Genomic DNA, 112,020 nt, shown 5'->3' on the forward strand with positions numbered 1-112,020 from the left:
CCGACCAAATCCGAAGAACCGACCTTGGCCGAGACGCGATAAGGGCCCAGTTTGGGACGGTATTGCTTGCCAGTCGAGCCAATGTTGCGTGGCGCTGCTGACTGATGCGATTCCGAACCTAAGATGCCCAACGGCATACAGAAATCTTTCAACAGATCGACACCCAGAACGAAGTTGCGCCGCCGGGGAATTTTCCGACGGCAAAGTGTCCATATTTGGCGCAGTGTCCATTTGTGGTGATGCGCATTCAGTGAAGAACGAATATCATCGGCCTCAGTGATGCCGTGCTGTCGATCGCGAATGCCGCTATCTTACAGGTGATGCCATTGCAGGTCAGGGTTACTCAATATTGCGTGAGACCCACACTGTTTTGCCCGGCAACCGATGTTTGATTTGTCGGAATACCCATACAGTGCCAAACACAATTGCCGCTAATAAGAGTAACGCAACAATCCAATTTATTTGACCGGCAGCCCAATATCCCAAGATAAAGAGCGCAGCGAATCCCGCGGCAGCAAGGATCGCCAGCATGACTGGTATAACAACAGTCCACGCAATGAATGCATTCGGTATGAATTCTTCCGTGGCGCGGCATGAACCACACTTGGTATAGCCTTCATTAATTTGATTACCACAATGCGGACAGGGAAATTGGCCTGACATTTAAAACTCCAAACTGTAGATTGTTGACCGATTCAGACCGAGCGCTGTTTACTCTCGGCGGCATTCAAAAGTGTCCCCACTCGCAGGCGAATGCCAGACCAACCTGTCCGCCGTGACATTAAGAAGCGTGAACCTGTATCCATCGTCCAACGTCACGCCAAAAGCGTCTTCCGCAAAAGCTTCAATACTTTGAACAGTTGCTGCAGGAGCCGACGAATTTTTGTAAATCTGATCATCGAGGGTGAAACCCATGATCTCGCAATCCCAAGAACCGTGCGGCGAAACAGACGAAGCTTGTTCTGCGGCAGTCGCACAGATGCGCACGGTATCGCTGACCCAGCAAGCCCCGTCACGCTGCAGTGATCCCAGCGGCGTATGCGCACGGTTCACACCAGCGATTTCGTTCCAATGTGCGGTCGCTGCACCTTCGCCCTCAACATACACATAGGCAAAATAATCGCCCGAATTGCCCATGATCTTGAAGCTTCCGTCACCACTTGACAGCAGTTCGAATGAACATTGTCCGTCGACGTAGGATTGCCCTTCAACTTCAAGCACACAGGATGCAGGTTCGGCAGATGCGGGAACGGCCGACGTCGCCAACCCGAGACCCGAAAATGCGCAGAATATAGCGTAATAGAATTTCATCTCAGGGTCCTCACACTTCTAAAATCGAATGACGTAAATATTTCATCGCCTTGCATGACTTTAAATACCTCCAAACAGAGGTATCGTGTTTGCGTCATCCCCGCTGTCGTGCAAAACTGCAACCAGAGCACGGCCAATTCCGCGCTTCGGGGCGTCGAAACCCTAACATACGTCGGCCGGTCAGAATTCTTCTGGCCGGGTGGCTGTCACGTATGTCCAGAGCTTGCTTAAAGGTGGCGGCGCTCTGCGCCGACGTGTAGGGTTTCGAACACCCGGCTGCAAAGCCGGACTGCCTCTCTTCACGACGGAGGCGCAATCATGTTTTACGATTTTAAGATTACCGGTCAGATAGCGTCAAACTCTCACGAGCAAAGTGCGGATTCGCATGTTGATTCGACTATCAGCAACTCACAGGCAACGGGTGCTGCCGGTTGCATGCTGCACCACACGTCCGGAGCAGAAGATGGCATAATATCCCATCAGCAAACCCCCATCGCTCGGAAGGCAGATGATACATCAAGTCAAGCCGCGCTTTATCTCGCTCCGCGGGAACTTGACGTTCTCAAGTGGGCTGCCCAAGGCAAAACGACTTGGGAAACGGCACAACTTTTGGATTTGTCGGAGGCGACAGTCGCTTTCTACGCGCGGCGGGCTTGCGCACGGCTGGGCGTGAAGTCAAAAATTCATGCGGTTGCGGTTTGCATTAGCGTGGGGCTTTTCAAGATTTAATATTTTGTAGTCGGAAGATTGATCACTCTTGCTCTGCCTTCCAATTCTCCAGAAAGCTCGCAAGGATCCGCCGCATGGCTTCAGGTCGCGTCGGGATATCTTCGAGTGTCCGGCGATATGCATCAATATCGTCGATCATCTCAGTTTCCATGCGGATCATCACGGGCTTGGAGGCCGTTTTTGGGCGTCCGATCTTCTTTTTTTGCTCAGTCATGTCAAATAATCCTCTAATCCGCTTGACTATCTGATTACAATATTACATTATAAGCAGGCCAAGGCAAGAGCTGTAACTCGAACCTTGGCCCTGACCATCATCATTCCTACGGAGAAATCAGATGACTATACAAACTCATATCACAGCTGCGGGCGGCCATGAAGCCCCTCCTGAAACAGAGCTGATGCTCGCATTCTGCGAGTCAATTTCCTGTATGCAAAAATTCCTTCTCGCAGAACTGGACCTCGACGACGTTGGCTATAGCCAGGATCTGGCCTATTCAAACTGGGTCCGCGACTCCGAGGTCGCTTTCTCAAATCTCGCCGACGCACTCGGCGAAACGCGCAACCTGCCGGTTGAAATCCCCGAGGATACGCCGCTGAAGCGCATGGCCTTACTCATGGATGAAATTCTCGGAAACGAAGACCCTGCTGCAGCCCGTGCGATGCACCTCAAAATGCAGCTGATGTTCTTTACACAGCTTCAGGCTACGGGTCTTTCACCGACAGCGATACACCGTAACGGGCTGCTGGTCCATGCCCGCCATCTGGTGGACGCGATGATGTCGTTCCCGTCGTGGGATCGTGATCTGACCGATGATCTCCTTGATGATCATGGGCCAACCGACGAGATGATTTTCGGTTTCTGAAGCCACATCCCACGCGACTGCTTTCCTTTCCGAGAACGTCGGAAAGGAAAGCAATCTCACCATAATTTCAATTCTTCGGCTGCCCATCCGCGCCGCACGCCTTCGGCCTGCGCATTGGAAGGCAGTCACATCGGAGGACTCCTTATGACAAATACTCTCACAATCGCAGGCACGCCTGTCCCTGTATTTCCGGGTAAAATCCTGCCGCATTGGATCGAAGCGGCACATGCGAAGGGCTACGACATTGCTGGCCGGATCATTGACCGGCTTCATCTCGCCCTACGCTGTCATCTCTGCGGCGAGATTATTCAGGCGCGGCTTTTCACGCTTATGTCCGCACAACCGCTCTGCTCGGCCTGCATCAAATCCGGGTGGATCACGACGGCAAAGTCGGTTGGTCTGGTGTTCATCGACCAGTGCCCCGAAAACCGTCATTACGCTTGGTATGAAGCGCCTTGCGGACATACACTGCGTCGCCAGTTTGAGCTCATCAAACGCGTCGCTGCGGGCGAAACAGGCATCCGTTGCGAAATTTGTCACCATGCAACAGAGGAAGCAGAGGCTGATGCGAGAGGATGGGAGCTGGTTGGAGCAGATCCAAATGGCGATCCAAATTACCGCCAATACAAGCACATCGCATGTGATCACAAGCAAAGGATTGCAAGGACCAACCTGCAGACTGATCGCTTCTCTTGTGGTGGTTGTGGCGAGCTTTGGCCGGCCGCGCCAAGTAACCTCTATGTTATGAGTTTCACGCTGCCGAACAGCCGCGAACTGGTCAAATTGGGTTACTCCAACAACCCGTTGGGCCGCCTTCGCAACCAACTGGTGCGGAATAAAGACTTGCCCTGCGAAATCTTGAGAACCGTTCCTGTGGACACCGGACAGCAAGCTATCAGCCTCGAAAAAGCCCTGCATGCGAAGCTGCGAGAAGCCCATCCAGCGACCGTAGTCGACTCTCAAGTTTACAGTGGTCTTATCAACGTGAAAACGGAGATCTATGAGGCCAGCCTGACTGCTATCATCCTCGACGAGCTTGACGCCATCGCCACCAACCTTGCGTCAACAGCTTCATAATCAATCCAAACCAGTTTCATCCGCCCTTCGGTCCATTTGGCCGAAGGTGTCCCCAGTCATATTTTATATGGAGGGCTCTTTCATGCCCGTAAATACACCACAAAACCCCGAATGGTCGACCTACGCAGACACGCTGATCGACCGCCTTCGCAACCGCCACGGTGTTCATTTTAAAAATGAAAACGAGGACCCAACAGAATTGGATATTCTTTTTCAAAAACTCGAGGGTCCGGAACCGGCGGAGCATTTTAAAGGAACAGCGGTTTTTCCGTCCCGATATGTGCCTGCCCGCAAAATGTTGGCGGCCATCCGGATCGCTGCCACCATCGGAACGACGGAAGTAGAGCACGGAGCTTTCCTATGTGGCGCCATCACTGTCATCGGCGGGATACCGACGACCGAACTGGAAACCTTCAAGGACACGATCACGGATATGTTTCCGTCGCGTTGGAAGATCATCGAACCTGATATGACAGACGGTTATCTCGCGAAGAATGCGCAATCTCGCTTTACACGTTTGGTGACCGACAGCCTCGACAAGATCGAGCCGCTGCTCGTCCTGCAAACTGACGGTATTGCGTTGCCAAAGGCGCTCAAGATAGTTGTTCCGGCTCCGCTCTACCTGTTCCCCGTAACGCATGATGTGATCCTGAAGTTCCTCGCGTCAGGGCATCTTGCCGATCAGGCTCCCGGTGCAGGAAACATTCGCGCGGCATTACCTTCAGAAGCAGAATTACAAAACCTCAGCACGGTCGAGATCTGCGCCGCGCTACGCGCACCGATCCTGCATGATGCAATCACGCGCTTGCGGCAAATTTCAAAGCGAGACGGCTGCGCCGATGGTCCGCGCCTTGAGGATATGCACGGTGACAGCCCGGCGCTCTCCGCTGCGCGTCGTATCGTTGCCGATCTACAGGCATGGAAAACTGGACGAGTGAAGTGGCACGAAATCAGTCATTCTTTGTTGCTCCATGGCGCACCGGGCACAGGCAAAACATGGCTCGCCCGCGCGATGTCAAACGGCGCCGGCGTATCTTTGGTCACGGGGACATTTGGCTCGTGGCAGTCTGCAGGGCATCTCGGCGATATGCTGCGAGAGATGCGTGAAACTTTCAGTGAGGCCCGGCGCAATGCGCCCTGCATCCTCGTGATTGATGAAATCGATGCAGTCGGATCGCGCATAGATCCGGACCGTCACGCGAGCAATTATCGCACGCAGGTCATCACGACTTTTCTTACCGAACTTGATCAAATTGGAACCGAGGAGGGAGTGATCGTCGTAGGAACCAGCAATTTTATCGACCGGATTGACCCCGCTGTCATTCGCTCAGGCCGGATGGACATCAAAATCGAAATGCCAATGCCGGATGCCGATGCCATTTTAGAAATCCTGCGATTCCATCTGTCTCAAGACATCGCGGATCACGATCTACGCAGCCTCTCGCGCCGCGCTGTGGGCCAGTCGGCTGCTGATATCGACGCTGCCATCCGCGCGGCGCGATCAGACGCACGACATGCCCGCAAAATGCTGTCGGTCGAGATGCTTCAGGCGCAGATGAACGTAGCTCCAGATGACGAGAACCAAGCGCGCACGTGGCGGATCGCCGTCCATGAGGCCGGACATGCTGTCGTTGCTCATGCCCTCCAGATCGGTCACCTCGACAGCATCACGATCACTGGAGACGGCGGAAATATCGCCTGCCGCATCTATAATAATGAAAGCCGCCTGTCAGATATCGAAAACCAGATCACATACTCGATGGCAGGCCGCGCCGCAGAACGCCTGATAATCGGCGAAGTCTCGGCCGGCGCAGGTGGCCCTGCACACTCCGATCTTGCGCTTGCAACCCGCAGCGCAATCGCAATCGAGACCACCTATGGTCTCGGCCTACAGGGGCCCGTCTGGCATCAAGATTCTGACGCTACCCACCTCGGAACGCCGGCCATTCGCGATCGGGTTCTCCAGCACATCAAGCGTGCCGAAACCCGTGCGGCAAAAATCCTTCAAATAAATTATCACTTCGTCGAAAAACTGGCCGGTCAGTTGATCAAAGACCGATCTATGAAAGCACCCACAATCGCACGCCTCCTTAACGGCGTGACTTCTACTCAAGCGGACGCCCCACCCAATAATCACCTTAACTGATTCAATGACAGCTACCTCCTCCTACACACCACCCTTTCAGACGCAGACCCATCCCACCAACCACCACTGCATAAAACCCTTAACAGAAGAATCCGCGGGGGCGCAGGCCCCCGCCACAATCCAGCGCGACAGCGCTGCCAAAACCGAACCGTAGGTTAGGTCCATCAGGCCGCTCGGGCAGAGCAGCCTGCAGAAAGAAAATCGTAAAAAAAGGGATACACGAGATACTCAACCAGAATGACACATGGAAAATCCGTAATTCTCGGACCAAACCGACGCCAGACAGCCTTCTTCAGCGTGAGAACCCTTCGCATTTTGCGGCCAACATACGTGGAATCGCAAAATTTAACCCTCTTTCCACAGGTTTCGCACTTGAAACCACGAGATTCAGGACCAGTGGGCGTGATCCTGAAGCAATCCTCTCTTATTTTGAGAAGCAACTACCGCGATGGGCAAACTACCCCGTCACCACCAGAAGCGAGCAGCACAAACACTAAAAACTTAAAGGACCGCCACCATGTCAGATACGAACACCTCATTGCCGAAATGGCTTTCAAACCGCCATTACTGCCGGATCAGCGACCTCATGAAGCTTTTCGAGGTGACGCGCCCGACAATTGATCGTTGGCATCGGGAGAACCCAGCATTTCCGCGCAAACGAAAGATCGGCAACCATTTTAACGAAAATTGCAGCACGCGTTTCATCGTGTCGGAAGTGAACGCCTATGTCGCAATGATCGAGAAAGACCGCGCGGAGTGGACGAAGCAGTTTGATATGGTAGACGCAATGAAAGGTGGACCAGCACAATGCAATTAGGCCATGAAGGATACTTTGTGAATGGTTTAACCAGAACGCCCTGTCCCACCAGCGTCCCACTGAGCGCAAGAGCGTCAAATCCTAGAAGCAGGTCAGTCAAGCCTAAAACAAACTAACCCACTGAATACAAAGGACGTTTTAATGGTGCCCGGGGGCGGAATCGAACCACCGACACGAGGATTTTCAATCCACTGCTCTACCCCTGAGCTACCCGGGCACCGGGACCAGTAAACTGGTCGGGTGAGCGCGTTCTAGGGGGTCTGGTGGCGGGTGTCCAGACTCTTTTTGCAATAGCGCGCAACTTGGTTGCCTATCGGGTCAGTGTGGCTTCTTTATCTCTTCGTTTTCCAGCGCTTCTACTACTTTTTCAATATCATCAGGGTCCCGGGATGGTGTGGCGTAGGCGCCTGAAAACCATTTCGACAGATCGATATCAGCGCAGCGGCGCGAGCAGAAGGGACGATACTTTTTCACAGTCTCGCCGGAACAGATCGGGCAGTTCATGCGAGAATCTCGCCAAGGGGCGCGCGGGCGCGTTTGCGCTGCAGCTCATAGTGGCCCAACGGTGTCCACCCGACCAGCGTGGTTTCTACCTCGTCAGCCCTAAAAGCTGCGCGCAAGGCTGTCTCGAACGGGCGACGGTCTTTTTTCGGCATCGGGGCCAGATCAAGCACAATTTGTCCTCCAAGACCGCGCAAACGCAGCGCCCGAGGCAATGCGCGGGCGCAGGCCATATTGGCCTTCACACCCGCCGCAAGAGACACGTCAGCGCCGGTATTCACGTCCACGGCTATCAACGCACGGGTAGTTTCCACATACATTGAAGCGCCGCCGGACAGGTCCACACGATCTTCGATCAACGTATCGAGGGCGTCCAACACGCCGTGATCTTCGAAACCACCGGCCTCGGTCACAATTTCGGCAGGTGCGACCCAGTCGCGCCATGCAAGCACGTGTGGACCATCACCTTCGGACAGTGTTTCCATTTCAGTGCTATCGTCGTTCAGCACAGCACGCGCCAGTTCCAGCATCGCATCGATATCATCTGCAATTGCCTCACCGTCGGCACCCGCGCAGCACGAGCGCAGGATCAGACCGTATTGCGCACCGTCCATCGCGTCATGGGAGATTTCCAACAAACGGTCGCGCTCCGCCTCGTCGCGGATGGAGCGGGAAATATTCAAACCTGGTGCATCGGGGGTGATAATAGCATAGCGGCTTTTGAACAGCAGCTTCGACGTCACTGGCAGAGCTTTCCCGTCTTCGGCAAAGCCTGACACCTGCACAAGAATCCGCTGGCCGGGCGCAAGCCCTTTAATTTGGCGCAAAAATGCCGAGCCGTCGGGCGTCTTGAGGAACATGCCCCCCTGCCCTTTGACGGGCCGGTCCGCGATTGCGCGGTAGATTGTGCCGCTGCGCGGGGCATCCGGTGTGTCCACCAGCAAATCCTCAAGCCGGCCATCCACCATCAATGCGGCAGCTTCGACATCACCTAAGTGATCGAGGATAATTGTACGGCCCTTCATGAGCATTCTCCATAAAGCGGGTAGCCGCTGGCGCGCAGCAAATTTGCGGTTTCAGATAGTGGTAGACCCACGATACCGGTAAAGGAGCCTGATATCCACGGGATCAGAACACCCGCAGGCCCCTGAATGCCGTAGCCGCCTGCCTTGCCGTTCCAATCATCAGTATCAAGATATGCGCGCAGCTCGTCTTCGGCGAGGTTCTTCATGCGCACGGTGCTCATCACATCGCGCTCCCAAACGCGCGCACCGCGCTTTACGGCAACTGCCGTGATCACCTTGTGACGGCGACCGGATAGCGCGCGCAGAAATTTTTCAGCCTCGGCGCGGTCGGCGGGTTTGCCCAGAATACGGCGGCCCAGTGCCACAGTTGTATCGGCACATAGCACGATATCATCCGCAGCGGCAGGCACTGCAGCAACCTTTTCACGGGCCATGCGCGCGCAATAGGGGCGCGGTAGTTCGCCTTTTTGCGGGGTTTCGTCTATATCGGGGGCGCGGATATCATCCGCAACAACGCCGATTTGCGCCAGCAATTCCTTGCGGCGCGGTGATCCTGATCCGAGGATGAATTTCATCGATTTACTCCTCGCCCCACCTTGGGGCGGGCGGGGATAGCGTTATTTGAAACGATAGTTGATCCGGCCTTTTGTCAGGTCATAAGGGGTCATTTCAACCTGTACCTTATCGCCTGCCAGAACGCGGATGCGGTTCTTGCGCATTTTGCCTGCCGTATGTGCAATGATCTCATGGCCGTTTTCAAGCTCGACCCGGAACGTAGCATTCGGCAGGAGTTCCTTGACGACACCGGGAAATTCGAGCGTATCTTCCTTAGCCATGGTTTCTCCTGTAAAAACATCCCCCCTTTGGGGACAGACGCTTAAATGAGCGCATCTGCGAGGTTTTTCAAGAGGAGATACGCTTTAGGGCCACATTTAACGCAGGGGCGTCGCGGCCCTGCTGTTCTTCCCAGTGTGACCGGTTCAAAACCACACCGTCAGCGCGCACATGAGCGATTGCCTCAATGTCTACATCGGCATAGGTCCAGCCCGGCACGCAGATTTCTGCAGCGGCGAGCACGCCTGTTGACGGAAAGCCCGTATCAGGCGGGCAGAAAACACCCCCGGCCCCCACACACGAGCCCAGTGCGTCCGACCAATCGGCCTGCCCCACTACCGATGACATTGCTGTAACGCACTGATTCTCCAGCGCGCGGGCCATCGCGCCTGTGCGCACACGCCAGTAGCCGGCAAGCGCCTCGGTGACGCTGGGCACAGCGATGATGTCACAGGACTGCAACGCACGTCCAAGCAACGGAAATTCGCTGTCATAACAGATCAGAATACCGATACGGCCCAGAGCCGTATCAAACACCTGTAACGGGCCGCCACCGATCACACCCCAGACATCACGCTCGAAACGGGTCATGATCTGCTTGTCCTGCACCCCGATTTGACCGTCGGGCGTGATTAACCTCGCGCGGTTAACGGGGCGTGTTTGTGTCGCCGCAGGGGCGGACGCCGCAACTATATGCACGCCGTGTTCAGCCGCGAGGCGCACGTGCAGCGCGTCAGCCTCGCCAATTTTATCAGATACGGAAAAGAGCGATTTTTCCAGATCACCTGCCACATCCAGCCCGTCCAGTGTGGCCAGTTCCATCGCGCCGTATTCGGGGAATACGAGCAAATCAGCGCCCTGTGCGCAAGCGCCTGCAACCCAGTGGGCCAGCTTGTCTTCGTAGTGCGCCCACGAGGTCAGCACATCCAGCGGGTAGGCAGCAGTTGCGATTCTCATCTGAAATCCGGCTCCGGTTTATCAAGTTTTCTGAAACCAGCTTGCATCGTCTGGCCAGCAGCGGCAAGCATGAAGGCCATCTATCTGTTCTTCAACGACACTGTTTATAAACGGAGCACTCTCATGCGCAACATCGTCATTCTCACCGGTGCCGGTATCTCGGCTGAAAGCGGTATCGAAACCTTTCGCGCTGAAACAGGGCTTTGGGCACAGCACAATGTTGACGATGTCGCTACGCCGGAAGGGTTTGTGCGGGATCCGAAACTGGTTGTCGATTTTTACAACGGACGGCGTACCCAAGCAGCCAGCGCATTGCCCAACGCAGCACATAAAGCGCTAGCGAAGCTGGAGGCAGAGAACAACGGCAGTGTTCTGGTGGTTACCCAAAACGTGGATGACCTGCACGAGCGTGGCGGTTCCAATAACGTGATTCACATGCACGGCGCGCTCAACTCCGCCCTGTGCGCAGCGTGCGAGCATCGCTGGCCTGCCCCCATGCAGATGCAGGTCGCAGACACCTGCCCGTCCTGCAATGCCCCTGCCGCGCGGCCCGACATCGTCTGGTTTGGTGAAATACCCTATCAGATGGACAGGATCATTGATGCGCTCGGCGAGGCCGATATCTTTGTTTCAATCGGCACGTCCGGCAATGTCTATCCCGCCGCCGGGTTTGTGGCAGAAGCGGCCCGCGCCGGGGCCGAAACGCTGGAGCTTAATCTCGAATCTTCTGCGATCGGATCACAATTTGATAAATCTGTATTTGGTCCGGCTACGCAGACCGTTCCTGCTTGGGTGGACGATATTCTAGCAAAGAAATGAAAAACGTGTTCAAAAGCGGTCAGCGGTCGAGGTCCACTGGAACGGAAATTTCCACCTCACCCGCTTTTTCGAAAACCAGCGTCACCTGCACCATTTGCCCTTGGCTCAGCGGAGCGTCGAGGCCGATGAACATCAGATGATCGCCACCGCGCTTGAACGCGTGGGTGGTGCCATCAGGCAAAGCAACGCCACCTTCAATCGGTCCCATCCGCACGACGCCATTTGCGTCTTGGGTATGGGTGTGCAGTTCCACCCGCCCGGACAGCCCCGAGCGTACCGCCACCAGACGGTCATCGCGCCCCGTATCATTGCGCAGCATCATAAACGCTGCCGCCGATGTGGAAGTGGGCAAACTGCTGCGCAAATACGGTTCCTGAACAACAAATGCAGCATTGCTTTTGTCGAGCGGCGACATCTTTACCGAAACGACGGCCATTACCACAGCGATTAAGGCAAAAAGAACGACGATGCCGACGGCACCTTTGGGTTTCTGCATCCTGTTATCCTTTTGCACGAAGAGGCCATCGCCTGAAAGGCAGGCACAAACACAAACGACCCCGCCCTGCGTTCAGGTCGGGGTCGATGTAATCGTTATCAGAAGTCGGTTTAGGACAGTACGTCTGCCTCTGCGCCGGACTTGGCGATCGCTTTTTTGATTTTCAGCGCGTTATCAGACAGATCAACGTCTTTGGCTTTCGCCAGAAACTTGTCCAGACCACCGCGGTGATCAACACTGCGCAGGGCAGCGGATGTGATACGCAGCTTGAAACCACGGCCCAGCGCTTCGGACTGAAGCGTTGTGTCGTTCAGGTTTGGCAAAAACCGACGACGTGTGCGGTTTTTGGCGTGTGATACGTTGTTGCCCGACATCGGGCCTTTTCCGGTCAATTCGCAACGGCGCGACATGGGTTCATCCTCTTGGTTCGGCGCGGCACCCATGAATTGGCACCACAGCTATCAGGGCGCACAACAGGCGTCCCGTAAATTGGTTTTCAGGCTTTAGGAGGAATCACGCGGCAGGTCAACCCGAGATGCTTGCGTTTTTGCGCCATCTTCGCGCAAATCGCGCACAAAGGCTGCGGCAGCCGCCGCCGGTTCCTGCTGCCCTGCTGCGACAGCGTCGCTCAGCTTTGCCAATGCGCTGCGCGCATGCGGTGCGTCCAGTTGCGCCAGCAGCGCTGATTTAACCGCATCTTCAAACCAATAGCGGGCCTGCATGGCGCGGGTTTGGTCCCAAAAACCGTTTTCGCGACGCCAGTCAGACAGGATTGTCAGTGCCTCCCACACCTCTGGCAAACCACGCTGTTCCAGCGCGGAAACGGTCATGGCGCGCGGATAGCCGTCAGGGTCTTGAGGCCGTTTGCGCAATAACCTTAACGCGCCGGAATAATCCGCCTTCGTGCGCATGGCCGTCGCCTTCAGGTCGCCATCGGCTTTGTTGATCACTATCAGATCGGCCATTTCCATGATGCCGCGCTTGACGCCTTGCAATTCATCGCCCCCCGCAGGGGCCAGCAGCAGCAAAAACAGATCCGACATATGCGCAACCACTGTTTCCGATTGCCCCACGCCCACCGTTTCAATCAGCACCACATCGAATCCCGCCGCCTCGCACAGGGCCACTGCTTCGCGTGTGCGACGCGCCACACCGCCCAGATGGGTCTGGCTGGGGGACGGGCGGATAAATGCGTTGGGGTCACGGCTCAGCTCGTCCATCCGCGTTTTATCGCCCAGAATCGATCCGCCCGAGCGTGAGGAGCTGGGATCAACCGCCAGCACAGCCACCCGCAGCCCCTGCCCAGTCAGCATCAAACCGAAACTCTCGATGAAGGTAGATTTGCCAACACCCGGTGTGCCGGAAAGGCCAATGCGCAATGCCTCCTTGCCTTGACCCAGTTCGGCCAGCAGGGCGGTGGCCTGTTCACGGTGATCGGCACGGCCGCTTTCCACCAGCGTGATTGCGCGTGCCAGTGCGCGCCGCTCGCCTGCGCGGATGCGATTTGCCGTTTCAGTGATGTCCATCAGATACCTCCGCGCTAGTTCATTCCGGTTTTCACGCCCCGCGCCGCGAATGTCCAGCCTTGCCCCGCCTGCATCCAGCCCCGATAAGACATCCATGCAAACAGTTCTGCCCATAGATGACGTGATGCCCGATGTGCTGGATGCCCTGCGCAGCAACAGACGCGTGGTCCTGCAGGCGCCCCCCGGAGCGGGTAAAACAACCCGTGTTCCGTTGGCGATGCTGGCGGGTGACCTGACAAAAGGCCACATCCTGATGCTGGAACCCCGCCGTCTTGCCGCACGCGCCGCCGCCGAGCGGATGGCGCAGACACTGGGCGAAGACGTGGGGCAAACAGTTGGCTACCGTGTGCGCGGTGCGTCGGCAATTTCGAAATCCACGCGGATCGAAGTTGTGACAGAAGGTATCCTGACGCGCATGATACAGGACAATCCTGAATTGCCCGGTGTGGGTGCGGTGATCTTTGACGAGTTTCACGAACGCTCGCTGAATGCCGATCTGGGGCTGGCCCTGTGTCTGGAAATTGCAGACGCGCTGCGCGATGATCTGCTGCTGGTAGTTATGTCCGCCACGCTGGATGCCGCCCCTGTGGCCGCGCTGATGAATTCACCCGTGATTACATCCCAAGGACGCAGTTTTGCAGTGACGCCCCACTGGCTGGATAAACCTTTGCCAAAAACGCAACGTTACGAACAGGCAGTTGCCGATCTGGTTCTGCGCGCGATGACACAGTCCAGCGGATCGGCGCTTGTGTTTCTCCCCGGAGAAGGGGAGATCAGGCGCGTCGAAGGGGTGCTGGCGCGACAGGTGCCGCCTGATTGCACCATTGCGCCGCTGTTTGGCGCGATGGATTTCAAAGCCCAGCGCGCCGCGATCAACCCTGCCACTACCGGACGCAAGATCGTGCTGGCGACATCCATTGCCGAAACATCCCTGACCATCGAGGGCATTCGCATTGTCGTTGATGGCGGACGGTCGCGGCGGGCAGAGTTTGATCCGTCTTCAGGCATGTCCCGCCTTGTCACCACCCGCGTCACACAGGCCGAAGCGACCCAACGCGCAGGCCGCGCAGGGCGCGTCAGCGAAGGGGTAGCCTACAAGCTCTGGACGCGCGGCGAAGATGGCGCGCTGGCTGCCTATCCCCCTGCCGAGATCGAAAGCGGTGATTTAAGCGCTTTCGCGTTGGAGCTTGCGTTGTGGGGTGCACAGGCTGACGACCTTGCTTTTGTTACGCCGCCCCATGCGGGACGGTTGCGAGAGGCGAAGGCGCTGTTACAGATGCTCGGCGCGCTGGATGCACAGGGGCGCATCACCACACACGGGCGCACGCTGGCGAAGCTGCCGTTGCATCCGCGCCTTGCGCACATGGTGGCGCGCGGAGGGCGCACAGCCGCAACGTTGGCTGCCATACTGGCCGAACGCGACCCGCTGCGCGGTGCGCCGCTGGACCTGTCCCACCGCATGCGCGCTGCCGCAGGAGAGCGTGTGGCAGGAGAAGTGTATCACGCGACGCTCGCGCGCATCCGCCAAGAGGCAAAGCGTTTGTCCTCTGCAACCGCGCCGGACGGCCCGCAAGACATCGGCACGCTCGCCGCCCTCGCCTATCCCGACAGGATCGGGTTGCGGCGCAAAGGAGATGCGGCAAGGTTTGTGCTGTCTGGCGGAAAAGGGGCCATCGCGCCCGAAGGGGACCCGCTGGCCGGTGAGCGCCTGATTGTGGCGACAGATCTGGACGGTGATCCGCGTGAGGCCCGCATCCGCCAAGGCACCGCCCTGTCCGAAAGCGCGCTGCGCGCTGCCTTTCCCGACCAGATCGCATGGCATGATTATTGCGCGTGGTCACGCCGTGAGGGGCGCGTAGAGACACGGCGGCAGGAACGGTTCGGCGCATTGGTGCTGGATGACCGCACATGGGCGGATGCCCCTCAGGAGCTGGTCGCCCGAGCCATGCTGGACGGTGTGGCGCAGTTGGGTCTGCGCCCTGACAAGGCCGCGGCACGTTTCCTGCGCCGCGCGGCATTGGTAGCCGGGCAGAACGGGTTCCCCGACTTTTCCGAACCACATTTGATGGAGACGCTGGAGGAATGGCTACTGCCGCATCTGGGCAATACCCGCAGCACCGCCGACTGGAAACGGTTTGATCTACTGCAGGCGCTGCGCGCGCGGCTTGATTGGGACCAACAACAGCAACTGGACCGCGCCGCCCCCGCGCATTTCGAAACGCCACTGGGGCGCCGTATTGCTATTGATTATGATGGGGAGACACCGCAAATTTCTGTGCGCTTGCAGGAGATGTTCGGTGTAACCCGTCACCCGTCAGTGTCGGGGCAACCTTTGCAAGTGACCCTGCTGTCCCCTGCCCAGCGCCCCGTACAGGTTACCACTGATCTACCCGGATTCTGGGACGGATCTTATGCGGATGTGCGCAAGGACATGCGCGCCAGCTATCCGCGCCACCCGTGGCCGGAAGACCCGCGCGCAGCAGACCCGACGTTGCGCGCCAAGCCGCGCGGCACCTAATTCAGGCTTGCTCGCTTGCCAGCGTGGGCCAGTCGGCATGGAATTTACCATCCTGATCGGTACGCGCGAAACCGTGCGCGCCAAAGAAATCACGTTGTGCCTGAATAAGGTTTGCAGTGCCGCGCGCGTGGCGCATGCTGTCATACCACGCCAGCGCGGATGATAGCGCAGGCAGGGGCGTGCCCAGCCCCGCGCCTGCCATGACAACCCGCCGCAGCGCAGGGATTGCATCCGCCAGCATTGCTGCAATTGCAGGTGACAGGATCAGGTGGCCCATTGGCAATTCATCCCTGAACGCCTGCGCGAAATCATCCAGCAGCGCAGAGCGGATAATGCACCCCGCGCGCCATATCTCTGAAATACGGGCCAAATCCAGCGCCCAGTCAAACTCTTCCGAGGCTGCTGCCAATATGCGAAAACCCTGCGCATGGGCCAGAATTCGCGCAGCAAGCAATGCCTTTTCAAGTTCAGCGGCATCAGGCACATCAGATTGCACGGTTCCCGCCGTGAGGATTGTTTGCGCCACCTCGCGGACGGGCTTTTCTGACGACCATCCGCGCGCCCCCACCGCAGCTTCTATCGTGTTGGCAGACTGACCCATTTTCAGCGCTTCGATCAGTGTCCAGCGGCCAGTACCTTTCTGCCCCGCGCGGTCAAGGATCATGTCGACAACAGGCAGCCCTGTGTCGGCATCCATGGTCTGAAGGGCTGCGGCGCTGACTTCTATCAAATAGGATTCCAGCGGCCCGTTTTGCCACTCCTCGAACAGTGCGCCGATGCGTGGCGCTTCCCAGCCTGCCCCGTCACGCAAAATGCCATACACTTCGGCGATCATCTGCATATCGGCGTACTCGATCCCGTTGTGGACCGTTTTCACAAAATGCCCCGCCCCGTCTGGGCCGAGATGCGCAACGCAAGGTGCGCCATTGTATTTTGCCGCAATCGCTTCAGCCATCGGTTTCAATTGCTGCCAGCTGTGCGCGGTGCCTCCCACCATCATTGATGGGCCATGTCGCGCACCCTGCTCGCCGCCCGAAACGCCCATTCCAACAAAATGCGCTCCCGTATCGGCGAGCCGCTTAAACCGGCGGCGGGTGTCGTGGAAGTCGGCGTTGCCACCGTCAATGATGGTATCCCCCTTCTCCAGCAGCGGCAGAACAGCATCAATCATCGCATCCATCGGCGCGCCAGAGGGGATCATAAACAGGATCGTACGCGGGGTTTTCAGCGCCGCGACAAATTCTTCGAGGGTATTCGCAGGGGTTAGCTGTTCGGCGAGCGGCCCCGCTTTTTGCATAAATGTCGCGATCCAGTCTGTTTCACGGTTGGTCACCGCAACCTGAAATCCGCTTTCGGCGAGATTGAGGGCCAAAGCGCTGCCCATCGTACCAAGCCCGTAAACGCCAATATCCGCTTTCATTTTCGTCATGGCAGCCCCCCTGCGATCCTGTTCTGTGGGATCAGGGTGAGGGTTTTGGCACAGCGGTGCAAGCCAAAGCTACACAGGTGCAAGCGTTTTCAAAAAGAGTTCCGGATGATCTGCGGGAATTGGTATGTTCGCTGCTGGAAGCAGATTATCCTTTGTCTGCTACCACCAGCGAAAAAATTAGCCCCCCACTAAATGCAGAAGGTGGCAAAACACTTACTTCTCCAAACACCACCGCATGATAGCTTTCTGGGCATGAAGACGGTTTTCCGCTTCGTCAAAGATAACCGAATGTGGGCCATCCATCACGGCGCTTGTTGCTTCGTCATCACGGTGGGCGGGCAGGCAGTGCATGAACAAGGCGTCGGGTTTGGCTTTTGACATCAATGCTTCGTTAACCTGATATCCGCGCAACTGGTTATGGCGCCGCTCGCGTGCGGATTGCGGATCATGCATGGACACCCATGTGTCGGTAACAACCAGATCCGCCCCTTTTACCGCATCATGCGGATCGCGCACGGTTGTGTACAGCCCGTCCAGCGCGGGCTCGGGGTCCAGCGGCTGGGGGCCGGTAAAGACCAGTTCGAAGTCGAACTGTTTTGCCGCATGGGCAAAGCTGGCGAATACGTTGTTGCCATCACCGGACCAGACCACACGTTTGCCTCTGATGGGGCCGTTGTGTTCTTCGAATGTCATTATGTCCGCCATGATCTGACAGGGGTGCGTGCGGTTGGTCAGGCCGTTTATTACGGGCACAGTGGCGTGTTCCGCCATTTCGTGCAGGGTCTGTTCTTCGAAGGTGCGGATCATGATCAGATCGACATAACGCGACAGGACACGGGCGGTATCGGCGATGGTTTCGCCGTGGCCCAGTTGCATGTCGGCACCGGACAGCACCAGTGTCTGTCCCCCCATCTGGCGCACACCGACATCAAATGACACCCGTGTTCGCGTAGAGGGTTTTTCGAAAATCAATGCGACCATGTGGTCTTTCAGGGGGAGATCGTCATCCAGTGCGCCGCGCGGGCGACCGTTACGGGCCTGTTTGATCGAAATTGCATTATCGATGATGCTGCGCAGATCGGATTGCGCTGTTTGGTGGATGTCCAGAAAATGTTTCATGTATCACTTTTCGTTTTGGGGCGTATCGGGGGCCAGCCCCCGTACCCCCGGGATATTTATGGCCAAAAGAATTATTATGGGTGCAGCGACGCCGCGGCACGGTCGAGACGGCTGACGGCCTCGGCTATTTCTTCGTCCGTGATGTTCAGCGGCGGCAGCAGGCGCACAACGTTATCCGCTGCAGGCACGCTGATTACTTCCGCGCTGTACCCTGCATTCACCAAATCGGGCGGCGCCACCTTGCACTTAAGGCCCAGCATGAGGCCAGAGCCGCGTACTTCTTCAAAGATTTCGGGATGCGCAGCGACCAGCCCTTCGAGCTTTTGGCGCAGCAGGCCTGCCTTGCGATTTACTTCGGCCAGAAAGGCGGGGTCTGCGACAATATCCATCACCGCGCAGCCCACAGCACAGCCCAGCGGGTTGCCGCCATAGGTCGAGCCGTGTGTGCCTGCGGTCATGCCGCTGGCGGCGTTTTCAGTGGCCATCACGGCGCCAAGTGGAAAGCCGCCGCCGATGCCCTTGGCGACCATCATAATGTCGGGTGTGATACCTGCCCATTCGTGGGCAAACAATTTGCCGGTGCGCCCCACACCGCACTGGACCTCGTCAAGGATCATAAGGATGCCATGTTCATCACACAGATCGCGCAGACCTTTGAGGCAGGCATCCGGCAGTGGGCGTATACCGCCTTCACCTTGTACCGGCTCGACCAGCACGGCGCAGGTTTTTTCGGTGATCGCTGCGGTCAGCGCGTCATGGTCGCCGAATTCAAGGTGAACGAACCCCGGCAACAGCGGGCCGAAACCCTTTGTCATCTTTTCTGACCCTGCGGCGGCGATGCCAGCGGAAGAACGGCCATGGAAGGAGCCCGAGAAGGTTATGATCTCAACACGTTCCGGCTGATCCTTGTCGTAGAAATATTTGCGCGCCATCTTTACGGCCAGTTCACAGCTTTCCGTACCGGAATTGGTGAAAAATACTGTGTCGGCAAAGCTATGGGCGACCAACCGGTCGGCCAACGCCTGCTGCTGCGGAATCTGGTAAAGGTTGGAGGTATGCCAGAGTTTACCGGCCTGTTCGGTCAATGCCGCAGTCAGCGCGGGGTTCGCATGCCCCAGTGCGTTCACCGCGATTCCGGCACCCAGATCCAGAAAGCGTCGCCCGTCTGCCTCGGTCAGCCATACGCCTTCACCTTTGACAAAGCTGAGGGGGGCACGGGAGTAGGTCGGCAAGACAGAAGCGATCATCTGGGTCATCCTTTCAAGGGAGAAAGCCGCGAAAACCCCAAAAGGGCATGAGCGGTGCGGCGGGTCAAGTGGTATGGTGGAGGAGCCTGCAACAGGCATTATGGATCAAACCCGCCAGACAGGCAGGTCACGGGCGGCATTTCAGCTGCGGCGTCGTCGGGACAGGATATTTGTAAGCGTGATCATGGCACCGGTTTAACGTAGGCGCGGGCGTTTGCAAGAGGTGTTTGCGGCTTCTTGCCGGGGCGGTCGATCCGCGTCATATCAATGACATGTACACACCCAGACCCCAGAACAATGCGTTGGCTGCCGGTTTGATACTGCTTGCTGCCGCCTTTATAGCGGCAACAACGCTGATGGCCAAAAGCCTTGGCACGGACACGCTGGGAACCCCGCTGCATGCCTTGCAAATCAGTCACGGACGGTTTCTGTTTGCCTTTATCGCGCTGGTGTCGATTGCCGCAGTTGTGCGCCCTGCCCTGTCGCGTCCTACCTGGCGGCTGCACTTTGCGCGCACCGGCGCGGGTTGGGCCGGTGTGACGCTGATGTTTGCTTCCGTCGCCTACATTCCGCTGGCCGATGCAACGGCGATCTCGTTTCTTAATCCGGTGTTTGCCATGATGCTTGCAATTCCGCTGCTGGGAGAGATGGTTGGCCGCGTGCGCTGGTCGGCGGCTGTGCTGGCGCTGGCCGGTGCGCTTGTGCTGTTGCGGCCGACACCAGACAGCTTTCAGCCCGCAGCCTTGCTGGCCTTGGGTGCGGCGCTGATCATGGGGCTGGAGCTGATATTTATCAAAAAGCTGTCCGGGCGGGAGAATCCGTTCCAGATTTTACTGGTGAACAATATGATCGGTTTGGGCATTTCTACTTGTGCAGTGCTGCCCTTATGGCAAATGCCCACAACCGCCCAGTGGATGGTACTGGCGGGGATCGGCGTATGTATGGCTTTTGCGCAGACCTGCTTTGTAAATGCGATGGCGCGGGCCGATGCCAGCTTTGTCGCGCCGTTCAGTTATGGCACCCTGATATTCGCCGCGTTGTATGACGCAGTTTTCTACGGTGTGCGTCCTGACGGGATCACATATCTGGGCGCTGCGATCATTTTAACCGGTGCCCTTTGGCTCGCTTTGCGCGAGGCGCGGCTCAAAAAGCCCCTTCCGGTGCGTCCTCCGGTCCCTTGATGCCTTGCACCTGCCGCCATAGCCATTACAATAGGTGACTGAATTTGCCAAAGCGGTCCGACGAGGGCCGCTTTTTACACTAGGGAAGCTTCCATGTCCTGGACCGATGACCGCGTTGAAATATTGAAGAAAATGTGGGGCGAAGGCCAGTCCGCAAGCCAGATCGCCAAGGAATTGGGGGGCGTGACCCGCAATGCCGTGATTGGCAAGGTCCACCGCCTGGGCCTGTCCAACCGCACGACAGCTGGTGCCGCAGCCAAGGCTGAACCGAAAGCGAAAGCTGCACCAAAGGCAAAACCGGCACCAAAACCCGCACCCGAGCCTGCACCGGCCCCTGCGCCCGCCAAGCCGGAGCTTAAGACCGAACCGGCGATCTCGCCGAACGCCGTACGGCCTGCGCGCAACCAGATCATTCCGGCAGGACAACCGCTGCCGCCGCAGCCGTCTGCGAACGAGATCAGTCCGGAAGCGTTGGCCAAGGTAAACGAAGTCGAGAAGAAGGCCAAGAAAATCAGCCTGATGGAACTGACCGAGCGGACCTGTAAATGGCCGGTTGGGGACCCCGCGACCGAGGATTTTTGGTTCTGCGGTTTACCTGTAAAAACCGGCAAACCGTATTGCGAAGCGCATGTCGGCGTTGCGTTTCAGCCGATGAGTGCGCGGCGCGACCGCCGCCGCTGAAGGTCAGCTGCGCTTCACACGTTTCGCAAGTGAGGCTATCCAAAATATCTGTAACGCGTGCTTTTGCTGCGGCGCCCTTGTTGCGTGGTCTCATCCGGCAAGATGTACTGGAAAAGGCAGCGATGTTCGATCTTGATAGACATTTCGTGGCGGACGCGATTGCGTGTTGCTCGGGACAGATGCGAACCCTGTGGGCGCGTCTTCGCCCCGCCCAAATCACAGCCTAACTCATTTACACGCGCACTTGGCTGATTTGTGCGGCAAACCGCTCTTTTTATATCGAAAACGGCGGGATCACGCCCAAAAACAGGCCCGGAAACCTGCGTTGTCGAATGACCTTCACAAAAAAACTGGACGGGTTCACCTTGGCGTGTGACAGGCTCTCAGTCCTGTTTGTTACACCATTATCGGGGTTAAAAAGATGTTGGCATTGACCGCCGGCCGGTGCGCTGAGTTTCATCAACGAAATGCCGATCTTGTGATCCGGACCGCCACTTGCGATGGGCCCGTCATCCAGCCGACAGCCGCCGCGTTGAAGGGCCGGAGTTTGTGGGCGTCAATATCAGGTAGCGTTAAGGAAAACTGGCAGATTTCACACAGAACCGCGTGGAATGCGCGGATCAGATGCTTGGCGATCGGCATAATCCTATGGCGCGAGCAGTAATGAAGCGGTGCGCAGTGTGATTACGGCCTATTTAGCCTTTAACGACAGCCCATCGGTGGCGCGCGTGAATGCCACTGGTCTTGCTCCGGCAGCCAGTCTAAGTGGCTTCTCTGGGGGGCGCTGTGATTCTGCATTCGGAAACCTTGCTGCTGCGCATCCCTTGATACCAACAATCGGCGGCAAACACGCCCAGGGCGATGTATTCGAACGCATGACAATAGATGCCGGACTGCGCGCAGGACGTTTTGATGCCGCAGCAGCCACACCAAGTGACTGCCGGAGACAACGTGGCAGTTACCTCGACCGCTTTAGAGCGACCCGTTTTGAACCCCTTAAAAACCGCGCGTGAAATAGCCGCGTAAGTACACGGAATGTCCACTGAAATGACCTTTGTTGCAGCATCTGCTCCCTCTATGCCCGCCAGCAATCAACCGGCGGGCACTACGTCACGCGTGCGTGACCTCAGGCTGGATTTCTTTCGCGGAATAGCAATGTTCATCATCTTGATTTCGCACACCCCCGGAAACCTGCTAAGTGCGTGGATACCAGCACGCTGGGGCTTTTCCGACGCGACGGAGATGTTTGTGTTCTGCTCGGGTATGGCATCGGCAATCGCATTCGGCGCGGTGTTTGACCGTTCAGGTTGGGCCTTGGGGACAGCGCGCGTTGGGTTCCGTATTTGGCAGGTGTACTGGGCGCACATCGGTCTGTTTGTTGCCATTGCGGCAATGCTGGCGGGCATCGATTTTTACGGCGGGTATGGCAAAAACTATATCGGATCGCTGAATTTGTGGAAATTTTTTGCCGATCCTGCCGTGCCGCTTGTCGGGTTGATGACGCTTACCTATGTGCCGAATTATTTCGACATTCTGCCGATGTATATGGTGGTACTGGCGATGATGCCTTTGGTAATTGCCCTGCAGCGCGTGCACACCAGACTGGTGTTTGCCTTTATGGCCGCCGTCTGGATCGGCGCGCAAACATCCCTTTGGGGGGATGCGCATCTGGCCTTTCCGGCAGAGCCGTGGTCGGAGCGCAAATGGTTCTTCAACCCCTTCGGGTGGCAGCTTGTTTTCTTTACCGGATTTGCGCTGATGCGCGGGTGGATACCAAAGCCGCCCGTTAATATCACACTGATCGCCCTTAGCGCCTTTATCGTGCTGGCAATTATTCCGCTCAGCAATATCGGCGTGCGCGCGATCGAGCGTGACTGGTTTTTTGTGACCGAAACAGGAAACCCCATTATTGATATGCGTCTGGCCTTGAAACCCCTGACCGACAAGACCGATTTCGGCATTCTGCGCTATGTGCATTTTCTGGCGTTGGCCTATCTGGCCTGGGTGATTGCGGGCGACAAAGGCGACAACCTGCTGGCACGCGGCAACTCTGCGCTGTCGCAGGCTTGGGCGTATATCGTCGCGATCATTCTGAAGGTCGGACAGCAATCGCTAGCGGTTTTCATTGTGTCGATGTTTCTTGCCCGTGTCATGGGCTTTGTCATGGACCTGACAGGGCGCGGCACGGCAAACACCTGGCTGGTCAATCTTGGTGGTGCGGCTGTTTTGGTGGCCGCCGCTTATGGAGCCGGCTGGTTCAAATCCCAACCCTGGAAACGGAGTGCAACCTGATGCTGCGCCGCGATGTTCTGAAAGCACTTGCCGCACTAGCGGCGATCCCCTCGGCAGCGCTGGCTGCTGATGCGCCATTGCGCACCGGCGCGCCGACGCCGTTCAACGCCCAGACTGTGCGCAATCGCGCGCGCGAAATGGCCGCTAGCGACTATACCCCGCGCCCGCGCATTCCTAAGGAATGGCAGGACATAAGCTATGACCAGTATCGCAAAATCTGGTTTGATACCCGCAATGCGCTTTGGGAAAATACCAAGCGTCCGCAGCGGCTCGATGTGTTTCCTCCAGGGCTGTATTTCCCGCAGGCGGTAGAGATCAACATCGTCGAGAACAGTGGTGCAGCGCCGTTGCTGTTTGATCTGGACGTGTTTGACCGCACTGATACTTTCCCCGATCTGCCGCTGAACGATCACATGGGCTATTCCGGTTTGCGCCTGCGGGCTGATCTGCTCGGCTCTGGCACCTATACGGAATATGCGGTGTTTCAGGGTGCCAGTTACTTCCGCGGCATCGGGACGGGCGAAATCTACGGCTTGTCCGCACGGGGCTTGGCACTCAAGACTGGTGAGCCCGAGGGCGAGGAGTTTCCCGACTTCATCGCCTTCTGGATCGAAACGCCCATGTCGTCGAGCAAATCTGTCACGCTACATGCGCTGATGGATAGCCCCAGCTGCACTGGTGCATTCCGTTTTGACATCACTCACGGCAATGTTCTGGATATGGAAATCGAAGCAACGATTTTCGCACGCACCGAGATGACACATGTGGGCATCGCGCCGCTGACATCAATGTTCCTGTTCGACAGCACAGATCGCGCACGGTTTTCCGATTTCCGTCCCAATGTGCACGACAGTGATGGCCTGCTGATCCACAATGGCAAGGGCGAGGCCATCTGGCGACCTTTGGCCAACCCGACCACACTGCAAATTAGCGCTTTCAGCGATGAGAACCCGAAAGGGTTTGGCCTGATGCAGCGCAAGCGCGCTTTTGACGACTTTAACGATCTTGAAGCGTTGTATCACAAGCGCCCTTCAGTGTGGATAACGCCGCGCGGCACTTGGGGCGAAGGGGCTGTTACGCTGGTGGAAATACCCGCCGATCTAGAGATCTACGACAACATCGTCGCTTATTGGCGCCCGTCGGCGCCGATTGCGGCGGGGGCGGAGTATCCGATGCGCTATCGTTTGCAATGGGGGGCCGATCCCGCACCGTCCATACCGGCACTGGTGTCCGTTCGCGGTACGGCCATGGGCGGACGGCCCGAAGGCGGTATCGTGATGGTGATTGATTTTGACGACGGCGGTTCTCTGCCGCAAGACCTGTCAGAAGTTGATGTGATCTTGCGCAGCAGCCATGGCACCACCACTTCAGGCACTTTGCAACGCAACCCTGAAACCAATGGCCCACGTTTGGCGTTCACCTTTCAACCCGATGGCGCGGATTTCTCGGAATTTCGTGTCCAGTTGCACACTAATGATCAGCCGCTGAGTGAAATATGGCTTTACCGATGGACAAAAACCGCATGACCCCACTGCCCGCCAGATCCTGTATGCCAAAGGCTGCACCGTTGGAGGCGCGTGAGCAGACGTTGGGCCAAGGACCCATGCGCGCAACGCCCGCACGGATGCAGCGGATGAACGGCTGGCGTACGGCCACTTTTGCACCCGCACTCGTCGGGACGCTCGCACTGATGTACGGGCTGTACAGCTGGCTTGCCAACGGCGGGATGAGCGGGATGGAGTGGGTGCTGCTGTGCATGATCGGTGCAACGTTTGTATGGGTTACACTATCGGTCAGTACAGTTGGCGTGGCGATTGGCGGCCTGCTGGCGCGTGCGCGTGCAGATGCACAGCCCGCAAGTGATGTACAGGGTATTGATGTCGCCCTGCTGGTGCCGGTCTATAACGAAGTTCCCCAGAACGTTTTCGGCAATGCAGTTGCCATGCTGGATGATCTGGCCGCGCGTAACGGGCCGCACAACTACAGCCTGTTTATTCTGTCCGACACCCGCGATGACGCGATAGCAGAGCAGGAATGGCGGGCATATCAGGATTTGCGCACTCATGCGCCGGACGGCTTTGACGTCTATTATCGCCGCCGCACCATGAACACCGATAAGAAGGTCGGCAATTTGGCCGAGTGGACACGCGGCTGGGGAGCCGCCTATGAAGGTATGGTTGTGCTGGACGCTGACAGCCTGATGACCGGCCGCGCAATCGAGCGGCTGGCATCGGAGCTATCGCGCGACCCTGATGCAGGCCTGATCCAGACTTTCCCGATGCTGATCGGCGCGCAAACCGTGTTTGCGCGGTTGCAGCAGTTTTCCAACATTGCCTACGGATGGTTACTGGCCGAGGGGCTGGCCACCTGGGCCCGTTCGGAGGGGAACTATTGGGGTCACAATGCAATAATCCGCACCCGTGCGTTTGCCAGCAGTGCGATGCTGCCGCATGTGCGCGGCCCACACGGGCGTGACCAGCTGATCCTCAGCCATGACTTTGTCGAGGCGGGCCTGCTGCGCCGCGCAGGATGGGGAGTACGGTTTTTGCCCCGTGTGACCGGCAGTTTCGAAGAAACACCCGCCACGCTGATAGATTATGTCATCCGCGATCGCCGCTGGTGCCGCGGCAACCTGCAACACCTGCGTCTTTTGGGCACCAAAGGATTGCACCCTGTTTCGCGGTTTCACATGTTCCATGGTGCCGTCGCTTACTTGCTCAGTCCTGCGTGGTTTTTCCTGCTGGTGGTCTGGGCGCTGCTCGGCAAGGATTCAGAGACAAACGTGATCCGCTATTTCAACGAGGCGAACCCCCTGTTCCCCGACTGGCCCCCCGCGATGAGCCATATCGACAGCGCGGTGTTTCTGGTGATCATGTATGCCATGCTGCTGACCCCGAAGATTGCCGGTGCAGGTATCATCGCCGCGACACCACGCGCAGCGCGTATGTTTGGCGGGGCCGGTCCGTTTCTGGGTAACTTTCTGGTCGAGGTCGCATTGTCGGTGGCTTATGCGCCCATTATGATGATCCAGCAAAGCAAAGCGGTTTTGCGCGCCATGACCTCCTCTCAGGAAGCGTGGGCGCCACAATCACGCGAGGCGCGCCAGCACAGTTGGGCGACCTTGGTGAAATTTCACTGGGTCGAGACGGTTCTTGGGTTAATCCTGCTCAGCGGTTTGGTTGCGGGTCTGTTATCGGTTTGGCTGGTTCCGATTGTAGTGAGCCTTGTGCTAGCGGTGCCACTGTCTGCCCTATCGGGCGTTCGGATATCTGAATACGCGCCTGCGACCCTGCGCCTTGATAGTCCTTATACCCTGCGTGAACCGGCAATCGTAAAGCGCGCCATGCGTGAACGCGCACGGTTGGCGCTGACCTTGGGTGCTGCAAAAGCACCCGCCGAATAAGCTGCTCCGGGGACCGGAACGCAAAACGCCCGCCAGAATTATCTGACGGGCGTTTTTTCTGTGCGGTGCACTGCGCTATGACGTGACCTGTTCCCTTAGGATCGACGCGGTTAGCGAAAGCATCAGGTAAATGCCGCCAAAGATCAGAAACGCCAGAATGGTGTTTTCGAACTTGCGCGGATAGCTTGGTTCCTCACTCGGGACGGGACGCACGGCAACAGTGAGGTAGCGCACCTGACGGCTGGCTTCGGTGCGCGCCTGTTCAAGGCCGGTCTGTGCCAGTTGCAGGTTCGTATCCGCGCTGACCAGATCAGCCTGCGCCAGTTGCAAGCTCACGGCCTGCTGCGCGAGGGAGTTCGTGCCTTCGGTGGCGTTGTTCATCCGGTCGTTGAGTTGCTTGAGCGCGCCTTCCAGTCGGCGCACATCGCCCTGCGCGCCCTCTACTTTGGCACGGTTGGGTCGTGCGTTATCCAGCAGCGCCGCAAGCTCCAGTTGTTTTTCGATCAGCAGAGACTCGTAATTGGTGATCTGGGTGCGGATCGCCGCAATCACCGCTTCGGGGTCAACACCGTTTTCGACCTGAAGTTCGATCAATCGCTGCTGCGCTTCGCGCCGCGCTTCGGTGGCCTTCCGGAAGCCGATTTCGGCATCCTCCATCCCGCTGTTCCGCTTGGCTTGACTAAGGTTATTCACGCGATCTTCGGCATATTTGAGGAGTTTTTCTGAAAACGCTGTTGCAACCTGCGGATCAGCGGCGATCACTTCCATCCGGATGACACCTTCGGTGGGGTCATAGCCGATCTTCACGTTCTTTTTGTAAAGCTTGTACGCTTCCTCGTTAGTCGGTTCGACACTCAGCCGCTGGATTGCGTCGATTTCGGGGTTTGAATAATGATCCTTGAAACCGGCGTCCTGATCCAGCCGCAACATCGCGTCCTTGGACTGTAGATAGGCCTGCGTGGCGATACTGTCGGCAGAGTTGGCAAATTGTGTAGGCAGCAGACCGCCAAACGGGCTGGCGCCGCCTGTCCCCTCGTTCTGGATGATCAGGAACTGGCTGTTCGTAGCGTACATCGGCGTCGCCACTTTGTAAAAGTAATAGCCGGCAAAGAATGTCGGGATCAGCACAAAGAACGCCAACCGCACGATGAGAAGGCCCATCTTCTTGCGACGGCGGTGCGAAATATCTTTCTGGATGTCGGAAATTTCCCGCATCCGGCGTTCCATCGGGCTGGGGCCTGTTGGGGTTGAGGGTAGGGTCTCACGACCTGCGGGTACAGTCTGCGGCAGTTGCACACGGTCCGATCCGGCACCGCCTTTTTGCCCTGCTAAAGACGCAAGCGCATTCCCCGGTCCGCCTTCGTGTTGCGCACCACCCGCTTGCGGCACCACCAGTTCCAGCATGTTGGAGCGCTGGAACGGGTCGATCCCCTTTTCGCGCAGCAGCCGCACCGCATCAAAATCGGATGTCGCAGGCAGCCCGTGTTTCTGGGCCACACGGCGGGCCATTCTCAGTTGACGCCCTGTCAAACCCTCGCGGCGGATTGCATCCATATCCTGCTCGCCGTTGACCTGCGCTGCAGATGATACCTCACCCGCCTTGGCTTCGGGTTTGTGCGCCACGTCAGCGCGCGGATCAGGGCGCGATGGCTCAGCCATCTTGACAGGCTCCGCCTCCGTCTTCGTCCGTGGTTTGGGCGTTCCGCTTTCGGTGGCGGCGCTGGGGCTGCGCTTGATGCGGAATTTTCTAGCCTTGGGTTTGGTAGTCATACAACTGTTTCGCTTCTTCCAAGCTGTCAAAAACGTTGAGCTGCCCGTTCATCAGAACTGCGGCAGTACGCGCGAATTTTTCTAGCGTTTCGGCCTGATGCGACACAATCACAATGGTTGTGGTGCGCAGGCGTTCTTGCAGGATTTCGCCTGCTTTACGGTTAAATTCCACATCTGTCGTGGATGGCATACCTTCGTCGATCAGATACATGTCAAAATCAAGCGCCAGCATCAGCGCAAAGGAAAACCGTGCACGCATCCCTGCCGAATAAGTGCCAAGTGGCTGATCGAAATATTCACCCAGACCGCACAGCCAGCGGCAAAAGCTTTCAACGTAATCGGGATCAAGGCCGTAAAGCCGTGCAATGTAGCGCGCGTTTTCCATGGCAGATACCTTGCCCACAACCCCGCCCATGAACCCCAGCGGGAAAGAAATATTGCACGCACGTACAATTTCACCGTCGTCAGGCTTTTCCAGACCTGCCATCATGTTGATCAGTGTGGTTTTACCCGTGCCGTTGGGCGCAAGGATCCCCATCGAATTGCCCAGCTCCACACGAAACGACACTTGGTCAAGGATGACCTTGTGTTGCGTGCCCGTCCAGAAGGACTTGGAAACATTTCGAAATTCCAGCATGACGCGCCTGCTCCGGTTCGGCTTGCGGGGTTAATTTATGCCCTCTCTTGCGGAGGATGTAGTTCCATCTATCAATGGAATTTGACTATATTATGTCCGATTGGGAAACAAATGTACAACGGCGCCTGCGGGGAAGTTTGCCGCCGTTTTACGCGTGCCCGACAACTTGCGCGCTGTCGGCGCAATCAGACCAGTCCTCTTCGATCTGAAGCGTGCTGTGAGCCAAATCAAAGCGCGCCTTCAGCATCCGGTGCAGCGCGTTGCGGGTTTGTGGCATCTGCGCTTCCGGCGTCAGTACGACATGCGCCTGCAACGCATTTTCATGCTCGCCCATCATCCACAAATGTACGTGGTGGACAGAGGCAACGCCGGTCTGATCGTGCATCGCGTCGATGACTTCGTTGACATCAATGTCAGCGGGTGCGCCCAGCATCAGCAATCTCATCACCGACGGCATTTCAACCGCAGTATGCCACAAGATGTAACCGGCAATCAGCAGCGTCACCAGCGGATCGACCCAGTGCCAGCCGTACAAGATTACCAGCGTCCCCGCGACAATCACCGCAACAGAACCGAGCGCATCAGCCAGATTATGCAAAAATGCGGCGCGTATGTTCATACTGGTTTTGGACATGCGGTAGGTCAGCGCCGCCGTCCCCAGATCCACCGCAAGCGCCACACCGGCAATAATTACAATGATCCATCCCGTAACTTCGGAGGGTTCGAAAAATCGCGCCACACCCTCGTAAACGAGGTAAAGCGCGATAACGATCAAAGTGGTGTAATTGACCAATGCGGCAACCGCTTCGATCCGGCCATAACCGAAGGTCATCTCTTGATCCGCAGGGCGGCGCGCGATTTTGCGGGCCACAAAGGCGATGATCAGCGACATCGCATCCGAGAGGTTATGCAAAGCATCCGCAACCAGCGACAGACTGCCTGCAAGGACACCCCCGATAATCTGCGCAACTGTCAGCAGCAGATTCAGCCCAACCGCAAAGGCTACTTTTGCATCCCCTGCTTCGGGGTCGATGTGGTGATGGTGGCTGTGGTCATGTCCCATTAGGTGTGTCCGTGTTCCGGGCACGGCGCATCTGCATCCGCACAACATTCCGTTAATAAAAAATGCGATAAGCTGCGCACGCGTTCATATGCAATTGCTGCGCAGATGATACTGCGCCCCTGCCGGGTCTGCTCCACCAGTTCAGCTGCCGCGAGGATTTTCATATGGTGCGTCAGTGTTGATCCGGTAACGCCCGTCACCTCGCCCAATGCGCCAATGCTCAGCCCCGCAGGTCCGGCGCGCACCAGCGCCAACAGAACTGTCAATCGTTGTTCCGAGCCGAGAGCGGCAAAGCCGGCAGCGGCGCGGGTCAGATTATCTGTGTGCGATTCAATTTCCATATTTCTAGAAATATAGCATGACTAGCGGGAGTCAACATCATTTCGAAAATTGTCGAAACATTTACCCCCTTGGCAAACTGCGCTGCGCGATTAGCTGTCTTGGTATGAACGACATTCGCCCGCAATTACAAAAATGCACACTTTGCGCCGAACGCTTTGGGGCAACAGCCAGTGCCCACCGGCCCAATCCTGTTGTCTGGTTCAGGCCCGAAGCACGGTTGCTTATCGCATCCCAAGCCCCCGGCATGAAGGTTCACAAGGCCAATACACCTTTCTGGGATGCATCGGGCGTGCGCCTGCGTAGCTGGCTGGGGCTGGACGAGGATGCGTTTTACGACCGCAGCCGCATTGCGATTATTCCCATGGCGTTCTGCTTTCCCGGCTATAACGCGAAAGGGAGCGACCTGCCCCCGCCGCCGATCTGCGCGCAAACATGGCGCGCAGATGCGTTGGCCATGGTGCCCGATATTCGGCTCACCGTCCTCATCGGGGCCTATGCGATGCGCTATCACCTGCCGGATTTCAAAACCGTCACCCAAGCTGTGCGCGACTGGGACAGTCATCCCGAAGGCGTCTTTGCCTTGCCACACCCTTCATGGCGCAATACGGGTTGGATCAGGAAAAATCCGTGGTTCGAGGCAGAGGTCATCCCCCGCCTGCAAGCCGCCGTTGCCGAGGTAATGTAAATGGAACCGACCCCGCTGGACACAGCCCACGCCGCAATGACCGCCGCGCCGGAAAATGACACCCTGCGCCTGCGGTTTTATGAACGGATGGCTGACGCAGAATTGTATCTGCTGCTAAAGACGGAACCCGACGGCGACCAGATCAATCCCGAAGTGCTCGATACCGAGGGCGCGCAATATCTGTTGGCATTCGATCGCGCGCATCGCCTTGCCGAATACGCGGGTGATTCAGCCTCTTATGTCGCGCTGTCGGGGCGCAACGTGGCTGCAATGCTTGAGGGGCAGCCGCTAGGCATCGCGCTTAACATCGATGTGGCACCGTCGGCCATTTTGCTGCCGGACACAGCGGTTGCATGGCTGCGCGAAACCCTCACCCATGAGGCCGCGCAGGTAGAGGCCAAAATCGAAAGCGTGCTGCCGCCCAAAGGACTGCCGGAAAGCCTGATCGAAGCGATTGATGCAAAGCTGGCCACCGCCACCGGCATGGCTGCAGATGCGTGGCTGGTCGGGGTCGAATACACCGGCGGCGGGCGCGGGCATTTGCTGGCCTTCATTGATGCGATTCCGCGCGCACAGGATGCACTCGTGCGCGCGGCCTCCGAAGCGCTGACGTTCTCGGGGATCGAAGCGGGAGCGATGGATGTAGGCTTTTTCAACCTCACGGATCCCACTGTAACAAAATTGATGCGCGTGGGGCTGCGCTTTGATCTGCCGCAGATGGAGACGTTGCAAAAGACCCCCCGCATGCCCGGCAGTGATCCTGATGCACCGCCGATCCTGAAATAATCGGGCGAATAGGGTGCGAATCCTTCACGCCTACGCGAGATCACGCAGTTGCGATATGCATTGCGCCCGCGCTGCGCGTAGGCTGATCCGCAACCGACAGCGCCCAGTTCAGGAGAACCCGATGACCCGTTTCACCCTCACCATCGCCGCGGCAGCCGTGCTCGGCTGGGCAAGTACAGCATTCGCAGGTGAACAATTTGTAGACGAAACCGGCTATGCAGTGTCCGGCTACGATGTGGTGTCGTATTTTTCACTGCCACAATCGTCCGTCGGCCAGAGCCAGCCCGCACCTGTCGAGGGCGACAAATCCATCACAGCCGAGCATAACGGCGCCACCTTCGCATTTTCGTCACAAGCCAATCGGGACGCTTTCGTTGCAAACCCTCAGAAATTTGTGCCGCAGTACGATGGCCATTGCGCTTACGGGGTGGCCAAGGGCGGCAAAGTGCCCGGCAACCCTACTCTCTGGCGGATTGTTGATGGCAAACTTTATCTTAACATCACAAAAAACGTTGTCGGCTTCTGGGAACAAGACATCCCCGCCAACCTGACAAAATCTACCGCCAACTGGCCTAACCTCGACCCCAAGCCCGCGTCGGAAGCAACCATTCCGAATTGGTCTTCTGCCGCGCCGAAAGGGTAGTCGTGCGCTTGCCGCCCGCTTCCTCCCAAGGTCGCACATTTGCGCGGCGCGGGCTAATGATCGGCGCGCTTGCGGTTGGCGGTGTCACAACAGCGCGCTGGTTCAACCTGTCAGGCCGGATAACCGATGGCACGCTGAGCGTTCAGGATGCACACACCGCCGCCCGAGCTGGCGAAATCACCCTGATCGATATCCGCCGCCCCGACGAATGGGCGCGTACCGGTGTCGGAGAAGGCGCGATCCCCATCGACATGCGCGATCCGGAATTTACGGAAATTCTGTTAAAAACGATACCGGACAAAGACGCTCCTGTTGCACTGATTTGCGCGCGTGGCGTACGGACACGATGGCTCGCCAAGCGCCTGGCAGGCGCAGGATTCACAAATATTATCGACGTGCCCGAAGGTATGCTCGGCTCCGGTGCGGGTCAGGGATGGCTGGCTGCGGGCCTGCCTGTTACCCGCAGCTGAACGATTGCCGAACGCCTGCACGTAGACTATATCGCAGCGATGAGCACAAATCCCCCGAACCTCCGCCCCGATCTGGCAAATGCGCGCGTCCCGCACGACGCCCCCCGTGCCACCTTTAGCGAACCGCAGCGCAAAGGCCAGCCAACCATCGGCATGGTCAGTCTTGGCTGCCCCAAAGCACTGGTGGACAGCGAACGCATCCTGACCCGCCTGCGCGCCGAGGGCTACGCGATTTCGCCCGATTATTCCGGCGCGGATGCGGTGATTGTAAATACTTGCGGGTTTCTGGACAGCGCGAAGGCCGAAAGCCTCGATGCTATCGGCGAAGCGCTGAGCGAGAACGGACGCGTCATTGTGACGGGATGTCTTGGCGCAGAGCCGGATTACATCCGCGAACACCATCCCCGCATCCTTGCCGTGACAGGCCCGCACCAATACGAACAGGTTCTGGATGCGGTGCATACCGCTGTGCCGCCTTCCCCTGATCCGTTTATCGATCTGCTGCCTGCGTCGGGCGTCTCCCTGACCCCGCGCCACTTCAGCTATCTGAAAATCTCGGAGGGGTGTAATCACAAGTGCAAATTCTGCATCATCCCCGACATGCGCGGCAAATTGCAAAGCCGTCCCGCCCACGCCGTGATGCGCGAAGCCGAAAAGCTGGTTGATAACGGGGTGAAAGAACTGCTTGTGATCTCGCAGGACACTTCCGCTTACGGGGTCGATATCAAGCACGCCGAGGACCGTGGCCACCGCGCCCATATCACCGATCTGGCCCGTGATCTGGGCAGTTTGGGCGCGTGGATCAGATTGCACTACGTCTACCCCTACCCCCATGTGCGCCAACTCATCCCGCTGATGGCAGACGGGCTTGTGCTGCCATACCTCGATATCCCGTTCCAGCACGCACATGTTGACGTTCTCAAACGCATGGCCCGTCCCGCTGCCGCCTCGAAAACGCTAAACGAAATTGCCGCGTGGCGCGAAATCTGCCCTGATATCACACTGCGCTCGACCTTCATCGTCGGCTATCCCGGCGAAACAGAAGCCGAATTCCAGACCCTGCTCGACTGGCTGGACGAAGCCCAGCTCGACCGCGTGGGTTGCTTCCAATACGAAAACGTCGCTGGCGCACGCTCCAACGCGCTGCCCGATCATGTGGATGCAGACGTGAAACAAGACCGCTGGAACCGCTTTATGGAAAAAGCCCAAGCGATCTCCGAAGCCAAATTGCAGGGCAAAGTCGGCAAGCGCATGGACGTGATCATCGACGAAATTGACGAAGACGCCGCCACCTGCCGCACCAAAGCCGATGCGCCGGAGATCGACGGGAACCTGTTTATCGACGAAGGCCACGAGAAGCTGACCGTGGGCGATATCGTGACAGTCGAAGTGGAGGAAGCGGGCGAGTATGACCTGTGGGGGCGTGTTGTTTGAATGATTGATGAAAATACATTGCGTTGATACTTCAGACTAGACAACTTCCCCAGTTTTCAGTGCCCGCGATGTTCCAAAGGAACCCTCGTCTTAGAGAAAAAACTAGAAGCCAAACAGCCTGCGTTCTCAAAACAGATACAAAGACAAGACTGGTCTGACTTGGATATGATAGAACTCAGAATGAGTGGCGAATTAATTTGCTCTCACGCAGCTTGCGGTGAGATCGTCGGGTTCAGCGCGATTGGCGGCGTTGATCATGATCCTTATGAAAATACAGTTGATAAGTTTTTTCGGATTAAGGCTATTTACCCTGCGCCATGGATCATTGAATTGCCGAAGGAGCTACCTGACCCGATTAGAAAACCACTGATTGCTTCTTTTGAATCTTATTGGGCGAACAAACAACTGTGTGCCAATGCAATCAGACAATCGATAGAAGCACTTCTCGACCACCATAAAGTTAGTCGTACTTCAGTTAAGGACAAACGCTTGCCATTGGGCGGTAGGATAGACTTGCTCAAAGAAATCAAACCAGAGTTTTCAGAACTATTTGAATTGTTTCGACCATTCCTCAATGCTGGCAGCCATGGTGAAGAAATCGAAATTGCCTCACTACTCAATGTTTTTGAAGCGTTAGAGATACATCTATCTCAAGTTTTCGATACTAAATCAAATCGTCTCGATGAGCTAAAAGCCCTGATGAAAAAAGCGAGTGAGTCCGAATAGCCCTCTTATTCGGTCCCATTACATCCAGCACAGACTCAATGTGTAGTCGCTTTGCGCGCCCGATCGCCTTATCAGGCTGGCGCTTTGCCAGATGCAGGCGCCACGCAAATTCTCCAAAGCCCTATGTCTGCCATAAATCGTTCCACAGAGATGTTCTGAAGGTCTTCTCTCGATCTGACCCTCCACGGCCATATCCCGCTTTCAACATCTGCGGGCCTCATCCAAACTAACCAAATCTTGACAATGTTCCCCCTCTGTTCTATATTGTATCAAGAACAGCAACAGGGAGCATCCCATGTCGTATCAAATTACGTTTACCGATCTCTTTGACACAGCACAGCCTGCCGCTCAGGCTGAGTTGCCTTTGCCCAAGCCCACGCCTGCCACGCAAAAGCAGATCGATTATGCGCTTTCGCTGGCGGAGAAGACGAGGTCGAAGCTGCCCGACGGGATCACTCAAGACCGCGCGCGGCTGTCGAAATGGATTGATGCGCACAAGCCTGCACCGAGTGCGTTCAATGACTACCCCTCGTCCAAACAGGTCGGCTTTGCCGAGCGGATTGCGCGGTTGAAACGCACGCAGGTGCCGCCTGAATGTTTTCGGGATCGCGGTTTGATGTCACGCTGGATTGACGGGAACAAGCCACGTTAAGGGTTATGGATTTTACGGAGCATATTTGTGCGGCATCGCCGTCACATGTCTGACCTGATTTTGATGCAATCGTGGCGATCGGATATCATATTTCCAGGTCGCGCCGTTGGCACAACTGTGATTGTGCCCAACACTTTTTACCGCAACGTTCATATTTGACGTTTGGGGGAATAGATTCTGTTTCTAATCGGTTGAATTTTTCCAACCGCCAAAACGCCGCTGTGCGATATCACCGATTGCATGGTCCATTTGCGGGAGATAGCCTGTGGCGAGGCGCCCCGCCTCCCCCACAGCGGCAGAACAATCTATGAATTATCCCCACTCCAAGCCCGAAACTGTCGCTGACGGGCTGGTCCATGCAGCCGGTGTTGCATTTTCTTTACCTGCCGTTGGTGTGCTGGTCGTGCAGACCCGCGATGATACGGCGCTTTTGGCCGCTGTAGTCTTCTACGGCGTGCCGATGATTTTTGCGTTTATGGCTTCGGCCCTATACCACATGTCCCCTGTGGACAGCACGCGGCCCCTGCTTAACCGGATTGACCATGCGGCGATCTATTTCAAGATTGCGGGCACCTACACGCCCTTTGTGGCCCTTATCGGATCAGCATTTGCCTATGTCATTCTCGGGCTGGTCTGGGCATTGGCGATTATCGGCGCAAGCGCCAAGCTGCGGGGCTGGGGCGCAGATGCGCGCGGCTCTCTGGCGCTATACCTCGGGATGGGCTGGCTGTCGGTTCTGCTGATACGCGCCATGTGGGAAACATTGCCGCACAGTGCTGTTGCGTTGATCATCGTGGGCGGTGCGATCTACTCGCTCGGCACGATCGTTTATTCCCGCGATAGCCTACCCTATCAAAATGCGATCTGGCACAGCTTTGTGCTGGTTGCTTCAATCTGCTTTTTTGCGGCGATCAGTCTTAGCATCTGAAAGCGCATCCAGATAGCTGCGCACGCATGTCTGCACATGACGGAAGCGGTCACCGCCCAGATGCTTGCCGCCGTACCAACGGGTGACGATAATCAGATGGCCCGGCAGGTCTTCGCGTTCCAGCATTCGCAGGATGATCATCCCCGCCCCGCTTTCACCGTCATCGGCTTTCAGCGGTCCTTCGTCAGGCAGCAAAACACCCCACGTGTTGTGGGTCGCTTTCGCGTATGACTTGTCACGCTTGAGCAACTTGAGCGCGGCATCGACATCTGCGCGGCTTTGCACGGGGACGCCCGACACCGCATATTTGCTGCCTTTGTCGTTTAATATCTGACCCAGTTTTCGCATGTTCAGATCAATCCGCGCACAGGATCAAAGCCTGTCTTAACAAAGCCGCAGCGCCACCGCGCCAAAGTGATCCTACAACCCCGCTGCAGTACGACGCACCGTATCGATCCGCGACGCGTTGGGCGGATGTGAACCCAGAAACTTGTCACCCGGATCAGGAATACGGGTAAAGAACTCCGCACCGCGCAGCGGGTCATAGCCCGCCTTCTTGGTAATCACAGTCCCCAGCGCATCAGCCTCAAGCTCGAAGTTTTTCGAATAAGTCCGCGCGCCAACCTGCGCCCCGAGCCGCTGCGCCGATTCAACGGCACTTGCGTCGCCCCCGCTCAGCGTGGCGAGCCCCGCAAAGATGACAGCGCCTGCCACGGCGTTTTGCTGCTGGCGGCCGATGTGTCCTGCGATATGGTGGGCAGCTTCATGCCCCAGCACGAAGGCCAGTTCATCTTCGTTGCGCGCATCACCGATAAGGGCAAGCGTAAAGGCGATGATCGGGCGGCCCTGACGGTCAAGCGTCTGGTAGGCATTGGCCGGCTGGCCCGGTCTGTCGTCCACCACGATGTTGAAATCACAGTTCACATTCTGTGTGCGCGCACGACATTCGCGTTCGGCCACAGGCTCCACACGGGATACAACCCGCAGAAAGCTGCGTGCATTTGTCCGCGCTGAAGGTGCGCTGGTCTGGGGTGGCGTAGTGGCTTGGCCGGGACCGGCCGGGCTGACAGGCGTGACCTCACAGGCGGCCAGTGCGGCAACAAATCCAAGTGCCAAAAAGGCGCGCGTCATCATCAGGGTAGATTCCTTATTCGTCAAATTCGTGGAGGCCACTTTAACATGCTGTGCCAGCGGGGCCAGCCCGATCACCACGGCGCGGGAACCTTGGGCAATCTTGTGCCATGTGCGTGTTAATGCCAAGCCACTTGCGCGCTGGAGTTGATCAGGTACTCTGCGCGCATGTTTACAATCGAGCATGAATTCGAAGCAACCGTTATCACCCTTGTCGACGAGGGCGATACACCTCTGCGCGAGGATGCAACATTGCGAGCGTTTGCCAACAAGATCACTATCGAGCAGTGGGATCCCGAAACGGACAGTGTCTGCACTATAACGCTGTCCCCCAACCAGCTTCGCGATCTGGCAGCGGCTCTTAACCTGCCCGAAGGCATCTATCATAGCGCGCCTTAGGCGCCCGTTCTACAGGATATCACTATGGCGACCGGCACAAACATCCGCACCTATTTCGAGGGCACGTGGCACAACGGTGATCTCAGCGTCATGAAAGCCGCCGATCATGGCGCATGGCTGGGCACAACCGTGTTTGACGGCGCGCGCCTGTTTGACGGGCTGGCCCCCGATCTGGAAGCACATTGCGCGCGGATCAACCGCTCCGCACGTGCGCTGATGATCACCCCGACTGTGGAAACCGAGGATATGGTCGCAATCGTGCGCGAGGGGCTGGGGGGATATCCCCGCGATGCGGCTGTTTATATCAGGCCGATGTACTGGGCGCTTGCCGGTGATGAATTGGGGATTGTCCCCCGTGAAGGCGCAACCGGTTTTGCAGTCTCGCTTGAGCAGATCCCGATGGCCCCGCCAGAGGCGGCATCAACACTGACACGCACCCGTTTCCGCCGTCCGGTTCTCGAAGATGCTGTAGTGAATGCAAAGGCAGGCTGTCTGTACCCCAACAATGCGCGCATGATGGCAGAGGCGCGCAGCAAAGGGTTTGGCAACGCGCTGGTTGCCGATGCGCTTGGCAACGTGGCAGAAACAGCATCTGCCAATGTATTTATGGTCAAAGACGGCGAGGTTTTCACACCTGTCCCCAACGGCACGTTTCTGGCGGGTATCACCCGCGCGCGCCACATGCACAACATGCGCACTGAGGGCATCAAAGTGCATGAGAGTGTGCTTGGTTTTGAAGATTTTCACGCCGCCGACGAGATTTTCCTGTCGGGCAACATGATGAAGGTCACCCCGATCAAGGCATTTGACGATACCAAGTACGAGGTCGGCGGTAACGGAAACCCTGTAACCCAGCGCGTCCGCGAGATGTATTGGGATTGGGCCGCGTCGCAAAAGGTATAATCCGGCACCGCTCTGCGCTGCTACATTTTGGCGCGGACAGCCCTGTGCCGCTGATACGGGGGGCTGGCCGTGCAAAAGCCAATTGCATGAGCCGCGCGCGCAGGCCATGATATCCGTCGATGTAGGGAGTATATTATGCGCAAGTTTCTAGTAGTTCTGGATGACAGCCGCGAATGTCTGAACGCGATGCGTTTTGCCGCGATGCGCGCTTCCAAAACAGGGGGCGGTGTCGAGGTGCTGGCCGTCATTCCGCCGGAAGAATTCAATCACTGGATAGGCGTCAGCGATATCATGCGCGAGGAAGCACGCGAGCGCATCGAGGTACACTTTGATGTTTTTGCAAAATGGATGCGAGACCGTCAGGGGGTCGATCCCACACTGGTGATCCGCGAAGGACAAGCGGTTGACGAGATCATCGCGCAGATATCGGAAAACAATGATATTGGTGTTCTGGTGCTTGGTGCGGGAACCGATGGCAAGGGTCCCGGCCCGTTGGTCACCCAACTCAGCCGCAGCTCTGGCAGCTTGCCGGTGCCGATCACCATTGTGCCCGGAGATATGACAAAAGAGCGGCTTGAGGCGATCACGTAAAGCGCCTCATAGTTTAGAATCATTCTAACAACCTTGACATCCCCGCGTAAAATACGCATATCAAGAGCAACCCTGACAGAGGCTTTGCATCATGTTTATCCAAACTGAATCCACACCCAATCCCGCAACGCTCAAGTTCCTGCCCGGACAGACGGTGCTGGAAATGGGAACAGCCGATTTCCCGACTGCCGAAACCGCGGCCACGTCTCCGCTGGCCTCGCGCCTGTTTGCCATAGATGGCGTAACGGGCGTGTTTTTCGGCACCGACTTTGTGACAATCACAAAAGCGGACGCGGTGGAATGGGACCATCTGAAGCCAAGCCTTCTGGGTGCGATTATGGAGCATTTCCAGTCGGGTCAGTCGGTTATGGCTGCCGATCACACAGCAACCTCGGGCCACGCGGAACACACCGGCGAAGACGGCGCGATCGTTGGGCAGATCAAGGAACTTCTCGACAGCCGTGTACGCCCTGCTGTGGCGCAGGACGGAGGCGACATCACGTTCCACGGATTTGATCGCGGTGTTGTGTACTTGCACATGCAAGGTGCCTGTGCCGGATGTCCCTCCTCCACCCTGACGCTGAAGATGGGCATCGAAAACCTGTTGCGCCATTACATTCCCGAAGTGACCGAAGTCCGTCCGGTCGCCTGAGGCGGCATTGCATGACGGCACCGCTGATCCTTGCCTTTGATACTGCCGCTGCACATTGTGCGGCGGCACTTCTTTGTGGTGATGAGATACTTGCCAGCCGACATCAGGAAATGGCCAAGGGTCAGGCCGAACGATTGCTTGCTCTGGTTCAGGAACTATTGACCGAAACAGGCAACAGCATGACCCAACTGGATGCGATTGGTGTCGGGGTCGGTCCGGGTAATTTCACCGGCATCCGGATTTCTGTTTCGGCGGCAAGGGGGCTGGCGCTGGGTCTTGGAATTCCTTCAGTTGGCGTGAATGCGTTTGATGCATTGCGTCTGGGCGCGGACGGTCCTTGCTTTTGCACCGTCGATGCGCGCCGAGATATGGTTTTTGTGCAGGGGTTCGAAACTGCAGAACTCCAATCTCCGACACTATGTCACCGCGACGAGGTTCCGGCGCAGGCCGTTCAGATCGGCGCGCTGGGTCGCGCGCCCACGTATCCGGTGGCAGAAGCGATTGCGCGCATCACCGCAACCCGCTTTTTGCACACTACATCTGCCCCCGCCCCTCTATATCTGCGCCCCGCAGATGCGGCCCCCGCACGGGACGCACCACCTCAGATCGTCCCATGACACCACAGCAGATGGCGCAAATCCACAGCGCTGCATTTTCATCCGAACGCGGGTGGCGTGAGGATGAATTCGCTCAACTGCTGGCGCAGCCCTATACACAGGTATTCAGCACAGATGGCGGTTTTGCAGTGACGCGCACCGTGGCCGCGGAATCGGAATTGCTGACACTGGCTGTCGAGCCTGATCAGCAAAGGCGCGGCATCGCGCGCCGCTTGATGGGCCGGTGGCTGGAGCAGATCACAACGGAAGCGGACACCGCATTTCTGGAAGTTGCCGCCGATAATTACCCGGCACTTTTCCTGTACGAAAGTTTGCAGTTCGAGCGCAGCGGCCTGCGCCCGGCGTATTATACCCGTAAAGATGGAACAAAAGCGGACGCTGTCGTAATGATGCGGCTGTTAACGCGCGGTTAATCCACTCTTCCGATGCGTCTATCTGCCGAATCAGGTTGACCCCATCCCCATCCGGACAGACAATTTAGCCCAGCGTCGCGCAAGCGCGCGATATCGGGCAAGCTTACTGCCCCAAAACAAAAACCTGGGAGAGACACATGACCCTCATCACAAAATTCCTCGGCGCAACTGCCGCCACAGCGCTGTGTGCAGGTGCTGCACTGGCCGAACCTGCACTGATCTTTGATCTGGGCGGCAAGTTCGATAAATCGTTTAACGAAGCGGCGTTTGCCGGCGCGACACGCTGGGCAGAAGAAACAGGCGGCACGTTCCGCGAGATCGAACTGCAATCAGAAGCACAGCGCGAACAGGCCCTGCGCCGTTTTGCAGAAGCTGGCGCAAACCCGATCATTACCATGGGGTTCGGCATGGCCGACCCGCTGACATCCGTGGCACCTGATTATCCGGACACGAAATTTGCAGTGATCGACGTTACATGGCTCGACCAGCCCAACGTACGTCAGGTTGGCTTTGCGGAGCATGAAGGATCGTACCTTGTTGGTATGATGGCAGCGATGGCATCTAAATCCGGCACCGTCGGTTTCGTGGGAGGCATGGACGTGCCGCTGATCCGTCACTTTGGTTGCGGCTATGCGCAAGGCGTCAAGGCTGTGAACCCTGACGCAAAGATCGTCGCCAACATGACCGGCACAACGCCCTCCGCATGGAACGACCCTGTAAAGGGTTCTGAAATCACCAAAGCACAAATCAGCCAGGGCGCTGACGTAGTATATGCAGCCGCTGGCGGCACAGGTGTTGGTGTGCTGCAAACCGCCGCTGATGAAGGCATCCTGTCTATCGGTGTGGACAGCAACCAGAACCACCTGCACCCCGGTAAAGTGCTGACATCCATGATGAAGCGCGTCGACGTTGCGGTGTATGACGCGATGAAAGCCGGTGAAGCGCTGGAAACTGGCAGCGTCGTCAGCCTCGGTCTGGCGGAAGACGGTGTTTCTGTTGCCATGGACGAGCATAACGCAGCGCTGATCACCGACGAGATGAAAGAAGCCGTGGCGAAAGCACGCGAAAGCATCATTAACGGTGAAACCGAAGTTGTCAGCTACTACACAAATGACACCTGCCCCGCGCTGGACTTTTAAGCATCCCTACTAAACGGGACCTCGGGGCCGCGTTGACACCTCAGCGCGGCCCCGTCGTATTACACTTTGCCGTCCCCCATGATTTAGGACAGATTGCATGACAGCCCCCCCCGCCATCGAGCTTAAAGGTATTTCCAAATCTTTCGGACCTGTTCAGGCCAACAAGGACATCTCGATCCGCGTGATGCCAGGTACAATTCACGGAATTATCGGCGAAAATGGAGCGGGGAAATCAACGCTCATGTCTATCCTTTACGGCTTTTACAAAGCCGATAAGGGCGAGATATTCATCAAAGGTAAAAAGGCGCATATCCCCGACAGTCAGGCAGCGATTGCAGCGGGCATCGGCATGGTGTTCCAGCACTTCAAACTGGTCGAAAATTTTACCGTACTTGAAAACATTATTCTGGGTGCCGAAGACGGGCGTTTCTTGAAACCCTCTATCGCCAAGGCACGGCGCAGCCTGATTGAGCTGGCCGAAGATTACGGGCTGCACGTAGAGCCGGATGCGCTGATACAGGATATCGGCGTAGGGATGCAGCAGCGTGTGGAAATCCTCAAGGCGCTATACCGGCAGGCCGACATCCTTATTCTCGACGAGCCGACAGGCGTGCTAACCCCCGCCGAAGCAGACCAGCTTTTCCGCATCCTTGACCGCCTGCGGGAAGAAGGCAAAACGATCATTCTGATCACTCACAAACTGCGCGAAATCATGGACACCACAGACACAGTCAGCGTGATGCGCCGTGGTGAAATGACTGCAACCGTCAAGACATCGGAAACCTCACCGGCTGAGTTGGCTGAACTGATGGTCGGGCGCAAGGTGTTGTTGCGCGTGGACAAGCAGCCCGCAAAACCGGGAGAGGTGGTTCTGGATATCAAGAACCTGCATGTGCGTGACGAAAAAGGGGTCGAACGTCTGAAAGGCATCGATCTGCAGGTGCGTGCAGGCGAAGTTGTGGGAATTGCAGGGGTGGCAGGGAACGGCCAGTCCGAACTGCTTGAGGTTCTTGGCGGCTATGCCGATGGTACAGGCAGCATCACGGTTAACGGTCAATCCCTTGATCTTACAGGAAAAAATTCGGACGGACAATCGCGCCGCGCGCGCGGCATCGCACATGTACCAGAAGACCGCCAGCGCGAGGGGCTGATCATGGATTTTGCCGCTTGGGAAAATGTCGCCTTCGGGTATCACAACGACGCCGCCTACCGATCCGGTATTCTGATGAACAACGCCGCCATCCGCGAAGACGCCGAAGGCAAGATGGAGCGCTTTGACGTACGCCCCCCGAACCCAAAGCTTGCTGCCAAGAATTTTTCCGGCGGGAACCAGCAGAAAATCGTGCTCGCCCGCGAGATCGAGCGTAACCCGGATCTGCTTCTGATCGGCCAACCGACCCGCGGCGTTGATATTGGCGCCATCGAATTCATCCACGAGCAGATCATCGCCCTGCGGGACAAAGGCAAAGCCGTGCTGCTGGTCAGTGTGGAGCTTGACGAAATCATGGCGCTAAGCGACCGGATTGCCGTGATGTTTGACGGGCATATCATGGGCGAACGCCTGCCCGATCAGACCGACGAAAAAGAACTCGGCCTCTTGATGGCCGGGATTACAGATACAGACAAGCCGCACAGCGTGGAAGAGGTTCAGCAGAACCTGTCTTTCGCTGGCGGCGATCAGGGAGCGTAGCAATGGATGTGATGCCAAAATGGGCCGAAGTGATCCTTGTGCCGCTCATCTCGTTGGTGCTGGCGACTATCATCTCCGCGCTGGTGATCCTTGCAATAGGCGAAGATCCGGTTGCGGCGGTCAAGCTTATGATCACCGGGGCGCTCGGGTCCAGCTATGGCTGGGGCTATACGCTTTATTACGCGACGAATTTCATGTTCACAGGGCTGGCGGTTGCAATCGCGTTTCATGCGCGGCTGTTCAACATCGGTGGCGAGGGTCAGGCAGCGCTTGGGGGCTTGGGCGTGGCGTTGGCGTGTCTGTACATTCCGTGGCCGCACTGGTCGGTTGCGTTGGTTGGCGCTGCAATTGCTGCGGGACTGTTCGGTGCGGCGTGGGCCACAATACCCGCATGGCTACAGGCAAAACGCGGCAGCCATATTGTTATCACCACCATCATGTTCAATTTCATCGCCGCTTCGCTGCTCAATTATGTTCTGGTCAATAAAATGCGACCGAAAGGGTCGATGGATCCTGCCTCGGCGCGGTTTCCCGAAACGGTACAATTGCCCACGCTGCATGATATGCTGGCCCCCGTCGGCATCGAGTTTTCTAAATCCGCCCCTGCCAACGTATCACTGCTGGTTGCAATCGCGGCCTGCGTATTTTTGTGGTTTTTGATATGGCGCACGCGGCTGGGCTATGAAATCCGCTCTTTCGGCAGTTCAGAGTCGGCAGCCAGATACGCAGGGATGCCGCCGTTCAAAATCATTATGGTCACGATGATGATATCAGGGGCGCTTGCGGGCATGATGGCGATCAACAACGTCATGGGTGAGGCCGAGCGTCTGGTACTCAACTCGGTCGAGGGGGCGGGTTTTATCGGGATCGCCGTTGCGCTGATGGGCCGTTCGCACCCTTTCGGTGTTTTTATCGCTGCGATCCTGTTCGGCTTTTTGTATCAGGGTGGTGCAGAGCTTGCGTTGTGGACCGCTATTCCCCGCGAACTGATTGTTGTTATTCAAGCGCTGGTAATCCTGTTTACCGGTGCGCTGGACAACATGGTCCGGATGCCGCTGGAGCGTATTTTCCTTGCGCTGCGCAAGAAGGGGGCCTGAGCCATGGATATGTATCTCACCCTGATCCAGTTGCTGGATTCTACCGTGCGTCTGGCAACGCCGCTGCTGCTGGCCTGTCTTGCCGGGCTGTATTCGGAACGGGCGGGTATTTTCGATATCGGGCTGGAGGGCAAGATGCTGGCCGCCGCGTTTTTCTCTGCCGCGATTGCCGCGATGACCGGTTCGGTCTGGGTTGGTCTGGCCGCAGGGATTGCCGCGTCACTTGTTCTCAGCGCGATTCACGGCATTGCCTCCATCACCTTTCGCGGCAACCAATTGATTTCCGGCGTGGCGATTAATTTTCTGGCTGCCGGCATGACAGTGCTGGTTGCACAAGCGTGGTTCAAACAAGGCGGGCGCACCCCCTCGCTGATCGGAAAAGCACGGTTCGAGCCGATCAACCTGCCCTTCGCCGAGGCAATGCAAGATGTGCCAATCATCGGCCCGCTCTATTTCGAGTTGATATCGGGCCATTCGATCCTTGTTTACATGGCCTTTGCCGCTGTACCGCTGACGTGGTGGTTGCTGTTTCGCACCCGCTTCGGCCTGCGCCTGCGGGCAGTGGGTGAAAACCCTGCGGCTGTCGATACGGCAGGCGTATCCGTTGTGGGCCTGCGGTTTGCCGCTGTCGGAATATGCGGAGTCTTGTGCGGCATCGCGGGCGCATACCTGAGCACGGCCTTGCAGGCCGGGTTTGTAAAGGACATGGCCGCGGGACGTGGATTTATCGCGCTTGCGGCGCTGATTTTCGCCAAGTGGCGGCCTTGGCACGCGCTTTATGCGACGCTGCTGTTCGGGCTGTTCGGTGCCTTGGAAACGCGCCCCGATGTGATTGAATCGCTGATCGGCATGAAGGTGCAGGGCCAGCTTCTGTCTGCGCTGCCCTATGTGATGACTGTTATCATTCTGGCCGGATTTGTCGGCAAAGCGATCCCGCCCCGCGCCGGAGGAGAGCCGTATGTCAAGGAACGCTAACGCCGGAATGGTCGGGGTTTAGCTCCGGCCAGCGGTTTGATACTATAAAACATTGATTTCGAGACGCCCCACCCCTAAGGAACATCATGCAAATATATCTGCCCATTGCCGAAGTATCGGTTAACGCTTTCCTGCTACTGGGGCTGGGTGGAATTGTGGGCATATTGTCGGGGATGTTCGGGGTTGGCGGCGGCTTTTTGATGACGCCGCTGTTGTTCTTTATCGGCATCCCGCCAGCAGTTGCCGTTGCCACAGAGGCAAACCAGATCGTTGCGTCTTCATTCTCGGGTGTGCTGGCGCATTTCAAACGAAAGACGGTTGATCTCAGGATGGGCACCGTGCTGCTGATCGGGGGGCTGATCGGCGCTGCCCTTGGTGTGATGGTGTTCAACTACCTGAAGGCGCAGGGTCAGGTAGATCTGCTGGTCAAGCTTTGCTATGTTGTCTTCCTTGGCGTCATCGGCGGTTTGATGTTCTTCGAAAGCCTGCGCGCCATCCGCAACGTCAAAAAGGGCAAAGCCCCACCGCGCAAAAAACACAACTGGATTCACGGATTACCGTTCAAAATGCGGTTTCGTGTTTCGGGCCTTTATATTTCAGTCATCCCGCCGCTGATTGTCGGTGTGTCTGTTGGCATTCTGGCCGCGATCATGGGTGTTGGTGGCGGGTTTATTATGGTGCCTGCCATGATCTATCTGCTTGGTATGCCCACCAAGGTGGTTGTTGGCACGTCCCTGTTCCAGATTATTTTCGTGACCGCGTTCACAACCATGCTGCATGCGACGACAAACTTTACCGTCGATATTGTGCTGGCGGTGCTGTTGCTGGTTGGCGGTGTGATCGGTGCCCAGATCGGCACACGGATCGGCGTGAAGATGAAAGCAGAACAGCTGCGTATCCTTCTGGCGATGATGGTGCTGGTTGTGTGTGGCAAGCTGGCACTTGAATTGCTATTGCAGCCTGCCGAGCTTTACTCGATCGCTGCGGGGGGCCACTGATGCGCGCGTTAATATTCGCACTGGCGATTGGCTTTTCCGCCCTGCCAACCCTTGCCGAAGAAGTGGTTCTGGGACTGAGCAGCGATACCGTTTCCATCAACACAAACTTTGACGGTTCGGAAATCCTGATCTTTGGCGCTGTCAAACGCGACGGCCCTGCCCCCAGCGACCCGCCGCTTGAGGTGATCGTGACCGTCGCAGGCCCGTCAGAGACGAAAACAGTGCGCCGCAAGGAAAAGCGTTTCGGCATCTGGGTAAATACAGATGCTGTCGAAATCGACCGCGCGCCCAGCTTCTACGCCATCTCCACCAGTTCCCCGATGAGACAGGCCCTGAGTGCCACAGAAGATGTGCGCCACAGTATTTCGATCCCACGTGCCATCCGCTCTGTCGGCGCACCGGATACTATCGAAAACAGCGCGACCTTCACAGAGGCCCTTATCCGTATCAAGTCAAGATCGAACCAATACCAGTTGAACGAACAGACCGTCAGCGTTGACGAGCAAACCCTGTTTCGCACTTCAATCAAGCTGCCTGCGGCCCTGACCGAGGGCGACTATCAAACGCGTATTTTCCTGACACGTGGCGGGCAAGTCGTTTCGCAGTACGAAACCAGCATTTACGTGCGCAAGGTCGGTTTGGAACGGTGGCTGTTTGTGCTTAGCCGCGAACAGTCGTTTTTCTATGGCCTGATGTCCCTTGCCATCGCCATTGCGGCGGGCTGGGGCGCATCTGCCGTGTTTGGCCTTTTGCGTCGCTAACCCCGTCCCAGATACGGCATTTTCGTCGCCATGATCGTCATAAAGGGAATGTTGGCTTCGGCTGGCAATTGCGCCATGTGCAGCACCGATGCAGCTGCGTTCTTTACGTCCATCGTGTGCATGTCGGGGTTAGCCGCCTTTAGATCGGTTACAATAGCGCTTTCCGCGTTACCGATATCAATCTGCCCCGCCGTGATATCAAACGGGCGCCCGTCTACTGCCAGTGATTTGGTCAGGCCTGTGATGGCGTGTTTGGTTGTTGTATAACAAACAGAATTCTCACGCGGCGAATGTGCCGAGATAGAGCCGTTGTTTATAATCCGCCCACCGCGCCCGTGCGCCCGCATTGCGCCAAAGGCCAATCGCGCAGCGATGAACATTCCGTTCAGGTTTACACCCAGCACCTGAAGCCAGTCATCCAGTGCCACTTCGTCAATCGGAGCAGAGGGGCCGAACATGCCAGCATTGTTAAACAGCACATCCACCTCGCCAAACTGCTCGAACGCCGATGCCATGGCGTTGCCATCCGTCACATCGGCGGGCAGGATCACCGCATTGTCACAGCCTTGAGCCACCTCCTGCAACATGGATTCCCGCCGTGCGATCAACCCCACACGCCAGCCATTCTCTAAAAACGTCTCAGCAGTTGCGCGCCCGATGCCGGAACTGGCGCCCGTAATTATTGCCGATTTCATTCAATATCCTCCTGAATACTGTCCAACGTCAGCTTTGCCGCCGGTGCTGCGCGCAAATCATCAACATTCAGCGCATAGGACGGCGTTGCAAGGCGATTGCGCACCACCCAGATCAGCCTGTCCTGCGCGCGGGTGATAGCAACATAGGCCAGACGTTTCCACAAGGGCTGCCCTGCCTCCATCCGCCCCATCCGCGCAGCGGCGTAGAGATCGGGTGCAAATACCTGAACGGTGTTCCACTGACTGCCCTGCGCCTTGTGGATTGTCACAGCAGCGCCGTGCAGAAACGTTGCTCCCATGCGCGCTGCGAAGGGAATAAACGGCTCTTCCTCGTCCGGTTTTTCGATTTTCACGATGCTCGCTGCGCTGACTTGCGGATCTTCTGCACCCATCACATGTAACCGCGAAAACCCCGGCTTGCGGCCTGCCCCGAGATAGATCACTTGCGCCCCTTTGATCAGGCCGCGTGCCTCCAGGTCCAGCCGCTTTTTGCGGTGCTTCAACGGCAGTTCGATCCCGTCACAAATCAGGGGCTCCCCCTCGATCAACGCATCCTCGGGCGCGCCGTGGACGCGGCGAAAGGCGTTGATAAGACGAATGCGCGTGGCGTTGCGCCAGACCAGAACCGGAGAACGCGCCATCAGGTCCACTTCTACCCGCTGGCCCCATACCACACGTTCATCACGTCTGGACGCATCCTCGACCATCCGCTCGAACTGTTCGAACCCGATGTCGGGGTCGGCAAGCGCATGGGCCAGATCGAGAATAGGGTTGTCTGCTTCCTGCCTGAAAATTCGGTTCAGATTCAGAACCTGTTTTTCCGGCAATTTTTCAAAAACCATGGTCCCCGATTGCCCCACCGGGGCCAGCTGTGCCGGATCACCGAACAGCAGGAGGGTAGGGAAAATCTCTTTGAGGTCGTCAAACTGCTTGTCATCCAGCATTGAGGATTCATCAACAAAGCCGATGTCCAGCGGTTCTTCCCGCCGCTTCCAGCCGGTGATGAAATCACTGCCACGCAGACCCGCAGCTGCCAGCGCGCCCGGAATGGATTTATTATTTTCGTAAAAGGCTGCTGCCCGATCCAGTGCGAGCTCTGTAATACCCTCGATTTCGGGCCGCTCGCCACTGCCGGCAAGCCATTCTGCGATCCGCTCGTATTCAGGATCATAAACCGGCGTGTACAGGATGCGGTGGATAGTCGTCGCTGGCACACCGCGCAAGCGCAACACGCTGGCAGCTTTGTTGGTCGGCGCAAGAATCGCAAGTGTACGCTTATCCTTGCGCTTTTTACTTTCATAATCGCCCGACACAATCTCGACACCGGCCTGTTCAAGCGCGCGGTAGAGTTCGGCCAGCAACAGCGTTTTACCAGAACCCGCCTTGCCCGTCACGGCCATCACCTGTGGCTTGCCCCCTTTCGGTGGCTTCAGCAGGGCATCATCCAGACTAATCCCCGCCGCTTGCAGCATTGCTGAAACGGCATCATGGGCGGCGGCCTGATCATCGGAGTAGGTGAGTTCTGTGGTCATGGGCAGACACTATGCCCATGACCGCACGGGGACCAGTACCGTTCAGGCAGTTGCGGCAAATTCCATTGCCAGTTTCAGGCCAAATGCGCGTTCAAACCATGCTTTGCTGATTTCAGGCGATATTCCTGCGCGCTGCGCGACCCGCAGTTGTGCTTCTTTCTGGAATTCCCAAAGCCCCACACTGATCTGTTCGCGACCTTCGCCGATACTGCCCAGTACCTCGGGCGACGATCCGACTCGGCTGTAAATCCGCACCATACGGGCATCAAAGACGCCGACGAAGTGGCGAACGTCGAATCCGTTCATCAATTCTCCTCCGCCGAGCATCAGCGCGGCAGCAACGTTTGCCCCCTGTCCCGGTGCCATGCAAAATCGCGTGCACTCCCAAATGTTGGGGCTGCGGATCGGCGAGGATGTCAGGTGACTGAAATGATCGTTAACCATGACCGGTCCCGTTGTGGGCAAAAAGCGGGTCGATCCGCCATGCCCGCCTTCGGCAGTTTCCCAAATCACATAGAGCGGATTAAGATCGTCATATTCATCCCGTTCATGGCCGCGTGCATCGACGGATACATCCCAACCAAGGCGCGTACGAAACTGGTCAGCCCGGTGCGTGAACATTTCGTTCGCCAAGCGCGGGTAATTTCCAAGTTGATCAGCGTAGATATAGCGTAGCATATTTTGTTCCCCAGAAGCATTTGATGTGTACAAAGGTTAACGGAGAATTAGTTAACGAAGGCTGAATCAACCAGTGATTTATGTAACCGACAGCGCTTTGCTGCCGGTCAGATCACAATCAATCCACGGCTCATCGCGCGGGCCACAGCGTGGGTTGTGTTTAACGCGCCCAGCTTGAAACGTGCGCTTTCGATATAAACGCGCAGTGTGTGTTCAGAGATCGAAAGGGAGTTCGCAACCTGCGCGCGGCTGTATCCTATTGCCAGCAAGGTCATTGCGTCCACTTCACGCGGGGAAAGTGATTGCGACTGTTCCGGCTGGCGCTCAGGTTCGAACTCCAGCGCTTTTTCGTTGAAATAATGGGCAATAAGAATGAGGTCGCGGCGGTTTTCTTCGCTGAACCGTTCCCATGTGTCATCATCGCAGCTGGTGTTGACAGTGAACATCGCAAATTGGCCGTTCGGTCCGCGGATGGGTATGGAAATACCCTGATTCCCGACACCGTACTCTGCCGAAACTCTTAGAAATTCGCGTGCGGCCTTACTTGACCAATCAAGCCGCTTCCAATCAACCGGATGAAACCGCCGGTAACATCCCTGAACAACCGGATCGATTCGCAGATAGTTTTCAGCAACGTATTTGTTTTGCCATTCTTCGGAATAGGTTCCACACCCGTATTGATCCCCACGGGAATCGACCCAGTGATAAACCAGATGATCAACGTCGTAATAGTCTCTCAGCGCCTCAGAGACGCTTTGCATGCCGTCAAGCGAGTCCGCCTGCTCCAGCTCGGAGAGGATGCGCTCCAGTGTTGTTTCTGTCTCCAACATGTCCGCGTTTCGCAGACCTCTCATTCCTTGCGGCGAATTCGGCCATCGCTATTAAAGCAGTATCGTCGAGCTGTTCCGCCAATATCGGTAAATCGTTCGCTTCGGCAAAACTACGCAAATCGGCAAGAACGTCAATAATCCAGTCACTTTGCACTTCAGAGTCTCCTCCCCAAATAGTTAACAAATAGTTAACACAACTATAACACGAGTTATTTCCCTCCAAATATTCACGTATTTCCACTCCCCAGAAATAGCGAGGGAGTCTGTTCCAACTTATTGATCGCATTGAATTGGTTTCAAAAGCGTAAACGCCCCGCGAGTCGCTGAACGATTCGCGGGGCGTTTGTGGTCTTGGCTGAAGGTAACTGGCGCTTACTTTCCTGCGTCCAATGCGTCTTCCAATGTGCGCAACCCTGTCTTGGGCGCTTGAACCAGCACCGACATATTGCCCGGCTTATGTTCGTTACGCAGCATTTTCATGTGCGCTTCGGGCAGGTCGTTCCATGCAAAAACTTCCGACATGCACGGGTCCAGACGGCGCTCCATCATCAGTTTATTCGCTGCCGAAGCCTGCTTGAGATGGGCAAAGTGCGAGCCCTGCAAGCGTTTCTGGTGCATCCACATATAGCGTACATCAAACGTCAGGTTGAAACCGCTGGTGCCGGCACAGATCACGACCATACCGCCCTTTTTCACCACAAAGGTGGAGACGGGGAAAGTTGCCTCGCCGGGGTGTTCGAACACCATGTCGACGTTGACACCCTTGCCGGTGATGTCCCAGATCGCCTTACCGAATTTGCGGGTTTCTTTAAACCAATCCGCGTATTCGTCACTGCCCACTTTCGGCAACTGGCCCCAGCAGTTGAAGTCCTTGCGGTTCAGAACGCCCTTGGCGCCCAGATCCAGCACAAACTGGCGTTTGCTTTCATCCGAAATAACACCAATCGCGTTGGCCCCTGCCGTATTGATCAACTGGATCGCGTATGATCCAAGACCACCGGACGCCCCCCAGACCAGTACGTTCTGGCCAGGCTTCAGATCGTGCGGCTCGTGGCCGAACAGCATCCGGTAGGCGGTTGCCAGCGTCAGCGTGTAGCAAGCGCTTTCTTCCCATGTCAGGTGCTTGGGGCGCGGCATCAACTGCTGGCTTTGTACACGCGTGAACTGTGCAAACGAACCGTCGGGCGTTTCATAGCCCCAGATGCGCTGTGTCGGGGAATACATCGGATCGCCGCCGTTGCACTCTTCGTCGTCGCCGTCATCCTGATTGCAGTGAATCACAACCTCGTCGCCGACCTTCCAGCGTTTTACCTTGTCGCCCACGGCCCAGACGATGCCCGAAGCATCGGAGCCTGCAATGTGGTAGGGCTGCTTGTGGCCGTCAAACGGGCTGATCGGTTCGCCGAGCGAGGCCCAGACGCCGTTATAGTTCACACCAGCGGCCATCACCAGAACCAGCACATCCTGACTGTCCAGTTCGGGTACATCTACAACTTCTTCCACCATCGCGGTGTTCGGCTTGCCGTGACGTTCGCGGCGGATCGCCCATGAATACATCTGCTTGGGCACATAGCCCATCGGGGGGATTTCACCCATTTCATAGAGGTCTTTCTCCGGGGCCTCATATTGTGCGATCGTTGTGTCCAGTGCCATGTCGCTCTCCTGCGGGGTTGATATGTGCCGCAGTGCAGAATCGCGGCGTTCTAAAGAGTGATTAAGTCGCGCTGCGAAATATTGCAACCTCTAGGGGGTCAAATTTGTAACTTTATGACCCAGCAGTTGCAGAAATTTCCTTTGCAGACGCAGCATTCGATGAAATATCCGACTTTGACAGATAATGCGCAATGGAGTTGGCGTAAAATCTGACAGCAATTTCCTGCCCCGCGTTTACGCTCCAGTCCCCGTCATGTTGGGTAATCAACCCGTGCTGCTGCATATGGCGACAGGCGCGCGCCACTTCGCCCGACAATTCTGCTTCGTTCACGGCAATGCTGTTTTGCGGCACCTGCTTCAGCAGTTGCGCCACCTGCGCTTCGAGCTCCATCACGCCGAGCGGTCCGTTGTTTTGTAAAGCAGTTGCGACCAAGGGGACGCCCAACACGGGCATAACGGCCTCTATCCGGCTCATCAATTCAATGGATAGATCGTTTATGCTGTCGACCGGTTCCAATCCACGCAGGCTGATCGGATCGCCAAAAGCCACGGCGGCGGTGCCAAATCGCGTATCGTGGCCACGCAAACGCTGCCAGAATTTGCGGAAGACAAACGCCACCACCACAGACACCCGCGCACCAAACCGGCGATCACCGCGCGCATGGGCTGCCATCAGCACACGGTCTTCCAGAACGCGGTCGTAATTGATTGCCACTGGAACAAACACGATATCGCGCGGCCCGTCTGGGTCAAACCCGTCAACCAGATAACTCAGCAACCCCACTTTCGGCGGCTGCAACCGGCCTGTCAGGCTCAGCCCGCCCTCGGGGTAAAACGCCTGTGTGTCACCGCCCAGCGTTGCCATCTGCACATAACGCGACAGTACCTTTCGATACAATCCACCGCGGGACCGGCGCCGGATGAAATACGCTCCCCACAAACGTATCAGCGATGACAGCGGCCACACCCGCGCCCACTCACCCACTGCATAGCTGAGGGTAGATGTTTTCGACGCCAGATAGGTTACCAGCACATAGTCCATATTGCTGCGGTGGTTCATCACAAACACTGCTGTGGCATCTTCGGGTATTGCACCGAACACCACATCGTTTTGCGGCGCGGTGCGGACACGGTAAATGGATTCTGCCAACACCTTGGCCACCCGCATGGCAAAGCTGAAATAGGCAAATGCCGAAAAGCTGGGCACGATTTCGCGCGCATATTCCTGCGCCTTCTGGAATGCCACATTTTCGGGAACGTTATTCTTTACCGCGTATTCGGCAATCTCGCGCGACACTTCGGGGTCATAAATCAACCGCTGGATCATGTCATAGCGGCGCGCGAGCTTGAAAGGCTGAATCGGCCGCTTAAGCCGCGTGTTCAGTCGCGCCACAGCTTTTTCGAAACGACGGCGGAAAAACCAGCGCACAGAAGGCAGCAAAAGATGGCTCAGCGCTGTTACTGCCGCAAACAGCAGGATCAGGACAAATAGCCAGAGAGGAAGCTGCACGGTCTGCGTCATGGCGCATACCCTTGCAGTGCTGGGCCCTAAGGACAATATCTAACTCATCCAACCAGAGGCGCAAAATGCCAGAATTCACCATTTCATCCGGTTTTTCCGATTCAGAATGCGCTAAGGTTGCATACCTGTACTGGCAGGCGTTTTCGGCAAAGCTGGGGCGCCTGCTGGGGCCGGATAAACGCGCGCTGGCGTTCTTTGGTCAGATCATCGATCCGGCCTATGCCTTGATAGCGCGGGATCTTGATCAAAACGTGATAGGCGTTGCGGGTTACAAGACCGCAAAGGGCGCGCTGACAGCGGGTGGCCTGAAAGATATCGCGCAGCACTACGGCTGATTTGGCGCGTTGTGGAAAGGTCCGTTGCTGGCGCTGCTGGAGCGTGACCTGACGGAAGATACACTGCTGATGGATGGCATATGTGTCGACGCAAGCGCGCGCGGCCTCGGTGTTGGCACCGCCCTTTATAAATGCGATCAAGACAGAGGCGGGGGCAAAAGGGCTGTCAAAGGTCCGCCTCGATGTAATTGACAGCAATCCGCGCGCGCAGGCGTTGTATCGTCGTGAGGGGTTTGTTGCCGGATCACCACAGCATCTGGGACCTATGCGGCTGCTTTTCAGGTTTAATAGTGCCACGCCGATGACATGGGCAGCATAATGCGGGATGCCGCAACGCAGCGAATTGACACTTACGGAAAGTTTCTTATATCTAGCCTCTAACGCAAGAATATTGCCAAACCGATTCAGAGAGGCCCGCCATGACAGATGCACCACAGAAAGACCGCCCTTGGCTGATCCGCACATATGCGGGGCACTCCACAGCAGAGGCATCGAACGCGCTGTATCGTGGAAACCTTGCGAAAGGTCAGACAGGACTTTCCGTTGCTTTCGATCTGCCAACCCAGACGGGGTATGACAGCGATCACATCCTGTCACGCGGCGAAGTGGGCAAGGTTGGTGTGCCTGTCGGGCATCTGGGTGACATGCGTACCTTGTTCGACCAGATTCCGCTGGAACAGATGAACACCTCCATGACGATCAACGCAACTGCCCCTTGGCTGCTTTCGCTTTATATCGCGGTGGCGGAAGAACAGGGCGCGGATGTATCAAAGCTGCAAGGCACGGTGCAGAACGATCTGATCAAGGAATATCTGTCACGCGGCACCTATATCTGCCCCCCTGCCCCGTCATTGAAGATGATCGCGGACGTGGCCGAGTATTGTTATACCAACGTACCCAAATGGAACCCGATGAACGTGTGTTCCTACCACCTGCAAGAAGCGGGGGCGACACCCGAGCAGGAATTGTCATTTGCGCTGGCCACTGCCACCGCCGTGCTTGACCAGTTGCGCCCCCGCGTGGCCGAAGAGGACTTTCCCGCGCTTGTCGGTCGTATTTCATTCTTTGTGAATGCGGGTATCCGGTTTGTCACCGAGATGTGCAAAATGCGCGCCTTTGTCGATCTATGGGACGAAATATGTGAAACGCGCTACGGCGTGAGCGATCCGAAATACCGCCGCTTCCGCTATGGGGTTCAGGTAAACTCGCTGGGGCTGACGGAACAGCAGCCGGAAAATAACGTTTACCGCATTTTGATTGAAATGCTTGCCGTGACGCTGAGCAAAAAGGCCCGTGCGCGCGCGGTGCAGTTGCCCGCGTGGAACGAGGCATTAGGCCTGCCGCGCCCGTGGGACCAGCAATGGTCCATGCGGATGCAGCAGATCATGGCCTACGAAACCGACCTGTTGGAGTTTGACGATCTATTTGATGGCAACCCTGCGGTGGACGCAAAGGTTGAGGCGCTGAAAGAAGGCGCGCGCGCCGAACTGGCGCACCTGGACAGCATGGGCGGCGCAATTGATTCAATCGAGTATATGAAATCGCGCCTAGTGGACAGCAATGCCGAACGTCTGGGCCGTATCGAGGCAGGCGAAACAATTGTGGTCGGCGTGAACAAGTGGCAGAAAGGCGAACCATCACCCCTGATGACCGGCGATGGCGGTATCATGGTTGTTGATCCCAAATCAGAGGCCGAGCAGATCGGCCGCCTGAATGCATGGCGCGCCCAGCGCAATGAAGGCGAAGTAAACGCCGCTCTCAAGGACCTGCGTGCTGCTGCTGCCGAAGGGCGCAACATCATGCCTGCCTCTATCGTGGCAGCCAAGGCCGGTGTGACTACGGGTGAATGGGCTGAACAGATGCGCGCCGTTCATGGGGAATACCGCGGCCCGACAGGTGTAGGTAAAGGTCGTTCAAACAAAACCGAAGGTCTGGACGAATTGCGGATGTCTGTAGATGCGGTCAGCGACCGCCTCGGCCGCCGCCTGAAATTCCTTGTGGGCAAGCCAGGCCTCGACGGCCATTCCAACGGGGCTGAACAAATTGCGGTGCGCGCGCGCGATTGCGGTATGGATATCGCCTATGAAGGCATCCGCCTGACTCCTTCCGAAATTGTCACCGCCGCGCTGAACGATGGGGCACATGTGGTTGGTCTGTCGATCCTGTCGGGGTCGCATATTCCACTCGTCGAGGATTTGATGTCCCAAATGCGCGAAGCAGGGCTCGGCTCTGTACCTGTTATCGTTGGCGGTATTATCCCTGATGAGGATGCAAAGCGCCTTCTCGCTATGGGAGTAGCACGCGTTTACACTCCGAAAGATTTCGAATTGAATACAATCATGGCCGATATTGTAATTCTTGCCGACCCCGAAGTGGTTGCTGCGGAATAAACTTGCCTGCTTAAAAATTAGGACTGTAATTCTCATTGGTTTGCAATAAATGCTCCTTATAAAATTAAGGAGTTCATCCCGATGAATATTGACCTGAAAAGCATGAGCCGCAAAGAGCTCGAAAAGCTCTTGTCGGACGTTAAAAAAGCTCTCAGCGCCGCGCAGACACGCGACCGGCGCGATGCGCGCAAGGCTGCCGAGCGTGCCGCAGCGGAATTCGGATTTTCGCTGAACGAGTTAGACGAAGACACGCCGACCAAAAAAGCACGCGGGAAAGCACCGAAGAAATCGGCGAAACCCTCAAAGCCCAAGTACGCGGATCCCGCAGACCCCACGCGCACTTGGACCGGAAAAGGGCGCCAGCCGAATTGGTTTCGCGCGGCGGTTGAAGAAGGAATCGACCCCGCCACGCTGGAAATTTAGGTCATTTTCCACCAGAGCGGGAATAGTGGCGAAAACCCGCTATTCCCGCTCTGTCGCATCAGACAGCCAAAGCGGCGCGACCGAAAATAAACTTCCAGCGCTTGCCATCACTCATCAAAATATCGCCACCTCCTGCGCGCGGGGTTTCATAGGTGGCCGTGCCCACCCCTGTCAGCCCGTTTGAACAAGTAACAGGAAAAGTGATTGTTTTGCTCTGTGAGGCAGGGCGATAGTGGCCCTGACAGGATGTGTTGCCGTTTGTGGCCTGAAACCACCCTCCTTCCAGAAACGTGGCGTTGGCCGACCCTCTGAAAATCGTGTTGCCCGGCCCGACAACGGCGACAGGATGGCTGACGTCACAAGCCGCGAGCAAGGCCAGACCTGCTGTCGCAATCAAACTCATTATACGCATGACAATACCTTTCTATTGGTTGCGCACCGACCAGATAATATTTGCGCCACTTGCGCGAGTAAGGAATTCCACCATTGGAACTTGCCCCCGCCGTACAGGGTGGGCATCTTGGGAGGAATCCGCAAAAAGGAACCGGAAAAATGACCGTTCATATTGGCGCCACGCCTGATCAAATCGCACAAACCGTCCTCATGCCCGGCGATCCCTATCGCGCACGCTGGGCTGCCGAGACATTTCTGGAGGGGGCCGAACTGGTCAATGAAGTGCGCGGCATGTTGGGGTTCACCGGCACATGGCGCGGGCACCGTGTGACCATCCAGGGTTCGGGCATGGGGATGCCATCGCTGTCGATTTACGCAAACGAGTTGATCAATACTTATGACGCGCAAACATTGGTCCGCATTGGATCGTGTGGCGGGATGCAGCCGCATGTGGGTATTCGCGATGTGATTATCGCAATGACCGCCAGCACCATTACCTCGCCCTCCTCGGGAATAATGCGCGAATTGAATTACGCACCCTGTGCAGATTGGGGACTGCTGAGCGCTGCAGTAAAGGCCGCGGAGGCAAAAGGCACAAAGACCCACGTCGGCGGGATCTATTCATCAGATGTGTTTTATTCCGAGCGGCCGGATCTGGATGAACAAATGACCCGCCACGGTATTCTCGGCGTCGAGATGGAAGCCGCGGAATTATATATGCTTGCCGCGCGCTATGGCCGGCGCGCGCTTGCCGTGCTCACGGTCTCGGATCACTTACAAACCGGCGAGGCCCTGCCATCAGAAGAGCGCGAGCGCAGTTTCGGCGATATGGTCGAAATTGCATTGCATGCGGCATTCAACGAAGGTTGAGCGCGGAACACCTGGGGGATTTGGGTTTATCGAAAAAAAGAAGATCGTGGTCACGTTCCGTGGCTGCGATCGTAACCACTTGCCGGTACACTGCGCCAGTTTTTGAGAGTTGCCGGATCGGGTTTCAATATTTCGACCAGCAGCGGATAGCACTGCGCGTGGTCAGATGAATGAGCGGTGCTGCAATCACCACCGGGACAGGCGCTGAGCGCGCCGAGAAGATTTATTTCAGCGAAAAATTCGAGGTAGTCACCGGGCCTTACAGGGCTGGCTTTCATAAAATACTGACCTGTATCGTGGGTAAAACCTGTGCACATGAACACATTCAGGACGTCATGCACATGCGGTTCGGCTTCTGCGACGGGGATGCCCAGATGATCGGCCAAGGCACGGGTAAGGTTGGAATGGCAACAATGATGATAATGCCCGCCGGATAGCAAGTTGTGAGTGTAGGGATCGCAACGCGTGCCGATCACGTCATGCACCGAGCCGCCAAATTCGTCCTTTCCGTACCACTCAAGACTGTCGTGGGTGATGGTGGCCATGGGCCGAAGCGCAGGAAAGGCAGACCACATGCGATGGCCGCGCGTGATGTGGGTGCCATGCAAAGCGCGGGTTTTGCCGGAGTAAAACCGCTCTTCCAAATTGTTGGCGTTCCACAGGTTCAGGTCACCGACCTGCGGCCCTTCGATACTGCTGATGCGAAAAAAATGGCCTGCGGGAACTGTAAAAGTTGCGGCCTCCCTTGGCGGTACAACAACTTCATCCGTTTTTATCAGGGTAGCGCGGGCTGCGCCAAACATATCCATATCAGGGGCTGGAAGTGTCTCTACCGGATAACAGATTACGGGTTTGACGGCGCGGCGTGCTTCGGCGTCGGGTGGCGTGTTCATGCGTTTTGTCCTGCAATACGGCCCGAAAACAGACAGCCGCCTAAAAATGTACCTTCCAGCGCATTATACCCGTGATAACCGCCACCGCCAAATCCGCTTGCCTCTCCGGCTGCATACAATCCTTGCAGTATATTCCCGTCAGGGGTCAGCACGCGCGATTGCAGGTCCGTGTGCAACCCGCCCAGCGACTTTCTGGTAATCACATTCAGTCTAACCGCGATCAGAGGGCCATTTGCGGGGTCAAGAATAGCATGGGGTTTTGCCGTGCGGATCAGCCTGTCGCCCTTGTACCCACGCGCCCCGCGAATGGCGGTGATCTGCGCATCTTTGCAAAACGGATTATTCAGTTGCAGGTCGCGCGCTTCGATCTGCCTGCGGATATGATCCGGTTTGACAGGCGCTGTTGGCGTCAGCGCATTCATTCGTTCCACCAGCATTTCCAGATCATCCGCCACAATAAAATCTGCGCCTTTCTCCTTAAATGCCTCAACTGCAGGTGTGGCGCCTTTGCCCAGGCGCGCCTTTAACACTTCGCGCCAGCCGCCATCCGTCAGATCGGGGTTTTGTTCGGACCCTGACAAGGCAAATTCCTTTTCTATGATCTTCTGGGTCAGGATAAACCAACTGTGTTCGCCCACGCTCAGGATACGTTTCAATGTGCCCAAAGTGTCAAAGCCGGGCATAAAGGGCGGTTCCATCCGGTTGCCTTTGGCATCAAACCACATCGACGACGGGCCGGGCAGGATGCGGATACCGTGATTGGGCCAGACCGGATCAAAGTTTTGCAGACCTTCGCAGTAATGCCACATCCGGTCTTCGTTTATCAGCCCTGCACCTGCTTTGGCTGCAATGCCATGCATACGCCCGTCCACGTAATCCGGCACACCGGCCACCATTGTTTTAGGTGCTTTGCCCAGACGCGCGGGCCAGTGTTTGCGCACCAGCGTGTGATTGCCGCCGATGCCGCCGGTTGTCAGGATGACTGCTTCGCTGTGAAATGCAAACTCGCCCACTGTCTTGCGTGAGGTGGATTGGCCCCGTGCGGCGGTTGTCGGCTCCAGCACGCTTCCGCTGACACCTTTGACAGCACCATTTTCGACGATCAACGCATCGACACGGTGGCGAAAGCCCATTTTCAGCCGCCCGTCTGCGCTGTAGCGCACCATCAGATTGGCAAAGGGTTTGACCACGCCGGTACCTGTACCCCATGTGATATGAAACCGCGGAACGGTATTACCATGACCACCGGCCAGTGCGCCGCCCCGTTCGGCCCAGCCGACGACAGGAAACCAGCGCATGCCAAGGCCGTGCAACCAGCCGCGCATATCACCTGCGGCGAACTCTACAAATCTTTCGGCCCACGCACGCGGATTAGCGTCTTCCGTGCGATCGAACTGCGCAGATCCCTGCCAGTCGCGCCACGCCAGTTCGGCGCTGTCCCTGATGCCAAGGCGGCGCTGTTCGGGACTGTCGACCAGAAATAACCCGCCCAACGACCAGAACGCCTGTCCCCCAAGGCTCTGCTGTCCTTCCTGGTCCAGCATAAGCACGCGGCGTCCGCGCAAGATCGCTTCATGCGCTGCGGCCATTCCTGCAAGACCTGCACCGACAATGATAACATCGGGTGAAAATTCTCTCATCTGATTTTGGTCCCGTGTAGTTCAACCAAACGCTACACCTCGCAGAGGCGGTGTGTCGAGCGTTACGCGGGAATCATAGCGAGGCGCCGCCCAAACCTTTCTTGCAGTTTTGCGGCGGGCCTTTGGATGCGGTGAATGCCTCTGCTCCGCAAGCGGCACAGCGATACATCCGCAAGGCCCCTTTGTCGCCGCTGCGATCTTCACGCCAACGGCATCCGCGCACGGCACGATTGCGCCACGCGAGATAGGCCACAACGGCAAATATGATTGGTGCAAGGATCAGCAGCATCAGGTGAACTGCACATCAATGGCCCAAAGGTGGGGGCGCTTGCGCGAGCGGGCGATATAGGCGGCCCCGTCGCCCCACCCCTGCCAGCCTGCTTTTGGTTCGTTTTCGATTTGTATCACATAATCCCATGTATCGCGGGTTTTCTGATACGCCCACCATGGTTCTGACTGCACTGTAGCAGGCCAACCACCAAGTTTTGTCTGCTGAACCGTCTGCGCCCATTCGTATGCATAGACATCATTGGCATTGGTATCCACAACATGCCCTGCCATATCGTGATTGGCAAAGTCCGCGCGCACATCACCCCATTCACCCAACCGCGGCGAAAGCGGGCTGCCATGTTCCGGTGCTGTGGGGATGGTCAGGCCACCCAGTGTAGCGTAGCTGCGCAAGGCCCAGGTGGCAGCGGGATCGGGTTTGCGGGTGTTGATGATCGGAGTTGGTGTGATGGCGTGTTCCGGCGCGATGAACAGCGTGAGCAGGGATAAATCACTTAACGCTTCGGGGCGCAGGGGGGCTTGGGCCAGATTGATCTGACACAGCGGCCACATTGGCGCGCCTTCGTAAGTGGGCCAGACTTCGTCCTTGCGCGCCAGCCGCACGGTACCAAACATCGTGGAAAAAGGATCAATATTTGCAGGCCTATGAAAAATCAGCGGTGCGCAAGGCCGCGCCAAAGCAGTGCGCAAAACATCTTCCGACAGCGGCCCATGCAAAACAGGCGGCGCTGTTGATTTGCGCGCGCCGCCTGTGAGTTTCTTTAGCCAGCCAAACATCAGCGCGGCTTAGACTGTCCGCTCAACCATCAGCTTTTTGATCTGGCTGATTGCCAGCGCAGGGTTCAGGCCCTTGGGGCATGTCTTGGCGCAGTTCATGATTGTGTGACACCGGTACAGTTTGAACGGGTCTTCCAGATCATCCAGACGCTCGCCTGTTCCTTCATCGCGGCTGTCAATGATCCAGCGATAGGCATGCAGCAGCGCCGCTGGCCCAAGATAGCGATCACCGTTCCACCAGTAGCTGGGGCAGGAGGTGGAGCAGCACGCGCACATGATACATTCATAAAGACCGTCAAGCTTGCTGCGGTCTTCGATTGATTGCTTCCATTCCTTGGCAGGCGCTGATGTGTGCGTTTCCAGCCATGGCTTGATCGAGGCATGCTGCGCATAGAAATGCGTCAGATCGGGGATCAAATCCTTAATCACCGGCATGTGTGGCAGCGGATAGATTTTCACGACACCTTTGACCTCGGCCATACCATAGGTACAGGCCAGCGTATTGATCCCGTCAATGTTCATTGCGCAGGACCCACAGATGCCTTCACGGCAAGAGCGGCGGAAGGTCAGCGTGGGGTCGATCTCGTTCTTGATCTTGATGATCGCGTCCAGAATCATTGGCCCGCAGTCATCCAGATCGACAAAATAGGTATCGACCGAAGGGTTTTTGCCATCATCGGGGTTCCAGCGGTAGATGTGGAATTCCTTGAGGTTTGTTGCGCCTTCGGGCTTTGGCCATGTTTTACCGCTGGTCATGCGGGAGTTTTTGGGGAGCGTCAGTTGTACCATGATGCTGTTCCTTTTTGTCAGTCGGCAGCGCCGGAGGCGCGAAAATTATTCAAAGTATCAGGGGTGCGCGGTCACGCAGGCAGGCTTGGGTGGCAGGGCGGGACAAGACATTGCGCACCACCGCAACAGTGTCATCGTCAATACCAACAATTGATGCTTTCGCCAGTTCACGCACCTCTACCGCCTGGGCATTGTCGATCACGCAACCTGTGAAAGATTCGATCAGCGGCTTGGGCACCTGCGGAAAATTAATGGCGATTACTTCGGTCACAGCTGCTTGGGCGGCTTTGCGGCCTGTTCGATCGGCTGCTGTCTGCACTTCGGTACAGGCGGCCGATAATGCCAACACCGCGGTTAATATTATCGCTCGGATCATGTGGTGGCCTCTCTGGGCGGTAGGGTCATGTGCAGTTTCGCTGTTTCGGCCAAAATGGCCAGACGTTCCGCGTCCTGTTCGAAATGGGGGATCAAACGCTCCATGAATTGCAGATCATGGGCCGTGGTCCACAACAGTACCTGATATTCGGGATCATCCGCCATCGTCGCATCACGCGCAACCGTATCAAGATCATCCGCGCTGCTGGCTTTTTTCTGGAAGGACGATCCCCCGCCATAGCGCTGCACCTTGCCACGGCTCAGGTCACGGACCGGCAGGGCAAGCCGCTGGAGGATACCGGCGCGATATGCCTCGTCCATCATCCAGTTATCGTAACAAATCGCCAGCATATCATCATCCTGCGCGATCCGGTCCAGCCCCTGAATGTAGGTTGCAAATGCCAGTCCCATAATCCGCATCCGGTCTGTCGCCCCGAAACCGACGTTCTTTTTGATCTTGGCCAGTAAGGACGCCGACCAATTCAGAAAGCTGCGGTAGATGATAATCTGACGGCTGAAATCAGCGTCAGCCATCCGGTTGCTCGCCTTTTGCGGGGTGCCGAAAGGTTGCGGCATCCGGTCTTCGTAAGACACGATCACCATGGGCGCAGGTCCGGCATGCGCGATACGGTCAGCGTCGGACATATCGACATGCGGCATGACTTCGCGCGCGGCATTATACACATCAAGCGAGCCGTAGGCGCGGCGGGGGTCTTTGCCAAATTTGCAGTTGTTGTAAAATACACCCCCGCTGGCGGCACCGGGGGCATTGCGCATCAGCCAGTCAATAATCGCGTGGTTGCCAGAGCGGCGCATGCCAAACACCTGTAGCGCATAGACAGGGGAAAACCCTGCCTGCGACCACGCGGTGTCAATCTGCGCCACGCCTGCCATGTTTAGTAAACCCGCGCTTTTGGTGCGATTTTCTTCATGTCAATTCCACCCTCTTTTTCCGCGGTCAGCGGATCAAGATGAACGGGGCGGAAATCAAGCTCGGCCTTATCGCCGTCAAAGCGGATCAGGCTGTGCTTGCGCCAGTTCTCGTCATCACGATCCGGGTAATCCTCATGCGCATGCGCGCCACGGCTTTCCTTGCGCGCGGCTGCGGCGGTAATAGTCGCCACCGCGTTTGGCATCAGGTTCGTCAATTCCAGCGTTTCCATCAGATCGGAGTTCCAGACAAGGGAGGTATCTGTCACTTTCAAATCCGACATCTTCGCTGCGACGTCTTTCATCTTTGCTTCGCCCTCGGCCAGCGTTTTGTCTGTGCGGAAAACGGCAGCATCGGCTTGCATGGTTTGCTGCATCTCAAGGCGCAATTCAGCTGTCGGCGTCTGGCCTTTGGCATGACGCAGCCCGTCAAAGCGGGTGAACGCCGCTTCGATAGAGGCTTTGTTCGGGGTTGGCACGGGTGTTTTCGGATCAACAATTTCAGCGGCACGAATGGCAGCCGCACGGCCAAACACCACAAGGTCGATCAGCGAGTTGGATCCAAGACGGTTCGCGCCATGCACAGAGGCGCAGCCCGCCTCGCCCACAGCCATCAAACCGGGAGAGACATTATCGGGGTTATCTGCGGTTGGAGCCAGCACTTCGCCCCAATAGTTCGTTGGAATACCACCCATGTTGTAGTGAACAGTCGGCAGAACGGGGATCGGCTCTTTCGTGAGATCCACGCCGGCAAAAATGCGCGCGGATTCCGAAATGCCGGGAAGGCGCAGGTCCAGCGTTTCCGGCGGCAGGTGGTTGAGGTGCAGGTGGATGTGATCCCCCTTCTCGCCCACGCCGCGGCCTTCCCGAATTTCCATCGTCATGCAGCGCGATACAACATCGCGGCTGGCAAGGTCTTTGTAGGTCGGCGCATACCGCTCCATAAATCGCTCACCTTCGGAGTTGGTGAGATAGCCACCTTCGCCGCGCGCGCCCTCGGTGATCAAACAGCCAGCGCCGTAGATACCGGTGGGGTGGAACTGCACGAACTCCATATCCTGCAACGGCAGACCGGCACGGGCGGTCATACCGCCGCCGTCACCTGTACAGGTGTGGGCAGATGTCGCGCTGAAATAGGCGCGGCCATAGCCACCTGTGGCCAGCACAACCATCTTGGCGCTGAACAGGTGCATCGTGCCATCATCCAGTTTCCAGCAAAGAACGCCTTGGCAAACGCCATCGTCGGACATTACCAGATCAATCGCGAAATACTCGATATAGAACTCGGCGTTATGCTTGAGCGACTGGCCATAAAGCGTGTGCAAAATTGCGTGGCCGGTTCGGTCGGCAGCAGCGCAGGTGCGCTGCACGGGGGGGCCTTCACCGAATTCGGTTGTGTGGCCGCCAAAGGGGCGCTGATAAATCTTGCCTTCTTCGGTGCGCGAGAACGGTACGCCGTAATGCTCAAGCTCGTAAACCGCTTTGGGCGCTTCGCGGGCGAGGTATTCCATCGCATCCGTATCCCCCAGCCAGTCAGAGCCTTTGACGGTGTCATACATGTGCCACTGCCAGTTGTCCGGCCCCATGTTGGAGAGCGATGCCGCGATCCCGCCTTGTGCTGCAACCGTGTGCGAACGTGTGGGGAAAACCTTGGTTACGCAGGCTGTTTTCAACCCCTGCTCTGCCATGCCCAACGTGGCGCGCAAACCTGCACCACCTGCCCCGACAACAACTACGTCGTATTCGTGGGTTTCATAATCATAAGCAGCCATGTCGTGCCCTCTTCAAGCTTGCGGTCTGTCCATCTGCGGGAATCTGACCTTGTCTGTACATTTGACGCTTTGAGCGCCCGATCATCCGGCATATTCGGTTGGCGGAAAAGTCCGCCATTTCGTCAACACCTAGCATTCGCGGCGGCAGGGCAAAGACCAAACCGCCGCCCTAATTGTCGCAGGCAGCTTACAGCGCAAGCCGCGCAATGGCGAAGATGCCGACAGCCGCCGCGCCATAGCTGATCAATGTCATCACAATGATCGCAATGCGTTGCGACAGGCCGTGGACGTAATCCTCCAGCAGTGTCTGCACACCGTCATTGAAATGTTTGAACGCCACAAGAATCGTCAACGCAGCAACGATCGCGGGAAACGGTCGCTGGTAGTATGCGATAACTTCTTCATAGGTTCCGCCCAGCGCCGCACCAAATGTGAACACAAACAACGGTATGAGAACCAGCAGCGCTACAGAGCTGACTTTCATCGCCCAGAAATGTGCTGTTCCCGACTTGGCCGAACCAAGACCCATCGCGCGTTTTCGGTCTGTCAAAAATGCCATGTGAACTCTCCTTAAACCACGATAACGGTGATCAGCGTCAACACCACCGAACCGCCAATGCACGCCCGGCCCAGCTTTTCAGCTGTCGGGATATCCATTGCGACTGCGTTATCCCAGATCAGATGCCGCACGCCGGCAAGCGTGTGATACCACAGCCCCAGAACGGAGAAGAACATAATCAGATCGCCAAACCAGCTGGTCAGAAAACCGTTCACCATGTCGAAATAATCCGATCCGCTGGCCGCGGCGAGGAACCACCACACAATCAGTAAGGAAGTGATCAGCATTGCATTGCCCGTGATCCGCGTGAGGATCGACGTCATCGACGTTAGCTGCGGGCGGTAGATCGACAAGTGCGGCGACAGGGGGCGGTTGCCCCGGTTCACATCGGCCATATCAGGCTCCTTCGTGGCTAGTTGCCCATACACTTAGCAAATTTTTCGGCACTGTCACGCGCCCTGCGTCATTTTCATCCCTGCTTTGTGATCAAATAAATCAAAAATGCAAATTTGTTCTGAAAGATCTAAGTTTTGTGATCACACGTTGGTGCGCTGTGACCACAAATTTCTATCGGGTAAGTTTGAATACTAAAAACCGGATGCGGTCATTGAGCGATTTCCACAGATAGCCTTTGGCCTTCTTGCGTGCTTTCTCGTCTTTTTTTTCGGTCGGGTTATGCCCGATATGGCGCACATCGCCATCCGAAAGGTTAACCAGCACAAACCCCCGCATTTTGTGATCAAAACTTATATCACGCTCCGGCCCCATCGCGCTGAACGGGCCAAGCGCCTTGTAATCGGAAAGACGCCGCAAACCGGGATTGAACGAGAAACTGCCCCAGCGGCGGTGCGATTTGGGATCGGCGCGAAAGTAGCGCACTCCGCAATCCACCTGCTCCGCACCTTCGCTGAAAATCTCCGGCCGCTCTGACGTGTCGCGGAGCATCACCGCGTGGATTTCCGGAAATGCATCCAGTAGCGCGCGCGATTCGTTTAGGAACAGGCTGGTGGGAAAAACCCAGTCTTCTTCGCAGTGAAAGATGTAGGGGGTTTCGACCTGCGCGTAGGCGCGGTCAACAGACCTGATCTGGCCGATATTTTGCGGATTCTGCAAATAGACGTGATCAAAATCCGAAAGCAGGCGCGCAACCACGCCTGCGCTCTTCTCACAGCCAGAATCATCGATAACGACAAACTTGGAAACCCCCGAAAGGTCACACGCCAACATGGATGTCAGCGTCTGCTCCAGTTCGTCGGGGCGGTTGCAGCAGGTGATAACGACGGTGGCAAAACCGTTCCGCACCACGTCATCCCCCGCTACACCTTCATTCATTTGGCAAGCGAGCCGTCGATACCTTTGCAAGCTTCGACCAAGCCTTTGACTGCGTTGACAGAATTGTCAAACATCGCCTGCTCGTCCTTGCTCATCGAGATTTCGATGACCTTTTCAACACCACCAGCGCCGATCACGGTTGGCACACCAACGTAGAAACCGTTCAGGCCGTAAGCGCCGTCCACATATGCCGCGCAGGGCAGCACGCGTTTTTGGTCTTTCAGATAGGCTTCGGCCATTTCGATTGCGGATGTTGCAGGCGCATAAAACGCCGATCCGGTTTTCAGCAGGCCGACAATTTCGGCACCGCCATCACGGGTACGCTGAACAATCGCGTCCAGTTTTTCCTGCGAGGTCCAGCCCATTTTCACCATGTCTGGCAGCGGGATACCGGCAACAGTTGAATAGCGAACCAGCGGCACCATTGTGTCACCATGACCACCCAGCACAAATGCCGTCACATCGCGCATAGATACTTTGAACTCTTCCGCAAGGAAGTGACGGAAGCGCGCCGAATCAAGCACACCCGCCATGCCGCATACTTTTTCAGCAGGCAGGCCCGAAAATTCGCGCAGCGCCCATACCATCGCATCAAGCGGGTTGGTGATGCAGATCACAAATGCATTCGGTGCGTGCTTGGCGATGCCTTCGCCAACGGACTTCATGACCTTGAGGTTGATGCCGAGCAGATCGTCACGGCTCATCCCCGGTTTACGGGCAACGCCTGCGGTCACGATACATACATCGGCACCCGCGATATCCGCATAATCCTGTGTGCCGGACATCGCGACATCAAATCCCTCGGATGGACCTGATTCAGCGATATCGAGCGCCTTACCCTGTGGCAGACCTTCGGCGATGTCGAACATCACCACGTCACCCAATTCCTTGATCGCTGCGAGGTGGGCCAGTGTGCCACCGATATTACCCGCGCCAATCAGCGCAATTTTGGCTCGTGCCATTTTGCAGTACTCCATGAGGTTTGCGTTGATCGCGGCTTACCCTCTCGGCTGCGTTCATGCAAGTTGGAGTTCGCCGAAAGAGATCGCGCAGCGCAATGCAGAAAACGCGAAACGGCCACCCCCGAAAGGGTGGCCGGATATTTCTCATTTATCAAGCAAGTACTTAGCCTTTATATTCTGGCTGTGCTTCCAGATTTTCTTTGGTGCTGTCGATGTAGATCCGCAGATCATCACCGTCGGCTTCTTTCAGAATACGCAGCTCGTCAAATGTGACTTCGACAGGCTTTTCACCGAGGCCGAGGAAACCACCCACGTTGATCACAATACCGGTTACCTTACCCGAGTCGCCCAGAATAACCTCACCGATTTCACCAACATTTTCGTCGTTGGCACCGTAAACGGTTGTCCCGTCCAGGTCCTCAGCGGTCAGATCGCTGATCACTTCCATATCGGCGTCTGCATAACCATCACGCTCGATCATTGGTGGGGTCAGCATGCGGCGGTTATCGTTATCAGCTTCCGCCATGTCGTCTGCTTTTGCCACGTCGTCGTTCTTCGCCATGTCGTCATTTTTCGCCATCTTGTCAGCGTTTTCCATGTTTTCATCACGGTCATCGTCAAACGCCGGCGCGGCCTCCAGAACTTCTTTCGAAGTGTTTACGACCAAAAAGCGGTCATCTGCATCGCCATCTTCGGTAAGAACTTTAATCTGATCCATGGAGACGGTAACGTCACGCTCTCCAAGGCCCAAAAATCCGCCTACACCCAGCACTACTGCCGCCACATTACCTTCGGATGTGATGATGATGTCGTTTACTTCACCAATGTCATCCCATTCCTGCTCGGCATCCGCCGCCACAGGGCGTGTCACATCAACTTCGTTTTCGGAATTGTAAATCCGCATACCAATCATGTCGGATGCCAGGAAGTCGGAATCACCAAGAGTTACAGTGCCATAGCCGGAAGAGTGTGCTTCGGCGTGCGCCGTGCCAGTCATTGCTACGATCAGGGCCGTTGTGCTCAAAAAGCGTTTCATATCTTATCTCCTTGTTTTGTTGTGCGGCTGTCCCGCACCTTCTGGAGTAACAACGGCAGAGGGTTCGCTTTGTTCCGTTCGACGCGAAATATTTTCGCTTTTCATTAATCTATGACATGCTGGCTTGAAAACGATCGAGAGCGTTTATTGCGTTGCGTTTTATCGCTATCAACATTCTGTATGCCTGCTTCTTGCTATAAGGGTATGTGCGGTGAAGCGTTGTCAGGGATGTCGAAATGCTTGAGCTTGATTTATGGTTTTTCGCCATTGCCGGACCGGCGGTTGTCTTTGCCGGTATTTCAAAAAGCGGTTTTGGTTCGGGCGCGGCGTTTGCCTCGGCGTCGATCCTTGCGCTGGCTGTTGATCCGGGGCTGGCGTTGGGAGTTATGCTTCCGATGTTGATGCTGATAGATGTCGCATCCCTTAAGCCCTACTGGGGCCGCTGGCATCTGCGCGAGGCATTGTTGATCATCGCGGGCGGGTTGCCGGGTGTGGTGCTAGGCGCCGCGCTGTATCGCGTTGCATCGCCCGATTTACTGCGATTGCTGATCGGGGCGGTTTCGGTCGGGTTCGTAATCTGGCAAATCAGTCTCAAGCGCGGCTGGTTGTACATTGGTGCGCACCGGATGCCGGATGGCGCCGGGCTGATTGCCGGTGTTGCAGTGGGATTTACCAGCTTTGTCAGCCATGCAGGTGGTCCGCCCGCGGCGGTGTTTCTTCTGTCTCGCGACTTGTCCAAAACCGGATATCAGGCCACCTCCGTTTTGATATTCTGGGCCATCAACATTGCCAAATTTATCCCCTATGCCTTCTTGGGGATGTTCACACTGGAGACTGCGACGGCCAATCTACTTCTTGCCCCCTTCGCACTTGCCGGTGCGTGGCTGGGCGTGCGCGCACATGATGTTGTGCCCGAACGTGCGTTTTTCGCAATTACCTACGTCTTGCTTACCCTGACAGGCCTAAAGCTGATCTGGGATGGACTGACCTGAGCCTTACGCATCGCTTCCCCGCGCCGGCAACACCTCTGCCACTGTTTCGAAGGACTGTCCCGATGCGACCAGACAGGTCACTCCCTCTGGTGTTGTGAACAGAATTGTCCAACTGCCTGTTTCAGCGCTTGCGAATACTTCGACCATCGCGTTGTTGACAGCGATGCCGACGGATTGACGGGTTTCGCCGTAGCCTTGGGCAAGCCGGTCCACAAACACCGCGCGCGGACCACACTTTCGCGGCGCCTGCGCAGCGACCGATGTTGTCGTGGCGATGTAAAGTGCCGCCGCAGCCGTCAGCACAACGAGGTGAAGAATTTTTGCAGTTTGGGTCATAGAAATGCCTTTCCAGTGAACGGGCGGCGCGACACGTTGACTGCCTGCTTTGCGCCACTCCCCATTGATTTTTCACCAAATCGGCCAAAGAGTTCAAAGCGTCTGCACCGTGTCTCAATCCTGCCCTGACACCTCTGAAAACAGTGTTAATGCGCCGCACGCAGATCAAATGCCCGTAAATATTGCTGCACTGCGGCAGGTTTGCGCTTGAAGTTTAGGGGCAAAAATGCGCCTCTGTGCGCAACAATATTGCGCCAACCTTCCAAAAGGAGCTTTCCATGCCCTCCATCAGCCGCCCTTTGCGTTCTGTTCTTTACATCCCCGGTTCCAAGCCGCGCGCGCTGGACAAGGCCCGCGGGCTGCCTGCCGATGCAATCATCTTTGATTTGGAAGACGCGGTTATTCCCGACGAAAAGGCAGTTGCCCGCGCCACGCTGGCCGAGGCATTGGAAACCGGCGGGTATGGCAGCCGTATGAAGATTATCCGCATCAACGGGCTGGACACCGAATGGGGTGCCGACGATGCCAAAGCGGCGCGCGACATGGGGGCGGATGCGATTTTGCTGCCGAAGGTCAATAGCTCCGCCGATCTGGATGCGCTGGCGCAGATTGTCGGCGATGTGTCGCTTTGGGCAATGATGGAAACGCCGCTGGGAATGCTGAACGCCGCCGAGATTGCCGCGCATAAGCAGTTGCAAGGTATGGTGATGGGCACAAACGATCTTGCCAAAGATTTGCAGACCCGCTTTCGCGCTGACCGCCTGCCGTTAATGGCGGGGCTGGGCCTGTGCGTTCTGGCGGGCAAAGCGCATGGCGTGGCGCTGATCGACGGCGTTTACAACGCGTTCAAAGATGATGACGGCTTGCGTGTCGAATGTGAGCAAGGCCGTGATATGGGCTTTGACGGTAAAACCTTGATCCACCCCGCACAGCTTGATGTGGCAAACGCCGCCTTCTCTCCCTCTGATGAAGAGGCCGATCTGGCGCGCCGCCAGATCGCTGCCTTTGAAGAGTGTGAGGCGTCAGGTCAGGGTGTTGCAGTGGTTGACGGAAAGATTGTCGAAAATCTGCATGTTGCAACTGCGCGTGAAACACTGGCAAAGCTAGACGCCATAGCAGCCCTCAACGCGGAGTAATCCATGACCCTACTTATTGCAGGCCTGATCCTCTGGATCGCCGCCCACTATTTCAAACGCCTCATGCCCGCGCAACGCGCCGCCATGGGGGACAAGGGCAAAGGGCTGGTGGCGCTTGTGCTTGTTGTTTCACTGATCCTGATGATTATCGGGTATCGCGGTGCTGACTTTATTCCTGTCTGGACCCCGCCAACATTTCTGAACGGGATCAACAACCTTGCGATGCTGGTGGCCTTCTGGATCTACGGCTCAAGTGCGGCCAAAGGGGCAAAGGCATGGCCTGCGTATAAAACGCGCCATCCGCAATTGCTGGCGGTGAAAATCTGGGCCGCGGCACACCTTTTGGTAAACGGCGATCTGGCTTCTATCATTCTGTTCGGCGGAATGTTGGCATGGGCTGTCGGGTCGGTCATTCTGATCAACCGCGCAGCGCCAGACTGGACTGCACCGCCCCATGCGGGTCGCAAAACCTACATCCGCCTTGCTGTTATCACGCTGGTTGCTTTCAGCATCACCGCAGGCATCCACATCGCGCTTGGCGTCAATCCCTTCTCCTAACCCAACGGATAATCCTATGAAACTATATCGTTTTCTGTCGGAGGAAGACACCTCCGCCTTCTGCCATAAAGTCACCGATGCCCTCAACAAAGGGTGGGAGCTGTACGGCTCACCAACCCAGACATGGGATCACGCCGCTGGCGTAATGCGCTGCGGACAATCTGTTGTGAAAGAAGTTGAAGGCACCTATACCCCCGACACCAAACTGGGGGCGCACTAGGATGGCCACCAAAACCAACGCAGGCAACTTCTTTGAAGATTATAGTGTGGGCCAGATTCTGACCCACGCCGTCCCGCGCACCGTAAAGATGGGCGAGCGCGCGCTATATCACGCGCTCTACCCCGCGCGCCACGCGCTCTATTCCTCTGACCAGTTCGCCCAAGATTGCGGCCTGCCGTTTAGCCCGCTTGATGATATGATCGCCTTTCATGTGGTCTTCGGCAAATCGGTCCCTGATGTATCGCTGAACGCGGTGGCCAATCTGGGCTATGCGCAGGGCCGCTGGCTGCTCTCCGTCTGGCCCGGTGATACGCTGCGCAGCCAGTCCGAAGTGATCGGGCTGAAACAGAACTCAAACGGGAAAACCGGCGTCGTCTATGTGCGCACCACAGGTCTGAACCAGCATGATGAAGCCGTGATGGAGTATGTCCGCTGGGTGATGGTGCGCAAGCGGGACGCCGACGCACCCGCGCCGGAAACCGTTGTTCCCGATCTGCCCAACGCAATTGGCGCCGCTGATCTGGTGATCCCGACAGGCCTCGACTTCAGCAACTACAACTTTGATCTGGCCGGAGAGCCGCACCGCTGGGGTGATTACGAAATCGGCGAAAAGATTGACCATGTGGATGGCGTGACAATCGAAGAAGCCGAACACATGATGGCAACCCGCCTGTGGCAGAACACCGCTAAAGTGCATTTCGACACCTCTGCCCGACCCGATGGCAGCCGGCTAATCTATGGCGGCCATGTCATTTCCATGGCCCGCGCCCTGTCATTCAACGGGCTGGCAAACGCGCAGATGGTTGTTGGGCTGAACGGCGGCGCACATGCCAACCCCTGCCTGTCGGGCGATACGGTGCGCGCATGGTCCGAAGTTCTGGACAAGGCTGAAACCTCCGCTCCCGGTGTGGGCGCGATCCGCCTGCGTCTGGTTGCAACCAAAGGCGGCGCACCGTTTGAATTGCGCGGCGAGGATGGTAAATACCTGCCATCCGTCCTGCTTGATCTGGACTATTGGGCACTGATGCCCCTCTAAATCAGATTGCTGTCCGCCTGCGCAGGTACACTTGCGCAGGCCGAAACCAGTGACGTTCGAATAGCGAAAGCCAACCTACGATCGACATTCCGTCACGACCGAGGCTACGCGACCATCTATCTGCTCGAATGGCCGATCTTCGGGCTGTATTACTCAACACCGTCCTGTCGCATAGGTACAAAGAAATATCGCTGCCTGACGGCGAGCCTGTTCAGCGCAGGATTGCAATTCCCCCACCCCGGTAACCAGGCGAGTCGAATCTCCTGGAAAAGTCAAAAATTTCGATGTTCTCACCTCGCGTTGACTAACTATTTGCCGCCAGTTTGAGGCATATTACTGCCCGGTGTCACAAGAATACCGCTGAATTCCGACGTTCCACCGCTCCTTTTTTGAGATACGGGCGAATTTGTGATCACACGATTTCATGCGTGATCACAAATGTCACTTTTAGCTAGATTAAAGTATCCGGCTGGGAAATGCTGTTTAGGAAAAATTACGTATCACGCGTATAAAACGCGGGATCAGAACCAAACGGGACCGTCTCTTATGAACATCCACGAATACCAAGCAAAAGCCCTTCTGCGCAGCTATGGCGCACCTGTCTCTGACGGGCGTGTTGTCCTCAAGGCGGAAGATGCCAAAAACGCAGCCGCCGAGCTAGACGGCCCGCTGTGGGTGGTAAAGGCGCAAATCCACGCAGGTGGACGCGGCAAAGGTAAGTTCAAAGAAGCAGATGCCGGTGATGCAGGCGGTGTACGTCTGGCAAAATCTGTCGCCGAAGCGGCAGAAGAGGCCAAGAAAATGTTGGGCCGCACGTTGGTCACGCACCAAACAGGTCCGGCCGGCAAGCAGGTCAACCGCATCTATATCGAAGACGGATCCGGAATCGAAACAGAACTCTACCTTGCACTGCTGGTCGATCGCGCCACATCGCGCGTCGGGTTCGTCTGCTCGACAGAGGGCGGCATGGACATCGAGGAAGTTGCGGCCAACACACCTGAAAAAATTATCAGCTTCTCGGTCGATCCCGCAACAGGGTTCCAGCCGTTCCATGGCCGCCGCATTGCGTTTTCGCTGGGCTTAAGCGGCAAAGCTGTAAAACAGTGTGTCACACTGATGGGCCAGCTTTACAAAGCGTTCATCGAACGCGACATGGAAATGCTGGAAATCAACCCGTTGATCGTTACCGACAACGGCGATTTGAAGGTGCTTGATGCCAAAGTATCCTTTGACGGAAACGCAATGTACCGTCAGGCGGAAGTGGCGGAACTGCGCGACACAACAGAGGAAGACTCCAAGGAGCTCGAGGCATCAAAGTATGACCTGAACTACATCGCGCTTGATGGCGAAATTGGCTGTATGGTCAACGGTGCCGGCCTTGCGATGGCGACGATGGACATCATCAAGCTTTACGGCGCAGAGCCTGCCAACTTCCTTGACGTGGGCGGCGGTGCAACCAAAGAGAAAGTGACCGAAGCGTTCAAGATCATCACCTCCGATCCGCAGGTAAAAGGCATTCTTGTGAACATTTTCGGCGGTATCATGCGCTGTGATGTCATCGCTGAAGGCGTTGTCGCCGCAGTCAAAGAGGTCGGCCTGAAAGTGCCGCTGGTGGTGCGTCTTGAAGGAACAAACGTCGAAGAAGGCAAGGCCATCATCAACAACTCCGGCCTTGACGTTATCGCCGCCGACGACCTCAAAGACGGTGCCCAGAAAATCGTGAAAGCTGTCAAAGGCTAATCGACATGTTTGCCGCATCTGTTGCAGTTCTATACGGCGCGCACACCTTTGGGGTGGCCGGCAGATCTGTGACATTTGCGGGCAAACCATCGGCTCGCCGCCCGTCCTGCGCGCCGCACTTGCCGTCCTGCTGCGGGGGGGCGCGATGAACCGCGCCGTCCCGCATAACAGTTTAAAGCTGGTTTTCGGTGCTGTCGCACTTGGTCTGTTGATCGTCGGCGTGGCTGTACTGCTGCCCGGTCAGACTGTGTATGCTGCAGCGCTGGAAGGCGGTCCGATCGAAACGCTTTCCGTCATCGGCTACGGCGTGGCCATCGTGCTCATGCTCGCGCTGTGGGGGCCACGTGCCACCCTGCGCCGCTGGTATTTCCCCACGATGCTGGCCCTGTTTGCGGGCCGTGAGCTTGACCTCGACAAACGCTCGTTCACCGAGGGCCTGCTGAAATCACGGCAGTACATCGGCGAAACCGTCCCGCTGGGCGAACGTATTCTCTCTACCGTGGTGCTGCTCCTCATCCTTGCCGTGATCTTCACGCTGATAAAACGCGAGACAAGGCCGTTTCTGCGTGGTTTGCGCAACCGCAACGCCGCAGCTTACGCCGTCCTTGCGGGCATCATTTTCATCGGCGTGTTCAAAACCCTCGACGGCCTCGCCCGCAAGCTTGAACCCTTCGGCGTGACCATCAGCGACCACGCCAGCCAGATCGCCACCATCGCCGAAGAGCTGGGAGAATTGGGCATTCCCGTGCTCTTCTCGATCGCCATTATCCTCGCAACGCGCAGCCGGGCGGTGTCGTGATGGACAATACCCTACACAGTGAAATGGTAAATCTTGCCCGCGCGACCGACCGCCGCGAGCATATGAAGGCGGAACTGGCCAAGGCCGGTGTCACCACAACGATGCACCCCGCCGTCGATTGCCGCGAAGTATCGGAAGACGAAATTTATGCGCAGGTGATGCTGGAGGGGCCGTGGGGGTATATGCACCCGCCCGCTGCGGCCTGCACGGTCAGCCACATGCTGCTATGGGAACGTTTCCTGAAAACTGACAAGACCCATTGCCTGATCCTTGAGGATGACATCCACATGTCATCCGAACTGGGCGACTGGGTTGCGGATCTGGGCTGGTGGCCCGAGGACGCCGACATTGTCAAGCTTGAGCGGTGGCGCGGAAAAACGCTGAAACTGCTGCTGGACCAGTCAGCGCCGGAATACATGGGCCGCCGCATCGCGCGCATGTACAACCGCCACGTAGGATCGGCAGGTTACATCATCAATCGCCACGCCGCCGAGGTGCTGTTAGCGCAGCGTCCGTTGCCGATGACAGTGGACAACCTGTTGTTCAATATTAACGCTTCGCCCGCTGCGTGCCGGTTGGCGATCTACCAGATCCAGCCCGCGCTGGTGGTGCAAGGCAACGAGCCGCCCGGCTGGGTCCAGCCGCCAACAGCGAAATACCGCCCCGAGGGTTGGATGCTGCTGCGCCAAAAACTCAAGCGCGCTTATTACGAGGTCGCCTACCCGCTTGCAACATGGCGCAAGCTGATCACCGGCGCGGCAAAACTTGAACCCGTCACATATGTGGATATCGCCAACGGCGGATCTGCCCCCGCACACCCCTCTTCCCATCCGACAATTGGCGCTGATCCAGCCCAAAACGACATTTAAACAAGGAGACGCCTTACATGGCCGTACTTATCGACGAAAACACCAAGGTAATCTGTCAGGGCCTTACCGGCTCTCAGGGGACATTCCACACCGAACAGGCGATTGCATATGGCACGAAGATGGTCGGTGGTGTTACTCCGGGCAAGGGTGGGCAGACACATCTTGATCTGCCAGTGTTCAACTCTGTTCACGAGGCCAAGCATGTGACCGAGGCAAACGCCTCTGTGATCTATGTGCCGCCCCCCTTTGCTGCGGACTCTATACTGGAGGCGATCGACGCGGAAATGGAACTGATCGTGTGCATCACCGAAGGTATTCCAGTTCTGGATATGATGCGCGTCCAGCGCGCGCTTGACGGCTCTAAATCGCGTCTGATTGGCCCCAACTGCCCCGGCGTCATCACACCGGACGCCTGCAAGATCGGCATCATGCCGGGCCATATTCACAAGCGCGGCTCTTGCGGCGTTGTTTCGCGCTCTGGCACGCTGACCTATGAGGCGGTGAAGCAGACAACGGATATGGGCATCGGTCAGTCCTCGGCCGTGGGCATCGGGGGCGACCCGATCAAGGGGACCGAGCATATCGACGTGCTGGAAATGTTCCTTGCCGACCCCGAGACAACCTCCATCATCATGATTGGTGAAATCGGCGGTTCTGCTGAAGAAGAGGCCGCACAGTTCCTTGCGGACGAGCGTAAGAAGGGCCGCTGGAAACCCACCGCAGGCTTCATCGCAGGCCGCACCGCCCCTCCGGGCCGCCGCATGGGCCACGCCGGCGCGATTGTTGCAGGCGGCAAAGGTGATGCGGAAAGCAAGATCGAAGCCATGCGTGAAGCGGGCATCGTGGTTGCTGACAGCCCCGCAACCTTGGGCGAGGCCGTTCAGGAAGCCATCGACAAAAGCTAAACACACAGAAGGCCGACATGTAGTGCTGGTAAGTCACGATCATAAGTTCATCTTTCTGAAGACCAGAAAAGTTGCAGGAACATCAATAGAGATGTTCCTGCAACCGATGTGTTCACGCAGCACACCTGTCGATTCCGTTGTGCAGGAAAAAACCCGTGCGATGCAGGATGACGCCGGAATTGTAGGCGCGCGTCTTATACCCGATGCTGATCGCAATGCACTCGACGCTATGTGGTACAATCACATGCCGGTACGCCAGATTTATGATCAATTGGGGCCGGAAGTGTGGGAAGACTATACAATCCTAACAGCACTCAGAAACCCGTATGACCGGATGGTTTCGTTCTTTTTCTGGCGCCGCACGCGCCAAGGGTTGCCAAAGCTGGCCGAGGAGGAGATCAAACCCGCCTTCCGGAAATTCGTTTTTGGAACCCGCTGGTTTGATGATCTTGACGTGACCCACTTGAACGGGTCTTTCGCCGCTGACCGTGTGATCCATTACGAAACCCTAACCGATGATCTGGCACAACTTTCCGGTGATCTGGACTTTCCCGAACGGACCACAGATATGCCTTTTAGCAAGGTCACGTCCGGCTTGCGTGAAGGCAGGGCAGTGGCAGATTTTTTTGACACCGATACGGCGCAGGCCGTTCAGGATAAACTCGCGTGGATGTTTGAATATGGCGGTTATAATTCATCGCTGACAGACCTATATCCGAACAAAACAACGCCATCGCGGCTTTCTTTGGCCTGATGAACACAACAGACGGCCCTTAACAAACGAGGCTTACGCATGACCGATCATCCAGCCAACGACCAATTCCACGCTTCCTCTTTCATGCAAGGCCACAATGCCGAGTATCTGGAGCAGATGTATGCGCGCTATGCCAATGATCCTTCGGCTGTTGACGAAGCGTGGCAGGCATTTTTCGAAGCCCTTGGTGATGAAGAAAAATCGGTCAAGGCCGAGGCGGCAGGCCCGTCATGGGCGCGCGCCGACTGGCCGCCGATGCCCGGTGATGATCTGACGGCGGCGCTTACCGGTGAATGGCCGGTCGAGGCAAAAGCCGCAGGTGGCAAGATTGCGCAAAAAGCCGCTGAAAAGGGCGTCGAGGTCAGCGATGACCAGATCAAACGCGCTGTGCTGGACAGCATCCGCGCGCTGATGATCATCCGCGCCTACCGTATTCGCGGGCATCTCGCCGCCGATCTGGACCCGCTTGATCTGCGCGACGAGACACCCCACCCCGAGCTTGATCCCAAATCATATGGCTTCTCGGAAGCAGATATGGACCGCCCGATTTTCATCGACAACGTGCTGGGTCTGACAATCGCCACCATGCGCGAAATCACGGATGTTCTGAAATCCACTTATTGCGGCACCTTCGCGCTACAATACATGCACATTTCCGATCCCGAACAGGCCGCCTGGCTGAAAGAACGGATCGAGGGATACGGCAAGGAAATCCAGTTCACGAAACAGGGCCGTAAAGCCATTCTGAGCAAGCTGGTCGAGGCTGAGGGTTTTGAAAAGTTCCTGCATGTCAAATACATGGGAACCAAGCGGTTTGGCCTTGATGGCGGCGAAAGCCTCGTGCCTGCGATGGAGCAGATCATCAAACGGGGCGGACAACTGGGCGTGCGCGACATTGTTATCGGCATGCCCCACCGTGGCCGCCTGTCCGTGCTTGCCAACGTTATGCAAAAGCCCTACCGCGCAATCTTTAACGAATTTCAGGGCGGAAGCTTCAAACCCGAGGATGTGGACGGTTCCGGTGATGTGAAATACCATCTCGGCGCCTCCTCTGACCGAGAATTTGATGGGAATTCGGTCCATTTGTCGCTGACGGCCAACCCCTCGCATCTTGAGGCAGTTAACCCTGTTGTGCTGGGCAAAGTGCGCGCCAAACAGGACCAGTTGAACGACAAGGACCGCACAGCGGTTATGCCCGTTTTGCTGCACGGTGATGCGGCGTTTGCCGGTCAGGGTGTTGTGGCAGAGTGTTTTGCACTGTCCGGCCTCAAGGGGCACAAAACCGGCGGCACCATGCACATCGTGGTGAACAATCAGATCGGGTTCACCACCGCGCCGCACTTCTCGCGCTCCTCCCCCTACCCCACCGACAACGCGTTGGTCGTGGAAGCCCCGATTTTCCACGTTAACGGCGATGATCCGGAGGCCGTGGTGCACGCCGCACGCGTTGCGACAGAATTCCGCCAGAAATTCCACAAGGACGTCGTGCTGGACATCATTTGTTACCGTCGCTTTGGTCACAATGAAGGGGATGAACCGATGTTCACGAACCCCGTCATGTACAAAAAGATCAAAAAGCAGAAAACCACGTTGACGCTTTATACCGAACGTCTGGTCAAGGACGGCCTTATCCCCGAGGGCGAGATCGAGGATATGAAGGCCGAGTTTCAGGCGCAGTTGAACGAAGAGTTTGAAGCTGGCAAGGAATACCGCCCGAACAAGGCCGACTGGCTAGATGGCAAATGGGCCAACTTGGAGAAGTCGAAAGACAAAAAGTACCAGCGCGGTAAAACGGCGATCCCTGTCGAGACGATGGCAGAAGTCGGCAAGGCGATCAGCACGATTCCGGACGGATATCCTGTCCACAAGACTGTTGCGCGCTTGATGGAAGCCAAAGCCGGCATGTTCGAGAGTGGTGAAAACTTTGACTGGGCCACAGCAGAAGCATTGGCGTTCGGCTCACTACTTACTGAAGGATACAAGGTGCGTCTTTCCGGTCAGGATAGCGCGCGCGGCACTTTCAGCCAGCGCCATTCTGCCCTGATCAACCAGAACACCGAAGACCGTTACTATCCGTTGAACAACATCCGCAAGGGTCAGGCCGATTACGAAGTCATCGACTCCATGCTGTCGGAATATGCTGTTCTGGGGTTCGAATATGGCTACAGCCTTGCAGAACCGAACGCGCTGACCTTGTGGGAAGCGCAGTTTGGCGATTTCGCCAACGGTGCGCAAATCATGTTTGACCAGTTCATCAGTTCGGGCGAAAGCAAATGGTTGCGCATGTCCGGCCTCGTCTGCCTGATGCCGCACGGCTACGAGGGTCAGGGCCCGGAGCATTCCTCCGCCCGTCTTGAGCGTTTCCTGACGATGTGTGGCGGTGATAACTGGATTGTTGCCAATTGCACAACGCCGGCAAACTACTTCCACATCCTGCGCCGTCAATTACACCGCAGCTATCGCAAACCGCTGATGTTGATGACCCCGAAATCGCTGCTGCGCCACAAATTGGCTGTCAGCAAGGCCGAGGAATTCCAGACAGGTTCGTCTTTCCACCGCGTTTTGTGGGATGACGCGCAGCACGGCAACTCCGATACGAAACTGGTCGCGGATGACAAGATCAAGCGCGTGGTCATGTGCTCGGGCAAGGTTTATTACGACCTGCTGGAGGAGCGTGATGCCCGCGGTATTGACGATATCTACCTGCTGCGCTTTGAGCAGTTCTACCCTTTCCCCGCCCAATCCGCAGTCAAGGAACTGGAGCGGTTCAAGAACGCTGAAATGGTCTGGTGTCAGGAAGAACCCAAGAACCAGGGCGCATGGACCTTCATCGAGCCGAACCTTGAATGGGTTCTGGGGCGCATCAAAGCAAAACACGGCCGCCCTGTATATGCAGGCCGCGCAACCGCAGCATCGCCGGCCACCGGCCTTGCGTCACAACACAAAGCACAACAAGCAGCGCTCGTGAACGACGCGCTGACAGTTAAAGGATCCTGAGCCATGAGTACTGAAGTCCGCGTGCCCACATTGGGCGAATCCGTTACCGAAGCCACAGTGGCAACATGGTTCAAAAAGCCCGGTGACACAGTCGCCGTTGATGAAATGCTGTGCGAGCTTGAAACCGATAAAGTGACCGTCGAAGTGCCAAGCCCTGTCGCTGGAACGCTTTCAGAAATCGTTGCCGCCGAAGGTGAAACCGTAGGCGTTGATGCCCTGCTGGCCAATGTCACCGAAGGCGATGCCGGATCAAAGGCCGCGCCAAAGGCGAAAGAAGCTGACGAGACAGACGATGCCAAAGCACAATCACCTGCCGCCGAAGGTGGCGAAGAGGTGGACGTTATGGTGCCTACATTGGGCGAATCCGTGACAGAGGCAACTGTCAGCACCTGGTTCAAAAAGGTGGGCGACACTGTCGCACAGGACGAGATGCTGTGCGAACTCGAAACCGACAAAGTATCCGTCGAAGTGCCCAGCCCCGCTGCCGGCACCCTGACAGAGATTATCGCAGCCGAAGGCGATACAGTAGATGCCAAAGCCAAGCTGGCGATTATTTCCTCCGGTGAAGGCGCCGCGGCATCCGCTTCCGCAAGCGAAGAAGCACCGGCACCCGCCGCGCAGAAAGACACCTCTGGTGGCAAGGATATCGAGGATGCGCCATCTGCCAAAAAGGCAATGGCCGAGGCTGGTCTGAGCCGCGATCAGGTTACAGGCACAGGCCGCGATGGCCGCGTGATGAAAGACGACGTTGCCAAGGCGCTTGCGGCTGGCAAATCGGCGTCACCGGAACCCGCCGCCAGTGCGCCGCGTGCGCCGGTCAGTGCGGATGATGCCCCACGTGAAGAGCGTGTGAAAATGACCCGTCTGCGCCAAACGATCGCGCGCCGCCTGAAAGAAAGCCAGAACACCGCAGCCATGCTCACCACCTATAATGAGGTCGACATGACCGAGGTGATGGCCCTGCGCAGCGAATACAAAGACCTGTTTCTCAAGAAACACGGCGTCAAGCTGGGCTTTATGTCGTTCTTTACCAAGGCCTGTGTGCACGCCCTGAACGAAGTGCCCGAGGTGAACGCCGAAATCGACGGCACCGATGTGGTGTACAAGAACTTCGTCCACATGGGGATCGCCGCAGGCACGCCGACGGGTCTTGTGGTTCCTGTCATCCGTGACGCGGACTCCATGTCTTTTGCCCAGATTGAAAAAGAGATTGCGGACAAGGGTGCAAAGGCCCGTGATGGCAAGCTGTCGATGGCTGAAATGCAGGGCGGCACGTTTACCATCTCCAACGGTGGCGTTTACGGCTCACTTATGTCCTCCCCCATCCTGAACCCGCCACAATCGGGCATTCTTGGCATGCACAAAATTCAGGACCGCCCGATGGCGATCAACGGCGAAGTTGTGATCCGCCCGATGATGTACCTCGCGCTCAGCTATGATCACCGGATTGTCGACGGCAAAGGCGCGGTGACATTCCTTGTGCGGGTGAAAGAAGCACTGGAGGATCCACGCCGTCTACTGATGGATTTGTGATAAAAGCGCGCCGGCAATGATCCGTAAAACAGCAATTTGGTTGGTGTTGATCGGCGTCATTATCGGCGTGGTTTTCATGTACACTTTTGTCATGCGCTATTTCGGATCGGGAGAGGCGCCGGAAATGGTCCCTCCGGCCGAACAAGCAACACTGATCGTTGTCGACAAATCAGAGCGGAGCCTGACCCTTTTTCGAGATGATCAGAAGCTAATGACTGTTCCAGTCTCGCTGGGTGATGCACCGGAAGGACACAAGGTAAAAGAAGGTGACGAACGTACGCCAACCGGCACCTATGAAATAGACTGGAGAAATCCGGACTCTGTCGCACATCTTAGCATGCATATTTCCTATCCAAATGCAGATGACAAAGCACGCGCCGCAGAAATGGGCGTCTCACCGGGTGGAAACATAATGATCCACGGAATCGCAAATGGCTGGGGCGCATTGGGCAAATTGCACCGCTATTGGGATTGGACAAACGGGTGTATCGCTGTCACCAACAAAGAGATAAAACAGGTTTGGTCATTGGTTCCCGATGGGACACCAATCCAGATAAACGAATGACGAAAGTCACCCGATCTAACGCGAACCTTCTCAATAGGAGTCCGGTACAATGCAACTGATCTGCCACTACGAAGTAACCGATTTTGCCAAATGGCAAACCGCCTTTACTGCCGACGATGAAGCGCGCCGCGATGCGGGTTTGAGCGTACTGCAAATCTGGCGCGATGCGGACAATTCCGAACGCGCGTTTGTGCTGCTGTCGGTCAATGATCGCAAGCGCGCGCAGGCGTGGATTACCCGGTCGGATGCGCTAAAGTCCGACGATGCGTCCACTGTTAGGGAAGCCACTCATTTCTTTGTCGAAACCGCGTGAAATTTCTGTTGCCCATATTCCTTCTATGTCTGCCCGCCACCTCCCGTGCTGACATAGACAGCTTTGCTGTCGGGCAATTTCTGACTGCCGCCGCAGTATATGATTTCGAAACGAACACCGTGAATGCCGCCGATATTCGCGAGGGGACCAAGACCGCCTGTTTCCGTGTGGACAAAATTGAAAAGGTTCGCGCGACGCTCACGCTCGTTAAAGGGACTTACATACCTTGGTGGGACGCAGAAACCACCTACAAACCGGACACATATACCGATCAATGGTTCACATCGCAAAAATACCGCGAAAAGACCCCCTCCGCTGACAACCTGAAACAGCTATTCACCGCCCATTCCGCCTGCCCCTAAGGACATAAAATGACACCGGAACTTACCGCTCTCACCCTTGCAGCACTGTTGCAGTTTGTGCAATTCGGCCTGTACGCTGTACCCGCAAACATCCAGATCGGCAGCGGCTATCTGATGTCGGCGCGCGACCGCGAGCCGAGCCGCCAGATGTCGGTACGCACGGCGCGCTTGGGCCGCGCGTTCGAAAACCATTTCGAAGGGTTGATCCTGTTCGGCATCGCTGTCGGCGTAACCCAGATGTCTGACCAGAACAGCGCATTTACGGCAGCTTGCGCATGGGTTTATCTTGCAGCGCGTGTCCTGTTTGTGCCTGCCTATTATTTCGGCTGGATGCCCGGTCGTACGCTGATCTGGATGGTGGGATTTCTCGCCACCCTGCTGATATTACTGGCGGCACTGCTGTAATCACCACACCGGGCAACAAGTGCCGCGCGGCATCATGTGGCCCCAAATTTCCATAAGGAGAACACCATGTCCGACTATGACGTCATCATCATTGGCTCCGGCCCCGGCGGCTATGTTGCGGCCATCCGTTGCGCGCAGCTGGGACTGAAAACGGCTTGCGTCGAAGGGCGCGAAACGCTGGGCGGGACGTGTCTGAATGTGGGCTGTATCCCATCAAAGGCCCTACTGCATGCATCCCATATGCTGCACGAAGCTGAGCATAACTTCGCCGAGATGGGCCTGAAGGGTAAATCCCCCTCCGTCGATTGGCCCCAAATGCTGAAATACAAACAATCCACTATTGATACCAACACCAAGGGTATCGAATTCTTGTTCAAGAAGAACAAGATCGACTGGATCAAAGGCTGGGCTACCATCCCCGAAGCTGGCAAAGTCAAGGTTGGTGATGACGTTCATAACGCCAAGAATATCATCATCGCGTCGGGCTCCGAACCTGCGCAGCTGAAAGGTGTAGAGGTCGACGAGAAGATCGTCGTCAGCTCAACCGGCGCACTTGAACTGGGCAAGGTGCCAAAGAAACTGGTCGTGATCGGTGCAGGCGTAATCGGACTGGAGCTGGGATCGGTCTATGCGCGGCTGGGCTCTGAAGTGACGGTCATCGAATACCTTGATCACATCACCCCCGGAATGGATAGCGAGGTTAGCCGCCAGTTCCAGAAAATGCTGACGAAGCAGGGCCTCGAATTTATCATGGGTGCTGCGGTCCAGCAGACAGAAGCCACGAAATCCAAGGCGAAAGTTACCTACAAGCTGCGCAGCGACGATAGCGAACATACCCTTGACGCCGATGTCGTTCTGCTTGCCACCGGCAGACGCCCCTTCGTCGATGGTTTGGGTCTGGACGCGCTGGATATCACGATGACCGACCGGGGCCAGATCGCTGTTAACGATCAGTGGGAAACATCCGTAAAAGGTATCTACGCCATCGGAGACGTTATCGAAGGGCCGATGCTGGCACATAAGGCCGAAGATGAAGGCATGGCCGCCGCCGAGCAAATCGCCGGCAAGCACGGCCATGTGAATTACTCGGTCATTCCCGGCGTGATCTATACCCACCCCGAGGTTGCCAATGTGGGTGAAACCGAAGAAACGCTGAAAAAAGCGGGGCGCGCCTACAAGGTTGGCAAGTTCAGCTTTATGGGCAACGCACGGGCCAAGGCGAACTTCTCCGGTGACGGATTTGTAAAGCTGCTGGCCGATAAAGAGACAGATCGCATTCTGGGCTGCCATATTATCGGCCCGTCAGCAGGTGATCTGATCCACGAAGTATGCGTTGCCATGGAATTCGGCGCATCCGCGCAGGACCTCGCCATGACGTGCCACGCCCACCCGACCTATTCCGAAGCGGTGCGCGAAGCGGCGCTGGCCTGCGGTGATGGCGCAATTCATATGTAAGCTAACGCGTGTGGCCTACCACATGGTCTTGGCCGCACGCGGCGTCCACGCGGCGTCATACTCCGCACCACCTTCGGTCCCGTTGGATACCTCTGCCAAAATCTTGCCCATGGTGGGCAAACCGCCGCTTTGGTCTTCGCCGTTCCATGTTTTTGCACGCATCAGTGCGCGTGCACATTGGCTGTAAACTTCTACAATTTCGATGACGATTACCGTCGCGGGTTGATGCCCCTTCTTTTCGAACCGCGCGCGCAGGTCGGCGTCATCGGTCAGCCATGCGGTGCCGTTCACGCGCACAACGTTATTTGAACCGCGTACGACAAACATACACGATATGCGCCCGTCCTCGACGATGTTGCGCAGTGTATCCAGCCGCTGGTTGCCGCGCCAATCCGGCAAGGCCAGACGCCGCGGATCAAGTTCCAGCACCACAGGGCCATCGTCGCCACGCGGGCTGCCATCGGTTCCATTTTGTCCGACGGTGCTTAGGATGCACAGATGTGATGCCATGATCCATTTGCGATAAAGCGGTGTCAGGTGATCGGCGACCTTGCCCAGAGATGCCGCACCCGGCGTACCATAGAGCGCCTCAAGTGCTGCGATACTCTCAATCCTGCGCATAAAGATGCCCTACACCGGTTTCCCGCAGCAGCGCATCCGACGCAGTTTCGATCCGCTTTTCCAGTTCCGCCACGAATTCTGCGCGCTCCAGCCCCGGCATGATCGGGTCCAGAAATTCAACAACCGCAACGCCGGGCCTGCGGTACAGACCACGGCGCGGCCAGAACACGCCCGCATTGGTTGCAACAGGGTAAACCGGTTGGCCCAGTTGTTCGTACAAAACCGCAGTGCCCACCTTATAGGGCATCTTTGTGCCGGGTGCCGAACGTGTCCCTTGTGGGTAAATCACCAACTGGCCCGGATCTCGGCGGCCCGCCTCGACCTCGGCCACCATCTTGGCGATTGCCGCACCGCGTTTGCCACGATCCACAAAGATAAACTCCATCTTGGTGACGTACTGGCCCAGAAACGGCGCATAACGCAGCTGGCTTTTCATGATAAATTTGGGCGCAGGCAGCGCGTTGTAGATCATCAAAATATCAAGGAACGACTGATGTTTGGACGCCACTAGCGACTCAACTGCAGGCGGGGTGCCGCGCACTTCACAACGCAGGTTTATGATCCATCCCGCTGTCCAGATGACCCAGCGCGCATAGGCGCGACATCCGGCATAGGCACCGCGTTTTGATACCATCGCCCACGGCGCATACAGCAGGCCGATCACAGGCAGCATGATCGTCGCTTGCGCTGAAAACAGGATCGAGCGGACCCATTGCAACAGGTTCATGACAGTCCTTCCAAAGTTCTACGCGCGGCGACGCGGGTCGCTACAAATGCCACCGCAGCCGCCAAGGGCGGGATCAAAAGAGGCAGCAACCAGTGCGAGCCCTGAAACCCCAATCCCGTCAGGAAGCTGGCCGTTTCATCGCCGCCGCGTGGCATGACCAGAACGGCCACCATGCCCACAACCATACCCACCGCCGCACCGATCAAGGCACGCAGCGTAAATCGGCGGATGAAAGCGTGGGCTATATAATCATCCGTTGCACCAACCAGTCGCAAAACCGCGATCAATTGCGCGTTCGCCGCCAGTGCGGCATTTGCGGCCAGTGTCACCATGGCAGCTGTCACAGCCCCGATCAGTATGATCGAGGCCCAACCCAACATCCGCAACCGCGATGCGGCTTTTACCAGCGGCGCGCGCCATCTGCTGTGATCATCCAGCACGGCGCCGGGCACTTCGGCGGCCAGCCGCAGGCGCAATCCGGCAGCATCCATGCGTTCGGATGTTTCGATCACTTCTATCAGGCGCGGGACAGGCAAAGCATCCAGCGCAAGGCCGCTGCCGAACCAGGGCGCAAGCAGCGCGGACTGTTCTTCATCTGTCAACGCGCGGGATTGCGCCACACCGCGGGTGGTTTCCAGAATACGCAGCGCGGCTTCCGTCTGGGCCTGTTGTTGGTCTGCTGGTGCCGCAATACGTATGGTTGCGGAGCGCGCCAGCTCATCGCCCCACCGCTCGGCAAGCCGCCCTGCAGCAAGGGACAGCGCTAGAGAAAACACGGCTAAAAACGCCATTGCACCCGCCGCAAACAGCGTCAGTTGCGCGGTAAACCCCGACGGCGGAACAACCCGATCTGCCTGTGCATCCGACTGCAAGGTGCGGCGCAAGTATTTTATGAATGATTTCATAGATCAGCCCCCGCAAGCTGTATCCGGCGGTTTGCAATGCGCAATACGCGGGCTTGCACATGTGCTTTGGTTGCGCGGATCAGGCTTAGATCGTGGGTTGCGATCAGTACGGTCTTGCCCATCCGGTTCAACTCGATCAACAGCCGCAAAAGACGTTGTGACATTTCCCAGTCCACGTTGCCGGTAGGCTCATCGGCAAGCACAACGTCAGGTGACATGATTACCGCACGCGCCAGCGCGGCGCGCTGCCGCTCGCCGCCCGACAACTCTGCCGGCAGGGCATTGGCGCGTTCGGTCAGACCGACCCAGTGCATCAGATCATCCAGATCCTCACCCGCGGCTTCGGCGTTGCGGCCCGAAACGTTCAAAGGCAGCGCGATATTTTCGGTGACGGACAGGTGATCCAGAAACTGGCAATCCTGATGCACAACACCCACGCGGCGGCGCAACAACGCGACATCGTCACGGGTTAGCGCGCGCACATCGGTATCAAACAGCCGGACATGCCCCGCTGTCGGCAACAGCGCACCGTAACACAGCTTCATCAATGTGGTCTTGCCAGACCCCGACGGCCCGGTGAGAAAGTGAAACGATCCGGGCGCAAGTTTAAGCGAAATGTCGGACAACAACTCTCCGCCGCTATAGCTATAAGCTACGTTTTCCAGCTCAATCACGGTCTGCCCCTCTTGGTTGGCCTGTTGTGCCTTAGCATCGCTTGGGTTTCAATCCGTCCACTTCCTGCAAACCAGCCAGATTTCACCTTTTCGCGCGGCTTCTTACCTCTTATGGTAGTGCTAACGAGTGGTAAACAGGTTCAATGCCTGTGTTTCGGGGCGTATAATGAGACTGATCTGTCCGAATTGCGATGCACAATATGAAGTGCCAGATGATGTGATGCCAGCCGCAGGTCGGGATGTGCAATGCTCCAACTGTGGAAAAACATGGTTTCAACATCACCCCGATCATACGCCGGATGAAGATATCAGCGTTGACGATCTTCCTGCATCAGACGAAGAAACCGCGCCACCTCCCCCTCCTCCGGCAGCACCTGCCGCGCCTGCGCACCCCGAGCGCAAGCAGCTTGACCCTGCCGTTGCAGATATTCTACGGCAGGAAGCGGAGGCCGAACGGGCAGCGCGCCGCGCCGCGCAGTCGGGCGGGTTGGAAAGCCAGCCCGATCTGGGCATGGGGTTGGAGGATTTTCAACCGGAAGACGACGTCGACCGTCGCGCGCGAGAAGCGCAAGAACGGATGGCAAAGTTACGTGGTAATGACACCCCCGAAGTTCAGGTCGCAGGCGGCGGCACAGCCACAACCGCAGCAGCGCTTGGCTCGCGCCGTGATCTGCTACCCGATATCGAAGAAATCAATTCGACCCTTCGCTCGGGAACTTCGCGCACCGGAGCCGGTAGCGCTGACGTCGACCCGATTATCGAGGCCCCGACACATCAACGCAAGCGGCGCGGGTTCAGAACCGGCTTTCTAACCGTACTGTTGATCTTTGTTGTACTTCTTGTGATCTATATCCTCGCGCCGCGGCTTTCTGCGGCAGTTCCCGCTCTGGAAGGTCCGTTGCAAAGCTATGTCAATGCAGTTGACCAAGGGCGCGTGTGGCTGGATGACAAGGTGAAAAGCATGTTGCAATCGCTGGATTCTGCTGCGGCGGACAGCAACAACTGATCCTGCTGCCGTCCGTCCTCGTCACACTAGAACCTGTCCAGTAATCTGTTGAGATAATCGCGCTCTACCTCGGGGCGCGTGGCCTCGCCGGAACGGCGGCGGATTTCATCCAACAGTTCGCGCGCACGGCCATAGGCATCATCGTTCAACTCGGCCTCACTATCACTGCCTGTTGCGCCACTGTTGCCTTGATCGCGGCCAAGCGGATCACGGTTGCTGGCGCGCCTGTCGCCATCTTGCGTCCCCTGACCGGGCTGCTGGTCGCGTTCCTCTTGCGCAATCGCTTCACCCAGTGACCGCATGCTTTCGCGCAGGGCTTCCATCGCCTGCGACTGGTTGTCTATCGCCTCTGCCAGTTCGCCGTTTCGTAAATTCTGTTCGGCCTGATCCATTGCCTCGCCTGCGCGATCCAGTGATTCGCGCGCGGCGTCCCCCTCTGGGGTGCCTTGGCCGGGCATCCGCCCTTCTTGCCGACGCAATTCATCACGAAGTTGCTGCTGGCGCTGTGCAAGATCCTGTTCGTCAACGCGCCCCGATCTGTCATCGGCGCTTTGGTCGCCACCACCTTGTTCTGCGTTCTCCTCTTGCCCGTCCTCGCCTTGGCCCTGCTGGCCTTCATGGCTTTCGCCACGGCCCTGCCCGCCGTTGCGGCCTTCGTTATCGGGGTTTTCACCGGCTTGCGCGTTCGGATTGAACTGTTCCTGCAAGTCTCGGAAGGCTCGATCGCTGAGGCCTTGCTGTTCGCGCAGCGTGTCCGCCAGCCCTTCCATGGCCTGTTCGCCGGCAGACTGGCCACCTTCGCCCTGCTCCCCCTGCGTGACCTGCATGTTCTCCATCAGCTCTTGCAGCTCTTGCAATGCCTGTTCGGCCTCGGCCATGCGGCCCTGCTTCATCAGTTCCTGAATACGATCCATCATGCGCTGCAGGTCATCCTGCGTCATCTGCATCGTTTCGCCCTGTTCGCCCTCTTGCGGGTCCTGCCCGTCACGGCGTTCGGCCTGCTCACGCTGCAACTGCTGCATGTATTCTTCGGTGGCGCGGCGCAATTCCTGCATCAACTCCGCTATTTCCTCATCCGATGCGCCGTTTTTCATCGCCTCGTTCAATCGCTCTTGGGCGCGGCGCATCCGTTCGCGGGCATCCTCCAGATCACCCTCCTCCAACTCCAGCGCCAGATCCCACATATCCTGCGCCAGCTTGGTCCGGTTCTCCTCATCCATCCCGTAACGTGCCTGCGTCTCGATCCGGCTGATCAGTTTGCGCAGCCGCAAAGCGGTCGTTTGCGAGCGGAACACGTCTTCGGGCAAATAACTGATTGCACGTAGTATCTGCGCGCTCCGGCGGCTGTTATCGACACTCCAGAGTATGTCACGACGCATTTCGATCACTGCGGCTGCTGTCGGATCAAAAAACCGTCGGCCCGGCAATGTTATTTGCATCGGTGCGGTTTGTGCCTGCTGCTCGGCCGCGTCCAGCGCTGTCATCATCACAGTTACCGGCAGGTTGGCCCACGGATGCTGCGAGAAATCGTCGATCAGGTTTTCCTCGAACGCGGTGCGATCTCCCGCGATGGGCATTGGCAAAGGCACCGTAATTTCCGCGCGCGGATCGGGTTCGGCTTCCAGTCCATAGCGCCGCTCGACAGATGCCAGATCAAGCATGATGCGCGCTTCTCCCGCTTCAACGCCGTAATCGTCTTTCGCGGCAAACGGCAGGCGCATCTCACCCAATGCTGCAACTTTGGGGGCGCCCAGAATAACGATTTCGGGCGCTGCGTCAGCCCGTACGGCAACATCCCAAGACCGCCCGTTCGCACCACTGACCGAAATTTCTCCGCTCTGGTTTACCTTGAAGTCGAACGCCATTTCCGGCGCCGTGTCAGGCCCTGCCCCGTGCGGCGCGCCCGAAACACTTTCAACGACATCCAGCGCGCCGACCTCACCGTAAAGGCGCATGGTTATCAGCGTCCCGATCGGCAGCACCAGCCTGCCTTCTGCTTGATCGTTCAAATATAATGTGGGCTTGCCGGTATAGCGCGGCGGCTCCGCCCAACCCTCCCAGACGGGGCCGGTGGCGACTGTGTTCGTTCCGCCCGACACCATTTCGGCCACGGTGCCAACGCGCCAGACAGACCCGAACAGCAAAGCCATTCCAAACATTAACACCGCAACATAACGCAACGCATAAGGGTCGCGCGCGGACACGCGCAAATCCGCCGGCACCGCCTGTGCTACAGCCGCGCGGGCAGACATGCGCCGCTGATGCGCGCGCCATACAGCAGCCGAGGCATCGTCCTGCGCTCCTATGGCCTGTGCATCCAGTATCGCGGTCAGCGGATGCCCCGGCAAACTGTTATCGAGGCGCACCATCGCATCTGTCCGCGTCGGCCAGGACCATCGGCGCACCGCATAGGCAATTGCCCAGACACACGCACCCGCCGTCACTCCGACCAGCGCCCAGATCCATTCGATGGCAATAGCTTCATGTAAGCCCAGCATCGCAGCCGCCAGCGCAAACATTATAACGCTCATCATCGGCCACAGGCTGCGCACAGCAACCTCGGCGAACATGCCAAGTCGCGTCAAACGAAGCGGGCGCTGCAGCGCTGCCAACGTGCGTTTCGAAACATCGGTACTGAATTGATCCATTACGACCTTTCGGGGTGCTCAGGGTACGGAATGCGCCTCGAGCCATTCAGGTATGGTATCGCGATTTATCATTTCGTCAAAGGTCGGCCGTGCGCGGATAACCGCAAATTGATCACCATGCACCATAACTTCGGGGATCAGGGGGCGCGAGTTGTATTCGCTGGCCATGACAGCACCATAAGCACCGGCACTGCGAAACGCGACCAGATCGCCTGCAACCAGCGGCACCATATCGCGCTGCTTGGCAAACGTATCACCCGTTTCACACACGGGACCGACAATGTCGTAGGGCTGTTTTTCACTGCCAGCGGCGGCTTCGATCACCGGAACAATCTCATGATAGGCTTCGTACATTGCCGGGCGGATCAAATCATTCATCGCCGCATCAAGGATCAAGAAATCGCGCCCTTCGCCGGATTTAACGTAAATTACTTCACTGACCAACAATCCGGCGTTGCCCGCAATCAGACGGCCGGGTTCAATCTCGATCTCGCACCCCAGATGGCCCAGCACCCGCTGCACCATTGCGCCGTATTGTGACGGAAGCGGCGGCGCTTCGTTGCTTCGCTCGTAGGGGATACCCAGACCGCCGCCCAGATCAAGGCGCGAAATCGTATGACCGTCAGCGCGCAACTGTTCCGTCAATTCGGCAACTTTCCGATACGCCTGCTCGAATGGTGCCAGATCAACCAGTTGCGATCCGATATGCACATCAATTCCGACAATTTTCAATCCAGTAAGGCCCGCCGCCATAGCGTAAACTTCCCGCGCGCGCGCAATCGGAATACCGAATTTATTTTCCGATTTACCCGTGGCAATCTTTTCGTGTGTCTTTGCATCCACATCGGGATTCACACGTATCGTGATCGGCGCTACCTTCCCCAATTCCAGCGCAACCGCGTTCAGTACTTCCATTTCGGGTTCGCTCTCGACGTTGAATTGCCGGATTCCCCCTTCCAACGCCACACGAATTTCGCGGTCTGTCTTGCCTACGCCGGAGAAAACGATTTTGTCACCCGACACCCCTGCGGCACGCGCCCGCCGGTATTCCCCCTCGCTGACAACATCCATTCCCGCACCGGCCTGCGCCAAAGTCCGCAGCACGGCTTGATTGGAGTTCGCCTTCATCGCGTAACAAACCAGATGGTCCATTTCCTCCAACGCCTCATCAAATGCCTGAAAGTGGCGCAGCAACGTCGCAGTAGAATATACGTAAAACGGCGTGCCCACAGCGGCCGCAATCTCGGCTACAGGCACATCTTCGGCGAAAAGCGCACCGTCACGATAGAGGAAGTGATCCATTCTTCATTTTTCCCTTAAACTCAATTCCGCCCTACCGGACAGGTGCCGTCCGCAAAAATAGATACAGCGGCAAGCCACAGCTCACCCCGATGCAAAACGTTGCAGGAATGGCAATCAACGCGCCCCAGTTACGGCGGGTGGCTACTTCGGCAATGATCCAGACGGTCAGAGCAACAGCGGCGATCGTTAAATCCCAAACCAGACCGCTGGTGGCGAAATTGACATGCCATGCATCGACCATGGCCATAATATCCCAGCTGTTTTCCTGAAACCACTGAACAAAGTAATACATCGGATGCACGGCACCCCAAACAGCAAGCCCCAGATAGATCATGCGCAGAACAGACATTAAAACCTCCGTGTCACGCCAATATTGGCGTGACCTGAAACATGCACGCCCGGCGTAGTCACTGACGGCTGCTGACGGGGCGAAATTTCATTTTGCCGCACGCCGGCAGAAGGCTCGCAAGCAACAACACCCATGACAGCAACGGCCAGAATGTACTTCACAGCCCGAGCCCGACCCGCAGCGGGTCTTTCTTCAATCCGACATTCGCGCCCAATCCAACACCAGAGGGTGACAACCGCACGTTTACACCACCTGTCGGCTGAACAGGTTCGCCATCGACCCCGCAGGCCCCCAAAAAAAACACCGCCGCGATAGCCAGCTTTCTCATTCGATCAATTCCTTCCAACGGGCGACCTGCGCACGCACTTGCGCGGGTGCAGTTCCGCCGTATGACATGCGGGAGTTTACCGAATTCTCCACACCAAGCACGGAGAATACGTCATCCGTTATCCCCGCATGGGTGGCCTGCATTTGGGCCAGCGTCAGATCGGGCAGATCACAGCCCTGCTTTTCGGCTAGGGCCACCAATGATCCTGTAATGTGGTGTGCATCGCGAAACGGCAGGCCAAGCACGCGCACCAGCCAGTCGGCGAGATCGGTTGCCGTGGAAAAACCGCTGCCCGCCGCATTGGCAAGCTGCGCGCGGTTGGCGCTCATGTCGCGCACCATCCCTTCCATCGCCGCAAGCGCAAGCATCAGATTGTCGGCAGCGTCAAATACCTGTTCCTTATCTTCCTGCATGTCTTTGGAATAGGCCAGCGGCAGCCCTTTCATCACCATCATCAGGGCGACATTCGCACCAAAAATGCGCCCGATCTTGGCGCGGATCAGCTCTGCGGCGTCAGGGTTCTTCTTTTGTGGCATTATGCTGGATCCGGTCGAGAAACGATCCGAAAGCGTCACAAACCGGAACTGTGCTGACGACCAGATCACCAGTTCTTCGGCAAAGCGGCTTAGGTGCATGGCGCAAATACTGGCCGCGCCGAGGAATTCCAGCGCAAAATCACGATCACTGACCGCGTCAAGACTATTGGCCGCAGGGCGATCAAATCCAAGCGCCGCCGCTGTCATCTCGCGGTCAATCGGAAAGGACGTTCCGGCAAGAGCGGCAGCACCGAGCGGAGATTCGTTCATCCGTGCCCGCGCATCCCGCATCCGGCCCAGATCACGGCCAAACATCTCGACGTAGGCCATCATGTGGTGCCCCCATGTCACGGGCTGTGCCGTTTGCAGATGGGTAAAGCCGGGCATCACCCAATCAGCACCCGCTTCTGCTTGCGTCAAAAGCGCGCGGATCAACGCCAGAAGCGCCCCCTCTGCCGCATCGAACTGGTCACGCACCCAGAGCTTGAAATCCGTCGCAACCTGATCGTTTCGCGACCGGCCCGTGTGCAAACGCCCTGCCGGCTCTCCGATAACTTCCTTCAGGCGCGCCTCCACGTTCATGTGGATGTCTTCCAGCGCGGTAGAATATTCAAACGTCCCGCCTTCGATTTCTGACAAGACCGTGAGCAGGCCTTCCCGTATTGCGTCTGCATCGCTAGTCTGGATAATGCCCTGTGCGGCCAACATTGCCGCATGCGCACGGGACCCTGCAATATCTTGGGCAGCCATCCGTTGATCGAAGCTGATCGAGGCATTAATTGCCTCCATGATCGCATCGGGACCAGCGGCGAAACGGCCGCCCCACATCTTGTTCGAAGTCTTGTCTGTCATTTGCCTATTCTCCGGAGGAATCCATGAAGAAACTGTTGCTTGCCCTCGTCTATACGGCCCTTACCGCAGGTGCAAACCCTGCGCTTGCGGCGGATGCAGATATCATGCTGCCGCTGGTTGCAGGCGATATGAAAAAACTGGTCATTCATGATGCCCCGAAATCCACATCATCCGCCGCGTTTGAACTGGCCGATGATGCAGGGCGCGCAACGCTGGAGGACTATCGCGGTAAATATGTTCTGGTGAATTTCTGGGCAACATGGTGTGCGCCCTGCCGCAAGGAAATGCCGCACTTGTCTGAACTACAAGAGGAACTGGCTGGCAAACATTTCGAAGTGCTGACAATCGCGACAGGGCGCAACTCTGCCGCAAGTATTGCCAAGTTTTTCAAAGATGTGGGCATCTCCAACCTGCCCCACCACATGGACCCCAATCAGGCGCTGGCAAGCCAGATGGGCATTTTCGGCCTGCCGATCACCGTACTGCTGGACCCCGAGGGTCGCGAGATTGCGCGCTTGCGCGGTGATGCCGATTGGGCCAGCGACAGCGCCAAAAGTATCATTAAGGCGCTGATCGAAAAGCATACCGCAAGCTAAAGCGCGCGGATCAGGCCGCGTGTGTCAATATCGCGGCCTCTGACGCTGACAGGGTACGGCGTGCAAAGCTTCCATAGGTGTGCGGATCGTATTCCAGCTCGGGACACTCATCCAACAGACGCTGGCGGTCGTTCTGATCCAGCGTGGCAAATGCCGCCGATGCGGGATGAAAGCTTTCTGTTTCCAGGCCGTTTGCCCATAATATCTGGTGCTGGTCGAGCAAGACATGAATATAGGTCACTTCGCGCACCTGCATATCCACCGTGATCGTTGTTCCGTTGATCAGATCTTTCGCGGTCACCAGCACCTCTGATGTATTAAACAGGCTGTGGGCCGCTGCCCCTTTTATCAGCATCCGGTGCTCGGGAGAGACAAGAAGATCGTCATCGGGCCGCTCCAGCCCCAACGCGCCACCGGCGATCCTGATCGGGCGCAGCTTTGGCATCGCGAACAGCCGCGCGCCCGACATCCGGCGGGTTCCGATCCAGCGCAGGGGTTGCAACCCGTTGTCTTTGGTCTGAACCAGATCACCCTCGCGCAAGTCCTGAATAAAACGTGTGCCGTCTTCTGTTTTGATCCGCGTTCCGGGGGTGAAACAGATCACACCACCCTGCTGGGGGCTTGGATCGTTTCCGCGAACCGTTCCAAGCGTGTGATGCACAATCCAAAGATCACAGTTGCGTGGCGGCATCTCATTCAAAAACATTAACAACGGCTGGCTGCCGCCGCCGACTTCTATCAACGTAACGCTATAGCTCTTGCCGCCGTCGGTGACGACAAAACTGTTGTCCATCAACGGCGAGCTGTCATCACCCGCATCGCGCGCGCGTGGACCTGCCTCGCGCTCAAGCGCCGCACCAACCAAACGATGCACCATTCGTGCCGCCCGTTTGCGCAAATTTTCAGTTCCGTCCGCATCGTTCAGCCGCAAAACATCGGATGGCCCGTCCACACGCACAGCGTCCCCACGCCATGCCCACGCAGCACCTACGCTTAACGCCTGCACAGGTGCAGCATCAAGACCATCAATTTCTGTTTGCGACCAGGAGATGACGAACGTGCCACAAAAGCCCGTTCCCATTTACTAACTCGCCCGCCTCAGTATTTTTTTATTAATCCATTGATAACAAAACCGAGGGCATCTGAAAAGATGGAATGAGTATTAGGTCCGATCTGTTGCGGATGAGCCAGATCAAAAGCTGAAGTTGACACTGACCGAGCCGACAACCTGCCCGCTTTTCTGTGCTTTGAACTCTTCGCCGAGATAGGTCAGCCCGTAAAAGGCCGTGGCCCGCTGCCCCTGCCAATGCATACCGGCGCGCACGCGATCACGGCTTTGGGTGAGTTCATAACCACGGTCTTCGGGCAAATAAGTGCTATCAGTGACATGGGCCATATCGACCCCCAGCAGGAAGGAAAAGCCGGAATTGGCATCATTCCTGATCACACGGTAGCGATGTCCGGTAACACTTTCGCGGACCAGAAGTTCGCCGGTGCCGACTGTGCCGAAAGTTAGATCAATGCCCGCGCGCACCATCGTTTCGACACCTGCGCGCCCTTCAAGAAAGGGCCGCAGGTGCAGCCGTGGCATAAGGGCTAGATCACGACCAAGTTCTGCAACAACGGTCGGGTGAACGCCGTTCCCGATCTGCCCGTCAAGTGTAGCTTGCGAAGGCTTGCGCACGCCCAGCACTTTGTGAACTGCGCGCTGGAAACTCCCCAAACCGGAATCCGCGCCGATCACAACCAGATCAGCGCCCAGTGCCGCATCAAATCCCTGCCACGTAAAATGCGTATGAGCGCCTATGGACAATGCCCCGGCATAGGGTCGGTCACCGGCGGACGCGCGCGTCAGGTTGTCAGGCGCCAATATCTCGGAGGACAAACGCAGTTCGACCAGATCACCGAACGCGCCAGGGCGCTGGCCGTTCCAATCGCCGCCCCATATCCGCGAAGAAGTCCAAGCGCCGGTTCGCCAACGGTCCTTACCATCACCGAAATAGTCGTTTGTCATCAGGCGACCGTAGCCAAGACGCTGTCTTTCGCCTGCATCCACTGTCTGGGCAGTAATGAAAAGTGATATTGTGAACGCAATAAGTGAGCCGGCAATACTTTTAAGCACAGAAATTCCCTGTCGTGTCCGCCCCCACAGCGGCTTTCTGTCTACGCCAATTTCGTGTTCCACGCCAAGCGTAAACTTGCCCCGTTCCGATACAAACCACAGTGCGACATTGATGCCACGCAATAACGCGGGAATAATGCGTCCGGTCATATTTTGCCTCCGCGAAAGCGCGGACAAAATCGATGAACCCGCGATTGAGAGTTTCGATCTGGCCGCCATCAATGTCAGAACGACTAGTCGATTGCATTTGCGTAACGAGGATTCTCTTGCGGCGTCGGTAAAGTGATTTACCGGATTGGCGGGCTTTCATTTATTGTAAAGATCACATCAATATCAGGCATCGGGGCTCTAATCGCCGTGTCACTTCGCAGATCCGAAGTCGCAAGCTTTGGGTATATCCCTGACCACTGGCCCGCTGCGTTGCGGATTTTTTCATCTTAGGGCTTGGAGTTTATTGCCTGCAATTCTTCGAGCAGATCAAGCAATTGCTCCATTTTCTCATCCCCGAACTGCTCACGCAGATCAGCGACCAACGCTGCTGCGTGTTTGCCGTGCTCTTCCAGAATGGCAGTGCCTGCCGGCTCAATGCTGACGATGCTACGGCGGCGATCTGCCGGATCTTCCAGTCTTGATATCAGCCCGTCAGCCTCCATGACCCGTAAAATTCGCGTCAGGCTGGGCAACAGCAGACAAGCGCGTTTTGCAATGCTGTTTTGATCTTGCGCTCCGCTTTCGCGCAAAACCCGCAACACACGCCATTTTTGCTCGGTCACGGGGCTTCCGGCTAGCATTTCACGCATTGGCCCCATTACTGTTTCACGCGCGCGCAACAGTGCGATAGGCAGCGAGCGGTTCGTCTCGCGTAGAGGCGAACTCTCCAATTGGGGTGTCTCGTCATTTTTCATGCGCTTAGTAAGAGCCACCACCAGCCACGCAGCGCAAGACTTATTTTAACTAAATAGGGCAAATAATAGCCGGAAATGCGAGCATAAAGCAGATATGGGAAGGCGTTAGCTGCTTCCTTTCATCCATTCCAAATGCCTGGGATTAAACCGCAGGGATAGCACCTGCGCCGCGCAATCCCTTACGCCCGCTGAAATTAATGTCTCTGACCGGGCCAGTCCCTGACAATATCAGAACCTATAATCCTCCTCCCCTGCTTCGTTCTCGCTCATAGCAGTCGGCGTTGATGTCTCGCCGTCGAGATCAAACATCAGAGTCGCTTCGACATCATCATGCGATGCCGCGGCCATCAATGCTTCGGGGTCGGCAAAGTTATCTGTCAGTCCGTCTACATCAATCTTGTCGATGTCACCCTTAAGGCCAAACTCTTCGATCTTCACGGTGCCCTGCAGGTTTTTGCAGCACAGAGTTATCGTCGCCCGCGCTGCCTGACACCGTGTCACCTCCATCGCCGATGATCAGCGGGTCGCTGCCTTCGGCTAAGGCCGGGGATCGCACCACCACCTTCTCCACCCGTCAGAACATCTGCCGCCTCTGTCCCTGCTGTCGCACCGGATGCAAGTAGATCTACACCCTGATAAACGAGCGCTCCGACATTACCGATAAGGCATTCATTCGATGAAAGTCTGGTTTCGCTTACCAAAGTAGAATCGCGATCAACATCTACGTGAACCGCGCCATTCTTTGCCAAACCCATCAAACCGTCGTCATCCACCGCGACTGTCCAGACAGCAGTTTCAACCTCTTCGCTTGCATCCACAGTTGATATTGTGTGTGTTAGTCTATCTACGAAAATTGCAAACCCTATCGTGTAAGTTGATCATGACTGAGCCAGAGCAGTGTTGTGCTGCCCCGAATCGTCACCGATATCGAACACCATCTGGCGTTCCGCGCCGCAACTATCGTCAATTCGTGCAGTTGCGGCGAGCTTAAAGGATCTCTGAATCCGGGGCATATCTATCGCTGGCATCAATCAATCAGTTATTTCATGCGAATGTTCCAGCAGCACCAGTTTTCACTGAAACGATTACGCAGAATTTGTTGCGCTCGACTTTATGGCTAATCTTATCAAGTCAATTCGAGACTTTGAGACTCCTCAGGAATATGCTCTTTGATCACAAGGTTCGCGCAGTTGTTCACATGAAGGCTGGGAAACCATGCCAAGCACGGTATTCTTCTTGGCAACGATCATTTGGACACATCGCTTTGCGCAGTACAAAGGGATTCAACTTGACGAAACGAAGGTCAGAAACTGAAAGGTGATTGATGGCTGCTGGCCAAGGTCTGCCACCTCAATCTTGTCATTAAAACCTCCCAACTAAGACCCGTCGCCCTAGATCAATAAAAGAATTTTAGTTGGAAACCCCGAAATGACTTCCCCGCTTATGTACAGACGAAAAAATATGATCTTGGGCGCATTGGTTGCTGACGCTGCAGCGCTGGGCTTGCACTGGATCTATGATCAGGACCACATTCGTAGAATCGCGCCTGATGCGCCGGAATTCATGTCGCCCGATCCGATGAATTACAAAGATGGCATGGGGTATTTTGCCCACCAGAAACGACCTTCAGGAGCGCTGTCGCAATATGGCGAGCAAACGATGGTGATGCTGTGGTCACTAGCGGCTTCCGGCGGGCATTTTGATCCGCAGGGTTTTGCAAATCAGTTTCGCGAATATTTCGGATATGGTGGAGATTATGTAGGCTATATCGATCATGCCACACGGGACACTCTGGATAACTTTCGCCGTTTCGAGGATGCGGCGCAGGCCTGTGCGAACGACCTACTGTTTAACTCTGATGACCAGCAGCGCAAAGCGATTTTGTCCAAGGCGCTGGCATTGATGAACGAGCAAGAAGGGGCGAAACTTAGCGATGCATTTGACGCAGCACTGCATAAAATATCTGACGATGCGAATGTGGTTCGAGATGGTCGTCATCTGCTAGACGCTCTGATCGCCTTGCCTCACACCACCGGAGCATTCGATTTCCAATTGCCAGCTATCGCGAAACTGCCTGCACTTGTCGCCGCACTGCATCTGCAGGGAAAATCCGACGGACCTGATTTTCTTGAGGCAGTTGGTTCCGCCATCCGAACGACCAACGATCATCCAATTGCTGTGACATACGGTATAATCAGCGCTAGAATGATGACCGCCGCGCTTGTCAGTGGCAGCTTAGATAATGTGATCAACGCAGCGCTAATCACAGATGATACCGAAACGCGTGATCTATTACAAAAAGCGGTCGCGATGAAAGATAAGAACAACGCGGTTATGACTAAAAAATTCGGCATGGCCTGCGATCTTCCTTACGGCGTGCCTTCCGCCCTGCATAATATCGCTACCGCTTCGGGTTTCAGGTCGGCAGTCAGGCAGAACATCTACGCGGGCGGAGATTCCTGCGGGCGAGCGATATTGGTTGGGGCTGTCATGGGTGCAGTTCATGGTATTGGAGGAGAACATGGCATTCCTCTCAACTGGATTGACCGACTGGAAAAGAAGGGGGAGGCAACAAGACTGCTGAATCAGCTTTTCGGATAGGACAATTCGCCGCGATCGAGCAGCCTTCCAATAGTGGAAAAAGAGAACAAAAGTAGTTTGGGAAGTTACGCCCGACGTAGGCTAGGACGCTGTTCTTGCCACAAGCATATTGGTCGTTTCTGTTGATGCCGCTGGCATGGTCACCGAAACAATGCAGCCGCGCTTTGCTCCTGCACGAACGTTGATTGTCCCGCCCCAGCCCGCAACGGTTTTTTTGACGAAAGCGAGGCCCAGTCCAGTACCCTCTACTTTGGTGAGCCTACAAAATGGCTCGAACACTTGTGCACTTTTTTCAGCAGCAATCCCGGGGCCGTCATCCTCCACTTCGATGGTAACATGTTCGCCCCTTTTATGCCCGCGTAGGATAATGTGACCCGCAATCCGGTCGTTATGTTTGGCCGCATTTGTAATCAAATTTCGCATTACCATGTCAAAGGCATTCGGGTTCACCCGCACCGGACAGATATCCGGCTTGATTGTCACGGTTATCGCGGGACTGACGGCTGACAACGTCAGGATGTTTTCAAACCGTGCGTCGGGTGCGAAACATACCGATGGTGCAGCATCGAAATCGGCTTTAGCGTACTCGAGCAAATCCCCTACGAGGGACCTCATCCGGTTTGACAGGTTCTCCAATATGGCAATATTGCTTTGGACTTCGGCAGGCAGTTTAATCTGCGCATCGGCAACATCTTCAAGAATAAAATTCAGTAGCGCGACCTGTTGCACAAGTGGCGCCTTGAGATCATGGGCCGCCATGGCCGAAAACGCCAGAAGCTGCTGGTTTTTCCGAGAGAGCTCCTCACCTTGCGTGGCGATGCGTTCATTTTGCAAATGCACCTCTGTCACATCAACCCAAATCGCGGCAAAGTGGCCCGAACCGAGGCGAAACAAGGTTAAATCAAACGTATTGCCCTCGGAAGTAAGAACGTTTCGTTGAACTAGTTTGCCTGCACGCAGACGCGCTGCTGTCGTCGCTGCAAATCTGCCCATCTCCGACTGTGTCATCTCGGTTGCAAACATCTCGTTTTTATGGGCGTACATCCACGCTTCTTGCATGGTTGCAGCGCGACGTAATTCAGGCACCAAAAGTGGGAACCGCACCTTAAAACCCGCGTTCCAATTGACCGCCTTCATATCGCTGTCAAAAATGATAATCGCAGCCCGAATATTGTCGAGCGCGTCAATCAGTAGCTGGTTCTGACCATTCTCTACCAGCAAGACCGCTGACCGGCGTCGAAGTCGTATCGCGTAAACGCCCAGCGCAACTGTCGTCATCGCGATACCGCCCACAATCAGCGCTACGTTGCCGAACCATGGATGGTGAACAATACTACGATCGCGCCCGAACCATTGCGCGCGCAAGGTTTCCAGAATGTCTGGCGTTGCAGGCACTTCAATTGCGTCGTTAAGCGCCGCGTGTACGTCCGGCAATTCTCTGCGCACCAGCAAGCCGTATGGAATAATCGCCAAAGGCGGTTTCAGACGGCGAATTTTGTCTTCCATAAAATGGGCGCGCAGCCGAGCATCAAACGTTTCAGCTACACTTACAACTGCATCCAGTTCACCATTGAGGAGAGGCAAAAGGAGATCGTCAGAATTGCGAAACTCGACAATATGGTTTTCTGAGATCAATTTCGCGGCGGTCTGCGTAATGGCACCAGCAACAACGCCGATCTTTCTGCCAGAAAGCGAGCCAATCTCGCGAATTTTGGTATCTTGGCGCACATATACAGCCAATACGTATTCTCCCAAAGGGAGCGTGGCCAAGCCTGCGCGGCGGCGCGCCGGAGTCAGCGCCATGAACGGGGTCAGATCAACCTCGCCACGCGCCAGCATGTCAAGAAATTGCCGCGGGTTTTCTGCTGCGGTGAATGCCACATCATACCCCGCACGTTCAGCCAACATGCGAGTGACATCGGCGTTATAACCCTGGACGCTGCCATCTTCTGCGGTGAATTGATAGGGGGCAAAATCACCATAAACCGCTGTCAGAATAGGCCGCTCCGCAACCGGCTCTGCTGATAAAACGCACCCCAGAAAAAACGACGCAAACAGCACATTTGCCAGGACGAACAGCCGCAGAATCGATTGCATAGTCATGCTTTCGCAACAGGAAAAGACATCTTCTATCTAGGGGGCGCGCATAAACTTGACGTTAACAGCATCGGCAAACGCACCGTATGCATACACCTGCTTCTCGGCGGGATGACACTTCACCATCGTTACCCCCGTAATCCGCTTGCACCGCCACTCATTTCGCCTACCCTGAAATCAGGGAGGACATCATGACAAGCTGGACATCAGACATCACAAACCTCATCGGGCAGGAGACACATTTTGACGGGCGCGTTCTGCGCTGTTTTACTGATCGCCCCGCCCACCTGAATGCAATGTTTGCGGATGCTGTTGCACGTGCGCCGGATGCAGAAGCGGTTGTCAGCGGTGGCACCCGGCTGACATACAAGATGCTGGACCGGCGGATCGCCGGATTAGCCGGAGGTTTGCAGGCGGCAGGTGTCGGACGCGGTGACCGCGTGGCAATATTGCTCAGCAACCGGAGCGAATTTCTGACCACGTTGCTGGCCTGCCTGCGGCTGGGCGCAATCGCGGTTCCCGTCAATATCCGTGAAGGTACGCCAGAGCTTGAATACATCCTTGATCACTGTGGTGCGCATCTGCTGGTTTACGGACCGGAACTGAAAGACCGGCTGCCAGCACGCAGCGCCCTGCCCGCGCTGGAACACGCGGTCTGTGTGGACACTCCCGAATTTGACAGGCTGATCGATGGCCCACCTCTGGCCGCAGTCGACATCGAGGAGGAAACCACCGCCGTGATCCTCTACACCTCAGGCACCACAGGCAGGCCCAAGGGCGCGATGTTGACCCATTTCAACATCATTCATTCCTCCATTCATTTCGAATTATGTATGGGGCTTGGCGCGAACGAGCGTTCGCTTTTGTCGGTGCCTGCCAGCCATGTAACAGGGCTAATCGCCACGATCTTTACGATGGTGCGCACCGCTGGCTGCACAGTGATGATGGAAACTTTCCGCGCTGATGGTTTTCTGGCCCTTGCTGCTGAGGAAAACGTAACACAAACGCTGATGGTTCCGGCAATGTACAACCTGTTCCTGCTACGCTGCACGGTTTCCGATTACGACCTGCGCCATTGGCGCATCGGTGGTTATGGCGGCGCGCCGATGCCGCAATCGACCATTGCGGAATTGACTGAAAAGCTGCCCACGCTGACGCTGGTAAACGCATACGGCGCAACCGAGTTGACGTCACCCGCAACGATTATGCCCCATGGATACGGCGCAACCCGCGCGGATAGCGTCGGCATTGCTGTCCCTTGTGGTGAAATTCGTATTGTCGACCCAACCGGCGCAGACGTTCCCGAAGGCGAGCATGGCGAGCTGTGGATCAAAGGGCCGATGGTTGTGCCCGGTTATTGGGAGAACCCGGAAAAAACGGCGTCCGAGTTTACGGACGGGTATTGGAAGAGCGGTGACGTGGGATCGCGCGATGCAGACGGCTTCATCCGCCTGCACGACAGGCGTAAGGATATGGTCATCCGCGGGGGGTATAACATCTATTCAGCCGAAATCGAAAACACATTGACTGCCCACGCCAGCGTCATCGAATGTGCCGTTATAGGGCGACCCGATCCTGTGCTGGGTGAGAAAATCCATGTTTTTGTGCATACAACCGATGCCGCGTTTGATGAAGACGCGGCAAAGGCGTTTGTGCGCGCCCATCTGGCCGATTACAAAGTGCCCGATTTTGTGAGCCTGTGGGACACGCCTCTGCCCCGCAACGCCAACGGCAAAGTCGTGAAAACCGAATTGCGAAAGCTGGTGTAATTCCGCCTACCGATTCAGGCCTGTCCGTTGAGGGCTGGCCAACCCAGACCACCAATGCGGCGTCTGGCAACAAATATCCCGATCCACAGCGATAGCAGCAAGCCCGTGCCCACGCCAAACGCAATCCCCAGACGGACACCGGTAAGCCCACCGTCGATCACATAGGCAAACAGCCAGATAAACAGCGCAATGCCGATCCATTGGCGATATATTCCGATCCACATGGTCCAGGCCGCTTTCTTTAATGCCTGCAACAGCGAGTTGATGGAAAACAGAACTACATACAGTGGCAGGATTACGGCCTCGACTTTGAGGAAAAGGGCGGAAATTCGGATCACTTCGGGATCGTTCGAAAATACCCGCGCAGCGTAGCCGCCCCCGAACCACAGGAACGGAAACGCAAAGACAGTCATCACCACACCAATCATCCAGCAGCGGTGAAACGCCTCGCGCACCCTCGCATGGTTTCCCGCGCCGAAATTCTGTGCGGCAATCGGCACCAGCGAAATGGTGATCCCCAGCGCAGGCAGCAGGAAAAGCTGTTCTACCCGCATGGTGATGCCGTAGGCGGCCAATGATGCCTCGCCATAGTCTTTCAGCGCGTATTGCACGATGAACCCGCTGGAGAACGTGACCAGCAGAGCAAACCCCGCCGGAAAAGCCTGTGCAAAAATCTCGTAATATTTTGCGGGATCGGGGATGAATTCGGACAGTTTCAGATCCTGCATCAACGCACGGCCAAACACCCGCGACAGGATAAACACGGCCACTCCCGTCTGGCTGAGGATTGTGGCCAGTGCGATGCCGTTAAACCCCATGCCCCCGATCACACCCGGAATACCGTACATCAGCAACGGGTTCAGGCCCACGTTCACAAAGAACGCGACGACAAGCGCACGTTGCAGAGTCAGCGTATCGCCGCGCGCTTGCAAGATACCGTTTGCCGCAGGCCCCATGATAAAGCCGGGCAGCGCGAAGATCAGCCACTGAAAATACCCCAGCCCCGCATCGCGGTAGCCCCCCGGCTCTGATACAATGGCGATCAGGGAGGGGCCTACGAAGGCTGCAATCAACATCATGGTCAGGGTCGCAAGCATCGCCAATCCGATGCCTTGCGCCGCCAAATGCCGCGCATCCGCAGCATCCTTGCGCCCCTTTGCATTACCCACCAGTGCGCTGAGCGCCGAGCCAAGCCCAAAACCGATAGCAACAAGAATGAAGAACGCCTGAAAGCCCACCGCCAGACCTGCCTGCGCCTGCGTCCCGAAAAACCCTGCGTAGAAGGTATCCACAACGTTGTAGAGGGTGCTGAACAGCATCCCGATCGCAGCAGGAACAGCCAGTCTGCGGAAATGGCCGCCAAGCGGGCCTTCGGTCAGATCATGTTCAATCATAACGGGGCTTTCAGGATTAATCAGCAAACGCCTGCTAAATGGCGCTCTTTTTTGCGATATTACAAGCCATCGAAATATTTCGTCCCCAGCCAACCTCCGCTGTCTCCCGCTGATCGGTGAGGTTTACGATTTGTGCATTGCACCCTATCCCGTAAAGATCACCGGGCAAAAACCGTAAAAGCGGACGCAAGATTATGCGACAGGGAATTTTATGAAACGACACAGCTTTTTGTCGCATGACAGGAGAAAATCGCGCGTGCATTTCAACGCCCGATTTCGGAATCAAGCAGCGGAAGTAACTGCTGAAAACAGCAAATTTTCAGCAGAATGATGTTTCGTCGCTTTGCCATATACATCACACCAGACGGGAAATTTGGCGCGCAGGGAGCTGCGTGGCTGGGATGGGATATTCTGGCCGGTGAACCCGTGGCACAGCCGCAATCCATCGGCATAGACCTTGCGAAGATCACCCGCCGCCCGCGCAAGTACGGGTTTCACGGCACCGTCAAACCACCGATGGCGTTGGGGTGCGGATATACGCCCGACATGCTGGAAGCCGAGGCGCGCGCGGTTGCAAGCCGCCTGTCCCCGATCATCCTCAACAGTCTTGAGGTGTGCATCATGGGGCGGATGTTGGCCTTTGTCCCGTCCGGGGATAGCGCTGCTTTGGCGGATTTGGCGGCCACTGTTGTCAGATCTCTCGACAGATTTCGCGCGCCCCCCACGCCGGAGGAGCAGGCTAAACGGCGCAAACGCCCCCTTAGCCCGTCACAAGAGCACAATCTGGCCCAATGGGGTTACCCCCATGTGATGGATGATTTCCGTTTTCATATGACACTGACCGGCCCCGCGAATAACGTCACAGGGGTGCTGCCGGTCGCTGTTGCGCACTTTGCACCGGTGCTGCCCCAACCCTATGTGATAGATCATCTCACGCTGGTTGGTGAGGATATTGACGGCATGTTTCACAAGATCACACGCCTTCCACTGGGCGCCTAAGCTACCTGAGCGTAACCTCGGCAACGCGCACTGGATCGCTCAAAATGTGGGGTGAAATTATTTCCGATTAAAACTATCAAGTATGTTGCAAGGCCCTAAAAACATCAGTAGTTGATTGAAACAGTAAGAAATGAAAACAAAGGATTCACTATGTCCCGCTTTGCTTCCACATCCCCACTTGCCCTTGCTGCCGTTGCCTTAGTGGCCGGAACTTGCGCTGCTTCCGCGCAGGGCGAACTGAACCTGTATTCTTCACGTCACTATGACACAGATGAACGCCTTTACAGCGATTTCACCGAAGCGACAGGCATCAAGATCAACCGCATCGAAGGCAAGGCTGACGAACTGATTGCACGTATCAAAGCGGAGGGGGCGAACTCTCCCGCTGATGTCCTGCTGACGGTTGATACATCGCGCCTGACGCGCGCAAAAGATTCGGGCGTTCTACAAGGGATCGATAGCGAAGTGCTGGAGGCGCGCATCCCTGCCAACCTTCAAGACAGCGACAATAACTGGTTCGGCTTTTCGCAGCGCGCGCGCATCATCTTTTTCGACAAAAACGATGTTTCCGAACCGCCGATGGACTATGTCTCGCTTGCTGATCCGAAATACAAAGGGATGGTGTGCCACCGCTCTTCTTCCAACGTCTATTCCCAGACACTGCTTGCCTCCATCATTGAAAACCACGGTGAGGAAGCTGCAAGAGAGTGGGCCAAAGGGATGGTCGAAAACTTTGCCCGTGATCCACAGGGCGGCGACACCGACCAGCTGCGCGGCATTATCTCGGGCGAATGTGATATCTCTGTTGCCAACACTTACTATTTCGCGCGCGCGATGCGCATCGATGTTTCCGGCGTAACAGATAGTATCGAGCAGATCGGTTGGGTATTTCCGGCCCAGGACGCTGAAGGCGCACACATGAACCTGTCCGGTGGCGGCGTTGCAGCAAATTCCCCAAATCGCGACAACGCAATCGCGTTTCTTGAGTATCTGTCTTCCGATCTGGCACAGCAGTACTTTTCGGCGGGCAATGATGAATTCCCCGCTGTCGAAGGTGTAGCGCTAAGCGAAAGTGTTGCAAAGCTGGGCGAATTCAAAGCGGATGATGTCGAACTTTCTGCGGTTGCAGGCAATCTTGCTACCGCGCAGAAAATCTTTGACGATGTTGGCTGGAAATAAGCAAATAGCGCTGACCCAACCCTCCCCTTCGCCTGTCCGGCGGAGGGGTTTTCATTTATTAGCAGCACTGCACACTGTGTTATGGCTGTTTCAAGCCATCCTTCAAACCCACCCGCAATGAGGATTTTCATGTATCTCGCGATGAACCGGTTTACCGTCACCACCCAAAACGCCGAAGCGTTCGAAGCTGTCTGGTTGGGGCGTGACAGTCACCTCAAAAATATGGACGGTTTTGTAGAATTCCACATGCTTAAAGGGCCAGAGATTGACGGCAAGATTCTCTACGCC

The 112,020-nt window shown here is 56.7% G+C and carries 117 protein-coding genes, 1 tRNA gene and 1 pseudogene (1 of these 119 cut by a window edge); 61 read left to right on the top strand and 58 right to left on the bottom strand.

The annotated features are described in order from the left end of the window. Positions 1 to 339: 339 nt before the first annotated feature. Positions 340 to 663 carry a hypothetical protein gene (locus OS189_RS12420; RefSeq protein ID WP_267167645.1) on the bottom strand — a complete coding sequence of 108 codons (324 nt, stop codon included), beginning with the start codon at positions 661 to 663 and terminating at the stop codon, positions 340 to 342. A 48-nt stretch (positions 664 to 711) separates the two neighbouring features. Continuing rightward, on the bottom strand, positions 712 to 1,311 hold the full coding sequence (locus OS189_RS12425; protein ID WP_267167646.1) for a hypothetical protein: 600 nt from the start codon (positions 1,309 to 1,311) through the stop codon (positions 712 to 714). Positions 1,312 to 1,629: 318 nt separating this feature from the next. Here OS189_RS12425 and OS189_RS12430 point away from each other — a divergent pair, with 318 nt between their 5' ends. Further along, positions 1,630 to 2,040 (top strand): helix-turn-helix domain-containing protein, encoded by a 411-nt coding sequence (locus tag OS189_RS12430; RefSeq protein ID WP_267167647.1) that lies wholly within the window; start codon positions 1,630 to 1,632, stop codon positions 2,038 to 2,040. Between the two features lie 22 nt (positions 2,041 to 2,062). Here the strand turns inward: OS189_RS12430 and OS189_RS12435 are convergent, their stop codons facing one another. Next, a complete protein-coding gene (locus tag OS189_RS12435) occupies positions 2,063 to 2,254 on the bottom strand; it encodes a hypothetical protein (RefSeq protein ID WP_267167648.1) in 192 nt (63 codons plus the stop codon). 121 nt (positions 2,255 to 2,375) lie between these two features. Between OS189_RS12435 and OS189_RS12440 the strand changes: the two genes are divergently transcribed. The 4 genes from OS189_RS12440 (at position 2,376) to OS189_RS12455 (ending at position 6,943) form a co-directional block, all read left to right on the top strand. Beyond that, a complete protein-coding gene (locus OS189_RS12440; protein WP_267167649.1) occupies positions 2,376 to 2,903 on the top strand; it encodes a hypothetical protein in 528 nt (175 codons plus the stop codon). 144 nt (positions 2,904 to 3,047) lie between these two features. After that, positions 3,048 to 3,980, top strand: a complete 933-nt coding sequence (locus tag OS189_RS12445) for a GIY-YIG nuclease family protein (protein WP_267167650.1) — start codon at positions 3,048 to 3,050, stop codon at positions 3,978 to 3,980. After that, positions 3,940 to 6,126, top strand: a complete 2,187-nt coding sequence (locus tag OS189_RS12450) for an AAA family ATPase (protein ID WP_267167651.1) — start codon at positions 3,940 to 3,942, stop codon at positions 6,124 to 6,126. Before OS189_RS12445 ends, OS189_RS12450 begins: the two co-directional genes overlap by 41 nt. A gap of 517 nt (positions 6,127 to 6,643) precedes the next feature. Beyond that, positions 6,644 to 6,943, top strand: coding sequence for a helix-turn-helix transcriptional regulator (locus OS189_RS12455; protein ID WP_267167652.1), 300 nt, complete (start codon positions 6,644 to 6,646; stop codon positions 6,941 to 6,943). Between the two features lie 142 nt (positions 6,944 to 7,085). Here the strand turns inward: OS189_RS12455 and OS189_RS12460 are convergent. The 6 genes from OS189_RS12460 to OS189_RS12485 all read right to left on the bottom strand — a co-directional run bounded on the left by OS189_RS12460 (position 7,086) and on the right by OS189_RS12485 (position 10,260). Next, positions 7,086 to 7,160: transfer RNA gene (locus OS189_RS12460), tRNA-Phe, on the bottom strand. A 101-nt stretch (positions 7,161 to 7,261) separates the two neighbouring features. Continuing rightward, positions 7,262 to 7,447: a DNA gyrase inhibitor YacG gene (locus OS189_RS12465; RefSeq protein ID WP_267167653.1), complete on the bottom strand. Its 186-nt coding sequence runs from the start codon at positions 7,445 to 7,447 to the stop codon at positions 7,262 to 7,264. Beyond that, the gene (locus OS189_RS12470) at positions 7,444 to 8,469 is read right to left on the bottom strand and encodes a ribonuclease E/G (RefSeq protein WP_267167654.1); all 1,026 of its coding nucleotides are present in this window, start codon (positions 8,467 to 8,469) and stop codon (positions 7,444 to 7,446) included. The genes OS189_RS12465 and OS189_RS12470 overlap by 4 nt, the downstream gene beginning before the upstream one ends. Then, positions 8,466 to 9,044 (bottom strand): Maf family protein, encoded by a 579-nt coding sequence (locus tag OS189_RS12475; protein WP_267167655.1) that lies wholly within the window; start codon positions 9,042 to 9,044, stop codon positions 8,466 to 8,468. Before OS189_RS12475 ends, OS189_RS12470 begins: the two co-directional genes overlap by 4 nt. 42 nt (positions 9,045 to 9,086) lie before the next feature. Next, positions 9,087 to 9,305, bottom strand: coding sequence for a translation initiation factor IF-1 (infA, locus tag OS189_RS12480; RefSeq protein WP_005978431.1), 219 nt, complete (start codon positions 9,303 to 9,305; stop codon positions 9,087 to 9,089). 67 nt (positions 9,306 to 9,372) lie between these two features. After that, positions 9,373 to 10,260, bottom strand: a complete 888-nt coding sequence (locus OS189_RS12485; RefSeq protein ID WP_267167656.1) for a carbon-nitrogen hydrolase family protein — start codon at positions 10,258 to 10,260, stop codon at positions 9,373 to 9,375. A 123-nt stretch (positions 10,261 to 10,383) separates the two neighbouring features. Between OS189_RS12485 and OS189_RS12490 the strand changes: the two genes are divergently transcribed. Further along, positions 10,384 to 11,079: an NAD-dependent deacylase gene (locus OS189_RS12490; RefSeq protein WP_267167657.1), complete on the top strand. Its 696-nt coding sequence runs from the start codon at positions 10,384 to 10,386 to the stop codon at positions 11,077 to 11,079. 19 nt (positions 11,080 to 11,098) lie between these two features. On the opposite strand, the gene OS189_RS12495 is transcribed toward OS189_RS12490, so the two are convergent. From OS189_RS12495 to meaB, 3 genes are all read right to left on the bottom strand, one after another. Further along, positions 11,099 to 11,575 (bottom strand): copper chaperone PCu(A)C, encoded by a 477-nt coding sequence (locus OS189_RS12495; RefSeq protein ID WP_267167658.1) that lies wholly within the window; start codon positions 11,573 to 11,575, stop codon positions 11,099 to 11,101. A gap of 110 nt (positions 11,576 to 11,685) precedes the next feature. Next, positions 11,686 to 11,985, bottom strand: a complete 300-nt coding sequence (rpmB, locus tag OS189_RS12500; RefSeq protein WP_267167659.1) for a 50S ribosomal protein L28 — start codon at positions 11,983 to 11,985, stop codon at positions 11,686 to 11,688. Between the two features lie 93 nt (positions 11,986 to 12,078). Next, the gene (gene meaB / locus OS189_RS12505) at positions 12,079 to 13,101 is read right to left on the bottom strand and encodes a methylmalonyl Co-A mutase-associated GTPase MeaB (protein ID WP_267167844.1); all 1,023 of its coding nucleotides are present in this window, start codon (positions 13,099 to 13,101) and stop codon (positions 12,079 to 12,081) included. A gap of 94 nt (positions 13,102 to 13,195) precedes the next feature. On the opposite strand from meaB, the gene hrpB reads away from it, so the two are divergent. After that, the gene (hrpB, locus tag OS189_RS12510) at positions 13,196 to 15,619 is read left to right on the top strand and encodes an ATP-dependent helicase HrpB (RefSeq protein ID WP_267167660.1); all 2,424 of its coding nucleotides are present in this window, start codon (positions 13,196 to 13,198) and stop codon (positions 15,617 to 15,619) included. Between the two features lies 1 nt (position 15,620). On the opposite strand, the gene gnd is transcribed toward hrpB, so the two are convergent. The 3 genes from gnd to OS189_RS12525 all read right to left on the bottom strand — a co-directional run bounded on the left by gnd (position 15,621) and on the right by OS189_RS12525 (position 19,414). Further along, positions 15,621 to 17,048: an NADP-dependent phosphogluconate dehydrogenase gene (gnd, locus tag OS189_RS12515; RefSeq protein ID WP_267167661.1), complete on the bottom strand. Its 1,428-nt coding sequence runs from the start codon at positions 17,046 to 17,048 to the stop codon at positions 15,621 to 15,623. A gap of 213 nt (positions 17,049 to 17,261) precedes the next feature. Next, positions 17,262 to 18,167 carry an ornithine carbamoyltransferase gene (gene argF / locus OS189_RS12520; RefSeq protein ID WP_267167662.1) on the bottom strand — a complete coding sequence of 302 codons (906 nt, stop codon included), beginning with the start codon at positions 18,165 to 18,167 and terminating at the stop codon, positions 17,262 to 17,264. Between the two features lie 74 nt (positions 18,168 to 18,241). Then, positions 18,242 to 19,414, bottom strand: a complete 1,173-nt coding sequence (locus OS189_RS12525; RefSeq protein ID WP_267167845.1) for an aspartate aminotransferase family protein — start codon at positions 19,412 to 19,414, stop codon at positions 18,242 to 18,244. A 272-nt stretch (positions 19,415 to 19,686) separates the two neighbouring features. Here OS189_RS12525 and OS189_RS12530 point away from each other — a divergent pair, with 272 nt between their 5' ends. From OS189_RS12530 to mdoH, 5 genes are all read left to right on the top strand, one after another. Then, entirely contained in the window at positions 19,687 to 20,595 is a 909-nt protein-coding gene (locus OS189_RS12530; protein ID WP_267167663.1) for a DMT family transporter, read from the top strand. A 93-nt stretch (positions 20,596 to 20,688) separates the two neighbouring features. After that, complete coding sequence (locus OS189_RS12535; protein ID WP_267167664.1) at positions 20,689 to 21,276, top strand: GcrA family cell cycle regulator; 588 nt, start codon at positions 20,689 to 20,691, stop codon at positions 21,274 to 21,276. 1,077 nt (positions 21,277 to 22,353) lie between these two features. Next, positions 22,354 to 23,568, top strand: a complete 1,215-nt coding sequence (locus OS189_RS12540) for an OpgC family protein (protein WP_267167665.1) — start codon at positions 22,354 to 22,356, stop codon at positions 23,566 to 23,568. Continuing rightward, the gene (locus OS189_RS12545) at positions 23,568 to 25,094 is read left to right on the top strand and encodes an OpgD/OpgG family glucan biosynthesis protein (protein WP_267167666.1); all 1,527 of its coding nucleotides are present in this window, start codon (positions 23,568 to 23,570) and stop codon (positions 25,092 to 25,094) included. The genes OS189_RS12540 and OS189_RS12545 overlap by 1 nt, the downstream gene beginning before the upstream one ends. Continuing rightward, positions 25,091 to 26,971, top strand: a complete 1,881-nt coding sequence (gene mdoH, locus OS189_RS12550; RefSeq protein ID WP_267167667.1) for a glucans biosynthesis glucosyltransferase MdoH — start codon at positions 25,091 to 25,093, stop codon at positions 26,969 to 26,971. Before OS189_RS12545 ends, mdoH begins: the two co-directional genes overlap by 4 nt. A gap of 75 nt (positions 26,972 to 27,046) precedes the next feature. Here the strand turns inward: mdoH and OS189_RS12555 are convergent, their stop codons facing one another. The 4 genes from OS189_RS12555 to OS189_RS12570 all read right to left on the bottom strand — a co-directional run bounded on the left by OS189_RS12555 (position 27,047) and on the right by OS189_RS12570 (position 30,782). After that, entirely contained in the window at positions 27,047 to 28,741 is a 1,695-nt protein-coding gene (locus OS189_RS12555) for a KpsE/RkpR family capsule polysaccharide export protein (RefSeq protein WP_267167668.1), read from the bottom strand. Continuing rightward, positions 28,719 to 29,378, bottom strand: coding sequence for an ABC transporter ATP-binding protein (locus OS189_RS12560; RefSeq protein WP_267167669.1), 660 nt, complete (start codon positions 29,376 to 29,378; stop codon positions 28,719 to 28,721). Before OS189_RS12560 ends, OS189_RS12555 begins: the two co-directional genes overlap by 23 nt. 148 nt (positions 29,379 to 29,526) lie before the next feature. Beyond that, complete coding sequence (locus tag OS189_RS12565) at positions 29,527 to 30,441, bottom strand: cation diffusion facilitator family transporter (protein WP_267167670.1); 915 nt, start codon at positions 30,439 to 30,441, stop codon at positions 29,527 to 29,529. After that, positions 30,441 to 30,782 (bottom strand): ArsR/SmtB family transcription factor, encoded by a 342-nt coding sequence (locus OS189_RS12570; protein WP_267167671.1) that lies wholly within the window; start codon positions 30,780 to 30,782, stop codon positions 30,441 to 30,443. Before OS189_RS12570 ends, OS189_RS12565 begins: the two co-directional genes overlap by 1 nt. Positions 30,783 to 30,886: 104 nt before the next feature. On the opposite strand from OS189_RS12570, the gene OS189_RS12575 reads away from it, so the two are divergent. The 8 genes and pseudogenes from OS189_RS12575 (at position 30,887) to trhA (ending at position 37,107) form a co-directional block, all read left to right on the top strand. Then, a complete protein-coding gene (locus OS189_RS12575) occupies positions 30,887 to 31,468 on the top strand; it encodes a uracil-DNA glycosylase family protein (protein WP_267167672.1) in 582 nt (193 codons plus the stop codon). After that, positions 31,469 to 32,254, top strand: a complete 786-nt coding sequence (locus OS189_RS12580; protein WP_267167673.1) for an SseB family protein — start codon at positions 31,469 to 31,471, stop codon at positions 32,252 to 32,254. It begins immediately after the preceding gene. A gap of 121 nt (positions 32,255 to 32,375) precedes the next feature. Beyond that, complete coding sequence (locus tag OS189_RS12585; RefSeq protein ID WP_267167674.1) at positions 32,376 to 32,897, top strand: YHS domain-containing (seleno)protein; 522 nt, start codon at positions 32,376 to 32,378, stop codon at positions 32,895 to 32,897. A gap of 56 nt (positions 32,898 to 32,953) precedes the next feature. Beyond that, positions 32,954 to 33,367: a rhodanese-like domain-containing protein gene (locus tag OS189_RS12590; protein WP_267167675.1), complete on the top strand. Its 414-nt coding sequence runs from the start codon at positions 32,954 to 32,956 to the stop codon at positions 33,365 to 33,367. Between the two features lie 39 nt (positions 33,368 to 33,406). Next, the gene (gene rimO / locus OS189_RS12595) at positions 33,407 to 34,801 is read left to right on the top strand and encodes a 30S ribosomal protein S12 methylthiotransferase RimO (protein ID WP_267167676.1); all 1,395 of its coding nucleotides are present in this window, start codon (positions 33,407 to 33,409) and stop codon (positions 34,799 to 34,801) included. A gap of 39 nt (positions 34,802 to 34,840) precedes the next feature. Further along, a pseudogene (locus OS189_RS12600) lies at positions 34,841 to 35,527 on the top strand (DUF8608 domain-containing protein); the annotation flags it as partial. A 295-nt stretch (positions 35,528 to 35,822) separates the two neighbouring features. After that, positions 35,823 to 36,179 (top strand): hypothetical protein, encoded by a 357-nt coding sequence (locus OS189_RS12605; protein ID WP_267167678.1) that lies wholly within the window; start codon positions 35,823 to 35,825, stop codon positions 36,177 to 36,179. Between the two features lie 307 nt (positions 36,180 to 36,486). Continuing rightward, a complete protein-coding gene (gene trhA / locus OS189_RS12610) occupies positions 36,487 to 37,107 on the top strand; it encodes a PAQR family membrane homeostasis protein TrhA (protein WP_267167679.1) in 621 nt (206 codons plus the stop codon). Here trhA and OS189_RS12615 read toward each other — a convergent pair. Continuing rightward, positions 37,069 to 37,455, bottom strand: a complete 387-nt coding sequence (locus OS189_RS12615; RefSeq protein ID WP_267167680.1) for a YigZ family protein — start codon at positions 37,453 to 37,455, stop codon at positions 37,069 to 37,071. The two genes, trhA and OS189_RS12615, sit on opposite strands and share 39 nt — an antisense overlap. A gap of 72 nt (positions 37,456 to 37,527) precedes the next feature. After that, complete coding sequence (locus OS189_RS12620) at positions 37,528 to 38,238, bottom strand: M48 family metallopeptidase (protein WP_267167846.1); 711 nt, start codon at positions 38,236 to 38,238, stop codon at positions 37,528 to 37,530. A gap of 168 nt (positions 38,239 to 38,406) precedes the next feature. Between OS189_RS12620 and OS189_RS12625 the strand changes: the two genes are divergently transcribed. The 12 genes from OS189_RS12625 (at position 38,407) to OS189_RS12680 (ending at position 48,473) form a co-directional block, all read left to right on the top strand. Next, positions 38,407 to 38,637: a DUF8831 family protein gene (locus OS189_RS12625; RefSeq protein ID WP_267167681.1), complete on the top strand. Its 231-nt coding sequence runs from the start codon at positions 38,407 to 38,409 to the stop codon at positions 38,635 to 38,637. 24 nt (positions 38,638 to 38,661) lie between these two features. Beyond that, positions 38,662 to 39,540, top strand: coding sequence for a branched-chain amino acid aminotransferase (locus OS189_RS12630; protein ID WP_267167682.1), 879 nt, complete (start codon positions 38,662 to 38,664; stop codon positions 39,538 to 39,540). Between the two features lie 135 nt (positions 39,541 to 39,675). Next, positions 39,676 to 40,131: a universal stress protein gene (locus OS189_RS12635; protein WP_267167683.1), complete on the top strand. Its 456-nt coding sequence runs from the start codon at positions 39,676 to 39,678 to the stop codon at positions 40,129 to 40,131. Between the two features lie 91 nt (positions 40,132 to 40,222). Continuing rightward, positions 40,223 to 40,783 carry a NifU family protein gene (locus tag OS189_RS12640; RefSeq protein WP_267167684.1) on the top strand — a complete coding sequence of 187 codons (561 nt, stop codon included), beginning with the start codon at positions 40,223 to 40,225 and terminating at the stop codon, positions 40,781 to 40,783. 11 nt (positions 40,784 to 40,794) lie between these two features. Then, positions 40,795 to 41,400, top strand: a complete 606-nt coding sequence (gene tsaB / locus OS189_RS12645; protein ID WP_267167685.1) for a tRNA (adenosine(37)-N6)-threonylcarbamoyltransferase complex dimerization subunit type 1 TsaB — start codon at positions 40,795 to 40,797, stop codon at positions 41,398 to 41,400. Then, positions 41,397 to 41,813, top strand: a complete 417-nt coding sequence (locus OS189_RS12650) for a GNAT family N-acetyltransferase (protein ID WP_267167686.1) — start codon at positions 41,397 to 41,399, stop codon at positions 41,811 to 41,813. The genes tsaB and OS189_RS12650 overlap by 4 nt, the downstream gene beginning before the upstream one ends. 137 nt (positions 41,814 to 41,950) lie before the next feature. Continuing rightward, positions 41,951 to 42,952 (top strand): BMP family lipoprotein, encoded by a 1,002-nt coding sequence (locus OS189_RS12655; protein WP_267167687.1) that lies wholly within the window; start codon positions 41,951 to 41,953, stop codon positions 42,950 to 42,952. A gap of 97 nt (positions 42,953 to 43,049) precedes the next feature. Continuing rightward, a complete protein-coding gene (locus OS189_RS12660) occupies positions 43,050 to 44,642 on the top strand; it encodes an ABC transporter ATP-binding protein (protein WP_267167688.1) in 1,593 nt (530 codons plus the stop codon). 2 nt (positions 44,643 to 44,644) lie between these two features. Further along, a complete protein-coding gene (locus tag OS189_RS12665; RefSeq protein ID WP_267167689.1) occupies positions 44,645 to 45,739 on the top strand; it encodes an ABC transporter permease in 1,095 nt (364 codons plus the stop codon). Between the two features lie 3 nt (positions 45,740 to 45,742). After that, positions 45,743 to 46,714: an ABC transporter permease gene (locus tag OS189_RS12670; RefSeq protein ID WP_267167690.1), complete on the top strand. Its 972-nt coding sequence runs from the start codon at positions 45,743 to 45,745 to the stop codon at positions 46,712 to 46,714. 86 nt (positions 46,715 to 46,800) lie between these two features. Beyond that, complete coding sequence (locus OS189_RS12675) at positions 46,801 to 47,712, top strand: sulfite exporter TauE/SafE family protein (protein ID WP_267167691.1); 912 nt, start codon at positions 46,801 to 46,803, stop codon at positions 47,710 to 47,712. Next, positions 47,712 to 48,473, top strand: coding sequence for a TIGR02186 family protein (locus OS189_RS12680; RefSeq protein WP_267167692.1), 762 nt, complete (start codon positions 47,712 to 47,714; stop codon positions 48,471 to 48,473). The genes OS189_RS12675 and OS189_RS12680 overlap by 1 nt, the downstream gene beginning before the upstream one ends. Here OS189_RS12680 and OS189_RS12685 read toward each other — a convergent pair. The 6 genes from OS189_RS12685 to OS189_RS12710 form a co-directional block, all read right to left on the bottom strand. Then, on the bottom strand, positions 48,470 to 49,168 hold the full coding sequence (locus OS189_RS12685; RefSeq protein WP_267167693.1) for an SDR family oxidoreductase: 699 nt from the start codon (positions 49,166 to 49,168) through the stop codon (positions 48,470 to 48,472). The two genes, OS189_RS12680 and OS189_RS12685, sit on opposite strands and share 4 nt — an antisense overlap. Next, positions 49,165 to 50,700: an ATP-dependent DNA helicase gene (locus tag OS189_RS12690; RefSeq protein WP_267167694.1), complete on the bottom strand. Its 1,536-nt coding sequence runs from the start codon at positions 50,698 to 50,700 to the stop codon at positions 49,165 to 49,167. Before OS189_RS12690 ends, OS189_RS12685 begins: the two co-directional genes overlap by 4 nt. Positions 50,701 to 50,742: 42 nt before the next feature. After that, the gene (locus OS189_RS12695) at positions 50,743 to 51,378 is read right to left on the bottom strand and encodes an acyl-homoserine-lactone synthase (RefSeq protein WP_267167695.1); all 636 of its coding nucleotides are present in this window, start codon (positions 51,376 to 51,378) and stop codon (positions 50,743 to 50,745) included. A 107-nt stretch (positions 51,379 to 51,485) separates the two neighbouring features. Beyond that, positions 51,486 to 52,208, bottom strand: coding sequence for a helix-turn-helix transcriptional regulator (locus OS189_RS12700; protein ID WP_267167696.1), 723 nt, complete (start codon positions 52,206 to 52,208; stop codon positions 51,486 to 51,488). A 372-nt stretch (positions 52,209 to 52,580) separates the two neighbouring features. Beyond that, positions 52,581 to 53,861: a crotonyl-CoA carboxylase/reductase gene (ccrA, locus tag OS189_RS12705; RefSeq protein ID WP_267167697.1), complete on the bottom strand. Its 1,281-nt coding sequence runs from the start codon at positions 53,859 to 53,861 to the stop codon at positions 52,581 to 52,583. Positions 53,862 to 53,973: 112 nt separating this feature from the next. Then, positions 53,974 to 55,383 (bottom strand): 1-acyl-sn-glycerol-3-phosphate acyltransferase, encoded by a 1,410-nt coding sequence (locus OS189_RS12710; protein ID WP_267167698.1) that lies wholly within the window; start codon positions 55,381 to 55,383, stop codon positions 53,974 to 53,976. A gap of 65 nt (positions 55,384 to 55,448) precedes the next feature. Between OS189_RS12710 and OS189_RS18650 the strand changes: the two genes are divergently transcribed. From OS189_RS18650 to OS189_RS12725, 4 genes are all read left to right on the top strand, one after another. Then, positions 55,449 to 55,718, top strand: a complete 270-nt coding sequence (locus OS189_RS18650; RefSeq protein ID WP_323380227.1) for a hypothetical protein — start codon at positions 55,449 to 55,451, stop codon at positions 55,716 to 55,718. A gap of 82 nt (positions 55,719 to 55,800) precedes the next feature. Beyond that, positions 55,801 to 56,037 carry a GNAT family N-acetyltransferase gene (locus OS189_RS18655; RefSeq protein WP_323380228.1) on the top strand — a complete coding sequence of 79 codons (237 nt, stop codon included), beginning with the start codon at positions 55,801 to 55,803 and terminating at the stop codon, positions 56,035 to 56,037. 100 nt (positions 56,038 to 56,137) lie between these two features. Beyond that, positions 56,138 to 58,108 carry a protein meaA gene (locus OS189_RS12720; RefSeq protein ID WP_267167699.1) on the top strand — a complete coding sequence of 657 codons (1,971 nt, stop codon included), beginning with the start codon at positions 56,138 to 56,140 and terminating at the stop codon, positions 58,106 to 58,108. An 81-nt stretch (positions 58,109 to 58,189) separates the two neighbouring features. After that, entirely contained in the window at positions 58,190 to 58,531 is a 342-nt protein-coding gene (locus OS189_RS12725; protein WP_267167700.1) for an H-NS histone family protein, read from the top strand. Between the two features lie 58 nt (positions 58,532 to 58,589). Here the strand turns inward: OS189_RS12725 and OS189_RS12730 are convergent, their stop codons facing one another. Continuing rightward, positions 58,590 to 58,943 (bottom strand): hypothetical protein, encoded by a 354-nt coding sequence (locus OS189_RS12730; protein WP_267167701.1) that lies wholly within the window; start codon positions 58,941 to 58,943, stop codon positions 58,590 to 58,592. A gap of 140 nt (positions 58,944 to 59,083) precedes the next feature. On the opposite strand from OS189_RS12730, the gene deoD reads away from it, so the two are divergent. Further along, the gene (gene deoD, locus OS189_RS12735; protein ID WP_267167702.1) at positions 59,084 to 59,794 is read left to right on the top strand and encodes a purine-nucleoside phosphorylase; all 711 of its coding nucleotides are present in this window, start codon (positions 59,084 to 59,086) and stop codon (positions 59,792 to 59,794) included. A gap of 50 nt (positions 59,795 to 59,844) precedes the next feature. Here the strand turns inward: deoD and OS189_RS12740 are convergent, their stop codons facing one another. The 13 genes from OS189_RS12740 to OS189_RS12800 form a co-directional block, all read right to left on the bottom strand. After that, positions 59,845 to 60,687 (bottom strand): urea carboxylase-associated family protein, encoded by an 843-nt coding sequence (locus OS189_RS12740; RefSeq protein ID WP_267167703.1) that lies wholly within the window; start codon positions 60,685 to 60,687, stop codon positions 59,845 to 59,847. Next, positions 60,684 to 62,327 (bottom strand): FAD-binding dehydrogenase, encoded by a 1,644-nt coding sequence (locus OS189_RS12745; RefSeq protein ID WP_267167704.1) that lies wholly within the window; start codon positions 62,325 to 62,327, stop codon positions 60,684 to 60,686. Before OS189_RS12745 ends, OS189_RS12740 begins: the two co-directional genes overlap by 4 nt. A 73-nt stretch (positions 62,328 to 62,400) precedes the next feature. After that, entirely contained in the window at positions 62,401 to 62,616 is a 216-nt protein-coding gene (locus OS189_RS12750) for a hypothetical protein (protein ID WP_267167705.1), read from the bottom strand. Next, on the bottom strand, positions 62,616 to 63,392 hold the full coding sequence (locus OS189_RS12755; RefSeq protein ID WP_267167706.1) for a DUF1963 domain-containing protein: 777 nt from the start codon (positions 63,390 to 63,392) through the stop codon (positions 62,616 to 62,618). The genes OS189_RS12750 and OS189_RS12755 overlap by 1 nt, the downstream gene beginning before the upstream one ends. 9 nt (positions 63,393 to 63,401) lie before the next feature. Continuing rightward, a complete protein-coding gene (locus tag OS189_RS12760; RefSeq protein WP_267167707.1) occupies positions 63,402 to 64,181 on the bottom strand; it encodes a succinate dehydrogenase iron-sulfur subunit in 780 nt (259 codons plus the stop codon). 49 nt (positions 64,182 to 64,230) lie between these two features. Continuing rightward, positions 64,231 to 64,557 (bottom strand): hypothetical protein, encoded by a 327-nt coding sequence (locus OS189_RS12765; RefSeq protein ID WP_267167708.1) that lies wholly within the window; start codon positions 64,555 to 64,557, stop codon positions 64,231 to 64,233. Continuing rightward, positions 64,554 to 65,450 carry a hypothetical protein gene (locus OS189_RS12770; protein WP_267167709.1) on the bottom strand — a complete coding sequence of 299 codons (897 nt, stop codon included), beginning with the start codon at positions 65,448 to 65,450 and terminating at the stop codon, positions 64,554 to 64,556. The genes OS189_RS12765 and OS189_RS12770 overlap by 4 nt, the downstream gene beginning before the upstream one ends. 2 nt (positions 65,451 to 65,452) lie before the next feature. After that, on the bottom strand, positions 65,453 to 67,258 hold the full coding sequence (sdhA, locus tag OS189_RS12775; protein ID WP_267167710.1) for a succinate dehydrogenase flavoprotein subunit: 1,806 nt from the start codon (positions 67,256 to 67,258) through the stop codon (positions 65,453 to 65,455). A gap of 187 nt (positions 67,259 to 67,445) precedes the next feature. Further along, on the bottom strand, positions 67,446 to 67,817 hold the full coding sequence (sdhD, locus tag OS189_RS12780) for a succinate dehydrogenase, hydrophobic membrane anchor protein (RefSeq protein WP_267167711.1): 372 nt from the start codon (positions 67,815 to 67,817) through the stop codon (positions 67,446 to 67,448). A gap of 11 nt (positions 67,818 to 67,828) precedes the next feature. Beyond that, positions 67,829 to 68,212 (bottom strand): succinate dehydrogenase, cytochrome b556 subunit, encoded by a 384-nt coding sequence (gene sdhC, locus OS189_RS12785; protein ID WP_267167712.1) that lies wholly within the window; start codon positions 68,210 to 68,212, stop codon positions 67,829 to 67,831. A 172-nt stretch (positions 68,213 to 68,384) separates the two neighbouring features. Beyond that, positions 68,385 to 69,149: a glycosyltransferase family A protein gene (locus tag OS189_RS12790; protein ID WP_267167713.1), complete on the bottom strand. Its 765-nt coding sequence runs from the start codon at positions 69,147 to 69,149 to the stop codon at positions 68,385 to 68,387. After that, a complete protein-coding gene (mdh, locus tag OS189_RS12795) occupies positions 69,146 to 70,111 on the bottom strand; it encodes a malate dehydrogenase (RefSeq protein WP_267167714.1) in 966 nt (321 codons plus the stop codon). Before mdh ends, OS189_RS12790 begins: the two co-directional genes overlap by 4 nt. Before the next feature lie 163 nt (positions 70,112 to 70,274). Then, complete coding sequence (locus OS189_RS12800; protein WP_267167715.1) at positions 70,275 to 71,147, bottom strand: PRC-barrel domain-containing protein; 873 nt, start codon at positions 71,145 to 71,147, stop codon at positions 70,275 to 70,277. A gap of 236 nt (positions 71,148 to 71,383) precedes the next feature. Here OS189_RS12800 and OS189_RS12805 point away from each other — a divergent pair, with 236 nt between their 5' ends. Beyond that, positions 71,384 to 72,139, top strand: coding sequence for a sulfite exporter TauE/SafE family protein (locus OS189_RS12805; RefSeq protein ID WP_267167716.1), 756 nt, complete (start codon positions 71,384 to 71,386; stop codon positions 72,137 to 72,139). Between the two features lie 3 nt (positions 72,140 to 72,142). On the opposite strand, the gene OS189_RS12810 is transcribed toward OS189_RS12805, so the two are convergent. Next, a complete protein-coding gene (locus OS189_RS12810) occupies positions 72,143 to 72,475 on the bottom strand; it encodes a hypothetical protein (protein WP_267167717.1) in 333 nt (110 codons plus the stop codon). Between the two features lie 278 nt (positions 72,476 to 72,753). Here OS189_RS12810 and OS189_RS12815 point away from each other — a divergent pair, with 278 nt between their 5' ends. From OS189_RS12815 to lpdA, 16 genes are all read left to right on the top strand, one after another. After that, entirely contained in the window at positions 72,754 to 73,611 is an 858-nt protein-coding gene (locus OS189_RS12815; RefSeq protein WP_267167718.1) for an HpcH/HpaI aldolase/citrate lyase family protein, read from the top strand. Positions 73,612 to 73,614: 3 nt separating this feature from the next. Then, a complete protein-coding gene (locus OS189_RS12820; protein ID WP_267167719.1) occupies positions 73,615 to 74,169 on the top strand; it encodes an NnrU family protein in 555 nt (184 codons plus the stop codon). 16 nt (positions 74,170 to 74,185) lie between these two features. Continuing rightward, positions 74,186 to 74,389: a DUF1737 domain-containing protein gene (locus OS189_RS12825; protein ID WP_267167720.1), complete on the top strand. Its 204-nt coding sequence runs from the start codon at positions 74,186 to 74,188 to the stop codon at positions 74,387 to 74,389. Position 74,390: 1 nt separating this feature from the next. After that, entirely contained in the window at positions 74,391 to 75,425 is a 1,035-nt protein-coding gene (locus tag OS189_RS12830) for a MaoC family dehydratase (RefSeq protein ID WP_267167721.1), read from the top strand. Positions 75,426 to 75,971: 546 nt separating this feature from the next. Continuing rightward, entirely contained in the window at positions 75,972 to 77,165 is a 1,194-nt protein-coding gene (gene sucC / locus OS189_RS12835; protein WP_267167722.1) for an ADP-forming succinate--CoA ligase subunit beta, read from the top strand. A 145-nt stretch (positions 77,166 to 77,310) separates the two neighbouring features. After that, entirely contained in the window at positions 77,311 to 77,964 is a 654-nt protein-coding gene (locus OS189_RS12840) for a hypothetical protein (protein WP_267167723.1), read from the top strand. Next, positions 77,964 to 78,833, top strand: a complete 870-nt coding sequence (locus OS189_RS12845) for a glycosyltransferase family 25 protein (RefSeq protein WP_267167724.1) — start codon at positions 77,964 to 77,966, stop codon at positions 78,831 to 78,833. Before OS189_RS12840 ends, OS189_RS12845 begins: the two co-directional genes overlap by 1 nt. Before the next feature lie 17 nt (positions 78,834 to 78,850). Continuing rightward, on the top strand, positions 78,851 to 79,738 hold the full coding sequence (gene sucD, locus OS189_RS12850) for a succinate--CoA ligase subunit alpha (protein ID WP_267167725.1): 888 nt from the start codon (positions 78,851 to 78,853) through the stop codon (positions 79,736 to 79,738). After that, entirely contained in the window at positions 79,635 to 80,492 is an 858-nt protein-coding gene (locus OS189_RS12855; RefSeq protein ID WP_267167726.1) for a sulfotransferase family 2 domain-containing protein, read from the top strand. The genes sucD and OS189_RS12855 overlap by 104 nt, the downstream gene beginning before the upstream one ends. 39 nt (positions 80,493 to 80,531) lie before the next feature. Beyond that, a complete protein-coding gene (locus OS189_RS12860) occupies positions 80,532 to 83,489 on the top strand; it encodes a 2-oxoglutarate dehydrogenase E1 component (RefSeq protein ID WP_267167727.1) in 2,958 nt (985 codons plus the stop codon). Between the two features lie 3 nt (positions 83,490 to 83,492). Continuing rightward, positions 83,493 to 85,022, top strand: coding sequence for a 2-oxoglutarate dehydrogenase complex dihydrolipoyllysine-residue succinyltransferase (odhB, locus tag OS189_RS12865; RefSeq protein WP_267167728.1), 1,530 nt, complete (start codon positions 83,493 to 83,495; stop codon positions 85,020 to 85,022). 16 nt (positions 85,023 to 85,038) lie between these two features. Further along, positions 85,039 to 85,587, top strand: a complete 549-nt coding sequence (locus OS189_RS12870) for a L,D-transpeptidase family protein (protein WP_267167729.1) — start codon at positions 85,039 to 85,041, stop codon at positions 85,585 to 85,587. A 49-nt stretch (positions 85,588 to 85,636) separates the two neighbouring features. Beyond that, positions 85,637 to 85,900: a hypothetical protein gene (locus tag OS189_RS12875; RefSeq protein WP_267167730.1), complete on the top strand. Its 264-nt coding sequence runs from the start codon at positions 85,637 to 85,639 to the stop codon at positions 85,898 to 85,900. 8 nt (positions 85,901 to 85,908) lie between these two features. Next, the gene (locus OS189_RS12880) at positions 85,909 to 86,262 is read left to right on the top strand and encodes a hypothetical protein (RefSeq protein WP_267167731.1); all 354 of its coding nucleotides are present in this window, start codon (positions 85,909 to 85,911) and stop codon (positions 86,260 to 86,262) included. 9 nt (positions 86,263 to 86,271) lie between these two features. Beyond that, on the top strand, positions 86,272 to 86,667 hold the full coding sequence (locus OS189_RS12885; RefSeq protein WP_267167732.1) for an MAPEG family protein: 396 nt from the start codon (positions 86,272 to 86,274) through the stop codon (positions 86,665 to 86,667). 66 nt (positions 86,668 to 86,733) lie between these two features. Beyond that, positions 86,734 to 88,122, top strand: coding sequence for a dihydrolipoyl dehydrogenase (gene lpdA, locus OS189_RS12890; protein WP_267167733.1), 1,389 nt, complete (start codon positions 86,734 to 86,736; stop codon positions 88,120 to 88,122). Between the two features lie 15 nt (positions 88,123 to 88,137). On the opposite strand, the gene OS189_RS12895 is transcribed toward lpdA, so the two are convergent. The 4 genes from OS189_RS12895 to OS189_RS12910 are packed head-to-tail and all read right to left on the bottom strand — an operon-like array spanning position 88,138 to position 91,049. After that, a complete protein-coding gene (locus tag OS189_RS12895; protein WP_267167734.1) occupies positions 88,138 to 88,743 on the bottom strand; it encodes a pyridoxamine 5'-phosphate oxidase family protein in 606 nt (201 codons plus the stop codon). Further along, a complete protein-coding gene (locus OS189_RS12900) occupies positions 88,730 to 89,470 on the bottom strand; it encodes a lysophospholipid acyltransferase family protein (protein ID WP_267167735.1) in 741 nt (246 codons plus the stop codon). Before OS189_RS12900 ends, OS189_RS12895 begins: the two co-directional genes overlap by 14 nt. Continuing rightward, positions 89,467 to 90,375, bottom strand: a complete 909-nt coding sequence (locus tag OS189_RS12905) for a cell division protein FtsX (RefSeq protein ID WP_267167736.1) — start codon at positions 90,373 to 90,375, stop codon at positions 89,467 to 89,469. The genes OS189_RS12900 and OS189_RS12905 overlap by 4 nt, the downstream gene beginning before the upstream one ends. Beyond that, entirely contained in the window at positions 90,372 to 91,049 is a 678-nt protein-coding gene (locus OS189_RS12910) for a cell division ATP-binding protein FtsE (protein ID WP_267167737.1), read from the bottom strand. The genes OS189_RS12905 and OS189_RS12910 overlap by 4 nt, the downstream gene beginning before the upstream one ends. Before the next feature lie 166 nt (positions 91,050 to 91,215). On the opposite strand from OS189_RS12910, the gene OS189_RS12915 reads away from it, so the two are divergent. After that, entirely contained in the window at positions 91,216 to 92,055 is an 840-nt protein-coding gene (locus OS189_RS12915) for a zinc-ribbon domain-containing protein (RefSeq protein WP_267167738.1), read from the top strand. Positions 92,056 to 92,081: 26 nt separating this feature from the next. Here the strand turns inward: OS189_RS12915 and OS189_RS12920 are convergent, their stop codons facing one another. Genes OS189_RS12920 through argH form a run of 6 tightly spaced genes read right to left on the bottom strand, consistent with a single transcriptional unit; the run spans position 92,082 to position 98,070 of the window. Next, positions 92,082 to 94,703 carry a TIGR02302 family protein gene (locus OS189_RS12920; protein WP_267167739.1) on the bottom strand — a complete coding sequence of 874 codons (2,622 nt, stop codon included), beginning with the start codon at positions 94,701 to 94,703 and terminating at the stop codon, positions 92,082 to 92,084. An 18-nt stretch (positions 94,704 to 94,721) separates the two neighbouring features. Beyond that, the gene (gene lysA / locus OS189_RS12925; RefSeq protein ID WP_267167740.1) at positions 94,722 to 96,005 is read right to left on the bottom strand and encodes a diaminopimelate decarboxylase; all 1,284 of its coding nucleotides are present in this window, start codon (positions 96,003 to 96,005) and stop codon (positions 94,722 to 94,724) included. A 31-nt stretch (positions 96,006 to 96,036) separates the two neighbouring features. After that, positions 96,037 to 96,354: a DUF2834 domain-containing protein gene (locus OS189_RS12930; protein WP_267167741.1), complete on the bottom strand. Its 318-nt coding sequence runs from the start codon at positions 96,352 to 96,354 to the stop codon at positions 96,037 to 96,039. Next, entirely contained in the window at positions 96,354 to 96,515 is a 162-nt protein-coding gene (locus tag OS189_RS12935; protein WP_267167742.1) for a hypothetical protein, read from the bottom strand. The genes OS189_RS12930 and OS189_RS12935 overlap by 1 nt, the downstream gene beginning before the upstream one ends. Next, a complete protein-coding gene (locus OS189_RS12940) occupies positions 96,512 to 96,682 on the bottom strand; it encodes a hypothetical protein (protein ID WP_267167743.1) in 171 nt (56 codons plus the stop codon). Before OS189_RS12940 ends, OS189_RS12935 begins: the two co-directional genes overlap by 4 nt. Next, complete coding sequence (gene argH, locus OS189_RS12945; protein ID WP_267167744.1) at positions 96,679 to 98,070, bottom strand: argininosuccinate lyase; 1,392 nt, start codon at positions 98,068 to 98,070, stop codon at positions 96,679 to 96,681. Before argH ends, OS189_RS12940 begins: the two co-directional genes overlap by 4 nt. Positions 98,071 to 98,093: 23 nt before the next feature. Between argH and OS189_RS12950 the strand changes: the two genes are divergently transcribed. Next, a complete protein-coding gene (locus OS189_RS12950) occupies positions 98,094 to 98,666 on the top strand; it encodes a TlpA family protein disulfide reductase (RefSeq protein ID WP_267167745.1) in 573 nt (190 codons plus the stop codon). Positions 98,667 to 98,676: 10 nt separating this feature from the next. Here OS189_RS12950 and OS189_RS12955 read toward each other — a convergent pair whose 3' ends face one another. From OS189_RS12955 to OS189_RS12970, 4 genes are all read right to left on the bottom strand, one after another. Beyond that, positions 98,677 to 99,747, bottom strand: coding sequence for a Hint domain-containing protein (locus OS189_RS12955; RefSeq protein WP_267167746.1), 1,071 nt, complete (start codon positions 99,745 to 99,747; stop codon positions 98,677 to 98,679). A gap of 111 nt (positions 99,748 to 99,858) precedes the next feature. Then, the gene (locus tag OS189_RS12960; protein ID WP_267167747.1) at positions 99,859 to 100,938 is read right to left on the bottom strand and encodes a lipid A-modifier LpxR family protein; all 1,080 of its coding nucleotides are present in this window, start codon (positions 100,936 to 100,938) and stop codon (positions 99,859 to 99,861) included. A gap of 287 nt (positions 100,939 to 101,225) precedes the next feature. Further along, entirely contained in the window at positions 101,226 to 101,711 is a 486-nt protein-coding gene (gene hpaR, locus OS189_RS12965) for a homoprotocatechuate degradation operon regulator HpaR (protein ID WP_323380229.1), read from the bottom strand. 210 nt (positions 101,712 to 101,921) lie between these two features. Next, positions 101,922 to 102,131, bottom strand: a complete 210-nt coding sequence (locus OS189_RS12970) for a hypothetical protein (RefSeq protein WP_267167748.1) — start codon at positions 102,129 to 102,131, stop codon at positions 101,922 to 101,924. 1,023 nt (positions 102,132 to 103,154) lie between these two features. Between OS189_RS12970 and OS189_RS12975 the strand changes: the two genes are divergently transcribed. Continuing rightward, entirely contained in the window at positions 103,155 to 104,294 is a 1,140-nt protein-coding gene (locus OS189_RS12975; RefSeq protein ID WP_267167749.1) for an ADP-ribosylglycohydrolase family protein, read from the top strand. A gap of 81 nt (positions 104,295 to 104,375) precedes the next feature. On the opposite strand, the gene OS189_RS12980 is transcribed toward OS189_RS12975, so the two are convergent. Further along, positions 104,376 to 106,391 carry an ATP-binding protein gene (locus OS189_RS12980; RefSeq protein WP_267167750.1) on the bottom strand — a complete coding sequence of 672 codons (2,016 nt, stop codon included), beginning with the start codon at positions 106,389 to 106,391 and terminating at the stop codon, positions 104,376 to 104,378. Positions 106,392 to 106,582: 191 nt separating this feature from the next. On the opposite strand from OS189_RS12980, the gene OS189_RS12985 reads away from it, so the two are divergent. Continuing rightward, positions 106,583 to 108,160 (top strand): class I adenylate-forming enzyme family protein, encoded by a 1,578-nt coding sequence (locus tag OS189_RS12985; protein WP_267167751.1) that lies wholly within the window; start codon positions 106,583 to 106,585, stop codon positions 108,158 to 108,160. 14 nt (positions 108,161 to 108,174) lie between these two features. On the opposite strand, the gene OS189_RS12990 is transcribed toward OS189_RS12985, so the two are convergent. Then, on the bottom strand, positions 108,175 to 109,554 hold the full coding sequence (locus OS189_RS12990) for an MATE family efflux transporter (RefSeq protein ID WP_267167752.1): 1,380 nt from the start codon (positions 109,552 to 109,554) through the stop codon (positions 108,175 to 108,177). 327 nt (positions 109,555 to 109,881) lie between these two features. On the opposite strand from OS189_RS12990, the gene OS189_RS12995 reads away from it, so the two are divergent. From OS189_RS12995 to hmuQ, 3 genes are all read left to right on the top strand, one after another. Continuing rightward, positions 109,882 to 110,553, top strand: coding sequence for a DUF1045 domain-containing protein (locus tag OS189_RS12995; RefSeq protein WP_267167753.1), 672 nt, complete (start codon positions 109,882 to 109,884; stop codon positions 110,551 to 110,553). Positions 110,554 to 110,703: 150 nt separating this feature from the next. Next, a complete protein-coding gene (locus OS189_RS13000) occupies positions 110,704 to 111,732 on the top strand; it encodes a Fe(3+) ABC transporter substrate-binding protein (RefSeq protein WP_267167754.1) in 1,029 nt (342 codons plus the stop codon). A gap of 129 nt (positions 111,733 to 111,861) precedes the next feature. Continuing rightward, a protein-coding gene (gene hmuQ / locus OS189_RS13005) for a heme-degrading protein HmuQ (RefSeq protein WP_267167848.1) crosses the window boundary here: on the top strand, positions 111,862 to 112,020 show its 5' portion. 153 nt of this gene lie beyond the right edge of the window; 159 of the gene's 312 nt are visible here — the first part of the coding sequence; its start codon is at positions 111,862 to 111,864; its stop codon lies beyond the right edge, outside the window.

Origin of the sequence: Sulfitobacter sp. F26169L (assembly GCF_026410285.1) — a bacterium.
Taxonomy (GTDB): Bacteria; Pseudomonadota; Alphaproteobacteria; order Rhodobacterales; family Rhodobacteraceae; genus Sulfitobacter.

Excerpts from the sequence above, each read along its gene's own strand:
- OS189_RS12420 (WP_267167645.1), bottom strand. The coding sequence starts at position 663 with ATGTCAGGCCAATTTCCCTGTCCGCATTGTGGTAATCAAATTAATGAA.
- OS189_RS12425 (WP_267167646.1), bottom strand. The coding sequence starts at position 1,311 with ATGAAATTCTATTACGCTATATTCTGCGCATTTTCGGGTCTCGGGTTG.
- OS189_RS12430 (WP_267167647.1), top strand. The coding sequence starts at position 1,630 with ATGTTTTACGATTTTAAGATTACCGGTCAGATAGCGTCAAACTCTCAC.
- OS189_RS12435 (WP_267167648.1), bottom strand. The coding sequence starts at position 2,254 with ATGACTGAGCAAAAAAAGAAGATCGGACGCCCAAAAACGGCCTCCAAG.
- OS189_RS12440 (WP_267167649.1), top strand. The coding sequence starts at position 2,376 with ATGACTATACAAACTCATATCACAGCTGCGGGCGGCCATGAAGCCCCT.
- OS189_RS12445 (WP_267167650.1), top strand. The coding sequence starts at position 3,048 with ATGACAAATACTCTCACAATCGCAGGCACGCCTGTCCCTGTATTTCCG.
- OS189_RS12455 (WP_267167652.1), top strand. The coding sequence starts at position 6,644 with ATGTCAGATACGAACACCTCATTGCCGAAATGGCTTTCAAACCGCCAT.
- OS189_RS12465 (WP_267167653.1), bottom strand. The coding sequence starts at position 7,447 with ATGAACTGCCCGATCTGTTCCGGCGAGACTGTGAAAAAGTATCGTCCC.
- OS189_RS12470 (WP_267167654.1), bottom strand. The coding sequence starts at position 8,469 with ATGAAGGGCCGTACAATTATCCTCGATCACTTAGGTGATGTCGAAGCT.
- OS189_RS12475 (WP_267167655.1), bottom strand. The coding sequence starts at position 9,044 with ATGAAATTCATCCTCGGATCAGGATCACCGCGCCGCAAGGAATTGCTG.
- infA (WP_005978431.1), bottom strand. The coding sequence starts at position 9,305 with ATGGCTAAGGAAGATACGCTCGAATTTCCCGGTGTCGTCAAGGAACTC.
- OS189_RS12485 (WP_267167656.1), bottom strand. The coding sequence starts at position 10,260 with ATGAGAATCGCAACTGCTGCCTACCCGCTGGATGTGCTGACCTCGTGG.
- OS189_RS12490 (WP_267167657.1), top strand. The coding sequence starts at position 10,384 with ATGCGCAACATCGTCATTCTCACCGGTGCCGGTATCTCGGCTGAAAGC.
- OS189_RS12495 (WP_267167658.1), bottom strand. The coding sequence starts at position 11,575 with ATGCAGAAACCCAAAGGTGCCGTCGGCATCGTCGTTCTTTTTGCCTTA.
- rpmB (WP_267167659.1), bottom strand. The coding sequence starts at position 11,985 with ATGTCGCGCCGTTGCGAATTGACCGGAAAAGGCCCGATGTCGGGCAAC.
- meaB (WP_267167844.1), bottom strand. The coding sequence starts at position 13,101 with ATGGACATCACTGAAACGGCAAATCGCATCCGCGCAGGCGAGCGGCGC.
- hrpB (WP_267167660.1), top strand. The coding sequence starts at position 13,196 with ATGCAAACAGTTCTGCCCATAGATGACGTGATGCCCGATGTGCTGGAT.
- gnd (WP_267167661.1), bottom strand. The coding sequence starts at position 17,048 with ATGACGAAAATGAAAGCGGATATTGGCGTTTACGGGCTTGGTACGATG.
- argF (WP_267167662.1), bottom strand. The coding sequence starts at position 18,167 with ATGAAACATTTTCTGGACATCCACCAAACAGCGCAATCCGATCTGCGC.
- OS189_RS12525 (WP_267167845.1), bottom strand. The coding sequence starts at position 19,414 with ATGATCGCTTCTGTCTTGCCGACCTACTCCCGTGCCCCCCTCAGCTTT.
- OS189_RS12530 (WP_267167663.1), top strand. The coding sequence starts at position 19,687 with ATGTACACACCCAGACCCCAGAACAATGCGTTGGCTGCCGGTTTGATA.
- OS189_RS12535 (WP_267167664.1), top strand. The coding sequence starts at position 20,689 with ATGTCCTGGACCGATGACCGCGTTGAAATATTGAAGAAAATGTGGGGC.
- OS189_RS12540 (WP_267167665.1), top strand. The coding sequence starts at position 22,354 with ATGCCCGCCAGCAATCAACCGGCGGGCACTACGTCACGCGTGCGTGAC.
- OS189_RS12545 (WP_267167666.1), top strand. The coding sequence starts at position 23,568 with ATGCTGCGCCGCGATGTTCTGAAAGCACTTGCCGCACTAGCGGCGATC.
- mdoH (WP_267167667.1), top strand. The coding sequence starts at position 25,091 with ATGACCCCACTGCCCGCCAGATCCTGTATGCCAAAGGCTGCACCGTTG.
- OS189_RS12555 (WP_267167668.1), bottom strand. The coding sequence starts at position 28,741 with ATGACTACCAAACCCAAGGCTAGAAAATTCCGCATCAAGCGCAGCCCC.
- OS189_RS12560 (WP_267167669.1), bottom strand. The coding sequence starts at position 29,378 with ATGCTGGAATTTCGAAATGTTTCCAAGTCCTTCTGGACGGGCACGCAA.
- OS189_RS12565 (WP_267167670.1), bottom strand. The coding sequence starts at position 30,441 with ATGGGACATGACCACAGCCACCATCACCACATCGACCCCGAAGCAGGG.
- OS189_RS12570 (WP_267167671.1), bottom strand. The coding sequence starts at position 30,782 with ATGGAAATTGAATCGCACACAGATAATCTGACCCGCGCCGCTGCCGGC.
- OS189_RS12575 (WP_267167672.1), top strand. The coding sequence starts at position 30,887 with ATGAACGACATTCGCCCGCAATTACAAAAATGCACACTTTGCGCCGAA.
- OS189_RS12580 (WP_267167673.1), top strand. The coding sequence starts at position 31,469 with ATGGAACCGACCCCGCTGGACACAGCCCACGCCGCAATGACCGCCGCG.
- OS189_RS12585 (WP_267167674.1), top strand. The coding sequence starts at position 32,376 with ATGACCCGTTTCACCCTCACCATCGCCGCGGCAGCCGTGCTCGGCTGG.
- OS189_RS12590 (WP_267167675.1), top strand. The coding sequence starts at position 32,954 with ATGATCGGCGCGCTTGCGGTTGGCGGTGTCACAACAGCGCGCTGGTTC.
- rimO (WP_267167676.1), top strand. The coding sequence starts at position 33,407 with ATGAGCACAAATCCCCCGAACCTCCGCCCCGATCTGGCAAATGCGCGC.
- OS189_RS12605 (WP_267167678.1), top strand. The coding sequence starts at position 35,823 with ATGTCGTATCAAATTACGTTTACCGATCTCTTTGACACAGCACAGCCT.
- trhA (WP_267167679.1), top strand. The coding sequence starts at position 36,487 with ATGAATTATCCCCACTCCAAGCCCGAAACTGTCGCTGACGGGCTGGTC.
- OS189_RS12615 (WP_267167680.1), bottom strand. The coding sequence starts at position 37,455 with ATGCGAAAACTGGGTCAGATATTAAACGACAAAGGCAGCAAATATGCG.
- OS189_RS12620 (WP_267167846.1), bottom strand. The coding sequence starts at position 38,238 with ATGACGCGCGCCTTTTTGGCACTTGGATTTGTTGCCGCACTGGCCGCC.
- OS189_RS12625 (WP_267167681.1), top strand. The coding sequence starts at position 38,407 with ATGTTTACAATCGAGCATGAATTCGAAGCAACCGTTATCACCCTTGTC.
- OS189_RS12630 (WP_267167682.1), top strand. The coding sequence starts at position 38,662 with ATGGCGACCGGCACAAACATCCGCACCTATTTCGAGGGCACGTGGCAC.
- OS189_RS12635 (WP_267167683.1), top strand. The coding sequence starts at position 39,676 with ATGCGCAAGTTTCTAGTAGTTCTGGATGACAGCCGCGAATGTCTGAAC.
- OS189_RS12640 (WP_267167684.1), top strand. The coding sequence starts at position 40,223 with ATGTTTATCCAAACTGAATCCACACCCAATCCCGCAACGCTCAAGTTC.
- tsaB (WP_267167685.1), top strand. The coding sequence starts at position 40,795 with ATGACGGCACCGCTGATCCTTGCCTTTGATACTGCCGCTGCACATTGT.
- OS189_RS12650 (WP_267167686.1), top strand. The coding sequence starts at position 41,397 with ATGACACCACAGCAGATGGCGCAAATCCACAGCGCTGCATTTTCATCC.
- OS189_RS12655 (WP_267167687.1), top strand. The coding sequence starts at position 41,951 with ATGACCCTCATCACAAAATTCCTCGGCGCAACTGCCGCCACAGCGCTG.
- OS189_RS12660 (WP_267167688.1), top strand. The coding sequence starts at position 43,050 with ATGACAGCCCCCCCCGCCATCGAGCTTAAAGGTATTTCCAAATCTTTC.
- OS189_RS12665 (WP_267167689.1), top strand. The coding sequence starts at position 44,645 with ATGGATGTGATGCCAAAATGGGCCGAAGTGATCCTTGTGCCGCTCATC.
- OS189_RS12670 (WP_267167690.1), top strand. The coding sequence starts at position 45,743 with ATGGATATGTATCTCACCCTGATCCAGTTGCTGGATTCTACCGTGCGT.
- OS189_RS12675 (WP_267167691.1), top strand. The coding sequence starts at position 46,801 with ATGCAAATATATCTGCCCATTGCCGAAGTATCGGTTAACGCTTTCCTG.
- OS189_RS12680 (WP_267167692.1), top strand. The coding sequence starts at position 47,712 with ATGCGCGCGTTAATATTCGCACTGGCGATTGGCTTTTCCGCCCTGCCA.
- OS189_RS12685 (WP_267167693.1), bottom strand. The coding sequence starts at position 49,168 with ATGAAATCGGCAATAATTACGGGCGCCAGTTCCGGCATCGGGCGCGCA.
- OS189_RS12690 (WP_267167694.1), bottom strand. The coding sequence starts at position 50,700 with ATGACCACAGAACTCACCTACTCCGATGATCAGGCCGCCGCCCATGAT.
- OS189_RS12695 (WP_267167695.1), bottom strand. The coding sequence starts at position 51,378 with ATGCTACGCTATATCTACGCTGATCAACTTGGAAATTACCCGCGCTTG.
- OS189_RS12700 (WP_267167696.1), bottom strand. The coding sequence starts at position 52,208 with ATGTTGGAGACAGAAACAACACTGGAGCGCATCCTCTCCGAGCTGGAG.
- ccrA (WP_267167697.1), bottom strand. The coding sequence starts at position 53,861 with ATGGCACTGGACACAACGATCGCACAATATGAGGCCCCGGAGAAAGAC.
- OS189_RS12710 (WP_267167698.1), bottom strand. The coding sequence starts at position 55,383 with ATGACGCAGACCGTGCAGCTTCCTCTCTGGCTATTTGTCCTGATCCTG.
- OS189_RS18650 (WP_323380227.1), top strand. The coding sequence starts at position 55,449 with ATGCCAGAATTCACCATTTCATCCGGTTTTTCCGATTCAGAATGCGCT.
- OS189_RS12720 (WP_267167699.1), top strand. The coding sequence starts at position 56,138 with ATGACAGATGCACCACAGAAAGACCGCCCTTGGCTGATCCGCACATAT.
- OS189_RS12725 (WP_267167700.1), top strand. The coding sequence starts at position 58,190 with ATGAATATTGACCTGAAAAGCATGAGCCGCAAAGAGCTCGAAAAGCTC.
- OS189_RS12730 (WP_267167701.1), bottom strand. The coding sequence starts at position 58,943 with ATGCGTATAATGAGTTTGATTGCGACAGCAGGTCTGGCCTTGCTCGCG.
- deoD (WP_267167702.1), top strand. The coding sequence starts at position 59,084 with ATGACCGTTCATATTGGCGCCACGCCTGATCAAATCGCACAAACCGTC.
- OS189_RS12740 (WP_267167703.1), bottom strand. The coding sequence starts at position 60,687 with ATGAACACGCCACCCGACGCCGAAGCACGCCGCGCCGTCAAACCCGTA.
- OS189_RS12745 (WP_267167704.1), bottom strand. The coding sequence starts at position 62,327 with ATGAGAGAATTTTCACCCGATGTTATCATTGTCGGTGCAGGTCTTGCA.
- OS189_RS12750 (WP_267167705.1), bottom strand. The coding sequence starts at position 62,616 with ATGCTGCTGATCCTTGCACCAATCATATTTGCCGTTGTGGCCTATCTC.
- OS189_RS12755 (WP_267167706.1), bottom strand. The coding sequence starts at position 63,392 with ATGTTTGGCTGGCTAAAGAAACTCACAGGCGGCGCGCGCAAATCAACA.
- OS189_RS12760 (WP_267167707.1), bottom strand. The coding sequence starts at position 64,181 with ATGGTACAACTGACGCTCCCCAAAAACTCCCGCATGACCAGCGGTAAA.
- OS189_RS12765 (WP_267167708.1), bottom strand. The coding sequence starts at position 64,557 with ATGATCCGAGCGATAATATTAACCGCGGTGTTGGCATTATCGGCCGCC.
- OS189_RS12770 (WP_267167709.1), bottom strand. The coding sequence starts at position 65,450 with ATGGCAGGCGTGGCGCAGATTGACACCGCGTGGTCGCAGGCAGGGTTT.
- sdhA (WP_267167710.1), bottom strand. The coding sequence starts at position 67,258 with ATGGCTGCTTATGATTATGAAACCCACGAATACGACGTAGTTGTTGTC.
- sdhD (WP_267167711.1), bottom strand. The coding sequence starts at position 67,817 with ATGGCATTTTTGACAGACCGAAAACGCGCGATGGGTCTTGGTTCGGCC.
- sdhC (WP_267167712.1), bottom strand. The coding sequence starts at position 68,212 with ATGGCCGATGTGAACCGGGGCAACCGCCCCCTGTCGCCGCACTTGTCG.
- OS189_RS12790 (WP_267167713.1), bottom strand. The coding sequence starts at position 69,149 with ATGAATGAAGGTGTAGCGGGGGATGACGTGGTGCGGAACGGTTTTGCC.
- mdh (WP_267167714.1), bottom strand. The coding sequence starts at position 70,111 with ATGGCACGAGCCAAAATTGCGCTGATTGGCGCGGGTAATATCGGTGGC.
- OS189_RS12800 (WP_267167715.1), bottom strand. The coding sequence starts at position 71,147 with ATGAAACGCTTTTTGAGCACAACGGCCCTGATCGTAGCAATGACTGGC.
- OS189_RS12805 (WP_267167716.1), top strand. The coding sequence starts at position 71,384 with ATGCTTGAGCTTGATTTATGGTTTTTCGCCATTGCCGGACCGGCGGTT.
- OS189_RS12810 (WP_267167717.1), bottom strand. The coding sequence starts at position 72,475 with ATGACCCAAACTGCAAAAATTCTTCACCTCGTTGTGCTGACGGCTGCG.
- OS189_RS12815 (WP_267167718.1), top strand. The coding sequence starts at position 72,754 with ATGCCCTCCATCAGCCGCCCTTTGCGTTCTGTTCTTTACATCCCCGGT.
- OS189_RS12820 (WP_267167719.1), top strand. The coding sequence starts at position 73,615 with ATGACCCTACTTATTGCAGGCCTGATCCTCTGGATCGCCGCCCACTAT.
- OS189_RS12825 (WP_267167720.1), top strand. The coding sequence starts at position 74,186 with ATGAAACTATATCGTTTTCTGTCGGAGGAAGACACCTCCGCCTTCTGC.
- OS189_RS12830 (WP_267167721.1), top strand. The coding sequence starts at position 74,391 with ATGGCCACCAAAACCAACGCAGGCAACTTCTTTGAAGATTATAGTGTG.
- sucC (WP_267167722.1), top strand. The coding sequence starts at position 75,972 with ATGAACATCCACGAATACCAAGCAAAAGCCCTTCTGCGCAGCTATGGC.
- OS189_RS12840 (WP_267167723.1), top strand. The coding sequence starts at position 77,311 with ATGAACCGCGCCGTCCCGCATAACAGTTTAAAGCTGGTTTTCGGTGCT.
- OS189_RS12845 (WP_267167724.1), top strand. The coding sequence starts at position 77,964 with ATGGACAATACCCTACACAGTGAAATGGTAAATCTTGCCCGCGCGACC.
- sucD (WP_267167725.1), top strand. The coding sequence starts at position 78,851 with ATGGCCGTACTTATCGACGAAAACACCAAGGTAATCTGTCAGGGCCTT.
- OS189_RS12855 (WP_267167726.1), top strand. The coding sequence starts at position 79,635 with ATGCGGAAAGCAAGATCGAAGCCATGCGTGAAGCGGGCATCGTGGTTG.
- OS189_RS12860 (WP_267167727.1), top strand. The coding sequence starts at position 80,532 with ATGACCGATCATCCAGCCAACGACCAATTCCACGCTTCCTCTTTCATG.
- odhB (WP_267167728.1), top strand. The coding sequence starts at position 83,493 with ATGAGTACTGAAGTCCGCGTGCCCACATTGGGCGAATCCGTTACCGAA.
- OS189_RS12870 (WP_267167729.1), top strand. The coding sequence starts at position 85,039 with ATGATCCGTAAAACAGCAATTTGGTTGGTGTTGATCGGCGTCATTATC.
- OS189_RS12875 (WP_267167730.1), top strand. The coding sequence starts at position 85,637 with ATGCAACTGATCTGCCACTACGAAGTAACCGATTTTGCCAAATGGCAA.
- OS189_RS12885 (WP_267167732.1), top strand. The coding sequence starts at position 86,272 with ATGACACCGGAACTTACCGCTCTCACCCTTGCAGCACTGTTGCAGTTT.
- lpdA (WP_267167733.1), top strand. The coding sequence starts at position 86,734 with ATGTCCGACTATGACGTCATCATCATTGGCTCCGGCCCCGGCGGCTAT.
- OS189_RS12895 (WP_267167734.1), bottom strand. The coding sequence starts at position 88,743 with ATGCGCAGGATTGAGAGTATCGCAGCACTTGAGGCGCTCTATGGTACG.
- OS189_RS12900 (WP_267167735.1), bottom strand. The coding sequence starts at position 89,470 with ATGAACCTGTTGCAATGGGTCCGCTCGATCCTGTTTTCAGCGCAAGCG.
- OS189_RS12905 (WP_267167736.1), bottom strand. The coding sequence starts at position 90,375 with ATGAAATCATTCATAAAATACTTGCGCCGCACCTTGCAGTCGGATGCA.
- OS189_RS12915 (WP_267167738.1), top strand. The coding sequence starts at position 91,216 with ATGAGACTGATCTGTCCGAATTGCGATGCACAATATGAAGTGCCAGAT.
- OS189_RS12920 (WP_267167739.1), bottom strand. The coding sequence starts at position 94,703 with ATGGATCAATTCAGTACCGATGTTTCGAAACGCACGTTGGCAGCGCTG.
- lysA (WP_267167740.1), bottom strand. The coding sequence starts at position 96,005 with ATGGATCACTTCCTCTATCGTGACGGTGCGCTTTTCGCCGAAGATGTG.
- OS189_RS12930 (WP_267167741.1), bottom strand. The coding sequence starts at position 96,354 with ATGTCTGTTCTGCGCATGATCTATCTGGGGCTTGCTGTTTGGGGTGCC.
- OS189_RS12940 (WP_267167743.1), bottom strand. The coding sequence starts at position 96,682 with ATGAGAAAGCTGGCTATCGCGGCGGTGTTTTTTTTGGGGGCCTGCGGG.
- argH (WP_267167744.1), bottom strand. The coding sequence starts at position 98,070 with ATGACAGACAAGACTTCGAACAAGATGTGGGGCGGCCGTTTCGCCGCT.
- OS189_RS12950 (WP_267167745.1), top strand. The coding sequence starts at position 98,094 with ATGAAGAAACTGTTGCTTGCCCTCGTCTATACGGCCCTTACCGCAGGT.
- OS189_RS12955 (WP_267167746.1), bottom strand. The coding sequence starts at position 99,747 with ATGGGAACGGGCTTTTGTGGCACGTTCGTCATCTCCTGGTCGCAAACA.
- OS189_RS12960 (WP_267167747.1), bottom strand. The coding sequence starts at position 100,938 with ATGACCGGACGCATTATTCCCGCGTTATTGCGTGGCATCAATGTCGCA.
- OS189_RS12975 (WP_267167749.1), top strand. The coding sequence starts at position 103,155 with ATGATCTTGGGCGCATTGGTTGCTGACGCTGCAGCGCTGGGCTTGCAC.
- OS189_RS12980 (WP_267167750.1), bottom strand. The coding sequence starts at position 106,391 with ATGCAATCGATTCTGCGGCTGTTCGTCCTGGCAAATGTGCTGTTTGCG.
- OS189_RS12985 (WP_267167751.1), top strand. The coding sequence starts at position 106,583 with ATGACAAGCTGGACATCAGACATCACAAACCTCATCGGGCAGGAGACA.
- OS189_RS12990 (WP_267167752.1), bottom strand. The coding sequence starts at position 109,554 with ATGATTGAACATGATCTGACCGAAGGCCCGCTTGGCGGCCATTTCCGC.
- OS189_RS12995 (WP_267167753.1), top strand. The coding sequence starts at position 109,882 with ATGATGTTTCGTCGCTTTGCCATATACATCACACCAGACGGGAAATTT.
- OS189_RS13000 (WP_267167754.1), top strand. The coding sequence starts at position 110,704 with ATGTCCCGCTTTGCTTCCACATCCCCACTTGCCCTTGCTGCCGTTGCC.